At 61.3% G+C, this 114202-nt stretch carries 105 protein-coding genes, 1 tRNA gene and 1 riboswitch (2 of these 107 only partly in view); of the genes, 63 read left to right on the top strand and 43 right to left on the bottom strand.

What is annotated here, in order from left to right; all coding sequences use genetic code 11:
- Positions 1-516: the 5' portion of a beta/alpha barrel domain-containing protein gene (locus IEW18_RS14190; RefSeq protein WP_188558524.1), read on the bottom strand. 105 nt of this gene lie to the left of the window's left edge; only the first 516 of its 621 coding nucleotides appear in the window; the start codon lies at positions 514-516; its stop codon lies off the left edge, out of view.
- A 309-nt stretch (positions 517-825) separates the two neighbouring features.
- Between IEW18_RS14190 and mnmA the strand changes: the two genes are divergently transcribed.
- From mnmA to IEW18_RS14160, 6 genes are all read left to right on the top strand, one after another.
- Positions 826-1977: a tRNA 2-thiouridine(34) synthase MnmA gene (gene mnmA / locus IEW18_RS14185; protein ID WP_188558523.1), complete on the top strand. Its 1152-nt coding sequence runs from the start codon at positions 826-828 to the stop codon at positions 1975-1977.
- A gap of 236 nt (positions 1978-2213) precedes the next feature.
- Complete coding sequence (locus IEW18_RS14180) at positions 2214-2939, top strand: hypothetical protein (protein ID WP_188558522.1); 726 nt, start codon at positions 2214-2216, stop codon at positions 2937-2939.
- A 217-nt stretch (positions 2940-3156) separates the two neighbouring features.
- Positions 3157-4842, top strand: coding sequence for a S8 family serine peptidase (locus tag IEW18_RS14175; protein WP_229728763.1), 1686 nt, complete (start codon positions 3157-3159; stop codon positions 4840-4842).
- A 220-nt stretch (positions 4843-5062) separates the two neighbouring features.
- Positions 5063-5383 (top strand): hypothetical protein, encoded by a 321-nt coding sequence (locus IEW18_RS14170; RefSeq protein WP_188558520.1) that lies wholly within the window; start codon positions 5063-5065, stop codon positions 5381-5383.
- Positions 5384-5572: 189 nt separating this feature from the next.
- Positions 5573-6277 carry a ribulose-phosphate 3-epimerase gene (gene rpe / locus IEW18_RS14165; RefSeq protein WP_373285731.1) on the top strand — a complete coding sequence of 235 codons (705 nt, stop codon included), beginning with the start codon at positions 5573-5575 and terminating at the stop codon, positions 6275-6277.
- A 9-nt stretch (positions 6278-6286) separates the two neighbouring features.
- Positions 6287-8842, top strand: a complete 2556-nt coding sequence (locus tag IEW18_RS14160; protein WP_188558519.1) for a TonB-dependent receptor — start codon at positions 6287-6289, stop codon at positions 8840-8842.
- A 135-nt stretch (positions 8843-8977) separates the two neighbouring features.
- On the opposite strand, the gene IEW18_RS14155 is transcribed toward IEW18_RS14160, so the two are convergent.
- The 3 genes from IEW18_RS14155 to IEW18_RS14145 all read right to left on the bottom strand — a co-directional run bounded on the left by IEW18_RS14155 (position 8978) and on the right by IEW18_RS14145 (position 11499).
- Complete coding sequence (locus tag IEW18_RS14155) at positions 8978-9790, bottom strand: sterol desaturase family protein (RefSeq protein ID WP_188558518.1); 813 nt, start codon at positions 9788-9790, stop codon at positions 8978-8980.
- A 69-nt stretch (positions 9791-9859) separates the two neighbouring features.
- Positions 9860-10426 carry a Crp/Fnr family transcriptional regulator gene (locus tag IEW18_RS14150; protein ID WP_188558517.1) on the bottom strand — a complete coding sequence of 189 codons (567 nt, stop codon included), beginning with the start codon at positions 10424-10426 and terminating at the stop codon, positions 9860-9862.
- Between the two features lie 95 nt (positions 10427-10521).
- The gene (locus IEW18_RS14145; protein ID WP_188558516.1) at positions 10522-11499 is read right to left on the bottom strand and encodes a DUF2911 domain-containing protein; all 978 of its coding nucleotides are present in this window, start codon (positions 11497-11499) and stop codon (positions 10522-10524) included.
- 519 nt (positions 11500-12018) lie between these two features.
- Between IEW18_RS14145 and hisG the strand changes: the two genes are divergently transcribed.
- From hisG to IEW18_RS14095, 10 genes are all read left to right on the top strand, one after another.
- Entirely contained in the window at positions 12019-12870 is an 852-nt protein-coding gene (hisG, locus tag IEW18_RS14140; RefSeq protein ID WP_188558515.1) for an ATP phosphoribosyltransferase, read from the top strand.
- A 96-nt stretch (positions 12871-12966) separates the two neighbouring features.
- Positions 12967-14268, top strand: coding sequence for a histidinol dehydrogenase (hisD, locus tag IEW18_RS14135; protein ID WP_188558514.1), 1302 nt, complete (start codon positions 12967-12969; stop codon positions 14266-14268).
- A 166-nt stretch (positions 14269-14434) separates the two neighbouring features.
- Positions 14435-15484, top strand: a complete 1050-nt coding sequence (hisC, locus tag IEW18_RS14130) for a histidinol-phosphate transaminase (protein WP_188558513.1) — start codon at positions 14435-14437, stop codon at positions 15482-15484.
- A gap of 102 nt (positions 15485-15586) precedes the next feature.
- Positions 15587-16699, top strand: coding sequence for a bifunctional histidinol-phosphatase/imidazoleglycerol-phosphate dehydratase HisB (gene hisB / locus IEW18_RS14125; protein WP_188558512.1), 1113 nt, complete (start codon positions 15587-15589; stop codon positions 16697-16699).
- A gap of 167 nt (positions 16700-16866) precedes the next feature.
- On the top strand, positions 16867-17457 hold the full coding sequence (hisH, locus tag IEW18_RS14120) for an imidazole glycerol phosphate synthase subunit HisH (protein WP_188558511.1): 591 nt from the start codon (positions 16867-16869) through the stop codon (positions 17455-17457).
- Positions 17458-17585: 128 nt separating this feature from the next.
- Positions 17586-18302: a 1-(5-phosphoribosyl)-5-[(5-phosphoribosylamino)methylideneamino]imidazole-4-carboxamide isomerase gene (hisA, locus tag IEW18_RS14115; RefSeq protein WP_188558510.1), complete on the top strand. Its 717-nt coding sequence runs from the start codon at positions 17586-17588 to the stop codon at positions 18300-18302.
- A 13-nt stretch (positions 18303-18315) separates the two neighbouring features.
- Positions 18316-19074, top strand: a complete 759-nt coding sequence (gene hisF / locus IEW18_RS14110) for an imidazole glycerol phosphate synthase subunit HisF (RefSeq protein WP_188558509.1) — start codon at positions 18316-18318, stop codon at positions 19072-19074.
- A gap of 88 nt (positions 19075-19162) precedes the next feature.
- Entirely contained in the window at positions 19163-19840 is a 678-nt protein-coding gene (gene hisIE, locus IEW18_RS14105; RefSeq protein WP_262891895.1) for a bifunctional phosphoribosyl-AMP cyclohydrolase/phosphoribosyl-ATP diphosphatase HisIE, read from the top strand.
- A gap of 417 nt (positions 19841-20257) precedes the next feature.
- Complete coding sequence (locus IEW18_RS14100; RefSeq protein WP_188558507.1) at positions 20258-21046, top strand: glycosyltransferase; 789 nt, start codon at positions 20258-20260, stop codon at positions 21044-21046.
- Positions 21047-21059: 13 nt separating this feature from the next.
- Positions 21060-21710 (top strand): lipid-A-disaccharide synthase N-terminal domain-containing protein, encoded by a 651-nt coding sequence (locus IEW18_RS14095; RefSeq protein WP_188558506.1) that lies wholly within the window; start codon positions 21060-21062, stop codon positions 21708-21710.
- Between the two features lie 116 nt (positions 21711-21826).
- On the opposite strand, the gene IEW18_RS14090 is transcribed toward IEW18_RS14095, so the two are convergent.
- Positions 21827-21970, bottom strand: a complete 144-nt coding sequence (locus tag IEW18_RS14090) for a hypothetical protein (protein WP_188558505.1) — start codon at positions 21968-21970, stop codon at positions 21827-21829.
- A 100-nt stretch (positions 21971-22070) separates the two neighbouring features.
- Between IEW18_RS14090 and IEW18_RS14085 the strand changes: the two genes are divergently transcribed.
- Both IEW18_RS14085 and IEW18_RS14080 read left to right on the top strand, forming a co-directional pair.
- On the top strand, positions 22071-23045 hold the full coding sequence (locus IEW18_RS14085; RefSeq protein ID WP_188558504.1) for a glycerophosphodiester phosphodiesterase: 975 nt from the start codon (positions 22071-22073) through the stop codon (positions 23043-23045).
- Positions 23046-23084: 39 nt separating this feature from the next.
- Positions 23085-24812 carry an ArnT family glycosyltransferase gene (locus IEW18_RS14080; protein ID WP_188558503.1) on the top strand — a complete coding sequence of 576 codons (1728 nt, stop codon included), beginning with the start codon at positions 23085-23087 and terminating at the stop codon, positions 24810-24812.
- A 105-nt stretch (positions 24813-24917) separates the two neighbouring features.
- Here IEW18_RS14080 and IEW18_RS14075 read toward each other — a convergent pair whose 3' ends face one another.
- From IEW18_RS14075 to IEW18_RS14055, 5 genes are all read right to left on the bottom strand, one after another.
- Positions 24918-25952 carry a hypothetical protein gene (locus IEW18_RS14075; RefSeq protein ID WP_188558502.1) on the bottom strand — a complete coding sequence of 345 codons (1035 nt, stop codon included), beginning with the start codon at positions 25950-25952 and terminating at the stop codon, positions 24918-24920.
- A gap of 1055 nt (positions 25953-27007) precedes the next feature.
- Positions 27008-28150, bottom strand: coding sequence for a tetratricopeptide repeat protein (locus IEW18_RS14070; RefSeq protein WP_188558501.1), 1143 nt, complete (start codon positions 28148-28150; stop codon positions 27008-27010).
- Between the two features lie 86 nt (positions 28151-28236).
- A complete protein-coding gene (gene gyrA, locus IEW18_RS14065; RefSeq protein ID WP_188558500.1) occupies positions 28237-30822 on the bottom strand; it encodes a DNA gyrase subunit A in 2586 nt (861 codons plus the stop codon).
- Between the two features lie 130 nt (positions 30823-30952).
- A complete protein-coding gene (locus tag IEW18_RS14060) occupies positions 30953-31198 on the bottom strand; it encodes a hypothetical protein (protein WP_188558499.1) in 246 nt (81 codons plus the stop codon).
- A 16-nt stretch (positions 31199-31214) separates the two neighbouring features.
- Positions 31215-31898: an HD domain-containing protein gene (locus IEW18_RS14055; RefSeq protein WP_188558498.1), complete on the bottom strand. Its 684-nt coding sequence runs from the start codon at positions 31896-31898 to the stop codon at positions 31215-31217.
- A gap of 414 nt (positions 31899-32312) precedes the next feature.
- On the opposite strand from IEW18_RS14055, the gene IEW18_RS14050 reads away from it, so the two are divergent.
- Together IEW18_RS14050 and IEW18_RS14045 are read left to right on the top strand one after the other, a co-directional pair.
- Positions 32313-32885 (top strand): fasciclin domain-containing protein, encoded by a 573-nt coding sequence (locus tag IEW18_RS14050; protein WP_188558497.1) that lies wholly within the window; start codon positions 32313-32315, stop codon positions 32883-32885.
- A 174-nt stretch (positions 32886-33059) separates the two neighbouring features.
- Positions 33060-33701, top strand: coding sequence for a flavin reductase family protein (locus IEW18_RS14045; protein ID WP_188558496.1), 642 nt, complete (start codon positions 33060-33062; stop codon positions 33699-33701).
- A 63-nt stretch (positions 33702-33764) separates the two neighbouring features.
- Here IEW18_RS14045 and IEW18_RS14040 read toward each other — a convergent pair whose 3' ends face one another.
- From IEW18_RS14040 to pdxH, 3 genes are all read right to left on the bottom strand, one after another.
- A complete protein-coding gene (locus tag IEW18_RS14040) occupies positions 33765-34388 on the bottom strand; it encodes a Maf family nucleotide pyrophosphatase (protein WP_188558495.1) in 624 nt (207 codons plus the stop codon).
- Positions 34369-35691 carry a DUF1015 domain-containing protein gene (locus tag IEW18_RS14035; protein ID WP_188558494.1) on the bottom strand — a complete coding sequence of 441 codons (1323 nt, stop codon included), beginning with the start codon at positions 35689-35691 and terminating at the stop codon, positions 34369-34371. The genes IEW18_RS14040 and IEW18_RS14035 overlap by 20 nt, the downstream gene beginning before the upstream one ends.
- Before the next feature lie 128 nt (positions 35692-35819).
- A complete protein-coding gene (gene pdxH, locus IEW18_RS14030; RefSeq protein WP_188558493.1) occupies positions 35820-36470 on the bottom strand; it encodes a pyridoxamine 5'-phosphate oxidase in 651 nt (216 codons plus the stop codon).
- A 249-nt stretch (positions 36471-36719) separates the two neighbouring features.
- Here pdxH and IEW18_RS14025 point away from each other — a divergent pair, with 249 nt between their 5' ends.
- From IEW18_RS14025 to IEW18_RS13995, 7 genes are all read left to right on the top strand, one after another.
- Positions 36720-37286, top strand: a complete 567-nt coding sequence (locus tag IEW18_RS14025; RefSeq protein WP_188558492.1) for a YqgE/AlgH family protein — start codon at positions 36720-36722, stop codon at positions 37284-37286.
- 45 nt (positions 37287-37331) lie between these two features.
- Positions 37332-39629 (top strand): DUF349 domain-containing protein, encoded by a 2298-nt coding sequence (locus tag IEW18_RS14020; RefSeq protein WP_188558491.1) that lies wholly within the window; start codon positions 37332-37334, stop codon positions 39627-39629.
- 155 nt (positions 39630-39784) lie between these two features.
- Positions 39785-39857, top strand: a tRNA-Thr gene (locus IEW18_RS14015).
- Between the two features lie 342 nt (positions 39858-40199).
- Entirely contained in the window at positions 40200-40766 is a 567-nt protein-coding gene (locus IEW18_RS14010; RefSeq protein ID WP_188558490.1) for a hypothetical protein, read from the top strand.
- 572 nt (positions 40767-41338) lie between these two features.
- Positions 41339-41524, top strand: coding sequence for a hypothetical protein (locus tag IEW18_RS14005; protein ID WP_188558489.1), 186 nt, complete (start codon positions 41339-41341; stop codon positions 41522-41524).
- Positions 41525-41908: 384 nt separating this feature from the next.
- Positions 41909-42283, top strand: coding sequence for a hypothetical protein (locus IEW18_RS14000; protein WP_188558488.1), 375 nt, complete (start codon positions 41909-41911; stop codon positions 42281-42283).
- A 306-nt stretch (positions 42284-42589) separates the two neighbouring features.
- Complete coding sequence (locus IEW18_RS13995; RefSeq protein ID WP_188558487.1) at positions 42590-42820, top strand: hypothetical protein; 231 nt, start codon at positions 42590-42592, stop codon at positions 42818-42820.
- 83 nt (positions 42821-42903) lie between these two features.
- Here the strand turns inward: IEW18_RS13995 and IEW18_RS13990 are convergent, their stop codons facing one another.
- The 3 genes from IEW18_RS13990 to IEW18_RS13980 form a co-directional block, all read right to left on the bottom strand.
- On the bottom strand, positions 42904-43248 hold the full coding sequence (locus IEW18_RS13990) for a hypothetical protein (RefSeq protein ID WP_188558486.1): 345 nt from the start codon (positions 43246-43248) through the stop codon (positions 42904-42906).
- A 97-nt stretch (positions 43249-43345) separates the two neighbouring features.
- Entirely contained in the window at positions 43346-43720 is a 375-nt protein-coding gene (locus IEW18_RS13985; protein WP_188558485.1) for a 4-fold beta flower protein, read from the bottom strand.
- Positions 43721-43840: 120 nt separating this feature from the next.
- Positions 43841-44698, bottom strand: coding sequence for a DNA/RNA non-specific endonuclease (locus tag IEW18_RS13980; RefSeq protein ID WP_188558484.1), 858 nt, complete (start codon positions 44696-44698; stop codon positions 43841-43843).
- Positions 44699-44995: 297 nt separating this feature from the next.
- Here IEW18_RS13980 and IEW18_RS13975 point away from each other — a divergent pair, with 297 nt between their 5' ends.
- Together IEW18_RS13975 and IEW18_RS13970 are read left to right on the top strand one after the other, a co-directional pair.
- The gene (locus IEW18_RS13975) at positions 44996-47065 is read left to right on the top strand and encodes a tetratricopeptide repeat-containing sensor histidine kinase (protein ID WP_188558483.1); all 2070 of its coding nucleotides are present in this window, start codon (positions 44996-44998) and stop codon (positions 47063-47065) included.
- Positions 47066-47791: 726 nt separating this feature from the next.
- Positions 47792-48223 (top strand): Fur family transcriptional regulator, encoded by a 432-nt coding sequence (locus tag IEW18_RS13970; RefSeq protein WP_188558482.1) that lies wholly within the window; start codon positions 47792-47794, stop codon positions 48221-48223.
- A 79-nt stretch (positions 48224-48302) separates the two neighbouring features.
- On the opposite strand, the gene IEW18_RS13965 is transcribed toward IEW18_RS13970, so the two are convergent.
- From IEW18_RS13965 to sdaAB, 6 genes are all read right to left on the bottom strand, one after another.
- Entirely contained in the window at positions 48303-48731 is a 429-nt protein-coding gene (locus IEW18_RS13965) for an EamA family transporter (RefSeq protein WP_188558481.1), read from the bottom strand.
- 2 nt (positions 48732-48733) lie between these two features.
- Positions 48734-49129, bottom strand: a complete 396-nt coding sequence (locus IEW18_RS13960) for a DUF4259 domain-containing protein (protein WP_188558480.1) — start codon at positions 49127-49129, stop codon at positions 48734-48736.
- Between the two features lie 233 nt (positions 49130-49362).
- Positions 49363-50352: an NAD(P)H-dependent glycerol-3-phosphate dehydrogenase gene (locus IEW18_RS13955; protein WP_229728750.1), complete on the bottom strand. Its 990-nt coding sequence runs from the start codon at positions 50350-50352 to the stop codon at positions 49363-49365.
- 251 nt (positions 50353-50603) lie between these two features.
- Positions 50604-52022 (bottom strand): efflux RND transporter periplasmic adaptor subunit, encoded by a 1419-nt coding sequence (locus tag IEW18_RS13950; protein ID WP_188558479.1) that lies wholly within the window; start codon positions 52020-52022, stop codon positions 50604-50606.
- Between the two features lie 67 nt (positions 52023-52089).
- On the bottom strand, positions 52090-53598 hold the full coding sequence (locus tag IEW18_RS13945; protein WP_188558478.1) for a TolC family protein: 1509 nt from the start codon (positions 53596-53598) through the stop codon (positions 52090-52092).
- A gap of 156 nt (positions 53599-53754) precedes the next feature.
- Positions 53755-54435 carry an L-serine ammonia-lyase, iron-sulfur-dependent subunit beta gene (sdaAB, locus tag IEW18_RS13940; RefSeq protein ID WP_188558477.1) on the bottom strand — a complete coding sequence of 227 codons (681 nt, stop codon included), beginning with the start codon at positions 54433-54435 and terminating at the stop codon, positions 53755-53757.
- Positions 54436-54838: 403 nt separating this feature from the next.
- On the opposite strand from sdaAB, the gene IEW18_RS13935 reads away from it, so the two are divergent.
- A complete protein-coding gene (locus IEW18_RS13935; RefSeq protein WP_188558476.1) occupies positions 54839-55816 on the top strand; it encodes a tryptophan 2,3-dioxygenase family protein in 978 nt (325 codons plus the stop codon).
- Positions 55817-55968: 152 nt separating this feature from the next.
- Here IEW18_RS13935 and IEW18_RS13930 read toward each other — a convergent pair whose 3' ends face one another.
- From IEW18_RS13930 to IEW18_RS13920, 3 genes are all read right to left on the bottom strand, one after another.
- Positions 55969-56499: a DUF2911 domain-containing protein gene (locus tag IEW18_RS13930; RefSeq protein WP_188558475.1), complete on the bottom strand. Its 531-nt coding sequence runs from the start codon at positions 56497-56499 to the stop codon at positions 55969-55971.
- A 122-nt stretch (positions 56500-56621) separates the two neighbouring features.
- Positions 56622-57176, bottom strand: coding sequence for a DUF2911 domain-containing protein (locus IEW18_RS13925; RefSeq protein WP_188558474.1), 555 nt, complete (start codon positions 57174-57176; stop codon positions 56622-56624).
- Between the two features lie 335 nt (positions 57177-57511).
- Positions 57512-58825 carry an MFS transporter gene (locus IEW18_RS13920; RefSeq protein WP_188558473.1) on the bottom strand — a complete coding sequence of 438 codons (1314 nt, stop codon included), beginning with the start codon at positions 58823-58825 and terminating at the stop codon, positions 57512-57514.
- A gap of 98 nt (positions 58826-58923) precedes the next feature.
- Positions 58924-59136: riboswitch (cobalamin riboswitch) on the top strand.
- A 186-nt stretch (positions 59137-59322) separates the two neighbouring features.
- Here IEW18_RS13920 and IEW18_RS13915 point away from each other — a divergent pair.
- The 7 genes from IEW18_RS13915 (at position 59323) to IEW18_RS13885 (ending at position 65258) form a co-directional block, all read left to right on the top strand.
- Entirely contained in the window at positions 59323-59730 is a 408-nt protein-coding gene (locus IEW18_RS13915; protein WP_188558472.1) for an acyl-CoA thioesterase, read from the top strand.
- 137 nt (positions 59731-59867) lie between these two features.
- Positions 59868-60185: a hypothetical protein gene (locus tag IEW18_RS13910; protein WP_188558471.1), complete on the top strand. Its 318-nt coding sequence runs from the start codon at positions 59868-59870 to the stop codon at positions 60183-60185.
- 148 nt (positions 60186-60333) lie between these two features.
- Positions 60334-61911, top strand: coding sequence for an NAD(P)/FAD-dependent oxidoreductase (locus tag IEW18_RS13905; RefSeq protein WP_188558470.1), 1578 nt, complete (start codon positions 60334-60336; stop codon positions 61909-61911).
- A 151-nt stretch (positions 61912-62062) separates the two neighbouring features.
- Complete coding sequence (locus IEW18_RS13900) at positions 62063-62422, top strand: CoA-binding protein (RefSeq protein ID WP_188558469.1); 360 nt, start codon at positions 62063-62065, stop codon at positions 62420-62422.
- 277 nt (positions 62423-62699) lie between these two features.
- Positions 62700-63287, top strand: coding sequence for an RNA polymerase sigma factor (locus tag IEW18_RS13895; protein WP_188558468.1), 588 nt, complete (start codon positions 62700-62702; stop codon positions 63285-63287).
- Positions 63268-64077 carry a hypothetical protein gene (locus tag IEW18_RS13890; RefSeq protein WP_188558467.1) on the top strand — a complete coding sequence of 270 codons (810 nt, stop codon included), beginning with the start codon at positions 63268-63270 and terminating at the stop codon, positions 64075-64077. The genes IEW18_RS13895 and IEW18_RS13890 overlap by 20 nt, the downstream gene beginning before the upstream one ends.
- A 26-nt stretch (positions 64078-64103) precedes the next feature.
- Complete coding sequence (locus IEW18_RS13885) at positions 64104-65258, top strand: outer membrane beta-barrel protein (protein ID WP_188558466.1); 1155 nt, start codon at positions 64104-64106, stop codon at positions 65256-65258.
- A 249-nt stretch (positions 65259-65507) separates the two neighbouring features.
- Here the strand turns inward: IEW18_RS13885 and IEW18_RS13880 are convergent, their stop codons facing one another.
- The gene (locus IEW18_RS13880; RefSeq protein WP_188558465.1) at positions 65508-66260 is read right to left on the bottom strand and encodes a TrmH family RNA methyltransferase; all 753 of its coding nucleotides are present in this window, start codon (positions 66258-66260) and stop codon (positions 65508-65510) included.
- Between IEW18_RS13880 and tamL the strand changes: the two genes are divergently transcribed.
- Positions 66251-68890 carry a translocation and assembly module lipoprotein TamL gene (gene tamL, locus IEW18_RS13875; RefSeq protein WP_188558464.1) on the top strand — a complete coding sequence of 880 codons (2640 nt, stop codon included), beginning with the start codon at positions 66251-66253 and terminating at the stop codon, positions 68888-68890. The genes IEW18_RS13880 and tamL overlap by 10 nt on opposite strands.
- Before the next feature lie 205 nt (positions 68891-69095).
- On the opposite strand, the gene IEW18_RS13870 is transcribed toward tamL, so the two are convergent.
- Complete coding sequence (locus IEW18_RS13870) at positions 69096-71222, bottom strand: alpha-ketoacid dehydrogenase subunit alpha/beta (RefSeq protein ID WP_188558463.1); 2127 nt, start codon at positions 71220-71222, stop codon at positions 69096-69098.
- Positions 71223-71340: 118 nt separating this feature from the next.
- Between IEW18_RS13870 and IEW18_RS13865 the strand changes: the two genes are divergently transcribed.
- From IEW18_RS13865 to IEW18_RS13850, 4 genes are all read left to right on the top strand, one after another.
- Positions 71341-71871: a GNAT family N-acetyltransferase gene (locus IEW18_RS13865; protein WP_188558462.1), complete on the top strand. Its 531-nt coding sequence runs from the start codon at positions 71341-71343 to the stop codon at positions 71869-71871.
- A gap of 58 nt (positions 71872-71929) precedes the next feature.
- Positions 71930-72373, top strand: a complete 444-nt coding sequence (locus IEW18_RS13860) for a DUF4279 domain-containing protein (protein WP_188558461.1) — start codon at positions 71930-71932, stop codon at positions 72371-72373.
- A 149-nt stretch (positions 72374-72522) separates the two neighbouring features.
- Positions 72523-73479, top strand: coding sequence for an oxygen-dependent coproporphyrinogen oxidase (gene hemF, locus IEW18_RS13855; RefSeq protein ID WP_188558460.1), 957 nt, complete (start codon positions 72523-72525; stop codon positions 73477-73479).
- The gene (locus IEW18_RS13850; protein WP_188558459.1) at positions 73476-74075 is read left to right on the top strand and encodes a phosphatase PAP2 family protein; all 600 of its coding nucleotides are present in this window, start codon (positions 73476-73478) and stop codon (positions 74073-74075) included. Before hemF ends, IEW18_RS13850 begins: the two co-directional genes overlap by 4 nt.
- Before the next feature lie 72 nt (positions 74076-74147).
- Here IEW18_RS13850 and IEW18_RS13845 read toward each other — a convergent pair whose 3' ends face one another.
- The 3 genes from IEW18_RS13845 to IEW18_RS13835 all read right to left on the bottom strand — a co-directional run bounded on the left by IEW18_RS13845 (position 74148) and on the right by IEW18_RS13835 (position 76537).
- Complete coding sequence (locus IEW18_RS13845; protein ID WP_188558458.1) at positions 74148-74339, bottom strand: hypothetical protein; 192 nt, start codon at positions 74337-74339, stop codon at positions 74148-74150.
- A 57-nt stretch (positions 74340-74396) separates the two neighbouring features.
- Complete coding sequence (locus IEW18_RS13840; RefSeq protein WP_188558457.1) at positions 74397-74987, bottom strand: riboflavin synthase; 591 nt, start codon at positions 74985-74987, stop codon at positions 74397-74399.
- 134 nt (positions 74988-75121) lie between these two features.
- The gene (locus IEW18_RS13835) at positions 75122-76537 is read right to left on the bottom strand and encodes a sugar transferase (protein ID WP_229728748.1); all 1416 of its coding nucleotides are present in this window, start codon (positions 76535-76537) and stop codon (positions 75122-75124) included.
- Positions 76538-76757: 220 nt separating this feature from the next.
- Here IEW18_RS13835 and IEW18_RS13830 point away from each other — a divergent pair, with 220 nt between their 5' ends.
- From IEW18_RS13830 to IEW18_RS13820, 3 genes are all read left to right on the top strand, one after another.
- Positions 76758-77411: a protein-L-isoaspartate(D-aspartate) O-methyltransferase gene (locus IEW18_RS13830; RefSeq protein ID WP_188558456.1), complete on the top strand. Its 654-nt coding sequence runs from the start codon at positions 76758-76760 to the stop codon at positions 77409-77411.
- 143 nt (positions 77412-77554) lie between these two features.
- On the top strand, positions 77555-78076 hold the full coding sequence (locus tag IEW18_RS13825) for an acyl-CoA thioesterase (protein ID WP_188558455.1): 522 nt from the start codon (positions 77555-77557) through the stop codon (positions 78074-78076).
- Between the two features lie 71 nt (positions 78077-78147).
- Entirely contained in the window at positions 78148-79062 is a 915-nt protein-coding gene (locus IEW18_RS13820; RefSeq protein ID WP_188558454.1) for a hypothetical protein, read from the top strand.
- A 115-nt stretch (positions 79063-79177) separates the two neighbouring features.
- On the opposite strand, the gene IEW18_RS13815 is transcribed toward IEW18_RS13820, so the two are convergent.
- The 3 genes from IEW18_RS13815 to gatB form a co-directional block, all read right to left on the bottom strand.
- Entirely contained in the window at positions 79178-80317 is a 1140-nt protein-coding gene (locus IEW18_RS13815; RefSeq protein ID WP_188558453.1) for a TlpA disulfide reductase family protein, read from the bottom strand.
- A 170-nt stretch (positions 80318-80487) separates the two neighbouring features.
- Entirely contained in the window at positions 80488-80964 is a 477-nt protein-coding gene (locus IEW18_RS13810; protein WP_229728747.1) for a peroxiredoxin family protein, read from the bottom strand.
- A gap of 144 nt (positions 80965-81108) precedes the next feature.
- Positions 81109-82566, bottom strand: coding sequence for an Asp-tRNA(Asn)/Glu-tRNA(Gln) amidotransferase subunit GatB (gene gatB / locus IEW18_RS13805; protein ID WP_188558451.1), 1458 nt, complete (start codon positions 82564-82566; stop codon positions 81109-81111).
- 211 nt (positions 82567-82777) lie between these two features.
- On the opposite strand from gatB, the gene IEW18_RS21875 reads away from it, so the two are divergent.
- Together IEW18_RS21875 and IEW18_RS13800 are read left to right on the top strand one after the other, a co-directional pair.
- Positions 82778-82912 (top strand): hypothetical protein, encoded by a 135-nt coding sequence (locus IEW18_RS21875; protein ID WP_262891894.1) that lies wholly within the window; start codon positions 82778-82780, stop codon positions 82910-82912.
- A gap of 21 nt (positions 82913-82933) precedes the next feature.
- Positions 82934-83455: a hypothetical protein gene (locus IEW18_RS13800; protein WP_188558450.1), complete on the top strand. Its 522-nt coding sequence runs from the start codon at positions 82934-82936 to the stop codon at positions 83453-83455.
- A 251-nt stretch (positions 83456-83706) separates the two neighbouring features.
- Here IEW18_RS13800 and IEW18_RS13795 read toward each other — a convergent pair whose 3' ends face one another.
- The 4 genes from IEW18_RS13795 to alaS all read right to left on the bottom strand — a co-directional run bounded on the left by IEW18_RS13795 (position 83707) and on the right by alaS (position 89085).
- Positions 83707-84675, bottom strand: a complete 969-nt coding sequence (locus tag IEW18_RS13795; protein ID WP_188558449.1) for an LIC11966 family surface protein — start codon at positions 84673-84675, stop codon at positions 83707-83709.
- A 24-nt stretch (positions 84676-84699) separates the two neighbouring features.
- Positions 84700-85437, bottom strand: coding sequence for an energy transducer TonB (locus IEW18_RS13790; protein WP_188558448.1), 738 nt, complete (start codon positions 85435-85437; stop codon positions 84700-84702).
- An 87-nt stretch (positions 85438-85524) separates the two neighbouring features.
- Positions 85525-86274: an energy transducer TonB gene (locus IEW18_RS13785; protein ID WP_188558447.1), complete on the bottom strand. Its 750-nt coding sequence runs from the start codon at positions 86272-86274 to the stop codon at positions 85525-85527.
- 126 nt (positions 86275-86400) lie between these two features.
- On the bottom strand, positions 86401-89085 hold the full coding sequence (gene alaS, locus IEW18_RS13780) for an alanine--tRNA ligase (RefSeq protein ID WP_188558446.1): 2685 nt from the start codon (positions 89083-89085) through the stop codon (positions 86401-86403).
- 222 nt (positions 89086-89307) lie between these two features.
- Between alaS and IEW18_RS13775 the strand changes: the two genes are divergently transcribed.
- From IEW18_RS13775 to IEW18_RS13760, 4 genes are all read left to right on the top strand, one after another.
- Entirely contained in the window at positions 89308-89667 is a 360-nt protein-coding gene (locus IEW18_RS13775; RefSeq protein WP_188558445.1) for a MerR family transcriptional regulator, read from the top strand.
- A 60-nt stretch (positions 89668-89727) separates the two neighbouring features.
- On the top strand, positions 89728-90477 hold the full coding sequence (locus IEW18_RS13770; RefSeq protein WP_188558444.1) for a DUF4241 domain-containing protein: 750 nt from the start codon (positions 89728-89730) through the stop codon (positions 90475-90477).
- Between the two features lie 77 nt (positions 90478-90554).
- Positions 90555-91694 (top strand): DNA-processing protein DprA, encoded by a 1140-nt coding sequence (gene dprA, locus IEW18_RS13765; protein WP_188558443.1) that lies wholly within the window; start codon positions 90555-90557, stop codon positions 91692-91694.
- Positions 91695-91737: 43 nt separating this feature from the next.
- The gene (locus IEW18_RS13760) at positions 91738-92550 is read left to right on the top strand and encodes an aminotransferase class IV (RefSeq protein ID WP_188558442.1); all 813 of its coding nucleotides are present in this window, start codon (positions 91738-91740) and stop codon (positions 92548-92550) included.
- Between the two features lie 319 nt (positions 92551-92869).
- Here the strand turns inward: IEW18_RS13760 and IEW18_RS13755 are convergent, their stop codons facing one another.
- From IEW18_RS13755 to IEW18_RS13735, 5 genes are all read right to left on the bottom strand, one after another.
- Positions 92870-93082 (bottom strand): hypothetical protein, encoded by a 213-nt coding sequence (locus IEW18_RS13755; protein WP_188558441.1) that lies wholly within the window; start codon positions 93080-93082, stop codon positions 92870-92872.
- 536 nt (positions 93083-93618) lie between these two features.
- Positions 93619-94413 carry a thymidylate synthase gene (locus IEW18_RS13750; RefSeq protein ID WP_188558440.1) on the bottom strand — a complete coding sequence of 265 codons (795 nt, stop codon included), beginning with the start codon at positions 94411-94413 and terminating at the stop codon, positions 93619-93621.
- 91 nt (positions 94414-94504) lie between these two features.
- On the bottom strand, positions 94505-94873 hold the full coding sequence (locus IEW18_RS13745) for a hypothetical protein (RefSeq protein ID WP_188558439.1): 369 nt from the start codon (positions 94871-94873) through the stop codon (positions 94505-94507).
- A 302-nt stretch (positions 94874-95175) separates the two neighbouring features.
- Positions 95176-96345, bottom strand: a complete 1170-nt coding sequence (locus IEW18_RS13740; protein WP_188558438.1) for a carboxylesterase family protein — start codon at positions 96343-96345, stop codon at positions 95176-95178.
- An 80-nt stretch (positions 96346-96425) separates the two neighbouring features.
- On the bottom strand, positions 96426-96629 hold the full coding sequence (locus IEW18_RS13735; RefSeq protein WP_188558437.1) for a hypothetical protein: 204 nt from the start codon (positions 96627-96629) through the stop codon (positions 96426-96428).
- A 283-nt stretch (positions 96630-96912) separates the two neighbouring features.
- On the opposite strand from IEW18_RS13735, the gene IEW18_RS13730 reads away from it, so the two are divergent.
- From IEW18_RS13730 to IEW18_RS13695, 8 genes are all read left to right on the top strand, one after another.
- A complete protein-coding gene (locus IEW18_RS13730; RefSeq protein ID WP_188558436.1) occupies positions 96913-99213 on the top strand; it encodes an efflux RND transporter permease subunit in 2301 nt (766 codons plus the stop codon).
- A 128-nt stretch (positions 99214-99341) separates the two neighbouring features.
- Positions 99342-99926, top strand: a complete 585-nt coding sequence (locus IEW18_RS13725) for a hypothetical protein (protein ID WP_188558435.1) — start codon at positions 99342-99344, stop codon at positions 99924-99926.
- 328 nt (positions 99927-100254) lie between these two features.
- Entirely contained in the window at positions 100255-100605 is a 351-nt protein-coding gene (locus tag IEW18_RS13720) for a hypothetical protein (RefSeq protein WP_188558434.1), read from the top strand.
- Between the two features lie 58 nt (positions 100606-100663).
- Positions 100664-102133 carry an SWIM zinc finger family protein gene (locus tag IEW18_RS13715; protein WP_188558433.1) on the top strand — a complete coding sequence of 490 codons (1470 nt, stop codon included), beginning with the start codon at positions 100664-100666 and terminating at the stop codon, positions 102131-102133.
- Positions 102130-103734 (top strand): DUF5691 domain-containing protein, encoded by a 1605-nt coding sequence (locus tag IEW18_RS13710; RefSeq protein ID WP_188558432.1) that lies wholly within the window; start codon positions 102130-102132, stop codon positions 103732-103734. The genes IEW18_RS13715 and IEW18_RS13710 overlap by 4 nt, the downstream gene beginning before the upstream one ends.
- A 59-nt stretch (positions 103735-103793) precedes the next feature.
- The gene (locus tag IEW18_RS13705; RefSeq protein ID WP_188558431.1) at positions 103794-104894 is read left to right on the top strand and encodes an ATP-binding protein; all 1101 of its coding nucleotides are present in this window, start codon (positions 103794-103796) and stop codon (positions 104892-104894) included.
- A 25-nt stretch (positions 104895-104919) separates the two neighbouring features.
- Positions 104920-105498 carry a hypothetical protein gene (locus IEW18_RS13700; protein WP_188558430.1) on the top strand — a complete coding sequence of 193 codons (579 nt, stop codon included), beginning with the start codon at positions 104920-104922 and terminating at the stop codon, positions 105496-105498.
- Positions 105488-107788: a DUF5682 family protein gene (locus IEW18_RS13695; protein ID WP_188558429.1), complete on the top strand. Its 2301-nt coding sequence runs from the start codon at positions 105488-105490 to the stop codon at positions 107786-107788. The genes IEW18_RS13700 and IEW18_RS13695 overlap by 11 nt, the downstream gene beginning before the upstream one ends.
- Before the next feature lie 87 nt (positions 107789-107875).
- Here the strand turns inward: IEW18_RS13695 and IEW18_RS13690 are convergent, their stop codons facing one another.
- Positions 107876-110503, bottom strand: coding sequence for a M1 family metallopeptidase (locus IEW18_RS13690; RefSeq protein WP_188558428.1), 2628 nt, complete (start codon positions 110501-110503; stop codon positions 107876-107878).
- Between the two features lie 305 nt (positions 110504-110808).
- Here IEW18_RS13690 and pxpB point away from each other — a divergent pair, with 305 nt between their 5' ends.
- The 4 genes in view from pxpB to IEW18_RS13670 are tightly spaced (each overlapping or abutting the next) and all read left to right on the top strand, a layout consistent with a single transcriptional unit that may run on beyond the window.
- On the top strand, positions 110809-111540 hold the full coding sequence (gene pxpB, locus IEW18_RS13685; RefSeq protein ID WP_188558427.1) for a 5-oxoprolinase subunit PxpB: 732 nt from the start codon (positions 110809-110811) through the stop codon (positions 111538-111540).
- On the top strand, positions 111530-112537 hold the full coding sequence (locus IEW18_RS13680; RefSeq protein WP_188558426.1) for a 5-oxoprolinase subunit C family protein: 1008 nt from the start codon (positions 111530-111532) through the stop codon (positions 112535-112537). Before pxpB ends, IEW18_RS13680 begins: the two co-directional genes overlap by 11 nt.
- Positions 112534-113313, top strand: a complete 780-nt coding sequence (locus tag IEW18_RS13675; protein ID WP_188558425.1) for a LamB/YcsF family protein — start codon at positions 112534-112536, stop codon at positions 113311-113313. Before IEW18_RS13680 ends, IEW18_RS13675 begins: the two co-directional genes overlap by 4 nt.
- Positions 113310-114202: the 5' portion of an NRAMP family divalent metal transporter gene (locus tag IEW18_RS13670; RefSeq protein ID WP_188558424.1), read on the top strand. Its footprint extends 298 nt past the window's final position; the window shows 893 of its 1191 coding nt (coding positions 1-893); the start codon lies at positions 113310-113312; its stop codon lies off the right edge, out of view. The genes IEW18_RS13675 and IEW18_RS13670 overlap by 4 nt, the downstream gene beginning before the upstream one ends.

The following is a 114202-nucleotide window of genomic DNA, read 5'->3' as shown; positions in this document are numbered from 1 at the left end:
TTCCACGTAGGCGCGTAAGCCGTTGGGGGCAAAGCCCGCGCCCAGCCACAACGGGTACTGGCGGGCGTGCTCTGTCAGGCGGATTACTTCCGCCGGGTTAGGCAGGGGAGTGGGCGCCGTAGCCAGCACGAAGCCCTGGTACAAAGGGGCCTGCTCGCGCAGCAGCATATCTACGTCTTCGGGCAGCATGTCGGGAATCCAGGAAATGAGGCGCAGGGCGGGCACGGTCAGGGTGGCCAGCTCAGCGGCGGAGTGGCGGCGGTGCAGCAGCACGGCGTGCAGGCCGCACTCCTGGGCCAAGTGGTTGATCTGCTCGATGGGTAGCGCGTCAAACTCCCCAATGAGCTGCACCCCGGCCACCCAGCCGCTCAACTCCCGGACGGTGGCCGGGGTCAGGTGGTCGGCGAAGGCCGGGTCGAGGCGAAACGTGAGGGAGTCGGACCCCATGCCGGCGCAGTAGCGGGCGTCGGAGAGGTTGTTGATGCCGCGCACCATCACGGGAACTATCAAAGCCATAGGAAGGAAGTCAGAAACAAAACAGAATAAGCCAGCACCGGGAACCGAAGCGGGCCGCTGCCTGCAATATTCAAAGAATTTTAGGGGCAGCGCACGGCTTTAGAAGCCCGCAGCGCAGCAACGAGCTTATAATGAAGCTGCTAAATCGAGAGAAAATTTTTGACCTCGTAACATCGCGCCACTTTTTTACCCGGCGCAGAACCGCTGGGCAGAAAACTCGCCCTGTCGGTTTTCGGCGCAACTGACAATCCGCGTACCTTTGCGTATTCGGCCGGAACCTTTCACGCTTCGGGCGCAATTTCATTTAGTATGAACACAACGAAAGGACGGGTGCTGGTAGCCATGAGCGGCGGCATCGACAGCTCCGTGGCGGCTGTGCTGCTCCACGAGCAAGGCTATGAGGTGGTCGGCATGACCATGAAAACCTGGGATTACGCCTCGGCGGGCGGCAGCAAAAAGGAAACCGGCTGCTGCTCCCTGGACAGCATCAACGACGCTCGGCAGATTGCCGTGGAGCTGGGCTTCCCGCACTACATCATCGACATTCGCGACGAGTTCGGCGACTTTGTCATCAGTAACTTCACCGAGGAATACCTGGCCGGCCGTACGCCCAACCCCTGCGTGCTCTGCAACACCCACATCAAGTGGGACGCACTGCTGCGCCGGGCCGACCAGCTGGGCTGCGAGTTTATTGCCACGGGCCACTACGCCCAGGTGCGGGAGGAAAACGGCCGCTACGTCATCAGCAAAGGCCTCGACGACAACAAGGACCAGAGCTATGCCCTGTGGGGCGTGACGCAGGAAAGCCTGGCCCGCACGCTGTTTCCGCTGGGCCAGCTGCGCAAAACGGCCATTTACGACTTTGCCCGGGAGCGGGGCTTCACGGAGCTGGTCAACAAGCCCGAGAGCTACGAAATCTGCTTTATCCCCGACAACGACTACCGGGGCTTCCTGCGGCGGCGGGTACCGGGCCTGGAGGAGCGCGTGGCCGGGGGCGAGTTTGTGCTGCGCGACGGCACGGTGGTGGGCAAGCACGAAGGCTACCCCTTCTACACCATCGGGCAGCGCAAGGGGCTGGGCGTGGCCCTGGGCTTCCCGGCCTACGTCACGGCCATTGACCCCGACACGAACCGGGTAGTGCTGGGCAATTTCGAGGATTTGGCCAGCACCCGCACGGTAGTAGGCAAGCTGAACATGGGCAAATACGCCTCCCTGGAAGGACGCGGGCTGGTGCCGAGCATCACCAAAATCCGCTACAACCACGACGGCTCTCCGGCCTTCCTGGAGCAGAAAGGTGACAAAATCTACATCTACTTCGAGGAGGCGGTACACGCCGTGACGCCGGGCCAGGCCGCCGTGTTCTACGAGGGCGAGGACGTGCTGGGTGGGGGCTGGATTGAGCGCCACACCATTGGCGAAATTCCTGAGCCGTCAACTCCCGTTGCCGTAGCGGCCCAGTAAGGGGGCGGCAGCGTATAAGCCGGGGCGCGGACGAAAGTTCGCGCCCCGTGCGTTATGCCCCGGCTGGGCCAGCCCGCCGCACTTAAGCCACCGCGGTGCCGTCGCCTGAAAAAAACCGGAACCAGTGGGGCCGAATGGTAGTTTCAGCGGCCAGGGGCGGGGAGTGTGCGAATCCTGTGCTATTTTTCGAGCCTTATTGACACTGTATGAACAAGACGTATCCTCTACTTGCTTTCTTGCTTCGGCGTACCGCCCGCGCTGGCGGCCTGTTCCTACTTGGCGCCGCTGTGGGCTTAACCAGCTGTGAAAACGAAACCGTACCCGTGCCAGACCAAGGCCGGAACTACTACCCCCTGGAGCAGGGCGCCTACCGCATCTACGACGTAATTGATACTTCCTACCAGGCCAACGTGCCGACCGTGAGCCGCTTTCAGTTTCGCGAGCAGGTCGATACGGCCCTGGAGCCCGACGCTACCGGCCAGCCCGTGTACCGCGTTATCCGCTCCCGCCGCACCCTGGCCACGGATGCCTGGAAGATAGACTCGGTGATTACCGTGGCCGTGAAAGGTCAGGCCTTGACGGAGCAGCGCCATAACCGCCGCACCGTGGAGCTGGTGTTTCCGGTGCAGGAAGGCAAACGCTGGAACATCAACGCCTTTAATACCCTGGATTCGCTGACGGTAGTAAACCGCTTTTACGTGGGCGCGGACCGGCCGTTCAGCATCACCCGCGGCGGGCAAACCTACCAGTACGAGCACACGGTTACTACCGTCAACGACCTGGCGCAGGACGTGAATGCGGCCTATACCACGGTGCTACGCACCACGTTTGCCCGGGGCATCGGGCCGGTGTACCGGGTGCGCCGGCGCTTTATCAGCCGCTGCGACGCGGTGGGCTGCAATCCGGCCTTTAAGCAGCAGGGCCAGTCCCGCAGCGAAGTGCTGATTGCTTCCGGAAAGTAGGAGCGCTACTCCAGTACCCGTCCGTTTTCTCAACCACCACGCCGGAGCGACTTCTCGCTTCGGCGTGGTGGTTAGTGGGGGGTAGGGTTGCCGCGAAGTAAGGGCCGTGCGGTAGTGCAAAGCGGCCCGGAAAAGGACAACATCCCGGATTCCTTCGTATCTTCCGGCAAGTCAATTCGGCATACGAATGGTTCTATCCCGCCCTTTTCTTCGCTTGGTGCTGCTTGCTGGAATAAGCACCCAGGCGCTCCTGGCCGTGGCCGCCGGCAACTACCCGCCGCGCCCGGCTACGGCTCCCGTCCGCGCGGCGGGCACGGTGCGCAAGCACCTGGTCTACTTCAAGGACAAAGCTGGCACGCCCCACAGCCTTGCCCAGCCCCAGACGTTTCTTTCGGCCCGGTCCGTGCAGCGGCGCCAGCGGCAGAACATTGCCATTCTGCCCCGCGACTTGCCCGTCAGCCCGGCGTACGTGCAGCAGGTAAAAGCCGTGCCCGGAGCCCAGCTCTGGTATACCTCGCGGTGGTTTAACGCGGCCGTGGTAGCCTGCGACTCGGCCACCCTGCTTCAGCTGCAGGCGTTGCCCTGCGTCCGCTCGGCCCGCACCCTGAACCGCGGGCTGCCCGGCACCCGCAAGCGCGGCGCCGGGGACCAAGTGCCAGCTACCCCGCAGCGCAGCACTCGCAACCAGTACGGCCAAGCTTTCACCCAGGCCCAGATGATTGGGGCGGTGAAGATGCACGAGGCCGGCTTCCGGGGCGAGGGCATGCAGATTGCCGTGTTCGACGCCGGCTTTCCGGGGGTGAACACGGCGCCGGCTTTTGCGGCCTTGTTTCAAGAGCAGCGGCTGGCCAGCACATTTAACTTCGTCGATAAAAACCCGGCCGTCTACCAGCGCAATAACCACGGTACGCAGTGCCTCTCCACCATGGCCGGCAACCAGCCGGGCGTGTACATCGGCACGGCGCCCAAGGCTACCTACCACCTCTGCATCACGGAAGATGCCTTTTCCGAGCATCCGGTGGAGGAAGCTAACTGGCTGCTGGCCGCCGAATACGCCGACTCCGCCGGGGTGGACATCATCAGCTCCTCGCTGGGCTACTCTACCTTCGACTACCCCTCCATCGACTACACCTACGCCGATTTAAACGGGCGCACGGCCCTGTCGAGCCGCGCCGCCACGGTGGCCGCCCGGGTAGGAATGCTGGTGGTCAACAGCGCGGGCAATGAGGGCGCCAGCCCCTGGCGCTACGTCACGGCCCCGGCCGATGCCGATTCCATTCTGTCGGTAGGAGCCGTCGATTCCTTGCTGGTGCGGGCCGCCTTCAGCTCCCGTGGGCCTACCGCCGACGGCCGCATCAAGCCCAACCTAGCCGCCATGGGCTTCCAGACGGCCATTGTATCGCCCGATGGCAGCGTGAACCGCGGCAACGGTACTTCCTATTCGTGCCCGGTGCTGGCGGGCATGGTGGCGGGTTTCTGGCAGGCCAATCCGCGCCTAACGGCCCAGCAGGTCATCAGCTTTCTGCAGCGCTCCGGCAGCCGGGCCGCGGCGCCCAATGATGAGGTCGGCTATGGAATTCCTCATTTCGTGCAGGCCTACAACCTGGCCAATCCCGGTACGCCCCTGGCCGCTACCCTCGCGGCGGCCCAGCAGGAGCTATTCATTTACCCTAACCCAATCAAGGAAACGGAGCTGTACCTGCAGCTAGCCGTGGGTTTTCAGGCCGTACCGCTCCTAGTGCGCATCTTTGATGCCCGGGGGGCACTGGTGGCCGAGCAGCAGGTAGCGCCCACTTCGGCCAGCGCCGTGCGCCTGCAGCCGGGCCTGCTGGTGAAGGGCGTGTACACCTGCACCATCAGCGCCGGCCGCGAGCAGCGCACGGTCCGGTTCGTTAAACTCTAGCGGCTGCTTGACTGCGCTTCTTGCTAACTGGGGTAGACTGCTCTTAACGTGGTTATGAGCAGTCTACCCCAGTTTTTAGTATTCGAGCCCGGGAAAAATGCTTGCTATTTTTATTAGCTATATGCACATTTAATTAGCTAACTTGGGACTTATTCGGGGCCGGGTTCTGTTGATTGAACACGACTGCGCGTCGATTTTACACTTCCAACTCTCTTCCAGTATGTTACAAATGATGGTCTCCAAGCGCATTGGGCGCCGGCAGTTTCACTTCACGGTGCAGGGCCCTAACTTTCACGAAGTAGTGGCCGAGTACGACCGGCTGAGCTTCCCTGATGTGCCCAAGTGTGGCCTCTGCGGCTCCGATAACCTGGACCTGACGGCCCGGGTTGCCCAGGATAAATTCAAATACACGTCCGTCAAATGCCTGGACTGTCGCGGCGACGTGACCTTCGGCAAGCGGCAGGACGACGACCAGACCGTATTTCTGCGCAAGACGGAGGACGGCAAACTGGACTGGCGCGCCTGGGAAAAGCCCAGCTAGGCTACCCCAGCTCGCACGCCCACGCTTACTTTCATATAGAGGCCCCGGAATACTAGCTGTTTCGGGGCCTCGTTATGCTGACTACGCTTATGGTACCCCGTTAGGTGCGAAGTTGCTACCCCCTGGATTCGCCGCAGGATTAGCTGCGCCCCTTACCGCCGGCTCACGGCAATCCGCTACTTTCGCAGGATGAACTCTACCCGTCGTATGGCCCCGCTGCTGGCACCCTCCCTCTTGGCCGCTGATTTTGGCAATCTGCAATCCGAAACGGAGCGGCTGGCCGGCTCCGCCGCCGACTGGCTGCACTTCGACGTGATGGACGGGCGCTTCGTGCCCAATATTTCCTTTGGCATTCCGGTGTTGCAGGCCGTACACCGCCACGCCCAGCAGCCCATCGACGTGCATTTGATGATTGAGGAGCCCCAGCACTTTCTCAGCGCCTTCCGCGAGGCAGGCGCGGCCAACATTACCGTGCACTACGAGGCCTGTACCCACCTGCACCGGGTTATTCAGCAAATTAAGCAGCTGGGGTGCCGGGCCGGGGTAGCCCTGAACCCCCACACGCCCGTTTGGGTGCTCGAGGACATTGCCGCCGACCTTGACCTGGTCTGCGTGATGTCGGTGAACCCGGGCTTTGGGGGGCAGGCCTTCATTCCTAACACCCTGCGCAAAGTAGCCGCCCTCAAGGAGCTGCTGGTCGATAGTGGCTCGGCGGCCCTGATTGAAATTGACGGCGGGGTAACCCTGGACAACGCCGCGGCCCTGGTGGAAGCCGGCGCCGATGTGCTGGTGGCGGGTTCCTTTGTGTTTAATTCTCCCGACCCGGTGGCTACGCTGGCCCAGATGCGCCAGCAACTCTCGGCCCTGGCCGCGGACACCGAAGACTACAACTAAGCCGCCCGGATGCCGAAACTTTTCCGTTCTCGCTCGGGGCTGTGGCTGCCCCTGCTGTTGCAGGCCGTGCCCGTGGGGGCGGTGCTGACCCTGACCGTGAGCCCGGTGAGCACCGTGCAGGCCCAACAAACGGCCCGCGTACTCGTGACGGGCACCGTGCGCGACGCGGCCGGGCAGCCCCTGGAGCAGGTAGCGGTAGGAGTGGAGGGCCTGGTGGGCGGCACCAGCACCGACGACCGGGGCCGGTTTGCCCTGCCGGTGGTGCGTCCACTCAGCGGCAAAGCGCCCGTACTGGTGGTGCGCCGGCTGGGCTACCAAACCCAGCGCCTGACGCTGAACCTGCAGGAGCAGCGTGAGCTGACCCTTACGCTGAGCGAGGATACCCGGGCCCTGGGCAACGTAACCGTGCGGGGCCGCACCGACGCAACGGACACCCGGGAGCAAGTCAGTATTATTCCCCTGGACCCGCGCGCCGCCAAGGAAATTCCTTCCCCCTTCGGCGACTTCAGCGCCGTACTGAAAACCCTACCGGGGGTAACCAGCACCAATGAGTTAACCAGTACCTACTCGGTGCGGGGCGGTAACTACGAGGAAAACCTGGTCTACGTCAACGGGTTTGAGGTGTACCGGCCGTTTCTGGTGACGGCCGCCACGCAGGAAGGGCTCAGCTTTATTAATCCGGATCTGGTAAACCGGGTGGAGTTTTCCACCGGGGGCTGGCAGCCGAAGTTTGGCGACAAGCTGTCCTCGGTGCTTAATGTGGAGTACAAGCAGCCCGCCACGTTTGGCGCCTCCGCCACGGCCAGCTTGGTGGGCGGCACGGCCCACGTGGAGGCAGCCTCGCCTAGTAAGCGGGTCAGCTACCTGGCTGGGGTGCGCTACAAGAATGCCACCTACGTATTCAACTCCCTGCAGCAGCAGCAGGGCCGCTACAACCCCACGTTCTACGACGCACAAAGCCTGATTACCCTGGCCCTGGGGCCGCGGGAAAACCTGGAGCGCACCACGCTTAGCGTGTTTAACACGTTTGCCCACAACGACTTTCGCTTTAACCCCGAAAGCGGGGAAAGTACGTTTAGCACCGCCGCCAACCAGCTTTCCCGCCTCTACATCCTCTACGGGGGGCAGGAGCGCATGCAGTACGATACGTACCAGGGCGGACTGAATCTGCGGCACGCGCTACGGTCCAACGTGCAGCTGGAGTTGCTGGGAGGATTGCTGTATTCGCGGGAGTTTGAGTACCGCGACGTAGAAGCAGCCTACAGCATTGCCGAAATCAACCGCGACCCGGACTCGGAAGACTACAACGGCGACCTGGACCGCCGGGGGCTGGGCTCGCGCTTCGACCACTCCCGCAACAACCTCACCGCCCGTATTGCCACCCTGGAAACCCGCGGCACCTGGACGCCCGGGGAGCGAAGCGCCGTGCGCTGGGGGCTGAAAGTGGGGCGGGAGCGAATTCAGGATGAGCTCAACGAGTACAGCTTCACCGACTCGGCTAACTACGTGCCCGATGCCCGCCGCCGCCGCCTGCGCTCCGACTTGGGGCTGGAAAGCACCCGCACTCAGGGCTACGTGCAGCACACCTACCAGCTGGATTCGCTGAAAACCCTGACCTACGGCCTCCGGCTTAGCTACTGGACCGTCAATCAGCAGCTCAACCTCAGCCCCCGGGTACAATACGCCTTTACCAGCGCCCGCAACCCGCGCGTGTCCTGGAAGGCCGCGGCCGGGGTGTACTACCAGCCACCCTTCTACCGGGAGCTGCGCTACCAGTCTGGGGCTCTGCAAGCTCAGCAGGGTCAGCTGAATCCGGAGTTGCGGGCCCAACGCTCCCTGCATTTCATCGTCGGCAACGAGCTGCGCTTTACCAAGTGGGGCCGCCCGTTTCGCTTTACCGGCGAGGCTTACTATAAGTACCTGACCGACGTAGTCCCCTACGACATCGACAACGTGCGCCTGCGCTACTACGCCCAGAACAACGCCACAGCCTACGCCGCCGGCCTCGACGCCCGCGTAAGCGGGGAGTTTATTCCCGGCACCGAGTCGTGGTTTAGCCTGGGCGTGCTCACTACCCGCGAAAACCTGGCCGGGGATTCTATTAACATCTTCAGCGAAGATCAGAAGACAATCATCGGCCGTGAGCCCAAGGGCTACATTCGCCGGCCCTCCGACCAGCGCCTGAACCTGGGCGTGTTTCTGCAGGATAACCTGCCGGGCAACCCCTCGGTGAAAGGCTACGTGAACCTGGTATTTGGCACGGGCCTGCCCTTCAGTCCGCCCGATAACCCGGATTTGCGCGGCACCAACAAACTCACCCGGGCCTACAAGCGCGTGGATCTGGGCTTTACCAAAGTGCTGACGTTGCGCACTGCCGTGGAGGAAGCCAGTGGCCGCGCCGTGCAGCTTAAAACCCTGTGGGCCAGCCTGGAAGTGCTTAATGCCCTGGGCGCCGACAACCTGGCCGGCTACAACTACATTCAGGACCTGAATGGCCGCCTCTACGCCATCCCCAACTTCCTCTCGCGCCGGCTCGTGAACCTGCGGGTAACGGCTCGTTTCTGATTGGCCCATCCGCCGAGAATGGAACCTGCTACCTTCTAAGAGCAGAAGCCTTGCCTCCTGCGTTTGGCGGGGCTTGTGCTCTTAGAAGGTAGCAGGTTCTATTACCTGACAGGACCAGTGCCGTCCTGTACTGCATTAGTCCTGCTGGGCTGTCTGGTGCACATCCCGGAAGCAGAGCATGGCCCCGAGCTGCTCTTCTTTGTCGGCGTCGAAGCCGCAGGTAGCCCGGAATTCAGCGGGGTTGCGGTAGGTGCCGAACAGCCAGTCCCAGATGACCAGGTCGCCGTAGTTATGGCTGTGCTGCTGGTATTGGTGATGGACGCGGTGCATTTCGGGGCGCTGAAAAACGTAGCCCACCCAACGGGGAGTGCGCACATTGGTGTGGTAGAAAAACTCGCCCAGGGCGGTGCAGAGCGTGTATACAGCCCCGGCGGCGGGGCTCAAGCCCAGCATCGTGTACACCAGCAGCCCACCGATAAGAGAATTCACGGTCATCTCCAGCGGGTGCTTGTAAAAGGAAGTGATGACCTCAATCCGCCGCGGGCTGTGATGAATCTGGTGGAAGTGCAGCCACAGAAAATCCTGGGTATGACGCCAGCGATGCCACCAGTAGAATACGAACGTCGCCACCACGTAGGCCAGCAGCCCGCCGGGTACCGGCCCCACGTAGCGCGACACGTGCAGTAGGGAGTAGGCCGAAAACCACTTTTCCCAGGTTATTCCGGCTACCACTACCACCAGCAGCTGGGCCAGGTTTATGGTCAGCACCCGCAGGGGCCAAGTGGCAATCCGGGGCAGCTTCCAGCCGGGAATTAGGCGCTCCAGCACGAAGCAAAAGACAAAGGCCCCGAAAATAAGGACCAGCAGGGGCGGCGCGCCCCACGGCGGCAGCGTCAGGCTCAGGGCGGGGCTGCTGCAGAACAAAGCCGCCGGAATATTGAGGTGCATAAGAAGCGGGGGGTGGTGAAATCCTGCTTCAAAGGTGCGGCGGCGGCACCAGGCAACCCTTGATATTTATCAAGAACGGCGGGCACGCAGGCGGCTTAGGGTTTCCGGGGTCAGGCCCAGGTGGGAAGCCAGCATTTTGAGCGGTACGCGCTGGAAAATACCGGGGTAGTGAGCCAGTAGCTGCTCGTAGCGCTCCGCCGCCGAGAGCATGCGCAGCTGCAGGGCCCGCCGCTCACTGAGCACGTAGTACTGCTCCGTGAGACAACGGCCGATAAAGTTAAACTCCGGAAACTGCCGGTACAGCTCCTGCAGCTGCTCGTAGCTCAAGGACCACAGCACGCAATGCGAGAGGGCCTGCAGGTACTCGTGGGAGGGCTGCCGGGAGAAAAAGCTCAGGATGGAAACGATGAAGTTGCCCTCGGGCATAAACCAGGCGGTTACTTCCTTGCCCTCTTTCAGGTAGTAGCCGCGCACCAGCCCGGTTTCCAGAAAGTACAGCCGCTGGGCCGTGTGGCCGGGTTGCAGCAGGTGCTGCCGCGGCTGGGCCGTGTCGCGCCGGACCTGCTGGCGCAGGGCCTGCGTCAGCCCCGCTGAAAGCGGGTGCAAGGAGTGGCAACGCCTGAGAAATTCTTCCATGGACCTAAGATAACCGCCTGGCCGTAACCCAGAAAAAAAGCCGCCCTGCGGGCAGGGCGGCTTTGAAAAAGGGGAACGGGAGGTAGGGCCGGGCGCTAGTAGGCTTTGGCCTGCCACTCCGTAAGGGCGATGCGCATGCTGGGCAGCTGGCTCTTAAACGTGCTGTCTTCCTTGTCGCCGAGCTTGATGGCCTTGCGCGCGTACACGATGGCCGTGCCGAAATCCTGCTGCTGGGCCAGCAGACGAGCTTTCACCCAGTTGTTGGTGGCCGCATCCTGCAGGCGCAACGACTCATTAATGTAGGTAAGGGCGCGCTCGGCCTCGATGTTGTTTTGCACCAGGTAGTCGGCCGCCTGGGCCAGCAGCTGCCAGTCGCCGGGCTTTTGCTGCAGCACCCGCTCAATGCCGCTGAGCACCTGTTTGTGCACTTCGGTCTCGATGGGGAGCGTGAGGGTGCGCTTTTCCCAGGTCAGGTTCAGGTGGGCGCCCGTGGGTTTAATGTCGGAAAACCAGTAGAGCAGGTTTTCGTGGAAGGGCGCCGTTTCCGGCATGGCCGGCACCCGCACCACGTCGTCGCGCTGGTCGTAACCCTCGGCGCCCCAGTGCGTGGTCACCCGGTTCAGGACCAGCTCCCAGTCCCGGTCTTGGTGGGGAACCACGTAATACGAGTACTGGCCCGCCGGCACCAGTTGCCCGCGCAGCAGCACGGGCGTGGAGAAGGTAACGAGCGTATTCTCGTTGGCACCCGCCCGCCACACCTGGTCGTAGGGAACCAGGCTGCCCCACACGGCGCGCGCCCGTACGGCTGGCGCGTGGTACTCCACGGTTACCTCCGTCAGCCCGAAGGTTTGGCTGACCAGGGCCCGGGGGCTGGCCTGTGGTAGGGGCAGCTGCACGGGCTGGCTGCCCGCGGGAGTAGGCGCGGGCGCGGAGGTAGGGGCGGCAGGGGGCGCTACCGGGGTTTCGGCAGCGGCCGGGGCGGGAGCAGCAGACTGGGCCTGGGCCCGGCCCGCCGCACCGAGCAGGCTAATCCCGAGTCCCAAACGAATAGCCGCGAGCCGGACACGATTCATAGGCAAAACAACACTAGGTAAGCAGCAGAAGGAAGGGGACAGTGACAGGTGGCAGTAGGCTTGAAACAATGATGCCAGAAATCAGGTTGCAGGGTGGCGGAAAACGTAAAGGTCCGGCTTTCGCGTAAAATTTTTGGTGAAAAGTTTTCATCCTACCCGTTGGCCCGTACATTTGCCCAGCTACTACCAGCCTCGTATGCCTTTCTCCGCGCTATTTGCAAGCCCTTGCCACCAGTTGGCCGCCCACGCTCTGGGCCGCCTGGCCGGGCCGTGCGCGTCGCAGCACCAGCATCATCACGGGCACCATTCCTCTTTCTAGAGGAATATACGCATCATATTGACCCCGTTGGGCGAACCGCACCGGTTCCCCGGCCCCCGCAACCAGGTGGCCCCGGCAGAGTATTGCCTGTTCCAACGTCTTGGGTCCCGCTTTCCCCGTAACCCTTCCCGAATTAGCCTGACGAATGGTAGTTGCTGCCACTTCTTACTTTCTAATTCTTACTTCTTACGTAAACCACTATGCTCCGTCTGGCCATCCAGAAATCGGGCCGCCTAAGCGAAGACTCCCTGACCCTGATTCGGGAGTGCGGTATCAGCTTCCTGACGTCCTCGTACAAGCTGAAAACCGAAGCCACTAATTTTCCGCTTGAAATCCTGTACCTGCGCGACGACGATATTCCCGGCTACGTGCAGGACGGCGTGGCCGACCTGGGCATTGTGGGCCAGAACGTGCTGGTGGAAGCTGGCCTGCCCCAACTGGAAATCGAGGGGCTGGGCTTTAGCAAGTGTCGGCTGAGTTTGGCCGTGCCCCGGGCCGCCGGCTACGATTCCGTGGCTGACCTGCAGGGCAAGAGCATTGCCACGTCCTACCCCCAGATTCTGGGCTCCTACTTGCAGGAGCGCGGCGTAACGGCCAACCTGCACACCATCAGCGGGTCAGTGGAAATTGCCCCGAGCATTGGCTTGGCCGAGGCCATCTGTGACATTGTGAGCAGCGGCTCGACGCTGCTGGGCAACGGCCTGCGGGAGGTGGAAACGGTGTTTCGCTCCGAGGCCGTGCTGATTGCCAACCAGAGCCTGAGCCCGGACAAGCGGGAATTGCTGGAGCAGCTGCAGTTCCGGATGCAGGCCGTGCGCCGGGCCCGCCGCAACAAGTACATCGTGCTCAACGCGCCCGTGGCGGCCCTGGACGCGGTAAAGGCTCTGTTGCCCGGCATCAAGTCGCCCACGGTGACGGCCCTGGCCGAGGAAGGCTGGGTGTCGGTGCAGTCGGTGGTAAACGAGGATGATTTCTGGCATATCACCGGGCAGCTCAAAGCCGTGGGAGCCGAAGGCATTCTGGTGCTACCCATTGAGAAAATGATTGCCTAATCCGGGCCTTATGGACTTGGGTGAGGCCCCCCGGCCCCCCGAAAACGCGGTCCGCACGGCAACCCAGACTCCCGAATCCCCAGACTCCCCAACCAGATGCAGCTCTTTTCGTACCCCGCCCCGCCGCAGTGGCCGGCGCTTCAGCAGCGCGCCGCCGCCCAGCAGGCCCAGGATATAGACCAGCGGGTAGAACAGATTTTTGACGATGTGCGCCGCCGCGGCGACGCCGCCCTGCTGGAATATGCCCAGCGCTTCGACGGGGCCGATCTGTCGGCGGGCCTGCGCGTGAGCCTGGAGGAGCTGCGCGCGGCCGCGGCCCAGGTGCCGGCCGCGCTGCAGGCCGCCATCCGCCAGGCCCACGCCAACATTCTGCGCTTTCACCAGGCCCAGGTGCCCCAGCCGGAGCACGTGGAAACCATGCCGGGCGTGCAGTGCTGGCGCCGGGCCGTGCCCGTGCAGCGCGTGGGCTTGTACATTCCCGGTGGCACGGCCCCCTTGTTCAGCACCCTGCTGATGCTGGGCGTGCCGGCCCGGCTGGCGGCCTGCCCCGAGGTAGTGCTGTGCACGCCCCCGCAGCGCGACGGCTCCGTAAACCCCGTTATTCTGTTTACGGCGCAGCTGCTGGGCATTACTACCATTATCAAGGCCGGGGGAGCCCAGGCAGTAGCCGCCCTGACCGGCGGTACGGCTTCGGTACCCGCCGTCGATAAGATTTTCGGCCCCGGTAACCGCTACGTTACGGCCGCCAAGCAGCTGGCTACCCGCTACGGGGTGGCCATTGATATGCCGGCCGGGCCCTCGGAAGTGCTGGTTATTGCCGATGCCTCGGCCAATCCTGCCTTCGTGGCGGCCGATTTGCTGAGCCAGGCCGAGCACGGCCCGGATTCGCAGGTGATTTTGCTTTCGGATTCCTTGCCCATGCTGGAGGCAACCCAGGCCGAGGTAGCGCGTCAGCTGCGGGAGTTGCCCCGGGCGGAGGTGGCGGCCCAGGCCCTGCAGGAAAGCCGCGCTATTCTGCTGCGTACGCCCGAGGAAATGCTGTACTTCTCCAACCAATACGCGCCGGAGCATTTGATTTTGGCCGTGCAGAACCCGGAGCAGCTGGCTGAGGGCGTGACCAGCGCCGGCTCGGTATTCCTGGGCCACCTGACCCCGGAAGCGGCCGGCGACTACGCCTCGGGCACAAACCACACCTTGCCCACCAACGGCTACGCCCGCAACTACAGCGGGGTGTCGCTGGATTCCTTCCTGAAGAAAATTACCTTTCAGCGGCTTACGGCCGAAGGCCTGCGCCACGTGGGGCCGGTGGTGGAGCTAATGGCGGAAGCGGAAGGCCTGCAGGCCCACGCCCGCGCCATAACCCTGCGGCTGGAATCCTTGGCCTTGCCGCAGCGGTAGGAAAAAGCAGCTTGCCACCGTGGTTTCTCCAGCCGTCGACTCCTTAGTATATAGTGTGCCCTACGCGGGCCTCCCGGCTACCCGCGTAGGGCACCAAAAAGAAGTTTTCCCGGCGGCCCTTTTTAGCAGCGCGCCTGCTGCATCTACTCAACAACGTCCGTGATTCATGTTTGATTTAGACAGTCTCGTGCGGCCCAACATCCGGGCCATGAAACCCTACTCCTCGGCCCGTGACGAGTTTCAGGGAGAGGCCCAGGTCATGCTCGACGCCAACGAGAACAGCCTGGGTAGCGCCGGCCCCGAGCAGTTCAACCGCTACCCCGACCCCTTGCAGCGGGCCGTGAAAGCCGAGCTGGCCCAACTAAAGCGCGTGCGGCCGGAGCAGATTTTCCTGGGCAACGGCTCGGACGAAGCCATCGACCTGCTGGTGCGCCTGACCTGCGTGCCCGGCCAGGACCGCATCCTGATTCTGCCACCCACCTACGGCATGTACGAGGTAGCAGCCAACCTCAATGACATAAGCCTGGAGCGCCTACCCCTGACCCCGGACTTCCAGCTGGCCCCCGAAACCGTGGCCGCCGTTGTGGCCTCCGAAGCCAAGCTGGTGTTCCTGTGCTCGCCCAACAACCCCACCGGCAACCTGCTGCACGCCGAGGCCATCGAGCAGATTCTGCGCGGCTTCCGCGGGCTGGTGGTGGTGGACGAGGCGTACGCCGATTTTGCCGCCGCTCCCAGCTGGACCACCCGCCTGGCGGAGTTCCCCAACCTGGTCGTGCTGCAAACCTTCTCCAAGGCGTGGGGGCTGGCCGGGCTGCGCCTGGGCATGGCCTTTGCCGCGCCGCAGGTTATCGGTTACCTCAACAAAATCAAGCCCCCGTATAACGTGTCGGCCGCAACCCAGCAGCACGCCCTGCAGGCCCTGCGCGATGCGCCCCGCTTCGAGCAGATGCGGCGGGCGCTGCTAGCGGGCCGCGACTGGCTGGCCCAGCAGTTGCCCGCCTTGCCCATCGTCGATACCGTGTTTGCTTCGGATGCCAACTTCCTGTTGGTGCGCTTCCGCCCCGACGCGACGGTGCTGTACGACTACCTGCTGAGCCGGGGCATTGTCGTGCGCAACCGGACCACCCAGCCCGGCTGCGCCGGGACGCTCCGCCTCACCGTGGGTACTCCCGCCGAGAACGAGCAATTGCTCGAGGCCCTGCGCGCCTTTAACTAAATCAACCTCACTGGCCCGCCGCCACCGACAGCCCACGTCATCATCCACCACGCTAGATGCCTGAGGCGCGCTGGCCCGAACGGGAAATCTTGTAACCACTCCATGAAGAAAGTTCTTTTCATTGACCGCGACGGCACCATTCTGATTGAGCCGCCGACGGATTTTCAAGTTGATGCCCTCACCCGGGAGAAATTCCAGTTTGTGCCCGGCGCCATCAGCGGGCTGGCGCGCATCGCCCGCGAGCTAGACTACGAGCTGGTGCTCGTCAGCAACCAGGATGGGCTGGGCACGGAAAGCTTTCCGGAAGACACCTTCTGGCCGGCCCACACGATGATGCTCGACATTATGCGCTCGGAAGGAGTGGAGTTTGCGCGTGAGCACATCGACCGGAGCTTTCCCCACCAGAACCTGCCTACCCGCAAGCCCGGCACCGGCATGCTGCAGCAGTACCTGGACCAGGGCAGCGGCTACGACCTGGCCGGCTCCTTTGTCATTGGCGACCGGCTGACCGACGTGGAGCTGGCTCAGAACCTGGGCTGCCAGTCCATCCTGATGCAGCCGGAAGGGGAGGGCTACGAGCGCGCCGCCCTGACCACTACTAGCTGGGAAAAGATATACCAGTTTCTGCGCCTGCCCGCCCGCACGGCCGTGGTACAACGCGACACGAATGAAACTAAGATCAGCATTGAGCTGAACCTCGACGGGAACGGCCGGCCCCAGATGCACACCGGGCTGGGCTTCTTTGACCACATGCTGGATCAGCTCAGCAAGCACTCGGGCGTGGATATGAAAATTTCGGTACAGGGCGACCTGCACATCGACGAGCACCACACCATTGAAGACACGGCCATTGCCCTGGGTGAAGCCTTTACCCAGGCCCTCGGCGACAAGCGCGGCCTGGCCCGCTACGGCTTCCTGCTCCCCATGGATGACGTGCTGGCCCAGGCGGCCATTGACTTCTCGGGCCGCCCCTGGATGGTGTGGGAAGCGGAGTTCAAGCGCGAGAAAATCGGGGATATGCCCACGGAAATGTTCTACCATTTCTTCAAGAGCTTTTCCGACGCGGCCCGCTGCAACCTCAACATCAAGGCCGAAGGACAGAACGAGCACCATAAGATTGAAGCTATTTTCAAGGCCGTAGCCAAGTCCATAAAGATGGCCTTGGTACGGGATGCCGGGCGAATGGAAATCCCCAGTACCAAGGGTATTTTATAGTTTACCCATTTGTTTAAACAAATGGTAATACCCTGGCTCGCTGCTTGATTCAGCCGCGTAGCAGGTTGAGTTAGCGTAGCGGCCGGCCTGGTTTGCTAGCTGCAATGCTGGCTGCAACAAATGGTTAAACAAATGAATTAATCTTCGGACGAGTTGACGTTCTTCAAATGGAAATAGCCGTAATTGATTACAAAGGAGGCAATGTGCAGTCGGTGCTGTTTGCCCTGGAGCGGCTGGGCGTGCAGGCCACCCTGACCTCCGACCCGGAGGTCATTCAGCGGGCCGACAAGGTGTTGTTTCCCGGCGAAGGCGAAGCGGCCTCCGCCATGCGGGAGTTGCGGGTGCAGGGCCTGGACCAGGTGTTGCCCACGCTCACCCAGCCGTTCCTGGGAATTTGCCTGGGCATGCAGCTGCTGGGCCAGCACAGCGAGGAAGGCGGGGGTACTGACCTGCTCGGGATTTTGCCTTTTAACGTGATCCGCTTTCCGGCGGCACCCGAGTATAAAGTGCCGCACATGGGCTGGAACAACCTGCAAGCCTTGCGGACGCCGCTCTTCGCGGGCCTGCGCGAGGAAGACTACGTGTACTTTGTGCATAGCTACTTTGCGCCCGTCGGCGACTATACCATTGCCCAGGCCGAGTACCCGGCTCCGTTCAGCGCCGCCGTGCAGTACCAGAACTTCTACGCCGTACAGTTCCACACGGAAAAGAGCGGTCCGGTTGGTACCCGCATCCTGGAGAACTTTCTCCAGCTGTAGAAAAATCTGCAGCCACTTAGGGCTTATCCAGGGGCCTTGCGCTACCCCAGCACCCAGGGCTACCCATGGCCCTGGCTGACCACCCTCTCTGCTGAAGTTATTACCCCTCATCACCCCAGACTGACTACATGGAAATCATTCCCGCTATTGACTTAATCAATGGCCAGTGCGTGCGCCTGACGGAAGGCGACTTTGCCCAGCAGACCACCTACGATGCTGACCCGCTGGCCGTGGCCCAGCGCTTCGAGCAGCACGGCGTGCGGCGCCTGCACCTGGTAGACCTGGACGGGGCCCGGGCCAAGCAGCCGGTAAACCTGCCGGTACTCGAGCGCATCGCCCGGCACACGAGCCTGGTCATTGATTTTGGCGGCGGGTTGCAAAGCGAGCAGGCCGTGCGTCAGGCCTTCGACGCCGGGGCCCGCCAGATTACGGCCGGCAGCATTGCCGTGCGCGAGCCCGGGACGGTAGGCGGGTGGCTCCGCGAATTCGGGACCGAGCGCGTCATTATCGGGGCCGACTTCCGCGACAACTTCATTGCCATTAATGCCTGGGCCGAGCAAAGTGAGCGGACCCTGCGCGAGTTCGTGGAAGGCTACCTGGCGGCCGGGGCCACTACCTTTATCTGCACTGATGTCAGCAAGGATGGTAAGTTGCAGGGCCCCGCCCGGGCAACCTACCAGCAGCTGCGCCACGAGCTACCCGCGGCCCGGCTGGTAGCCAGCGGCGGGGTTACCACCCTGGCCGACGTGGAGGCCCTGGCGGAAATCGGCATGCACGGGGCCATTATCGGCAAGGCCATTTACGAAGGCACCATCACCCTGGCTGAGCTGCAGCCCTGGCTATAAGAATTCCTACCTGATGCTCACCAAACGAATAATTCCCTGCCTCGATATTAAGGATGGACGCACCGTGAAGGGCGTGCAGTTTGAAGGCCTGCGCGACGCCGGCGACCCGGTGGCCCTGGCCGCCCGCTACGCCCGCGAAGGGGCCGATGAGCTGGTGTTCCTTGATATTACGGCCACCAACCAGAAGCGCGCCACGCTGGTAGCGCTGGTGCGCGATGTGGCCCGGGAGCTGGACATTCCCTTTACGGTGGGGGGCGGCATTGGCACCGTGGCCGATGTGGAAGTGCTCCTGCTCAACGGGGCCGATAAAGTCAGCATCAACTCGGCCGCTCTGGCCCGGCCGGCGCTGATTGACGAGTTGGCGGCCCGGTTCGGCTCCCAATGCATCGTAGTGGCGGCCGATGCGCGCTACCATGCCCCCGACGGCTGGCAGATCTACACCCGGGCCGGCACCCACAACACCGGCCTGGACGCGGTGCAGTGGTGCCGGGAGGCGGCCGAGCGCGGGGCCGGCGAAATTCTGCTAACTTCCATGAGCAACGACGGCACCAAGGACGGCTTCGCCCTGGACATTACCGGCGCCGTGAGCCGGGCCGTGTCGGTGCCGGTGGTGGCCTCCGGCGGGGCCGGCTCCCTGCAGGATTTCACCAATGTGTTCCAGCAAGCCCACGCCGACGCCGGGCTGGCAGCCAGTATATTTCACTTCGGCGAAATCGGCATCCGGGAACTCAAGGAGCACCTGCGCCAGGACGGTATTCCGGTACGCCTGTAATCTAGCGTTGTCAGGTATTAGGTAGGAGTTGTCGGTAGTCGTTACCCGCGCGGTACGGGCGGCGGCGGCTGACAGCAGCGCCTGACCACTGACAACTTCCCCCACCCGACAACTACATAAGCATATGGACTTCGCTAAAATGCCCGATGGGCTGATTCCGGTTATCGTGCAGGACGCCCACACGGGCCAGGTCCTGATGCTGGGCTACCAGAACGAGGAGGCCCAGCGCGTGACCCGGCAGAGTGGCCGGGTTACGTTCTTTTCCCGCTCCAAGCAGCGCCTCTGGACCAAGGGCGAAACCTCCGGCCACTACCTGACGGTGGTCAGCCAGCACCCCGACTGCGACCAGGACGCCCTGCTAATCCGGGCCATTCCCGACGGGCCGACCTGCCACCGGGGTACCACCAGCTGCTTTGAGCAGCCCAACCAGACGGCGTATCCGGCGGCGGCCGTCAGCTTTATTGCGGAGCTGGAGCGGCTGGTGCAGCGTCGGCAGCGCTACCCCGAGGAAGACCCCAAGTCCTACACGGCGTCGCTGTTTCGCAAGGGAATGCCCAAAATCGCCCAGAAAGTAGGGGAGGAGGCCGTGGAAACCGTCATTGATGCGGTGGGTGGTAACACGGAAGGCTTAAAGGGCGAGGCTGCTGATCTGCTCTATCACCTGCTGGTGCTGCTGACTGCGGCCGGCTTATCGCTTGAAGATGTGGTGCAGGTGCTGCGCCAGCGCCACTCCACTATTACGGGCGGGGTGCGCCGCCCAGAATGACCTAGCCGACCGGTTACCCTACCGTTTTCCAACGCCCCGGCGCACCACAGGTTGCGCTGGGGCGTTGGCGCTATAAGCAAGGCTCCTGGGTTCAGCAATGCTTAAAAAAGCACTGATAAGCACCTGGTTAAGGTGGATAGCTGGACTATGCAGCTAGCTTGAATTATTTATTGTTTACACTATAGAAAAATATTAAAAGTATAAAGCAATAGCTAGGTGATACAGTGCTTTACTATTTATAAAATTATCATAAATATAAACAGAAATTTGCAAGGCATCCACCGCTTCCAGCCAACCCGCAGAAGAAGGCAAAACCTCCGCCGTACCAATCCAGTAAGAATAGGAGTACGACCCGCCCACGGTCTTTTCTAAACGGTTGCCTACCTTGCGCAGCCCTAGTATCAGTTGCCGTTTTTTATGCCCGACACAACTTCCTACCTGCCTACGCAAAGCCTGACGGTGCTGGTACCCGTCTATAATGAAGAAGAAAGCCTGGGGCAGTTTGTGGTGGAGATGAACAAGTTTCTGGCGGAAACGCCCGTCCCGACGACGGTCTTGTTTGTCAATGACGGGTCGACGGATAACTCCCTGGCCCTTGTGCGGGAAGTCTGCCAGCAGGAGCCGGCTTATGAGTTTATCAGCCTCAGCCAGAACCGGGGGCTGAGCACGGCCATTAAGGCCGGCATTGACCATGCCCGCACAACCCTGATCGGGTACATTGACTCCGACATTCAAACCACCCCGCTGGACTTCCTGCAGTTCTTTCCCTTCTTTCCGGAGTACGACATGGTCAACGGCATCCGGGCCAAGCGCCAAGATACCTTCGTGAAGAAGCTGTCCTCCAAAATTGCCAACGGGGTGCGACGGACCCTGATTAACGACGGTATTCAGGATACGGGCTGTCCGCTGAAGATCATCAAAATTGAGTATGCCCGGCGGATTCCCCTGTTTCACGGCATGCACCGCTTCCTCGGGGCGCTGGTGCAGCTGCAGGGCGGCAAAGTGAAACAGCTGCCAGTGCGTCATTTCCCGCGCTTTGCGGGCACGGCCAAGTACAACCTCTGGAACCGGGCCTGGAAGCCGCTGGTGGACACGTTCGGTTTCCGCTGGATTCGCTCGCGCTGGAAGAACTACGAAATCGGGGAGCAGCACCTGGGGCAGCCGTCGGAAGCTGCTGCCGCTACGGCTGCCCCGGGCCGCCACTAACCCGCACCTTGCCATGACCACGCAAACTGTCGCGCTGGGCATCGGACTGGTGTCGCAGCTCTTGTTTTCGAGCCGGATTGTGCTGCAGTGGATTCAGAGCGAGCGGGCCCGGCGGGTGCTGGTGCCTACCCTGTTCTGGCAAATCAGCCTGGTGTCCTCGTTTTTGATGATCGTCTACGGCATCCTGCGCCACGACCCGGTCATTCTAGCTGCCCAGCTCATCAGCTACGCCATTTACATCCGCAACCTGCAGCTGCTGGGCGAGTGGGCCAAACTCAACCCCTGGTTTCGGGCCGGTGCTTACGTGTTTCCGGTTGTAATGCTGGGTTGGTTTGGGGCCGGCAATCAGCACTTCAGCTTGCAGGCCATGCTGGGGAGTCGGATTCCGGGTGGGGTGCTGGCGCTGGGCGCCGTGGGGCAAACCATCTTTCTACTCCGGTTTGTATATCAGTGGCTGTATTCGGAACGCAAGGGAGAGTCGTCGCTGCCCCTGAGCTTCTGGGTTATCAGCTTCGTGGGGTCCCTGCTGATCCTGATTTACGCAGGCCTGCGCCAGGACCTGGTGCTACTGATTGGCAATAGCTTCGGCACGCTGGTGTACGCCCGTAACATTGTGCTGCTACGGCGCGAGCAGGCCCGCGTCACCCACACGACCTCCGCCTAATTGGCTTGCCCGGGGGGCTACCTGCTAGCCAGTTGCCAACCCACTTAAAAGCCCAACGGCCCGTAAACAACGGTTGGCCGTTGGGCTTTTTTACTACCGCCCGGCTCTTTGCCAGCTTACGTAGGCTGGTACTCGGCCAGGTCCATCCAGCGCACAAATTCCCGCAGCCCTTGGGCGAGCGTGGTTTGCGGGGCATAGCCGAGCAGTTGCTGGGCTTTGCGGATGTCGGCGTAGGTAACGTCCACGTCGCCGGCCTGCATGGGTTGAAATATGTAACTGGAAATGCCTATCTACGGTTACGCTACCCACGGGGCGGCGCAGCTAATTGCCGGCCGGCTACCGCCTTTTTCTGCTTGTGCTATGAACTTAGTTACGCGTGTGTGGGCAGTGGCTACGGGGCTGCTGGGTGCCGGGCCGGAAACTGCTCGGGAACCGGGCCCATTCACCCTTGATTCCACCCGCGTCAGCCCCCGGCCGCCCCGGGTTCCGTTGGTTATCGGACACGCCGGGTCGGGCTTTTTTCACCCGGCCAATGCCCTGCCCCCTAATAGCCTGCGCAGCATTACCCGCGCCCTGCAGCGCGGAGCCGACGGGGTGGAGGTTGACGTGCGGCTCAGCCAGGACAGCATTCCCGTCCTCTACCACGACCACACGCTGACTACCATGACCAATGGCACGGGCTGTGTCAGCCGGACCCCCGCTGCCCAACTCACCCTTCTGCGCTACCAGGGCGGCTGGCTCTATGACTGGCGGCAGCACGAGCGGCTCATTACTTTGGAAACCTTACTGGCTGCACTCCAGAAGGATCAGCATAAGCTTGGGGGTAGTCAGGAGAGTACGGGTACCACTGCGTTTCCCTACCTGCACCTGGATCTGCACGAGCAGGATGCTTGCAGCACGGGCGACACGGCCCGCAGCCGCGCCCTGGCCCGGCGGCTGGCTTTTTTACTCACGCGCTACCACGTGCCCCTCCCGCGGGTGCTGGTGCTGACCAACCGGCCCGCTACCCTGGCCTACCTGCGCCAGCTGCTGCCCTCCCTGCCGCTGGGTTTTGAGTTCACCGAAGCGTTTGAGGCTGGCTTTACTACCCTTGGGCAGCTCTCCTTCGTGCAGGCGGCCGTCGTGCACAAAGATGACATCAGTCTGGCTCGGGCTGCGCGACTTCATAGCTTGGGGCGGGAGGTGGTAGTCTTCGGGGGGCGTTCGGCCCGGGCCGTAAGCCGGGTGGTAGGGGCAGGCCCCGATTCGTACGAAGTCGACAATGTGCGGCAACTCCGGGCTACTCTTCGGCGTCAGTCACGGGTCGGGGCCCTAAACAAAGTTACAGAGCAGTAGCTTCGGGGCCGGGTAATAAATCAGGATTGACGGTATTCTATGCGAATCTTAGACAGTGGGCGGGCCTCCCGGTGGGGGCGGGTTGCGGCGGTAGGCGTGGTATGCGGGGTTAACTTTTTCGTCCACCTCGGGGCCCCGGAGGTGAGCCTAATGGAGTCCCGTAACTTTGTGGCCGCCCGCGAAATGGTGGCCGGGGGCTCTTGGCTGATTCCGACCCTGAACGGGGAGCTGCGCCTGGCCAAGCCCCCGCTGCCCACCTGGGCCGTTGCCGGCCTGCAGCAGCTAACCGGCCCCACCCAGCAGCTGGCCGTGCTGCGGCTGCCGGCCGCTTTGGCCGCCACGCTGCTCGTATTCTTTTTCTGGGGACTGGCCCGCGAGCTAACCCGCTCCCTGGAAGTGCCGGCCGCATCAACCGAACCTGGCCGCACGGCCTGGTTTAGTGCCTTGGTGCTGGCCAGCAGCCTGCTGGTGGTTACCATCGGCCGGGAGGGGCAATGGGACATCTTCACGCATAGCCTGATGATTGGCAGCCTGTGGCTACTGGCGCGTGGCTGGCAGCAGGCTGGGAAGTCTGTGCTTCCTTTTATAGGTGCGGGCCTGTTGGTGGGGCTTTCCCTGTTGAGTAAGGGGCCCGTAGCCGTCTATACCGTGCTGTTCCCCTTTTTAGGAGCCTATCTAATTGGGCAGCCCCAGCACCGCCACCAGGTTGTGCGCCAGGCCAAAGGTACGGGGGTAGGCGCGCTGGTAGGGGTAATAGTAGCGGGAAGCTGGCCCCTTTACATCTGGCTGGCGGTAGCACCGGCCGCCCTGGGCGTGGCCCGCACGGAAATTGCTTCCTGGGGCGAGAGGCACGTGCAGCCCCTCTGGTACTACTGGTCGTTTTTTGCCTTTACCGGTCTGTGGGCCCTGGTCTCACTGGCCAGCCTGGTCGTGCCTTATGCTCGCCCGCGGGCCAGTCGGTTTATTCCGTATCTGCTGGCGTTGGGTTGGCTGGGGGCTGGGCTTGTACTGCTCAGCGTGGTCCCGGAAAAGAAAGAGCGGTACATGTTACCCCTCATGCCGCCCCTGGCCCTGCTAATTGCGGGCCTACTGCGCCACTGGGATACGGCAAATCCCACAACCACTGGCCTGACTGCTAGGCTAAGTGCCGTAGATAAGCGGGTTGTAAGGGGGTGGGGCATCTTGTTAGCTGCTGTGTTTTTGGCCTTGCCTGTGCTGATGGTGTTTACGCACTTGCCCGGCTTTAGCTGGCCCTCCGGGCGCTTGCTAGTGGGTGCTTTTCTATTCTTGAGCTTAGTGGGTTGGGTAAGCTGGCAGGGGGTAGGCCTGGCCCGCTCATCCTCTCTGGTGGGGGCTAGCGTAGTGGGAGGGGCCGTCATTATCTGCCTGTTAATGCCGGCTTTTCCGGTCTGGGAGGCCCGTAAGGGCACGCTGGGGTTGCGCCGATTGGCCGACGTACGGCAGGGGACGGTGCTGCTAGGTCTACGAAGCTGGCGCAGCTTGGATACCATGCACGTAAAGCAGGTGTGGGCTGCCGGCCGGGCCATTCCTATCTGGCATCCTACCATTGATTCGCTGGTTGCCTTGCGTCACCCCGTGGCAGTATTCGCGGCCAGCCCGCCCCCCGAGCGGTTACCAACTGGTTGGGACAATTACGTTCGAGTTATCCGCTTGGATAGTTTTTATCTGGGCCGTGAAGCCAGCGGAGGGTACTGGTTTGTCTCTCGAATTGACCCGATCAATACACCAGTAAGCCTTAAGAATTAGGACTGTCGCTAGCCTGATATTACTTAACATAATAAAAACATAAACCAGCACATGCCAGCGGCTCTAATAGAGTTCTACCCTATTGGAGCCGCTGGCATGTGCTGGTCAGCGACTTAACCGGCGTCGAATCTTATCAAGTAACGCCCCGACTATATCCAGGTCGTCCAGATCCTGAATGGACAGTTGGGTATCAACTCCCGGTCCACTTATTCGGATGGCATACGTTGTCACTGGGTCCTTCATAGGTTCAGCAGAAACTAAAGGAGCCGCTGGAACCGTTTGTGCGGCCTGGGGTGACTCGCTGCTAGTCATCATCAGCGCTGATTGCCGTTGCACCGGTTCAGGAGTTTCTCGAGTTGGTATAAACACGGCCTCGGGCCCGGCAGCAGCTTTTGTACCCCTTGAAGTAAAGCTGTTGGCTGCCTCGGTAGCATCTTCGGCATCGTCTGTATCCAAGCCAAACAGACTGGACACCGCGTCGGCAACCCGAGGAGTGGGGGCGGGCGCCACAACTTCCGCAGTAGCACGACCAGGTACGGGCGTAACGGGAGATTCTGTTGCTACTATGGGGGCGCTGGCTTCCGTCGACGATACTGTCGGGCGGAACATGTTCAGGGGCATGTCCGAACTGGCTAGTTCGCGTCGGGGTGTTTGCTGAGCGGCTAGCTGGTCAATATCAATGATGGTATTACGCTCGTCTAGTATACCCGCCATGCGTGCCCCATCTACAAAAGCCTTGGCTACACTCTGTGCGTTTATCTCCTCCACCCCAAACTCTCGGATGAGCATGACGTCAAACATGTGAACCGGTAGTTCTCGGTTCCGGAATTTGCGGCAGATCTGAGTAAATAGTGGTGGGTGCAGAAAGGCTTCCCGGTGGTATATTTTTTCTTCCTGCTTATCGTAGGCATGTTTAATGCGCCGGAAGAGGTTAGTTGTCGTTAATAGCTCTCGCTTGCTAGTTAAGAGTCCAAACTTAACAGCAGAGCCAATGATGGCCTTGAAAGAGCCACTTACCTTTCTATTCAACTTCCGTGCTGCTGTTTCAATCGCACACTTCCCTCCAGTATCATCAACTACTTCGGCAACTTCCCAGGCACTGTCATAACTAGTGCGGGGATAGTCTATGGTTTTTGGCATATAATTTCAGAAGATTAAGGTGCAGTAAATATACTAAGTAGATAAGAAAATTGTTTGCCAATGAAGTATAAATAAGCAGTACAAAGTATAAAAAAGTTAAACTTTCTATTACGTTTTATACTTTTTTTTACCTTTCTAATTGAATATATGCTTTAACTTCTCTTTTTATACACTTCTTACTCTTATTTATTACCCTCTATAGAAGGTGCCGGGAGGGCCATAGGGCTATAGGTATTCACTTAAAGCATGAATAATGATCCAATACGGCTTTAACACTACTGAGCCTTCTGTTTTAGTTCTTTGATTTAAGGTGTATCCTTATAAGCCTAAAACTAACTAATTACTCATGCTCATTCAGCCAAACTCGTAAAGCGCACGAGTAGGAGGGATGCACTTTTAAATGGACTAAAGCTCTAAGAGCGCACTAATTCTTAACTACTGATCAAATATTCTTCATCCAGAAGCTGACAAGTCTTGATATCTCCAATGGTTGCACAGTATTAAACCTTTTGTAAACACCAGCCATGCTATGTTATAATGCAATCATGAAGGAGTTGAAATTGGATGCTGTGCAGATAGTGTACAGGTCGGCCAATTGATGACGAAATACTTCATTATCGTGGCACCTAAGTAACTCAACATGCTAAAGCTCCTTCACTCTAGTAGTAAGCCTTGATGCTACTGTTATCAATTTCTCTATCAGTCTAGACTTTTGCCGGAGCGCATTGGAAAAGAAAATTACCTACCGAACTATGCGTTTTTTAAGAAGTCTATTTTTGAGTACATCGTCATTATGTATGTCAAAGAACAGATAACGGCAAACCATTATTAGTGGTGTAACTTAGCTAAGTCTAGGCTGGAAGCTTCCATAATATTAAACTTCCTCAAAAGCAATATCAATACTAGTAGCAACACCGAGTGTGCGACTTTTAAATGCCATGGTAATTTGTCCTATAATTTATATTATGTTAAGTAGAGTTTTACAGAATAGCCCGAAGCAGTTAAACCTGTTTCGGGCTATTCTGTACTCCCCCGCTAGCTTAGCGGCAGCGGGATTACTTCTTCAAGGAATCAAGCTTGGCCGACATCTTCTCCGAGTCAGCCGTGCGGCCGACGCGCAGATAGGCTTTCTGCAGTGAGGAAATTGTAGCCCGATCATCGGGTTGAGCCTGCAGGGCCTTCTCGAAGTATGGCAGCGACTCCTGGAAGTACTTCTTACCATCCGCCTCAAACTTCTTACCTGACTTCTGATATTCGGCCAGGCTCATCTTGCTCGCCTTGGTGTACAGATCCGCTGCTTTGTTGTAGTTGTACACACCTAGGTTGAAATTAGCGTCGAAGTTGCTGGGGTCTACTTCTACGGCTTTCTTATAGGCCTCCAACGCTTTGGCCGGCTGCTTGTCCTGGTCCAAGATGGATCCTTTTACCGCGTACAAGTTGGAATTTGTCGGATCCGCCGCAATGGCCCGGTCGATTTTGTCCAGCGCCTCTTTGCCCCGGCCCGAGCTGATGTACATATTCAGCTCTTCGAGCATGAAGCCTTTGTTGGTTGGATAAGCAACCAAGGCATCCTGCAGCACCTTCATGGCTGCCGCGTCATTTTTTTCCTGACGGGCAATCTGCAGCAAGCGCCCGTACATCTGGGGCGACTTGTAGCCAATGCCTTGCAGCTTGCCGTACATTTCCTTGGCGCCAGCGAAATCCTGGTTGGCTTCCGAAGCATACGCCGCGTAGAGATACGCCGTGGAATCCTGAGGGCGAATCTGCTGGGCCATCTTGTAGGATTCGATAGCCTTGGCGAAGTCCTTGCCGTTGTAGCTTTCCACCCCGGAATTCAACGCCAAGCCGTACAAACCGTCGAGCTTTTGGGTAGCCATTTTACCGTACTCGCTGTCTTTGCCTTCCAGGTTTACCGCTTTAGAATACGACTCGAAAGCCGTTTTCGTAGCTTCCGCGGCGGGCACGGTTTTACCGTAGATCGGGCTGGCTACGATGCCTTCGTAGATTTCGCCGCGGGTATACCAGGTTTTGGCTTTGCCCTGGGTTTTTTCATTGGTGATGGCCTTGTCGATTTCCGTGCGGGCCTTGTCCAGGGTGCCCTGCTTCTGGAATAGGATGGCATTGGTTACGGCCGAGTTCTGGGCCGAAGCGGTGTGCAGCGCGGCCGCAGCCACCAGCGTCAAAAGAGTCTTCTTCATGGGAAGTTTGCTGAAGAATATGCGGTTTAGGGAAAGGAATTGCAACGCAAACGGCAGAACTCAAAGATGAGTTCTGCCGTCGCAAGTTAATTAGCGCTGATAGAATCCGGCGCGGTAAGGTCAGTCAGGTCCGCGTCCGGCGCGGCAGCAGAAGCTCCGCTCCCATCCGGGCTGCTAGTTGCTAGCAGCCCATCCAGTTGCTCGGCGTCCGGATCTACTTCTTTCTCTTCCGAAGCAACTTTAGCCACGGAGGAGATTTCGTCGCCCTGACTGATTTTCAGCAGCCGCACGCCCTGCGTGGCCCGCCCAATGCTGCGCAACTCACTCATGCGCAAGCGAATGGTAATGCCGGACTTGTTGATAATCATCAGGTCGTCGGCGTCGCTGACAGCTTTAATGGTCACCAGCTGCCCGGTTTTATCGGTCAGCTTCATGGCCCGCACGCCCTTACCACCGCGGTTTGTGATGCGGTATTCCTCCAGGGGGCTGCGCTTGCCATAACCATTGTCAGATACGACCAGCAGCTCATCTTGGCTGTCTTTGTCTATGCACACCATGCCTACCACCCGGTCATTGCCGTCCTCGGCCAGCGTGATGCCGCGTACCCCGGCGGCTGTGCGGCCCATGGAGCGCACTTTCGCCTCGGGGAAGCGCACGGCCCGGCCGGAGCGCGAGGCCAGTACTACCTCTGAGCTACCATTCAGCAGTTGCACGTCCAGCAGCCGGTCGCCCTCATTAATGGTAATGGCGTTGATACCGGCGGTCCGGGGCCGCGAATATGCTTCCAACGGCGTTTTCTTAACCGTGCCCTGCTCGGTGCAGAACATCAGGAAGGTGTTGTCGAGGTAGTCCGGGTCGCGCAGGCCGCGCACGTTCAGCACGGAGCGCACGTTGTCTTCCCGGGGAATCTCAATCAGGTTCTGAATGGGCCGGCCCTTGGTGGCCTTTCCTCCTTCCGGCACTTCGTACACTTTCAGCCAGAACACGCGGCCAGCTTCCGTGAAGAACAGCAGGTACTCGTGAGTAGTGGCCACGAACAGGTGCTCCGTAAAGTCATCCTGCTTGGAGGCCGCCCCGCGGGCCCCGACGCCACCGCGGGCCTGGGCCCGGTACTCGTCTAGGGCCGTGCGCTTGATGTAGCCTTCGCGGGAGATGGTAATAACCATGCTCTCGTCGGCAATCATATCCTCCATCGAGAAGTCGCCGCCGGCGTACTCAATGGCCGTGCGGCGAGCGTCGCCGTAGCGCTCCTTGATATCGGCCAGCTCCTGCCGAATGATGTCGCGCTGCATCTCATCCGAGGCCAGCACGGCTTTTAGATGATCGATGAGGGTCATCAGCTCGTTGTACTCGGCCACAATCTTGTCGCGCTCCAGGCCCGTGAGGCGCTGCAGACGCATGTCCAGAATGGCGCGGGCCTGCACCTCACTCAGCGAGAACCGCTCAATAAGCTGCTGACGGGCTACCTCCCCGTCGCGGGAGGAACGGATCAGGGCAATCACCTCGTCCAGGTGGTCAAGGGCAATGAGCAGGCCTTCCAGGATGTGGGCCCGCTTCTGGGCCTCGGCCAACTCGTAGCGCGTACGGCGCACGATAACGTCGGCGCGGTGCTCCACGAAGTGGTGGATCAACTCCTTCAAGTTCAGGGTCATCGGGCGGCCTTTCACCAGGGCCACGTTGTTAACCCCGAAGGAAGACTGCAGCTGGGTGTACTTGAACAGGTTGTTCAGCACCACCGTGGGCATGGCGTCGCGCTTCAGGTCGTAGACTACCCGCAGGCCGTCCCGGTCCGACTCGTCGCGCAGGTCGGCAATGCCCTCAATCTTCTTCTCGTTGATCAGGGCCGCCGTTTTCTCAATCATCGAGGCCTTGTTCACCATGTAGGGAATTTCGGTCACGACAATCTGCTCCTTGCCCGAAGGGGTAGACTCGAAGTGAGCTTTGGCCCGCATGACCACCCGGCCGCGGCCGGTTTCAAAGGCCTGCTTCACGCCCTCGTAGCCGTAGATAATGCCGCCGGTCGGGAAGTCAGGCGCCGTCACGTGCTCCATGAGCTCGGCGATGGTAATGTCGGGGTTGTTCAAGTAGGCCGAAATGCCGTCGACTACCTCCGTCAGGTTGTGCGGGGCCATGTTGGTGGCCATGCCCACGGCAATGCCGGTGGTGCCATTTACCAGCAGGTTCGGAAACTTGGCCGGCATCACCGACGGCTCCTCCAAGGAGTCATCGAAGTTGGGCTGAAAGTCTACGGTTTCCTTGTCCAGGTCGCCGAGCATTTCGTCGGCCAGGCGCTTGAGGCGGGCTTCGGTGTAGCGCATAGCGGCCGGCGAGTCGCCGTCGATGCTACCAAAGTTACCTTGTCCGTCTACCAGGGGGTAGCGCAGGCTCCAGTCCTGGGCCATGCGCACCATTGTGTCGTACACGGAGGAGTCGCCGTGGGGGTGGTACTTGCCGAGCACCTCCCCTACGATACGGGCACTCTTCTTATAGGATTTGTTGTAGGATACGCCCAGCTCCGACATGCCGTAGAGCACGCGCCGGTGCACGGGCTTGAGGCCGTCGCGCACGTCGGGCAGGGCCCGGGAGATGATAACCGACATCGAGTAGTCGATGTAGGCCCCACGCATCTCATCTTCAATGTTTATCGGAATGATCTTTTCGCCTTCCGCCATAGGGAGAGTGTAGTCGGCCGGCGCAGGCCCCGAAATGCGGAGCTTGCCGGCCCGTGAGAGTGAACTTCTTTGAAGCCTGCAAGATAGGCAAAAAACCCCGATTAACCTAGCCAGAAGCCCGATTTGCGGGCTATTTCAGGCTCTTGCTCCGGTCGTTCTTATGCTTGCCCGTTTCCTGCTTGTGCACCTTGATTTTTTCGCCAATGGCCGGGTTTTGTTTCTTGAACAAGGGCTGGCCACGGTACTTGGTGCCGCCGTGCAAATGCACCTTGCGGGTGTGGCAGGCCACGATGGGACAGGTGCGGCAGGAAACGACGGTAAGCAGCAGGACCACGGCCGGGAGCAGGCAGCGGCAAAGGAAGGAAGCAACAGACATGGGGTAAATATAGGAATTACAACTGCGCTACATCCTGCCCTTCCCACTCGCGCAGGAACTGGGCTAGAAACTGCTCCAGAAACGCGTGCCGCTCCTGGGCTACCCGGCGCGCGGCGGGTGTGTTCAGCCGCTCCCGCAGGTGCAGCAGCTTCTCGTAGAAGTGGTTGATAGTGGGGGCCGTGTTCTGCTTGTAGCTCTCAAAGGTTTGGTGCTGCAGGGGCGCGACCGTGGGGTCATGCAGGGGACGCCCCTTGTGGCCCCCGTAGGCAAAGGCCCGGGCAACGCCAATGGCGCCAATGGCATCGAGGCGGTCGGCATCCTGCACCAGCTCACCTTCCACCGTGCTCATGGGGGTAGCCACGCCGAGGCCTTTGAAGCTGATTTCGCGGATGATTTTTTCCACGGCCTGAATCACGCTTTCCCCTGCCTGCTGACTTTCCAGCCACTGGCGGGCGGCGCGGGGACCGGCTTCCTCGTCGCCGCCGTGAAACTTCCAGTCGGCCACGTCGTGGAGCAGGGCCCCGAGCTCGGTAATCTGGACGTTGGCGGTGGGCGTTTGCTGGGCCAGGGCCCGGGCTACCTGCCACACCCGGCGGATGTGCTCCCAGTCATGGCCGGAGCCTTCGTGCAGGAATGTAGCGCGGATAAAGTCGGCGGTACGGGCCACCAGCGGGTCGGCCTGAGCGGAGGAAAGGGGCATAAACTAAACGGTAGGTACGGGGGCCAAAAGTACGGGCTCCGGGCCAAAGGGTAGCGCCCCTCTCCTACCGGCCCCGGCTCCACCGGCAGCTTGCAGCAGTGCATTGCTACCTAAGGCACAGGATAGCCAAGCAGGCAGCCAAGCAAAACGCAGGTAATTACCCCAGCCTTGAGCGCCGCCTCGCTCCGAAGCCTGATAGAATGTAGGGAAGAATATAATTCTGCGCCCTTATGCAATAAATTCAGCGCGTATTTTTACGGTTAAATAATGTAAGTAAAAACATAACTGCCCTACGTATCAGCTTATTTACGGTGCTTATAACAATTATTTCTCAGCAGGTAAATCCAAGGGAGAAAGTAGCGGCGTAAATGCCGGCAAATAGTTTCATACTCTTCCACCTCCCCTGCACATTTCATGAAAAAGCATCTGCTTTCTTTCGCTTTCGTTGCCCTGTTGGGCGCGGCTTCCGCCACTTCCGTTTCGGCGCAGGCCAAGCTCACTCCCGGCACCGTTTCGGTTGGTGGCGAGGCCATGTACCCCAACAAAAACATTGTTGAAAACGCCGTAAACTCCAAGGACCACACCACCCTGGTAGCCGCCGTAAAAGCCGCCGGCCTGGTAGAAACCCTGCAAGGCAAAGGCCCTTTCACGGTGTTTGCGCCCACCAACGCCGCCTTTAACGCCCTGCCCGCCGGCACCGTGGAAACCCTGGTGAAGCCCGAAAATAAAGCCACCCTCACCAAAATCCTGACCTATCACGTGGTAGCCGGCAACATGACCGCCGACAAGATTATGGCGGCCATTAAGTCGGGTAAGGGAACGGCTACGCTGAAAACCGTTAGCGGGGGCACGCTGAAGGCCATGATGAACGGCCCGAAAAATGTAGTAGTGCAGGATGAAAAAGGAAATATTTCAACTATTTCCACTTACGATGTTACGCAGAGCAACGGCGTAATTCACGTAATCGATAAAGTATTGATGCCCTAATTTTTGAAGCGTCAGTAATTTATTTTAAATAATAAATGCGTGCCTGGCTAAAATAATAGCCAGGCACGCATTTATTATTTATAGACACGCAACCAGAAAAAACAACTAACTTCTGGTAAGACATTTCCCCGCTGTATCGGTTGTGTTCATCTACCTGCCACTTTCCCGCTACCCATGTCCCACTTCACCGCTGCCGATCTTACGGCCCTGGAAAAGGTATTTCGTCTCAACTTAATTAACGCCATTACGGGCTTTAAACCGGCTAACCTCCTTGGCACCACCGACGAGCAGGGCCATACGAACCTGGCCATCATCAGCTCCGTGGTGCACCTGGGCTCCAACCCGGCCTTGCTGGGCCTGGTGATGCGGCCGCCTTCCGTACCCCGGCACTCCTACGACAACATCCGGGCCACCGGCTTTTACACGCTCAATCACGTGCACTCGGGTATCATTCGCCAGGCCCACGCCACCTCCGCCACCATTGCCCGCGAGGTGTCGGAGTTTGACGCCTGCGGGCTCACGGCGGAGTATCGCGACGGTTTTACGGCCCCCTACGTGCAGGAAAGTCAGCTGCAGATTGGCCTGCAGCTACAGCAGGAAATTCCCATCGAGCTCAACGGTACCGTGCTGCTCATTGGCAGCGTGGAGCACTTGTACCTGCCGGAGGCCGTCCTCCGGCCCGACGGCTCCCTGGATTTGCCCGCTGCTGGTACCGTCGCCCTGAGCGGCCTGGATACGTACTACACCGCTACCCCCGTGGCCCGCTATGGCTACGCCCGACCCGGGCAGCCTGTCCCGGAGCTGCCACTTGACTAGTGAACCTGGAGGGACTTTTCTAGGTGAGGCCTGAAACCTGGGACTGAGACTAGTATTTTCACGTCAGATTCCGACGGCTCCCAACTTCACCAACTCTTCCCATACCCGGTGCACTGGCAGGCCCATCACGGTAAAGTAGGAACCTTCCAGCCGCGTTACCGCCACCATGCCAATCCAGTCCTGAGCGCCGTAGGCCCCGGCTTTATCCAAGGGGGAATAGTGAGCCACGTAATGCTCGATTTCGGCCAAGGTCAATGGGCGAAAGTGCACGCGCGTTTGGTCGGAGAATACCACCTGCCGGCCGTCGCCGTGCAGGAGGCACACGCCTGTGTACACCTCGTGGGCCCGGCCTTGCAGGCGCTGGAGCATCCGCACGGCTTCGGCCGCATCGGCGGGCTTGTTGAGCACGTCGTCCTCCAGGCACACAATGGTATCGGCCGTGAGGAGCAGCTCGTCCGGGGCCAGGTCCGGGGCGTAGGCGGCGGCCTTATGGGCGGCCAGGTACTCGGCTACCTCGGCCCGTACCAAGTGGGCCGGAAAGCTTTCCTCGACTTCGCGCAGGCGCACGCTGTACGCAAGGCCCAGATCCGTGAGCAGCTGCCGGCGACGCGGCGAGTTGGAGGCTAGCACCAGCCGCGGGCGGGCGGCTGGAGTAGAAACAGCTGAATTAAGAGCGGAAAGCGGCATAGAAGGGCACGGTGGTTTCCTCGTCGCGGATGCTGCTAAACAGAAACCCACCGATGGTTTTGGGGTAGAAGAACGTGGATTTGGGCGGCATCACGGCCCCGGAGTGGCAGACCCGCTCCACCTCGGCCATAGTTACCTCATTGGTAATCAGGGCCGCCCGGGCCTCGCCCCTATCCACGCGGGTCAGGCACTCGGAGAAGTTGCGCACGTAGGCCACGCCGGGCCAGTTTCGCTGCGCCTCCGGGCCCACAATGCCCAGGGCTTTTTCCAGCACGAAGTAGTGCAGCACCGTTAAATCCAGGGCCTTCACCTCCGGGGTGGTGTCCCAGTCGAGCAGGCCGTGCACCTCGGGCCGCAACCGGATTTTATAGCCCAGCCCCTCGCCCAGATACAAGCCAAAGGCCCAGGGCTTGCCCGCAATCCGTTCGGGCAAATCGTAGGCATCATCCAGGGGTAGCACCGTAAAATACGGGGCCAGGCCGGCCAGCAGCTCCTCGGCGCTTAGCTCGCCCGGCAATTCCAGCAGCAGCCGGTGGGTAGGCAGAATGCGCAGGTCGTCGGCGGCGGCGTTGGTCAGGTACATCAGGTGGAAGTTCCAGGCCTCCTGCCCGGTGTAGGCCGCGCCGGCCGCCGCCTGCCGTTCCCGCCGGTAAGCCAATGAGCCCTCGTAGCGGTGGTGGCCATCGGCCAGAATAACCTGCCGCTCCGCGAGCACCTGCTGAAACCGGCGAATAACGCGCGCATCCTGAATAACGGCCAGCACGTCGCGGGCGCCCTGGTAATCTTCCTCTGTCTGGTAGAGCGGGTTGCGCATGGCCTCGTCCAGGTAGCGCTCCAGCTCGAACTCCTCGTCGCGGTACAGGCCGTGGGTGGCGCTGGTTTGAAACTGGGTGCAGGCCAGCAGCTCGGCCCGGTCGTTGACGGAGGCGGGCAAGGTATTTTCGTGGCGCAGCACCACGTTCTCGGCCCAGTCGGTGGCCCGGATGTGGCACATGAAGCCCTTGCGGCAGTATTCGCGGGCACTACCCGCCAGCCGGAAGTACTGGTAGTACACGTAAATGCCCGGCAGCTCATCCTGCACCAGTACCCGCTGCTCCTGCCACCGGCGCAGACACTCGCGCGCCGCCGCGGCCGGTTCCTCGCCCCGCGGCACCGACAAGTGAATGCTGTTAAGCGGGTTGCGGTACAGGGCCTCGCGCTGCTTGGGCGACACCACGTCAAACAACGGCGAAACGTACGCGTCAATCTGGTGGCTTAGCGTGGGGTTGTAGCGCCAGCCGCGCACGGGTTGAATTTCAGCCAATTTTCGGGGCAGTGAAATGGGATAATACGAAAGTGGTGAGCCGCGGCGGGCAGTTACCAGGGGTCGTCGGCAAGCAAAGCAGGTTCAGGCCGCCGCCCGCGACCTACCTGTCCGGCCCGCGACCTACCTCAGGGGGCCAGCCGGCTCAGGCGCCACTCCAGGCCCACCCGCTCGAACACAATCCGGTCGTGCAGGCGGGAGGGCCGGCCCTGCCAGAACTCCACGCGCTGGGGCCGCAGCACGTAGCCGCCCCAGTGGGGCGGGCGGGGCAAGGGCTGCTCCTGGGCGAAACGGCGGGCAACCTCCTGCTCGCGCTGCTCCAGCTCCTGCCGGCTATGAATGGGCTGGCTCTGGGGCGAGGCCCAGGCGCCCACCTGGCTGGCCCGGGGCCGGCTCTGGAAGTACTCCGTCGACACGGATTCCGGCGCTTTCTCTACCCGGCCCTCTACCCGGACCTGGCGCTCCAGACCCGGCCAGAAAAACGTGAGGGCGGCCAACGGCGAGGTGGCCAGCTCCTGGCCTTTGCGCGAATCGTAGTTCGTAAAAAACAAGAAGCCTTCGTCGTCGGGCAGGCCCTTGAGCAGCACCACCCGGGCGGCGGGCTGGCCGGCCTCACTGACGGTAGCCAGGGTCATGGCCGTGGGCTCCTCCAGCTGGGCGCTGATGGCCTCGTCGAGCCAGGCCCGGAACTGCCGCACGGCATGGGGCTGCACGTCGTCTTCGGTGAGGGTCCGCTGGGAGTAAGTCTGGCGCAGGGCGGCCAGTTGCTGGTCGGTCATGGGAAGGGGAAGGTCGAATGAAAACGGAGCGCAGCGAGTGAGTATTTCAGCTCCGGCGGGCGGAGGGTAGCCGAAGCCACGGGTTGAAAACACCCATTTCGGCCGCAAGGTAGCACAATAGCGCCGGGCCCCGGAACCTCTGCCCCCCTGCTTAGCGTACTTTCTGCGGGCACCCCGCCGCTTCAGAACCCGCAGCGGAAGCGGCCCCCGGCTTTTCGGCCCCACTTCCCCACCAACTTTTCGTCTTCGATGCCACGTCTTCTTCCTGGTAGTCTGCTTATTTCCCAGCCGTTTCTTGGCGACCCTAACTTTGAGCGCACCGTGGTGCTGCTCTGTAGCCACTCCGAGGAGGAAGGCTCCTTTGGGCTGGTGCTGAACCGCCCCGCCCAGTTGCAGCTCGGCGACGTGCTGGAACTGCCCGGGGGCAGCGTGCTGCCGCCCGCCCAGATGCCCCTCGGCATTGGCGGCCCCGTGCAGCCCGATACCCTGCACTACCTGCACCAGGTGCCGGATTTGCCCCAGGCCGTGGAACTGGGCCAGCAGGTGTACTGGGGCGGCAACTTTGCCGCCTTGCTCGAGCAGCTGCTGGCCGGCAGCATTTCCCCCGACAGCGTGCGCCTCTACGCGGGCTACTCCGGCTGGACGGCTGGGCAGCTGGCCGAGGAAGTGCGGGAAAATGTCTGGATTGTGCACCCCAATGCTGCCGGGAAAGTATTTACTTTGGAAACTGATGCCTTCTGGCAATCCATTTTGCGCGAAAAAGGCGGCCGCTTCCGCGTGCTGTCTAACTACCCCACTGACCCCCGCCTTAACTAAGCGCCTCCACGTACCCCACTTTCTGGGGTCTTTCAGCTGACTTATATGCTACCCGAACAAGACGCCCCCACTCCCACCGACTCGGACAACAACGCGGAGTCGCCCCAGAGCATTCTGCAGCGTCGTCTGGCCGAAATTCAAGCCCGGCAAACGCCAGCTGCCCCCGATGCTAGTACGGAGCAGCCCACCCTGGGAGCCCCCACGCTACCGGAGTCGGCCGGAGCGGGTACGGCCCATACCCCGCCTACCCCTGCCCCTACCGAAGCACCTGCTACCCCCAACCCCAGTGCCTCCCACTCCGCGGCCACGGAGGAGCCGGCTTCGGCCGGGGAAGTGCGCGCCGTAGCGCATTACGGCACGACCACGCCCGGCGCGGCGGAAGCCCCCGCTCCGCTCGCCAGCGCCCCAATGGATGCGCGTTCGGAAGAAACTCCTACCGATGCCGCCGCCCCTGAACCGGCGGAACCGCGAGCAGAAGACCCGCACGTGACGCCAGTAGTAGCCGTAGCCGCCACTGAAACGCTAGAAAATGCGCTGGAAAATGCCCCAACGGTCGGTTCCCTGCCTACCTCCTCCGATGCCGCCGCTACGGCCGAAGAAGAGGAAGAATACGTGCCGGAGCAGCCCGCCCCCGATTTTACCAGCCTTTCCCTGACTGAGCAAGCGTCCCACCTGCTAACCCTGGTGCAACGGCCCGATGCCCGCCAGAACCGCAAGCAGCTATTCGACTGGTTTCGCCACTACGAAACCAGTCTGCTCGCCGACCGCACCGCGGCCCGGCAGCAGTTCGTGGATGCGGGTGGCCAGGCCGAGGAGTTTGCCTACACCAACCCGGCCCCTCACCAGGAGCTGACCAACGCCCTGCAAGAATTCCGCGACAGCCGCGCCCGCGACGCCAAAGCTGAGGATGAGCAGCGCGCCAAAAATCTGGCGCACAAGCAGTACCTGCTGTCCCAGCTGCGCCAGCTGGTGGAGTCGGCCGAAACCAAGGACAGCTCCGGCCGCATCAAGGCCCTGCAGACCGACTGGAAAGCCACCGGCCCCGTGCCGCAAAAGGAAGCCCAGGAACTCTGGAACAGCTACCACGCTCTGCTGGACATCTACTACAACAACCGCGGGCTGTTCTTCGAAATGAAGGAGCTGGACCGCCGGCGGAATCTGGAGGCCAAGGAAGTCCTGATTACCCGGGCCGAGGCCTTGCAGCAGCAATCCAGCATCAATAAAGCCCTGCAGGAGCTGCGCCAGCTGCACGAGGAGTGGAAGCACATCGGCCCGGTACCGAATGAGCAGCGCGAACCCCTGTGGCAGCGCTTCCTGCACGCATCCGAGCAGATTCACGACCGCAAAAAAGAGTTTCTCTCGGTGCGCCAGACCCAGGAGAATGCCAATCTGGAGCGCAAAACGGCCCTGCTGGAGCAGTTGCAGCCTTTCGGGGAATTTCAGACGGAACGGGTAAATGAGTGGCGGGCCAAAACCGACGAGCTGCAGAAGCTGAAAGAGGCCTGGGACGCCGCCGGCCTAGTTCCGCGCGAGAAGGCGGAAACTATGAACAAGCAGTTCTGGGGTGCCTACAAAGGCTTTTTTCAGCGGAAGAACCAGTTCTTTAAGGCCCTGGACGAGGAGAAAAACGCCAACCTCAAGCGCAAACTTGACTTGTGCGAGCAGGCCGAAGCAGCCCTGCAGAACCCCAACTGGGAGGAAGCCCGGGAAACGGTAATCCGGCTTCAAAAAGAGTGGAAGCTGATTGGTCGGGTGCCGGAAAAGCAGTCCGATAAAGTCTGGAACCGCTTCCGCACCGCCTGCGACTCTTTCTTCGACCGGAAAAAGGAAGAGACGCGCCAGCGCGAGCAGCACCAGCACCAAGTTAGCCAGGAACAGAGCCAGCATCTGACGCGGGTAAGCGAAGCCATAGCGGCCCTCTCGCCCGATCAGCCGGGTACGTTGCAAGGGTTTCAGCAGCACATCAGCGACTGGCGTGCGTTTGCTGGCGGCTCTCGCAACGCTGAACGGGCCGAGGAGAAGTTCCAGGGGCTAATGAGCAAATATCTGGATACTGTCCCGGGCCTTTCTTACGCGGAGCGCGCTGACCTCTTGTTCAGCCTGCAGGTAGAACGCCTCAAAACTTCTCCCGACGCCCAGCAGCAACTCTACAAAAAGGAGCAGGCGTTGCGCCGGGAAATCAACGAGTTGGAAAACGATATTTCCACCCTAAAAACAAACCTGGAATTTTTCGCCCGCTCCAAAAACGCCAATCAGCTTCGGGAGGAATACCAGGGCCGTATTGATGATGCGCAGACGCGCATCGATGGTTTGAAAAAGCAGCTGCGACTGATCCGAAGCTAAGGTTACGCTGCTCATGTATAGAAAACGCCTCTTTCACTGTGTTAGAGGCGTTTTTTATTTATCGGTAATTCAAGCACTTAGTAGCCGTAGGGCATTAATTATTGCGAATACTTTTGCCAGTTTGAATCCACCTACTACTTTTGTCCAACCTCAACGCCTCCTTAGCTCAGCTGGTAGAGCAACTGACTTGTAATCAGTAGGTCGTTGGTTCGATCCCGACAGGAGGCTCATAGGATCTTAAACCCCTTGCAAATCTGTGATTTGCAAGGGGTTTTTCTATGCCGATTAACGCTTAGTTGGGGCTAATACGGGTGCTTTATTCCTGCTGCCTTACCCGATGCCAGCTCAACAACTGGGGTTTGACTTCCATGGCAATTCGGTGGGGTTAGTATACACCTTTCGTGGCACATTACGGTGATGTTGGCTTTTAGCCAGGGCTATCCTCTGCCTGCCGGGCCAGACATTGTGCTCGGTTTGTCGCTCGTATAACAACGGAGAAAAATTCAGGCCGTAGGAAGTACGCCCGGAGTTACAGACTCCATCCATTGTTCCTCTATTTAGAATACCGCCATGGCTAAACAAGCCCCCGCCACGAAAGCCGACAAGCTCAACAGCCTGTATAAGGAGTGCGGCCTTATCAAGGAAGATGTCTTTCAGCACCAGCATTACACCATTCTTACCCGATCTGGCATTGAGAAAGTACAAGCTCACTACGGAATCCAGGTGAGCTATAAAGCGCTGAAACTTGAACCTAAGTACGCAGTCATCAAGGCGGTAGCGAAAATGGACGAGGCCACGGTGGAAACCTATGGCAGTGCTGTACCGGAGAATTGTAAAAACAGCTACTTCGCCGAGACAGCAGAAAAACGGGCACTGAGCCGAGCGGTGCTGAAGCTAACAGGCCTCTATCAGCACGGGTTCTTCGGGGAAGAAGAATCCGAGCAGCTAACGGCAGAGGCCAAAGCGGCCCCGCAAAAGCCTGCGGAAGCTGACCTGCTCAGCACCGCCATGAACCGTCTACAGATTGGGGACGCCCCGGGTACCGTCTGGAAAGCATACCCCGAGTTGCACGGCAATGAAGGCTTCAAGGCGGCGGTAAAGGCCGAGTCAGAACGCCGCAAAGCGGCCGCTAGTTAGGCCTCAGCTCATTGTAAAGCTTCTTTTTTTAGGTGTGCATACATGTCTGGTTCTACTTGTTCTACTTGCCTGTTTACTGCACCGCCAGTACTTAGACAGATAGGTAAAAAGTTTCGGACCACCTGTTACCTATCTGAACAATGGCGCCCGGTAGCTGGCTTTTGTAGTCCGTGGTGCAGTTCCCGCGCCCACGGTTAATGCATGTTAGCACACGGGCGGTTTGGGACGTACGGTTCATTTTACACAAACCAGTTGGAGGCAAAAACTTGTGGACTTGGAGCGTTTCTTACATCAATTGGTCTGGCCCACTCCAAAAAGGCTAAAGCAGGCGCCAAAAGCCTACGTTTAAAGCGCACAGACCCACAGATTTTGGCTGAGTGAGAGGTGCCTCTGGGCGAACCTCTGTTTAACTCTGTGCAGATGATTGCCTGTATAACTTCTTGTCAATCAGGACATGAATAAGGAATGATATAGGTGTCGGCGGTCTGCTTGGTATGCTTGTTGCCTAGACGGCAGACGAAACAGTCTGCTATATGCTCAAGACCACAGTTGATTTCCGTGCTGCCGCGCCCATGCCTCGTTCTAATGCTCCAGCGCTAGACCTGGCCCAGCGGGTAGCAACCTACTACCTGGAATGCCGAAACGTTAGCTTGGCCCAGGATGCACAGCTGCACCGCGTCTGCCAGGAAGCCATTCAGGCTTATCCTTTCCTGGACATGCAAGCATTACTTGAAATAGCAATAGACCGGGTTGAATAGAACGCAGCAGGCCGTAAAATAGGCCCGGTTTTACGCTTGAAGCTAATAGTATGCTGGTAGCCCTTCGGTAACAAAATGTTAATACGCGGGTGTACCTGTTCCTAGAAACGCTACTGCGACAGAACAAAATCAAGAACCGACAAAGTATAAAGTAGGCTCACTTGCAGCTTGCTACACTGCTGGCCCGGCAGCTAGACGGGTTGCAAGGGATGCCTTAAACCAGGTCCCTGGTTTCCGCCTGACGCTTACCCAGAGGCATGAAATGCTGGTTGAAGCAAGTAGCCAGCCTCGCCGCTAAGGCAGACTGCCGCAGGTACGATTTGCTTTTTCATACCTTGCAGCTGCCCCAGCCTTTTGGGGCCGGTCTGCACCTAGCCTATTCCAGTGAAAACGCCGAAGAAAGCCCTGGCCGCTGATATCACGGCCCTGCTCGCGCCCTTGCTTCCTACCCCGGTTCCTGCAGCCGGTTTGCCCAAGGGTGTGCAAAAAGCTATTGAGGAAATGGCTGATACCATTCTGCGGTGGCGCGCGAAACAGGAGCGCCCTGTTCGCAGTCTCACCTCGGCCCGGGGAACGTCTTCCGACTCCGACGAGCTGGCGCAGCTAATGAATAGTCGGCTATATCAGGAAGAGCCGGAAGCAGCTGAAACCGCTCCCCTAGATTTAGCTTCAAGTCAAGCCGAAGCGCCCCCGCTCAATTCTTTATCCGAGACACCACCACCTTTGCGCAAGCGCCGGCCGCGCTTGGGAGCAAGCTAAGTAGAAAGCTCCCCAGCCCGGCTCTTTTACTGAGTGCGCACTTAGTAGGTAGCGCCGCTTGGCGCTGTTAGCGCTACCTACGGGGGCGTATGCGCAGGTGCGGCTTTCTGCTTACATCCACTACTTCTGGCTTTCTGGTTAAGCAAATTAAGCAGGCATTGCTGCAGCAGAGAAGCGTAGGTGCTGATTAATTTGGTAGCGGTTCGGAGCTGCTTGGTAGCCTGACCTAGCCAGAAGCCTAACGTTGAATTTGTAATATTTTGGTATGCTTGTTGCGTAGGCGAAAGAGTACAATTTCACCGCGTGATGTCTGATACTGAAGTATCTTTCCGGGCCGCTTTGCATGACGAGCAGTTTACCACTGCGGCCGTATTATTAGCTCAGCTTATGGCTGCCCGACACGCCCAACACGGGGCCCTTAGTTTGGTGCAGGATATGCGTTTGCAGCGCCATTGCCTGGATTTACTTACTCAACGTTCCGTTTCAGGAGCTGATGCCTTGCTTCAAGCTGCTGCTAAGTGGTCTGTTATTTCGTAACCCTTTTACATACTACTTTGGTCTAGGCCCGTCAGGGCCCTGTCGGCGCTTAGGCGTAGGCAGGGCCCTGACTTCTGTTTATTCTATATAAAGTGCAAAGTATTTTCCAGCAGCAGCTTGTGCATGGCCCGCCACTGTAATTCTTGCTGCGCTATGGGAGAGGTTAAGGAGGCTTTAGTAGCAGTGATACTGGTAAGAAGGGCTACTTTAGTTGGCATAGTAGCTTCCTGCCGGCTGGCTTGAGGCCAGCCCTCCAGCGGCCACCGCGACAAGACGTATTCTAATTGATCGGCAATACGCACGAGCCGAGCCACCCGGTAAGGGCTGGTAGGGTGCAGGGCCAGCAGGTGCAGCCGAATCGTGCGCAATAAAGCAGTCAGTTCTTCGGGCAGGGGTGGATAGACGGAGTGGGTAGCCGGTAAGGACATGGAGCAGGTATACAAACGTGCTGATCATACGTACTTGCCGCTCACTGGTTGAGCTTATCTACGGACGAGCTTCCCACCTTCTACACTTGCCAACCACCTACTGCCCAAAATACGTGAGGGCGGATACGGGTGACCATTCTGCGGTCCGGCGCCGACGAGCCGGGCGGGGCTGCCGACGCGGTAACGGGCGGGGCAGCGCGGCCCAGCTGATTCGGGCGGGCAAGGTGGTTGCGCGCGGAGAAATTGGCGGCCGGGCCGGGCCCCCAATGGCATTTTCGGCAAACAAAGCGGGGCGCCCGTGCCGGTCGTACACCCACCCTTGCTCGGCCCAGCCCAGGTAGCGTCCCGCGGCCGTGTACAGAAACTCCCCCTCAAACCAAGCCACCAGGCTTCCCTGGCCATCATAAATGCCCCGGCACGCCTCGTCAGCGTAAGCTACTGGTGCGCCGGTTGTGTTGTAAAGCGGAATCATGGGATACTGCATAGAATTCCGCTTATAAACGAAGGCTGCTACCTAACTGGATTTAGGCCAGCTCCTACCCCCACTGATTAGGCAAACCCTGGCGGGGCCGCCGCATCGCCGGGCCGCACGTTACACTGGGCCATCGTCGGGCAGGCTTTCCAGCTGCTGCTGCACGGCCGGAGCCACCGCCGACAGCAAGTCGTAGCCCGTGGCGGCTTCAATGGCATCTACGCTAGAGCGGTAGGTTTCCCAGCCGGCCGACAGGGAATTGTTATTGGGCAGGTCCACGGCAATTACGCGGGTATCGGGCCGCACACGCGTAGCGTCCGCCTCCCCTGTCGGCAGAATGACGATAACCTTCCACACGCGGGCGGGCACCGTGACGCGCCCTTGGTCGAGGGTGGTTTTGTAGCCATCCGTGCCGGTGCCGCCCCGGCCGTAGCTTCCGCAGATAATGTAGAGTTCATTGGCGCCGCCCCGCAGTTGGCGCCGGCAGAAGTCTTCCAGCGTCGCCCAGGTCTGCTGATTATTGCGCGGTGCCTGGGGCATCATGTTACTCATCAGAAAGGTGGCCGAGTTGTCGGCAGCTGTGCGGGTGCGGTCGGCGGAAGGGCAGTTGTGGCCCCGGTCGAAGCCCGAACCCGAGTAGCTGGCGCTACTGACCCGGTACCAGCCGGCGGGCAGGGCGTCATCGGGGCGAAAATCGTCCTGGCGGGCGGCACTGCCCAGCCAACCGGCCGTTAGGTGCCAGCTTACCCAATTGGGCTTGCCCTGGTCGCGGTGGTAGGAAAGGGCGTATTGGGACTTGAGCAGCAGGTAATTGGCTGGCATCCGCACGTCGGTAGCAGCCCCGCTGGGGTTGCCCAAGGTCAGGTGCTCGGGCAGGACGGGAGTAGGCTCATCGGAGGAGCAGGACCACAACCCGGCCAGCAGGGCTAGGCCTAGCAGGCCATGCCCGCGCCGAAGCAAAGAAAAGAAGGAAAACATAACCGTAAAGGTAGGCCTTGGGAAATGATGAATACTTTAACCCGCCCCCACTCCACCTCCAGGGAAGGTACGTTCAGCTGGCTCAGACCAGTTGCCTTGGGCCCGGGCGAAGCCCGTCCACATTCGGGGGCAGGCGGGTTCGGTTGCCTTTTTCAACTGCGGTGCCTGAAAAACAACCTCGCCCTGCTGGCCCACCAGACTGCGGAGCAGCATACTGCTTTACGCTGCAGCCCCGCGACTTGAAGCTCAAGTGGGCAAGAAATTTTTCGCGGCCGCTTCGCTTGCGTACCTTTCCCCATGATTCAACGCGTATTGGGGGTTCTGCTGGGGCTGCTGCTCCTTCTAACTGGTCCCGCCGCATGGGCCCAGAGCCCACAAACCCGCGCCCTGCACCAGGCGCTACGGCGCGCCCCCACCGATACGGCCCGGGTGCTGCTACTGGCCGACCTGGCGGCTACCTACCGCTACTCCCGCTTTGACTCCGTGCAATGGTACGCCCGTCAGGGCCTGGATCTGGCCCGCCGCATTGGCTACCATAAGGGTGAAGGCCGTTGCCTCTCGCGCATTGCTCTGCTCCTGGGCGAGCGGGGTAATCTGCCCCAGGCCCTGCGGGTTGACTTGCAGGCCCTGCGCCTCAACGAAGCCAGCCACGACCTGGAGGGCACGGCCCGGACGCTTAATCAAACCGGCCTGCTTTACTTCGCCCTCGATGACTACCACCCCTCACTGACGTACTTTTTTCGGGCCCGCCAGCTTTATCAGCAGGCCCGCACCCAGGATACTTCCCAACTTATTAGCGTGCTCACCAACTTGGGTGCCAGCTACGAGGGCCTGCGCCGCTACGATTCGGCCGCTTTTTTCCTGAACCAGGCCTGGCAGCTTACCCAGCACGCTCCCAGCGTGCACCAAAGCTGCTGGGGCAATCCGGCTCCCTACGTGCTGCGCGAGCTGGGCCTGTTGCAAGTGGCCCAAGGGCACCCCGACGAGGCTCTGGCCTTCTACCGGCGCAGCATCCGGGCGTCTATTCCCGAAAACGACCACCGCAGCGCCTGCCGCTCTTACCAGTACATGGCCGAGTTGTACCGGGCCCGCCACCAACCCGACTCCAGCATTTACTACGCCCGCAAAGCCTTGCGGCTGGGGCAGCAATTGCCGTTTGTGGTGGGCATTGTGCGCAACAGCAAGCTGCTGACGGCCATTTTTGAGGGCCGGCAGCAACCCGACAGCACCCTGAAATACATGCGCCTGCTACTTACGGCCCAGGACAGCCTGTATAATCCGCGGCGCATCAAGCAGCTGGACGCCATTGGGTTTGCCGAGCAGCAGCGCCTGCGGGAGCTGGAGGAGGAGCGCAACCAGTTGGAGGGCCACGTGCGCACGGCGGCCCTGCTGGCGGGGGTAGGCGTGCTCCTACTGATTTCTCTGCTGCTGGGGCGCAGTAACCGCCAGCAGCAGCAAGCCAACCGCCGCCTGCAAGACCTCAACGAGCAAGTTACCCACCAAACCAAGGAACTTACGGCCCAGCGTGACAACCTGGCGCGTACCCTGCAGGAGCTCAAAATTGCCCAAAGCCAACTGGTGCTCCGCGAAAAAATGGCTTCCCTGGGTGAGCTAATGGCGGGAGTAGCGCACGAAATCCAGACGCCGGTTAGCTCCGTCCGCAAGTTTGCCGCCAGCAGCGCCGAGCTGTGCACGGAGCTGCGGCAGGAAATCAGCAACTCCGTTCCTCCCTCCCACGACCAGGAAGTGCTGGACGAGATGCTGCAAAACCTGTTGCAAAATCAAACCCGCATCCTCCAATACGCCCAGCGGGCCGACTCCATTGTGCGCGGCATGCTGGAGTATTCCCAGGACGGCACCAGCCCGCGCCAGCTCACCGAACTCAATGCCCTGGCCGAAGAGTATTTGCGCCTGGCTTACCACGATCTGCGCGCCAAAAACCGCTACTTCAATGCGGCCCTGACCCTGCGCCTCGATCCGGCCGTGGGCTCCGTGCAAATCGTCCGGCAGGATGTGGGCCGGGCCCTGGTGGGCATTTTCAGCGCGGCCCTGCTGGCCGTGCTGCAGCGCCAGGCCGGGGCTGAACCGGAGGAAGGCTACGTGCCCCAGGTGGAGCTCCGAACCCGGCGCGTGGCCAGCAGCGTGGAGATTCTGGTGCGCGATAATGGCCCAGGCCTCTCGGAGGAAGCCTTGGCCACTCTGTTCCAGCGCTTCCCCGGCCCCGATACTGCCGCCGACCTGGGCCTTCCCCTTAGCTACGACCTGATTACCAAGGGCCAGGGCGGGCAGCTAACGGTCAGCAGCGTACTGAGCCAGGGCACCGAGTATCGTATCACGCTGCCCCTGCCCGCCTATACCGCTGCTTAGCCGCCGTCCGCAGGGCCAGGAGCGCATAAGCATTGATGACCAGGCTCCAGTTCACGGCTCACCGGCGTCAGTAGCTAGCCACCCTCGTCAACGGGCAGCACCAGCCCGGCGGCTACCTCCTCTGGCTCGATGAAACCTTCTCAGGCCTTGGCGTGACCAAGATGCACGAGGTTAAGAAAATTACCCTCCACTACAACCCAGGCTGGAGGCCGCTGGGTGAAAAGCCAACCAGAACCAGGCAGCCACTTTCGGTTTGCCCTACCCCCGGCAACCTCGGACCAGATATAGGTAAAATTCGGCAGCCTGATTATGTCACAAATAGTCTGTTTTTCCCCGAAGCAGATCAGTTAGTTTATACACAAAATCAATTATTTACGAGCGAAATGGTGGGCACCTTGGCATTAGAAAGCGCAGATACGTTGTCACAAGTAGCCTCATTCAGGCCTTGGCAAGCAGACGGGAGAATACCACCTTTGTGCATCCCTCCGATGGCTGGCTGTCCTTGCACCAGTTGTCACTAGTATCCCCGTCCCCTTTCCACAACCAGCTACTCGAAGGCCAGAGCCACCTGCTCTGGCCTTTGTGTTGTTGCTTTAGGTGGGTGCTCCCTTGGTCAGCGGCAATATTCCAGCGGCTCACCTGCTTGTTTAAGTCAGCGGAGGCTTTTCGCAGGGGTTGGCCTGAGGAAACTGAACGCGGCGGATTGTACTGTATGTTTGCACTACCATGAAAGCTCCCGCTGACTCATTTGCCTACTTGCTGACGCAACACGGCCTGCGCCAAACGCCGGTTCGGCGGGGCGTACTGCGCTTGTTGGTCTCGTCGCCTTTTGCCCTCACCAGCCACGAGTTGGAGAGTGCCCTCGGCGACGACACGGACCGCATTACGCTGTATCGCACCCTTAAGACCTTCGAGGAAAAGGGGTTGATTCACCGCGTCATCGATAATACTGACGTTATCCGGTACGCGGCCTGCTCTGACCACTGCAGTGAGCACGCCCACTCCGACGACCATGTGCATTTCAAATGCACCCAGTGCCAGCACACGTACTGCCTCGACCACGTGACCATTCCGCCCGTGCTGCTACCGGCCGGCTTTCGGGTAGAGTCGCGCGACTACCTCCTGGGGGGCGTGTGCCAGCAGTGCCAACCCCGGTAATCAAGCCGACAAGCCTAAAAACGCCGCCGGCCCGCTGAATACTCGGCGGGCCGGCGGCGTTTTTAGGCTTGTGGCAACCTTAGTGCCCGCGGGCCAGCAGGGCAATGCCTACCACAATGCTAACCAGCCCGAGGGCCTGCGACCAGGATAGGGTTTCGCGCAGCACCACCAGGCCCAGCACCGCCGTCAGCAGCACGGAGCCGCCCACGATTACGGGCGTGCCCACTGAGGAGGGTACGCCGCGGCTAAATACTACGAAGGTCAGGATTTCGGCCAGCCCTACCCCCAGCCCGGCCAGCAGGGCCAGTCCGGCGCCTTTGGCCGTTACCTCCAGGGGCTGCCCTTTTAGATGCAGCCACACCAGCCACAGACCGCCCAGACTAGCCGCTACCAATTGCAGAATAACGGCGCCCGCGGCGGCGGAAACGTGGTCGGCGGCCAGTTTGATAAAGAAGTTGTAGCCGGCCAGGCACAAGGCCGTGAGCAGGGCCAGCACAAGCCAGGGCATGCTTACTCGGCAGTTAGCCGGGCCAGCAGATCCTGCTGTAGTTGCTGCCAGTTGGCCGCATCCGCCGAACTGGCCCAGCGCGCCTGCAGCGCAGAGCTTTTCAGCACGGTTTCCACGGCCTGCTGGGCCAGTTCGGCCAGTTCCTCGTCCGCATCCATACCATTGACGGCCAAGGTCAGGCCCGGCAGGAAATCGGCGCCCGGGTGCCCGTGTATGGCGGCCACAATTTCGGCCGCGGCCAGGGCCTGGCTGCCTTCCTCCTCGTCCAGCACTTCCTCGGCTTCGGCGGCCGTGGCCAGCACCTCGTAGAGCAGGGCTTCGTTGGGGTTGCGGCGGAACTCCTCGGCCAGGTCGGCCGCGGCATCATTATCAAAATTGTGGTAGTCCCAGGTGGCCATATGGTCAGGTAATTAGTAGGTGGTTTTTATGAGTGGGCCGCGAACAAAGCAGGAACTGGCTCCAGGCCTTTCTCTACGGTTCTCCACCGGGCGCGTTTGGCGCCTACCCAGCGGTAGTCGTTTTTATGGGCGGCAGCCAGGCTCCACGCCAGGTTTTGGGTCCACTACAGCATTTTCTCCTTCACAGGCACTCGGCAAGGAAGAAAAAGCCACTGGCGGGTGCAGCGCCCAGGTTACTTGAACTTCTCCTTGAGCAGCTCTACCTCAATAGCGGGCGAAATCTTCTCGTAGAGCACGTGGTAGGCGGCTGAGGTGATGGGCATGTTTACCTGCAGCTTGCGGTTCATTTCGTAGATGCTTTTGACGGCGTAGTAGCCCTCGGCCACCATGTTCATTTCCATCTGGGCTGATTTGACGGAGTAGCCCCGGCCGACCATGTTGCCAAAGGTGCGGTTGCGCGAAAACTGCGAATAGGCCGTCACGAGCAGGTCGCCGAGGTAGGCGGAGGCCGACAGGTCGCGGGGTTGGGGGTTGAGCGCGTGCACAAACCGGCGGATTTCCTGCACGGCGTTGCTCACCAGCACGGCCTGAAAATTGTCGCCGTAGCCCAGGCCGTGGGCAATACCGCAGGTCAGGGCAATGATGTTTTTCATGACGGCGCAGTACTCAATGCCGTCCAGGTCCTGGGCGGGGTTGGCCTTCACGTAGCGGTTGCGCAGCATGCGGCTGAAGTCCTCGCCCAGCTCCGCATCGGGCGAGCCAATGGTCAGGTAGCTTTGCTTTTCCAGGGCCACTTCCTCGGCGTGGCAGGGGCCGGCCACTACCCCCAGCCGGGTGTGCGGCAGCCGGAAACGCTCAGCCACGTAATCCGTCACCAGCACGTTTTTGCCCGGAATCATGCCCTTAATGGCCGAAATGATGCGCTTGTGTTGCAGGGCGTCGCGGTCCAGCTTGTCCAGGGTGCTTTGCACGAAGGCGGCGGGCACGGCCAGCACCAGCCAATCGGCTTCGCGCACGGCCGCTTCCAGGTCGTTGGTGGGAAATACCCGGTCCAGATCATGGGCCACCGAGGAAAGGTAGCGGGGGTTGTGGCGGGTGCGCAGCAGGTGCTGCACGTCGTCCTTGCTGCGCATCCACCAGTGGACGCGGCTGCCATTTTCAGCGAGAATTTTGGTCAGCGCGGTGGCCCAGGAGCCGCCGCCAAGCATGGCTATTTTTTCCAAGGGTGGGAAAGTGGTGAGGTGGTGGTAGCAGTGGTAAACTGGTGAGATGGTGAACTGGTGAAGTGGTGAGTTTAAGGTTCTGTTGGCGCCGTTTGCGCGGGCTGAACAGCAACTCACTATTTCACCATCTCACCATCTCACCGATACGTCAATCTTAGCCAAAAAAAACGAGAGGCTCCCGCCGCGGGTGGCGGCGGGAGCCTCTCACAGGGCCTTACGGGCTCAACCTGAGCGGGTAACCAAGGGCGCACTTATTCCTCGTCCTCGGGAGCATCTTCCTTCAGGGCGGCTTTGTCCAAGGATTTGGCATCCTTGATAACTACTGCCGCGCCATCCTTGAGGGTTTTGGAAACGGCCCGGAAGGGTCCGCTCACTACCTGGTCGCCGGCCTGGATGCCGCTTACTATTTCCATGTTCTGAAAGTCGCTGATGCCGGTTTTTACGGGCGTCATCACCGCCTTACCATTCCGAATCAGGAACACTACCTCCTGCACTTCCGCTTTGGCGCCCGCGGCCGGAGCCGGGGTAGCGCCCCCGCCCGAGGCCCCGCGGCCCACGCGCACTACCGGGGCGCCCTCCTTGGTGGGGCTGTTGGCCTGGGTGCTGTCCGAGCGGGTAGTTACGGCGGCCAGCGGCACGCTCAGCACGTTGGCTTTGCGGTTGGTAATGATGTCGACGGAGGCCGTCATGCCGGGCCGGAACGGGACGATGGTGTGGCCCTTTACCGTGCGCTGCAGCTGGCGGTACGACTCGGGCAGCAGCCGGATGCGCACCTCAAACTCCGTCACGGCCTCGGCCGTGAGGGCATCCTTGGCCGTGTTGGCAATGGCCGTCACCAGCCCGCGGAATTTCTGGTCCTGGTTGGCGTAGCTGTCTACCTCCACGTCCACGGAGTCGCCCAGGTCCACGTTGATGATGTCGTTTTCGTTCACGCTCACCCGCACCTCCATGTTGTTAAGGTTGGCAATGCGCATGATTTCGGTGCCCGCCATTTGGGTAGTACCCACTACCCGCTCGCCCTTTTTCACGTTGAGCTTGCTGACAGTACCGCTCACGGGAGCGTAAATAGTGGTTTTGTTGAGGTTTTTGCGGGCTTCCTCCAGGCTGGCCTGGGCGCTACGCACGTTGCTCTGGGCCGCCCGGATGCTCTGGCGGGCCGAGTTGATTTCCTCCTGGGAAGCCTCATAGGCGGCTTTGCTGGCCTCGTAGTCGGCCTGCGAAATCACCTTTTGCTTGTAGAGGGAGGCGTTGCGGCGGAACGTCAGCTCCGTTTGGCGGGCACTGGCCATGAGTTGCTGCAGCCGGGCCTGGGTCTGGCCCACGTTGGCGCGCTGACTCCCAACCACGGCGCTCTGCTGGTTGACCATGGCCTCGTAGTTGTCGGGGCGAATGCGCAGCAAGAGCTGGCCTTTCTTCACGGAGTCGCCTTCGGCCACGTACAACTCGGTTATTTCCCCGGATACGTCGGGCGAAATCTTCACCTCGGTTTCGGGCTGAACCTTGCCCGAGGCACTTACCTTCTCCACAATGGTAGCCGGCGCGGCCTTGGCCGCCAGCACCTCCGTACCAGCAGGCTTGCCAATCAGGCCCTGCTTTTTGGCTACCAACAAGCCCACGACCAGCACGGCCAGCACGGCGAGTAGGATGAACAGGGTGCGGTTTTTTTTCATGTTAACGGCGTAGGATCTTAGGAACGAGGAGTCAGTGATTGGGGGAAGCGGAACGGACGCGGCGCGGCTACAAGCTGATGGGGCGGCCCTGGTAGAAGTCAAGCACCTTGCGGCGGAAGATAAACTCGTACTTGGCCTGAATCATCGTCGACTCGGCGGCCGTCAGGTTGTTTTTGGCGATGTTGAATTCGGTACCGTTGAGCAGGCCGTTGTTAAAGCGAATTTCGGCGTTGCGGTAGGCCGTGGTCAGGGCCTCCACCTGGCGGCGGGCGGAGAGGTAGCGGCGCTGGGCGGCAATGGCATCGGCGTAGGACTGCTGAATGCTCTGGCGCAGCTGCAGGCGCGTTTGCTCGGCACGCAGCTCCTGCTGCTGAATGTTGATTTGAGCCCGCTGCACGCCCGTGCGGGTTTGCAGCCCGTTGAGAATGGGGATTTGCAGCTGAAACTGCAGGCTCTTACCCAAGTTGTCCTTCACTTGGCTGCTGAAGCTGGAGGGCAGCAGCTCCGGAATGGCCTGCTTGGGCTGGAGCAGAAAGTACTGGGAAGGTACGGGCTGCCCGCCCACGCCGGGCTGAAACACGGGCACCGCTACGGCCTCCGTTGAGTCGCCGTTAAACACCCGCGCCAGCCGCGAGGAGGAGAAACCGGTGAATATGCCGGCCCCGAAGCCCAAGCGAGGGTAGTAGGCGCCGCGGGCAATATCGAGGCTGCGCTGGGCGGAGCGCACGCGCAGGTCGGCGGCTTTCACTTCGGGCAGCAGGCTCTGGGCCGTCTGGTAGGTGCCGTCCGGGTCGGCGCTGAGCAGGGGCTCCTCGTCGGGGTCGGCCAGGGGCGGCACGTCAATCTGGAAGCCCGTGGGCGAGGGCAGGTTTAGCAGCTGCGTGAGCGAGAGGCGGGCCAGGTCGCGCTGGTTTTGGGCCGTAATGACGTTCAGCTCGTCGCTGGCTAGCTGGGCCTGAATATCCAGCAAGTTACTTTCCGGAATGGCGCCGGCTTTAAGCAGTTTTTGGGTGCGCTCTACCTGGGCCTGGGTGCTGCTGACGCGCACCTCGTTGGTGCGCACCAGCTCCTCGGCCAGCACCAGCTGCAGAAACGCCGAAGCCACGTTCAAGGACAAGTCATTGCGCGACTTCTCAATGTCGAGCAGGCTGGCTTCGGAGTCCAGGGCATTGCGCTTCACGGTGTTGCGCAGCTGAAAGCCCGCAAACAAGGTTACCTGCGTGTTGGCCGAGAAGTTGTTGGAGCGAATCGTCTGGCTGACGAAGTCGTTGGTGAGCGGGTCGAGGCCGGTGCCGTAGTTCCAGGCCTGAGTACCGGACAGGTTAGCCGTGGGCAGCAGGGCCGCCTGGCTTTGGCGCAGGGTAGCGTTCTGCAGCGTGGAGGTAAGCTGCTGCTGGCGCACCGTGAGGTTGTTTTGCAGGGCGTAGTCGATGGCCCGTTGCAGGCTCCAGGGGCCGGTGGGCGCGGCCGGCGAAAGCGCACCGGCCGGGGGTTGGGTGGGCGTCGTTTGGGCCAGCACCGGGCTCGTCAGCATACCCGCCGACATACTCATCAACAGCCAGTAAAAACGCTTCATAAAATCAGGAGTGTAGAGCTGATGACTGGCGGCCAAGGCGGCGGGGCCAGCCGCCCCGGTGGCCGGGGCCACCAAAGGTATTGATCTGACCGGAGCAGTGCAGCGGTAAATCAACCAACCGGGCAACGTGGGCGGTTAACCGGGCAGTTTTGGCCGTTAGTCGATGGTGGGAATATACGTGACGCGGTGCACCCAGCGCAACTGCCGCAGGTAGTCCAGGGTAATGGGGCGCAGGCCGGAGTCTACTTCAATGAACTGCCGGGCCGCGTCGTTTTTGCCCTTGCGCGAGACGAACATGGTGGCAATGTTGCACTCGTCGTGGGCAATAACGGAAGCAATGAAGGCAATGGAGCCGGGCACGTCGTCGGCATCAATAATGAGCGTGTGCAGGGAAGCCGAGAAGTCGGCCGGAAAGCCATCTACCTCCACAATCCGAATCACGCCCCCACCCCGACTCTGGCCAATAACCTCCACGGCCTGCCCCGTGCGCTCATCGCGCAGCTGCAGCCGGATGGTGTTCGGGTGCATGGTGGAGGCGTTGCCCACGCCCTGGAAGGTGTACTGCAGCCCGGCTTCCTTGGCGTGGTCGAAGGCCTCGCGGATGCGCACGTCGTCGGTGGGCATGCCCAGCAGCCCGGCCACAATGGCGCGGTCGGAACCGTGGCCCTCGTAGGTGCGGGCAAAGGAGTTATAGAACGTGATGGTGGCGTGAGTGGGCGTGCTGCCCAGAATGCGGATGGCCGCCCGCGCGATGCGCACTACCCCGGCCGTGTGAGAGGAGCTGGGCCCAATCATCACGGGCCCAATCATGTCGAAAATACTGGATTTCTCTGCCATTGCGTAAAGGTAGAAGATGGGGGGAAATTGGTGATGAGGTGATGGGGTGATGAGGTAAGAAGTGAGAGGTGAATCGTGACAGGCACTAAGAGGGTAGGAATGGGTACCAAGTAAAAAGCACGTCATCCTGAGTGTAGCGAAGGATTTTGCTACGCCGGAACATCTGGCGCCGTAACATATGGCTGAGCCAACGACGCGTGCTGCCGGGAGAAGTTCCTCCACTGCGCTCAGGATGACGTGCTTTTTACCTAGTACCCATTCCTACTCTCCTAATACCTGTCACGATTCACCTCATCACCTCATCACCTCATTACCCCATCACCTTTCACTCATCACCTCATCACCATTTCCCCCATCTTTGCAGCGTAGCACCCACTACCACCCTTTCCCTCCGCCCCTTCCCATGACCTCTCCGGAATCAGAATTCTCACCGGCCGTGCTGGCCCAGCTGCGCCGCTTGCAGGAGCGCTACGCCGCCGACGACCAGGACCTGGCCGCCTACCTCGAAGGCCTCTACCATACCCGCTACCTCGGCTACTGGGACTATATTCAGCTGGATGCCCTGCTGAGCTTGCAGCGCCCCCTGACCAACATCCCCGACGAGCGGATTTTTATCATCTACCACCAGATTACGGAGCTCTACTTCCAGCTCTGCCTCTGCGAGTACGAGCAGCTGGGCAACTTGCAGCAACCTACCGTGGAGGAAATCGTGCTGCGGGTAGGGCGCATCAACCGCTACTTTGAAAACCTGATCGACTCGTTTGATGTGATGGTCGACGGCATGGACAAGCAGCAGTTCCTGGAGTTTCGGATGGCCCTGATGCCGGCCTCGGGCTTCCAGAGCGTGCAATACCGCATGATTGAGCTGGCCAGCACTTCCCTGAGCAACCTGGTGCCCGAGGAGCGCCGCCGCCTGCTGGGCTCGGCCGCGGCCCACGACGAGCTGATGGGCTGCATTTACTGGAAATCGGGCGCTACGGTGGTGGAAACCGGAGCCAAAGCCCTTACCCTCATCGAGTTCGAGAAAAAGTACGCCGACAAGCTGCTGGAACACTCCCGTCATTTCGAAGGCCGCAACGTGTGGGCCGTAGTCCAGCGTCTGCCCCCGGGTCCTACCGGCCAGCAGCACCCGCGCCTGCTGCGCCAGCTCAAGCAGCTGGATGTGTGCGTGAACGTGAACTGGCCCCTGATGCACTACAAATCAGCGGTGCGCTACCTGGAGCGCCGTCCCGACGCCATTGCCGCTACCGGCGGCACCAACTGGAAGCAGTACCTGCCGCCCAAGTTTCAGCGCCGCATCTTCTACCCCCAGCTCTGGACCGAGCAAGAATTAGCCGACTGGGGCAAAGGCTGGGTAGAAAGCGTGCTGGGCAGCGAGTAACGGAACCCGCTTCCCCTTACCTATTCGCGCGCTTCGCGCGTAACTGCCCGGCCACGTTCCCGCAGATTTCGGCTATTTCCATTCATGCTCAAAAACAAGAGGCGCCGCGTAATGCGGCGCCTCTTGTTGGTGGCGTTGCTGCAGCCAGCCTGTTACTTCACCGTAAAGCTGGCCTGCGCGTTTTCCCAGGCCAGGCTTACCACCCCGGCGTTGTCGGCGGAAATGGTGAACTGCTCCACCGGGGCAGGCGTTTTGGTGGGCTTTACTTTCACCCGCAGCGCATCCTGGGCGGCGTTATACTTGAAGGAGCCCCACTGATTGGCGGTTTTGTTGAAGATGATGGTCCACTCCTGCTCCCCGGGGATGGTAAACAGGGCGTATTTGCCGGCCGGCAGGGGCTGGCCGTTAATGGTTACGGCTTGCTTGGCCTCGAAGGTGGTAGCCTCGTTGGCGCCCGTGCGCCATACCTGCCCGTAAGGCGCCAACTGCCCCCCGAATGCCTTCCGCCCCTTCAATGACGGGCGGCTGTAGTCGATGGTGAAAGTGGGGCCAGTAACGGTAGCGGGTGGGCTCGGGCGCTTGGATTTGTCCTCGGCGGGTTTCTGGGCGAAGGCCGGGGAAGCCAGCAGCAGCAGACACAGCCAGCTCAGGGCCAGCAGCAAACGGGCATTCAGGTCTTTCATATGGACAGGAAATAAAGGTGGGTACAGACACCAGAACAACTGGCCAGCGAAAATAGCAGTATTGGGCAATTTCTTATCCCTACACCTGCTGAAAATCAATTTCTTACCAAGCCACGCATTCGTTACTGGCTAGCTCCGCGGACCGCGAAGCGGACCTGCGTATCCTCCCAGGCCAGCGTTACCTGCCCGGCTTGGTTGGCCGTAATCAGGAATTGCTCCACCGACCGGGCCGCGGGCTCGGGCCGGGCCTTGACCCGGAGTACGTCCTGGGCGGCATCGTACTCGTAGGCGCCCCACTGGGTAGCGTTCTGATTGAAAATAACGGTCCACTCCTTTTCGCCCGGAATGGTGAACAGGGCATACTTGCCCGCCGGTAAGGGCTGGCCTTGCACCAGCACCGGCTGGTTCACGCTGAACGTGGTGGCCTCGTTGGCCCCGGTGCGCCACACCTGGCCGTAGGGCACCAGGCCCCCAAACACTTTGCGCTCTTTGGCGGAGGGGCGGCTGTAGCTGATGACAAACGTGGCGTTACCCGTAGTAGCCGTCACGGTGGCCGGCGGGCTGGGCCGGCGGGGTTTTTCTTCGGGATTTTTCTTGGGAGAACAAGCCGCAGCTCCTACCAGTAGTAGCAGCGTCAGCCGGAAATACAACCGCACGGGCGGATAAGCGTGGGACATGAACAAGCGGAACAGAGTAGGGAAAACCAGCGCGGCCCCTGCGGTGGGACAGCAAAAGGCCGGGCCAGGCGGCACAGAGCAATAATTATACCTCAACTTGAACTGACGGGTTTCTTGCCCACCCCACAGGGTAGCCCCGGCCGGCTTCGGCTGCGGGGACAGGAGAAACTCGTTAGTTGGAAAAACAACGCCTTGGCGCGCGCCGCCAAGTATCTCGCTCGTGTCGGTGAGTTTACCCTGGCAACTTCAGCTCGCACACGGCGGGTACCTACGTGCTGCACCTGCTCTGGGCCGGCAACAGGGAGCTGACCCATACACTCCCCGGATTCGGTAGGCTATTCTTCCCGCATGCGGGAGGTAGTGCGGGTGTCGGGCATGCGCAGGTACACCAGCAGCGAGAAGGCCGCGCACCCGGTTACGTACCAGTAAAACCACTGCTCCACGCCGTGGTCTTTGGCCAGCAGGGCAATGTATTCGGCGGAGCCCCCGAAGATGGCCACCGTCAGGGCGTAGGGCAGCCCCACGCCCAGGGCCCGAATTTCGGTGGGAAACAGCTCGGCTTTCACCACCGCATTAATGGAGGTATAGCCGCTTACAATTACCAGGGCCACGAGCAGCAGCCCGAAGGCCATACCGGGCCCGTTGGCGCGGCCCAGGGCCGTGAGCAAGGGCACGGTCAGCAGGGTAGCTCCCACCCCAAAAAAGAGCAGCACCGGCCGCCGCCCCACCCGGTCGGAGATGGCGCCCAGCAGGGGCTGCAGCAGCATGGCTACCCCCAGGGCCCCGAAGGAAACCAGCGTGGCCTGGTCCTTGGTAAAGCCGGTGGTATTCACCAGAAACTTCTGCACGTAGGTAGTGAAGGTGTAAAAGACCACCGTGCCGCCCAGGGTCAGGCCCACTACCGTCAAGATTTCGCGGGGGTGCTGGAGCAGCACCCGGAGTTGGCTGGGCCGCTGGGGCGGGCCGGTGGCCGGGGTGGTTTGCCGGGTGAAGGCATCGGTTTCTTCCATGCTGCGGCGCAGGTACAGGGCCACCAGGGCCGCCACGGCTCCCAGGGCAAACGGCACCCGCCAGCCCCAGGCGTACATTTCCGCCGGGGTAAGCCACTGCTGCAATCCTAACTGCACCAGCAAGGCCAGCAACTGGCCGGCAATCAGAGTTACGTATTGAAAGCTGGAAAAAAAGCCCCGGTTGCGCTGGTCGGCCATTTCGCTTAGGTACGTAGCCGAAGTGCCATACTCCCCGCCCACGCTCAGGCCCTGCAGCAGCCGGGCCACCACCAGCAGCACCGGCGCCGCTACCCCAATCTGGCCGTAGGCAGGCGTAAGGGCAATCAGCAGGGAGCCCCCGCACATGAGCAGCACCGAGGCCAGCAGGGCGGCTTTGCGGCCGGCGCGGTCGGCGTATACCCCCATCAGCCAGCCCCCGAGCGGGCGCATCAGAAACCCCACCGCAAAAATGGCCGCCGAGTTGAGCAGCTGGGACGTCAGGTTGCCTTGGGGAAAGAAAGCCGGGGCAAAATACAGGGCGAAGGCGGAGTACACGTACCAATCGTACCACTCCACCAGGTTGCCCACCGAGCCGCTGAAGATGGAGCGGACGCGGGAAGCCATGGTGCGCGGGGCAGCGGGCGGCGGAAGCTGGGACATAGAAACGGGCAGAAAACCAGGAAGGCGCGCAAAATAGCGGAAGTGCCGGGAAGCCGGCGGTTCTGCTACCTTTGCCGCTTCGTTCTTTGGCGGTATTTCCAGTCAGACGAGCGGCAGGTTGTTGGCCCCGGCCAAGGGGTAGGCATGAAAAGGGAACTGGGTGCAACTCCCGGACAGACGCGCTACTGTAAGTGCCGGCCGCCCCGCGGCAACTGTTTCTCACGTAATCCATTGCCCGGGCCTAGGCCGCGGGTGAGAAGGGCGGGAAGCAGGGTACAAGTCAGGAGACCTGCCCGCCGCTTATGTTGATAAGGCTCCTTCGCGACTTGAGGACCCTTGTCGGGTGCTGCTGCGTGTGGGCCGGTGGGCAGGAGGCGTGGGCTTCCTGCCCGGGGGCCGGGCGTGGTAATCCGGCGAAGGTAGCCAAGTGAAACAAGGGCCCGGAAAAGCGGCCAGAGCGCTTCTTCTCCCCTTTTTCACTTACTCCCCCGCGTGCCATGTTACCACTCGAAGAAAAAATCAGCCGCGCCGAAACGCGCATTTTCAAGGCCGTATTTCCCAACACCACCAACCACTACGACACCCTGTTCGGGGGCACTACCCTGCACCTCATGGACGAGGTAGCCTTTATCACGGCCACCCGGTTCAGCCGCCTCAAAATGGTAACCGTGTCCTCCGATAAAGTCGATTTCACTCATCCCATTCCCGGCGGCACCCTGGTCGAGCTCATTGGGCGCGTCGAGCACGTGGGCAACACCAGCCTGAAGGTGCGCGTGGAGCTGTTCGTGGAGCAGATGTACTCCGAGGAGCGCCACCGGGCCGTGTCCGGGCTGTTCACGTTTGTGGCCATTGATGAGCACAAACGGCCCGTACGCATTCTGGGGGCCACTGAAGCGGCAGTATAGGTAAATAGATATTTTTCGGGGTGCCAATAAACTAGTTGTATGACGGTTACGTTTCAAGGCAGGACTTTTCCCAGAGCCACCTGAACCTTTCTGCGCGCGGCCAAGGTTAAACAGGCCTCTCTCCCTATCACGTTGATATGGCACCCGACCTACACTACACTCCTGAAATGAATTCTCGCCTGGAACAGTCGTTTCGGGAAGCGGACCTGGCCCGCGAAGAACTAACTGACTCTATGGCAAACTCTGTGGCCGCTAACTGCGACCTTCTCCACCACGGCCTAGTAAGCGCCAAAGGACTGGAGGTCACGACGGAAATGTACCGTCACCTACTTGGCCAACTGCTGCGCCACCCCTCCGGGGAAGTGCGTACGCAAGCCCTCACCCTGTTCAACGAGGCTATGGAAAAATTTTGGCCCCGCCTGCAAAGCACTCCGCCGTCCGGCGCCGGGCACTAGGCGCTACCACGAGCCGCCCCAACAAGCAGCCTCAGGCCCTGCGGAACCAAAATGGACTCCGCAGGGCCTGAGGCTGTTTTTAGCTGCGTATCTTTGCCGCTCTTACCCCTTTCACTGGTTCAAAGGCTAACTCCCTTTCACCTTGCACATGACTGATAAACAAGAAATTGAGCTGCTACTTCCACCGGAGGTAGCCTACGACGAGCTGGCCCGCTACCGCGCCCTGCTCGATGCCGCGGGCCTGGTACCCGGTCAGGCCGATTTTGTGCACCTGCGCAAGCGTTCCATTGATGCGCGCGGCCGCCAGCCCCTGGTGCGCCTGCGCGCCGACATCTACCAGACGCCCCCGCCTGCGGACCTGTTCGGGCCCTGGTTTCAGTATCCGGATGTAAGCCGAGCCCGCCGCTCCGTACTGATTGTGGGGGCGGGTCCGGCCGGGCTGTTTGCCGCCCTGCGCGCCATTGAGCTGGGTATCCGGCCCATTGTGGTGGAGCGGGGCAAGGACGTGCGTACCCGCCGCCGCGACCTGGCGGCCCTAAACAAGGAGCACGTCGTTAACCCCGATTCCAACTACTGCTTTGGCGAAGGTGGGGCCGGCACCTACTCCGACGGCAAGCTGTACACCCGCTCCACCAAGCGCGGCGACATTCAGCGCATTTTGCGCCTGCTGGTGCAGCACGGCGCTACCCCCGACATTCTGGTGGATGCTCACCCCCACATCGGCACCAACAAGCTGCCCTCCGTAGTGGCGGCCCTGCGCGAGAGTGTGCGCCAGGCCGGTGGCGAGGTGCACTTCGATACCCGGGTCGATGACTTACTCCTGGAAAACAACCACTTGCGCGGGGTAGTCACGGCTACGGGCCAAGCCCTGGAAGCTGACGCCGTCATCCTGGCCACCGGCCACTCGGCCCGCGACATCTATGAGCTGCTACACCGCCGCGGCGTACTGATTGAGGCTAAGCCCTTTGCCCTGGGCGTACGGGTAGAGCACCCCCAGGCCCTCATCGACCAGGCCCAGTACCGCCGCCAGGACCGGGGCGTGCTGCCGGCCGCTTCCTACGCGCTGGTGCACCAAACCCAGTGGAAAAACCAGCAGCGGGGCGTGTTTTCCTTTTGCATGTGTCCCGGCGGCTTTATTGTGCCGGCCGCTACCTCGCCCGGCGAGGTAGTGGTGAATGGCATGAGCCCCAGCCGCCGCGACTCGCGCTTTGCCAACTCGGGCATTGTGGCGGCCGTGGAGCTGGAAGACATGGACGTGCGCCGGCACGGGGCCCTGGCGGGCCTGCGGTTTCAGCAGGAAATTGAGCAGCGGGCCTGCCGCCTGGCCGGCAATACTCAGCTGGCCCCGGCCCAACGCCTCGGCGACTTTCTGAAAAGCAAAGTGTCGCCGGAGCTGCTGGAAACCAGCTACCAGCCCGGCCTCGTGTCGGTGCCCATGGATCAGGTGCTCGGGCCGGCGCTGGCCGAGCGCCTGCGCCAGGGCTTCCAGAACTTCGGGCGCAAAATTCCGGGCTACGCCACCAACCTGGCCCAGATTGTAGGCGTGGAAAGCCGCACCTCCTCCCCGGTGCGCATCCCCCGCGACCGGGATACGCTGGAGCACCCCCAGGTGCGCGGCCTTTTCCCGTGCGGGGAAGGCGCGGGCTATGCCGGCGGCATCGTCTCGGCCGCCATGGACGGGGAGCGGTGCGCTGAGGCGGCGTTTGCAGCCATCGGCGCGAAATAATCGTTATAAGGGGAAAACTACTTTTCCGTCGTTTGGCGCAGGACGCTGCCAGCCACGAAGAAGCTCAGCCCTTAGCCAGCAACGCTTCCCGGCAAAGGTTCTTTGTTGCTGCCTGCGTGCCCCGTACGCTGAATGACAAACATTTCTGCTTATGAAAAAGACCCTTGTTCTCGGGGCCACCGATAACCCCGCCCGCTACGCTTACCGCGCCGTTCACCAACTCAAAAGCCACGGCCACGAGGTAGTGCCCGTCGGCATCCGCAAGGGCCAGGTGGCCGGCCTGGATATTCAAACCGACCGGCCCGCAGCCGAAGCCGTTGATACGGTCACGCTCTACGTGGGGCCCCAAAATCAGCCCGGCTGGTACGACTACATCCTGGACCTGAATCCGAAGCGCATCATCTTCAACCCCGGTACCGAAAATCCGGAGCTGGAAGAACTGGCCCAGCAGCGCGGCATCCGCACGGAAGAAGCCTGCACCTTGGTAATGCTGAGCGTAGGCAATTACTAAGTCGCCCCACCCTAATGGTGTTTCTCAAGCCCTGGTACCCTCGGTACCGGGGCTTTCTTATGCGGCAGCCGGCTTTTTGCCGATCTTAGCTAACCTGACTGATTCCAAGGGTTGACAGCGGGCTGAATTCGACACGTTTTCCAGCTGATTATCAGCACTTTTAGCCTTTAACGCCGTCAGTACGCATATTTTTCTCCTTCTCAGGCAACCCCTACCTTCCGGTCCTCATCTAGCCCCTTAAACGCCCCGCTCTGATCCGAACTTTACGCCTTCTTCCGTGACTGATGCCGACCTCATAGCCGCCTGCCGCCAAGGCAGCAGTCGGGCCCAGAAGCTGCTCTACGAGCGGTTTTCGGGGCTGATGCTGTCTGTGTGCCTGCGCTACCTGCGGCGGCGCGAAGATGCCGAGGAAGCCCTGATTGTGGGGTTCACCAAGGTGTTCCGGGCCCTGGATCAGTACCGGCACGAGGGCTCGTTTGAGGGCTGGATCCGGCGCATCGTCGTGAACGAGGCCCTCGGGATGCTACGGCGCAAGGAACCCCTGCACCTGGCCATCGACGACCTGACCTACGACACGCCCACTACCCCCGCCGAAGCCGAAAGCCGCCTCAACGCCGACGATATGCTGGCCTTGCTAGCCGAGCTGCCCGCCGGCTACCGTACCGTCTTTAACCTGTACGCCCTGGAGGGCTACACCCACCCCGAAATCGGCGAGCTGCTCGGTATTTCGGAGGGCACCAGTAAATCGCAGCTCAGCAAGGCCCGGGCCATGCTCCAGCGCCGCCTCGCGGTAGCCAACGCGCAAGCCCAACCGGCCGCCTCCACCTCCTCACCGAAAGAATTGTATGCAGTCGGAAGATATTGATAAGCTGTTTCGCGAGCGGCTGGCGGGCCATGCCCCCACCCCGCCCGCTTTCGTCTGGGCCGAAATTGAGGCCGAGATTCAGCCCCGCCGCAAGCGCCCCGTGCTGTGGCTGGCTGCCGCCGCGGTAGCCCTGCTCACCCTGCTGGGCGGGGCCTCCTGGTGGGTGCTGACGGGGAGTAACCCCGGCCGACCCGGTGGCCCGCAGCTGGCTGCCACCGCGCCCCGGCCAGCTCGTGCTGCTACCCCTGAACATCCGGAAAATAATTCCTTTTCTCAGGCAACCGCTCCCCTCGCTTCCTCATCTAGCCCCTCAGAAGCCTCGGCCAATACGCCCGCCGTTGTAGTGGCCACTGCAACTCCCTCCCAGCAAGCCCGGTCTCGGGGTGTACAACCAGACCCCGCTGCTGCGAGTCGCCGGCCCGCCCGGCCCCGCGCTTCTACTCCGGCCGCCGTCCGGCAGCTGGCCCTGGCGGATGCGCCGGCCCCTACCCCGAGCCGCCCGAAGCTCCCCGAGCCTACGGCTGACCCGGAACTGGACCGGCCCACCACCTTACCCGCGGCCACCGTGGCCCTCACGGGCCCCATTGAAGTGGAAGTGCGGCCGGCGGCGCCCGCCCCGGCTGTAGCCGCCGCGCCTACCCATCGGCCCCGCCTGACTTCCCTGCTCCGGCAGGCCCGCAACGCCGTGAAGGGCGAGCGGGTCAGCCTGACTGATGCCGGGCTCCCTGAAACGGTGACGGTGCAGGCCCGGGTGGCGGGCCACACGCTTACCAAGACTATCCAACTGTAACTCTCCCGCTTTTCGCGCCTTGTCTCATGAAACGCTTTTTTGCTCTCCTCGCCTTTTTGCTGCTGACGCTGACCACGGCCAGCACCTCCCGGGCCGCCAGCCGCCCCGGCAACGACGACACCATTCTGGTAAAGCTGCCTAACCAGTCCACGATGACGCTTTACGTCAAGGACAAGGCCCAGCTCCGGCAGATGCGTCAGTACAAGCTGGACTCCCTGATTGTGCTGCTCGACGCCTACATCACCCAGGCCGAAGCCGCCGGCAAGAACTCCAAAGCGGAGCAGGTGACCCTGGAGTTTTACCCTGCCAAGGAGCAACCCGGCAAGCAAGTACCCGAGCAAATCCGGATTACGGTGCGCAACCAAGGGGCGGGTAGCAAAACCAAATCGGCCGACCACGTGGACGTTACCCTGGGCCGCGTGTTTGGTGTGACGGTGGACGAAAGCACCGATGGCGGTAATGACCACGTTTCGGTGCGGGTGGGTTCTTCTCCTACCTCCGACTCCATCCACAATGCGCAGCGCAAAGCCCGGCAGGAAGAGCGCGCCAACCGCGCCGTGCACAGCAACTTCAACATCGACCTGGGCCTGAACACGCTGGTAAACCGCGAAACGCCAGCAGGGGGCCAAGATTTCGACCTGCGCCCCATCGGTTCCCGCTACCTGAGCTTGAACTGGCACTACGACATTCGGGTGGGTAAGAAAGGCTCTCCGCTGCACCTGCTGACGGGTCCCGAATTGGCCTTCAATAATTACATGCTCGATAAGAACCTGCAGTTTGTAGAAGCGGGGAGCCGTACCGTTGTGGCCACGGACGCTAACAACCCCGACCGGGAGCTGCAGAAAAGCAAGCTGGCCGTTTCCAGCATCAACCTGCCGCTGATGGCCGTGCTGGACTTTAAAAACAAAAAAGGCCGCGACGCCTTCCGCATTGGGGCCGGCGGGTTTATGGGCTACCGCCTGGGCTCCCACACCAAAATCAAGTACGAAGACAACGGCAACACCAAGAAAGACAAGGACCGCGGCTCCTACAACCTGGCCGACTTCCAGTACGGCTTGCAGGGCACCATCGGCATCCGCCGCATCGACCTCTTCGCCAAGTACCACCTCAACGAGACGTTCAAAAACAACCGCGGCCCCCAGGCCCAAACCCTGAGCTTCGGCGTCTCTCTGCTGCAGTAAATGGTGAAATAGTGGGATGGTGAGATGGTGAATGTCATTGCCAGGACGCAAGACCACTCATTCCTCTCTCATTTACCAAACTTAAAACAAGTAATGAGCCCTTACTTCCGAGCTGGAAGTAAGGGCTCATTATTTTGGAGGGGGTTAACTGTTGCACGTGACGGATTGACGCCGCTTGGTACGCGGAATGTCCTGCGACCCGGCAATAACACGTACGCCTGAACAGCAGCTCACCAATTCACCATCTCACTATTTCACCACGTGCCGGTAGAAGTTATCCAGCAGGATGGCGGCTGATACGGCTACGTTGAGGCTTTCGGCCTGGCCGCGGCCGGGAATGTGCAGGCGCTGGGTCAGGCAGGCTTCGACGGGGGGCGTGAGGCCGTGGCTTTCACTGCCCATCACCAGCACGCCGGTGGGCTGCAAGGTGAGGCGGTGCACATTGTCGCCGTGCAAATCAGCCCCGTAGACGGGTAGTTCGGATGGGAGGCTGCCAAGCCAGGCGGGCAGCTCGCGCTGCCAGACGGGCACGCGGGTAAAGGAGCCCATGGTAGCCGACACGGTTTTGGGCGCCCAGGGGTCGGCGCAGGTTTCGGAGCAGACGACGCCGGCCAGCCCGTACCAGTCGGCCAGCCGGATGAGAGTGCCCACGTTGCCGGGGTCGCGCACTTCGTCCAGGGCCAGGAAGAGCTGCCCGGCAGTGGGTTGCAGGGGCTTTTCCGAGGGTAAGCGGGCCACGGCCAGGGCCGTCGTGTTGGTACTGAGCGTACCCAGGCGGGTCAGCTCCTCTTCCGAAACAACGTCGACGGGTAGGCCGGCCGGAATTTCCGGCCGGATTTTCTCAGCGAATTCCGACGTAACCATGAGCCGTTCCGTTAGAATCCCGGAACTTAGCAGCTCCCGTACGCTTTTGCCGCCTTCTACCAGGAAGGCGCCGTGCCGGAGTCGGTACTTCTTCAGGTGCAGCGCGTGCACGTATTTCGCTACTGCTTTTGAAATCATATTCGCAGATTAACGGTCGGCCCTCCGGGTGGGGGCTCTTGTCAGGAAAAAACTTCACGCGCCTGGCGCTGGGCAGCCTGCTGGTGGCCGGCGGGGTAAGCGGCTGCTCGCCCCTGCGCCTGCTTACGCCCGGCCAGCGCCTGCTGAGCCGCGTGAAGGTAGAAGGCACGGAAAAGGCCGATGCTGAGCGGCTGCAAACCCTGGTGCAGCAAAAGCCCAACAGTACGTTTCCGCTGCCAAAGGTAGCCATCTACCAGCTAGGCCGCTCATTTTATAACGCCGAGCGCATCCAGCGCAAGCTCCAGGAAGACCGCACCCACTACGACCAGCTGATTAAGGCCGCCGGCACCGACTCGGCTGAGGTGGGCAAGCTGCTCACCAAGCGCGAGCGGCACACCCGCCGCCACCAGCTGGCCCTGGACAAGGGCAACGCCGTTATGCGCCTGGGCGAGCCCCCGGTTATCTACGACTCGTCGCTGACGGCTACCTCCGTCGACCAGCTTGGCATTTATCTTAAGTCGAAGGGTTTTTTCCGCAGCTCGGTTTCGGCCACCGATACGGTGCCCACCCGGATGTTCTCGCCCCTGCGCATTTTCACCCTCCGCTCCCCGTTTCACGCCGATTCCCAGCGCGTGACGGTTACCTACCGCATCCACGAGGGACCCGCCTTCCACTACTCCCAGCTCGACTACGATATTGCCGACACGGCCATTTCCCGGCGCGTGCTGCTGAGCCAGCCCCAGAGCCTGCTGCGGGTAGGCGACCAGTACGACGAGGAGCAGATCGGGGCCGAGCGCAGCCGCTTGGAAAATCTGCTGAAAAACCAGGGCTTCTATGATTTTCGCCAGCAGTACATTACCCTGGAGGCTGACACCAGCTTTGCCCCTACCACCGTGCGCCTGCGCACCATGGTCGCCAAGCCTACCCGCGGGGAGCAGCACCGCCTCTACACGGTGCGGCAGGTAAACGTGGTTACCGATGCGGGCCTGGTGCGCTTCGGCCAGCAGCGCGACACCATCATTCGCGACTCGGTGTACTACCTGGCCTACAAGCACAAGTTCAACACCAAGGCCCTGGACCTGAAGCTGGCCGTGCGCCCCGGCGACGCCTACAGCCTGAGCAACACCCAGCTTACCCAGCGCCAGCTCTCGGGCCTGGATATGTTCCGTTTCAGCACCGTGACCTACCGGCGGGTACGGGGCCCGGAGGCCCCGGCCGACTCGGCGCGGGGCCTGCTCGATGCCACCGTTAATGCCTCGCCGGCCAAGAAATTTCAGGAAACGTCGGAGTTCGGGGCTACCTCCGTGGCCGAGCGGATCGGGCCGTTTGGCAACGTGCGCCTCAAGGTGCGCAACGTGTTTGGCGGGGCCGAGATTTTGGAATTTGGCCTGCGGGCGGGCTTCGAAGGCCAGTACAGCCTAACCGGCCCGATTGAGGATGTAACCGACCGGCAAAGCGTGCTGACTACCCAGCTGGGGGCCAACGTGAACCTGGTGCTGCCGCAGTTTCTGGTGCCGTGGCGAGCCAACCGCTTCCTGAGCCAGTACAACCCGCGCACTCGCTTCAACGCTACCTACACCTACGTGTACCGCCCGGAGTACACGCGCACCAACGCCGAGGGCACGTTTGACTACATCTGGCAGCGCTCGGCGTTTCACCAGTTCGTGCTTACCCCGGTTGACGTGAGCATCATCCGCACCGCCGACGTGAACGAGCAGTTTGCTACCATTCTGCAAAACTTGCTGATTCAGCAGGGTTCCCCGCTGTACCGCAGCTTCGATAACCTGTTCATTCCCAGCTTCAACGCTACCTCCCTCTACAACTCCAACGATTTCAACCAAACCCGCGACGGATACTACCTGCGCCTGTTTGGAGAGTTGGGCGGCCTCACGCGCAGCCTCTACCAGAAGCAGCCGCTGATCAATAACCAGGACAACCCCAAGGCCAACCGGCTGAAAACCTACGACTTCGCCAAGTTCACGGCTGATTATCGCCGCTACTATAAGCTAGGCCCGAACTCCTACTTCGTGTATCGCCTGGCGGCCGGCGCCGCGACGGCGCTAACCTCCACCCGCATTGTAACCCGGGATGAAGGCGGGGCGACGGTAGGCGACGAAACCGCATACCTGATTCCCTACGACAAGTACCTGTTTGCGGGTGGTAGCTCCAGCGTGCGGGCCTGGAAACCACGCCGCCTAGGCCCGGGCTCCTCCACCCAGTATAAGCTCGACCCGAAAGATCCAACCAAATTTCTGGAAGTGAATGGACAGCGGGTGCGCGACTACAACTTGGAACAGCCTGGTGAGTTGCTGTTGGAAGGCAACGTAGAGTATCGCTTTCCTCTCTACAGTTTTATCCGGGGGGCACTGTTCACTGATTTCGGCAATGTCTGGGCTATTCGCCAGGACCCGCGGCCGGGGGCGCAGTTTAGGTTCAACGAGTTCTACCAGCAGTTTGCCGTGGGCTCCGGCATTGGCTTCCGCTTCGATTTCACCTTCCTGATCCTGCGCCTGGACGTGGCCACGAAAGTTTACGACCCGACCGCGCCCGGCAGCAAGTGGGCCATCCGCAAGTTCAGCCTGGCCGAGGACCAAACTGCCTTTAACCTGGGCATCGGCTACCCCTTCTAGCAGTACGTTGGTGGTTAAGTGAGCAAACGAAAGCCACCATACCCACATCAAAAGCCCGTTATCCTGAGTTAAGCGAAAAGGAGCTTATCACGCAAGAATGAGTCGTTGTTACGGCTCTCCTAGCGTGGTAAGCTCCTTCGCTTAACTCAGGATGACAAGCTTTTTCACCTCACTTAATCATCCACTCACTTCTTCACCTCTTCACCTAATACTCTAGCAGCTCGCTCAGGGCGGCAGCTACTTTGTCGGGGTTGGGTAGCATTTGCTTTTCGAGCTCCACATTCAGGGCAATAGCCGGCAGGTTGGCCGCGCCGAGGGTGAAGACAGGGGCGTCGAGTTGCTGGAAGCAGTGGCGCTGGATTCGGCCGGCCAAGCTTTCAGCAAACGAGTTCAGCAAAGGCTCCTCGGTAAGCACCAGCGCCTTACCGTGGCGGCGCACGGCAGCTTGCACCGCCTCCCAATCAAGGGGGTTCAGGGTGCGTAGGTCCAGCACTTCCACCTGGCCGGGATGCTGCTTGCTGGCCGTTTTGGCCCAGTGCACGCCCATGCCATAGGTGATAACCACGCAGGTTTCGCCGTTGCGCAGCTTGGTAGCATCTGCTTCCTGAGCGACGGCGGCTTTCCCCAGGGGAATAGCATAGCCCGCGGCGGGCTCCCCGGTTTTGGCGTCCTCGGTGCCGGGTACCTTGCTCCAGTACAGACCTTTATGCTCCAGCAGCACGACAGGGTTGGGGTCGAGGAAGGCGGCGCGCAGCAGCCCCTTCATATCGGCGGCGTTGCTGGGGTAGACCACCTTAATGCCCCGGATAGTGAGCAGGGTACTTTCCACGGAGCCCGAGTGGTAGGGCCCGCCCCCACCGTAGGCCCCTACCGGCACCCGAATCAGGCTTTGCACCGGAAACTTGCCGTTGGAGAGGTAACAGGACTTGCTTAGCTCTTCCACCAGCTGGTTCAGGCCGGGCCAGATGTAGTCAGCAAACTGAATTTCAACAATGGCCTTGGCTCCCACGGCGCTCATGCCGGCGGTGCTGCCCACAATGTAGGCTTCCTGAATGGGCGTATTGAACACGCGGGCGTCGCCGTACTTTTTGGCCAGCAGGGCCGCTTCGCGGAATACGCCGCCCAACTCGCCGCCCACGTCCTGGCCGTAGAACAAGGCCTCGGGAAACTCGCGCAGAATGTCATCTACTGCGTGCAGGGCCGCATCCACCATCAGGGCTTTGTCGGCGCCGGCGGGGCTCCGCTCGCCGGTTTCCTCCGTTACGGCCGGCGGGGCAAACTCGTGGTCGGCGAAGGTAGTGGGGTCGGGGTTGGGCGCGGCCAGGGCCCGCTCATAATCGGCCAGCACGGTCGCGCGGGCTTCGGCTCCCAGCTCCTGCAAGTCAGCCTCTTCGAAGCCCAGCTCCAGCAGCTGTTGGTGAAAGCGCGGGAGCGGGTCCTGGAGGGTGTGGTGGGCGAGGTTGTCGCCGCGGTACCACTCCCGGCGCACGCCGCTGGTGTGGTGGCCCAGCAGGGGGCATTTGGCGTGCACCAGCACCGGCCCGCGCCGCTGCCGCACGTAGTCGGTGGCCTGCTGCATGCCGGCGTAGCTGGCCAGGAAATCGGCCCCGTCGAACTGCAAGCGGTGCAGGCCCTTGAAGCCGGCCGCAAACTCGTAGGCATCCATGGCGCGCATCTCCCGGCTGGTGGCCGAAATACCCCAGTCGTTGTCCTGCACCAGATAGATGATGGGCAACTGGTGCAATACGGCCATCTGCAGGGCCTCGGCCACCTCGCCCTCCGTCATGGCCCCGTCGCCGATGGAGCACAGCACCACGGGCGGCATGGCGGGGGTAGGCACTGCCGAGCCGGACCCCACCGGGGGCAGCCCCTGCCCTTCCAAGTACTTGATGCCGTGGGCCATACCAGTGGCCGGAATGGCCTGCATGCCGGTGGCCGAGCTTTGGTGCGGGATGGTGGCCACGCCGGCCCGGCGCAGGGAGGGGTGACTGTAGTAAGTGCGCCCCCCCGAGAAAGGGTCGTCGCGCTTGGCCATGAGCTGGAGCATTAGCTCGTAGGGTTCCAGGCCCAGGCCCAGCAGCAGAGCGTCGTCGCGGTAGTAGGGCGCGGCGTAGTCGTGGGGCGTGAGGTGGAAGGCAGCGGCCAGCTGAATGGCCTCGTGGCCGCGGGCCGTGGCGTGCACGTAGCGGGCCGTTACGGCCTTATTTTCTTCGTAGAGGCGGGCCAGCTCATCAGCCGTGCGCATCAGGCGGTAAGCCCGGCGCAGGGTGTCGCGGCCGGGACGGGCAGTTGTGAAGTCGGGTTCCAGGGTCGGGGCGGATGGCGAGAACATGGATGGGGGGTGGGTTGGCCGGCGAAATTACGCAATGAATAAGTGGCAGGAAGAATTCTATCAGGGTTTCAGTTCGTGAGCCTGAGCATTTTCACCTCGCACACTTTACCTTCGTCGCATGCCCGCTTCTACTACCCTCACTGCTGCCACGGAAACCGACTTACCCGACCTGCTCCGGCTGGTAAACCGCGCCTACCGCGGCGAGGCCTCCCGCCAGGGCTGGACCACCGAGGCCCACCTGCTGGACGGGCAACGCACCGACCTTGAGGATTTGCGGGAGCTGCTGCGGGCGCCGGGCGCTACCTTCCTGCTGGCCCGCAACCCCGAAGGAGAATTGCTCGGCAGCGTCTACCTTCAACACCAGTCGCCCGACCTGTACCTGGGCATGCTTTTCGTGGAGCCGGCGCAGCAAGCCCAGGGCCTGGGTAAGTTGCTGCTGGCCGCCGCTGAAAATCACGCCCGGCAGCTGAGCTGCACCGGCATCCTGATTTCGGTGATTTCCGTGCGGGCGGAGCTGCTGGCCTGGTATGAGCGCCACGGCTTCCGGCGCACCGGCGAAACGGCGGCCTTCCCCACCGATACCCGCTTTGGCATTCCCCGCCAGAAGTTGGGACTGCTGCTGCTGCGCAAGGTGCTGGGTGAGGAGTAAAGGCAGTTTTGCTGCACTATCACACGTTATCCTACCAACTGTGTTCCCTTTGATGCATATGAGAAATAATCATGTAGAAGTAAGCTTGGAGATTCGTGACTTCGATGATATTTCACTTGAAGAACTCAGCGCTATTTTGGGTATGCAACCGAGCAAAGTTTATCGAAAAGGAGAAAAAGTTAGTTCTAATTTCGCTATCAAGTCCCCTATAAATCGATGGCTAATCCACGCCTACGCTGACCAAAAACTATTACCTGACTTTGAGGAACAGATGGATACGTTACTAGCAATAGTGAAGGCCCGGCAGGAAGCTTTTATTTCTCTTTGTCACCGATATACCTGCGAAATTAAATGCGCAGTGCATGTCTATTTCCGCAATGGAGAAAGTATTCCCAGCGTCCATTTAGAAAGTCGCCACCGCGACCTGCTGCATTTGTTGCGGGCTGAATTTGATGTAGACATATATTGTTTTTCGAAGCAACCATCCAAGCTTAGAGGGTAACTTGTCTTCTCTCTTTCCCAGTATCCTTCTAGAATGCCAGCTTTCCGAACGCGGCATAACCCCTACCTTTGCGGCTCAAAAATTGCAGCGGCCCGGCCTGGTATTTCCGACTGGTTTCGGGCTGGCCGCTTTGCGTTAGTTTTCTTGGCATGCACACCTTCCCTTCCGCTTTCCCTACCCCCACGCCCCAGCCCCGCTTCCGCGACACGGTGGAGCAGTGGATGCGCCAGTTTCAGGACTGGCTGTGCCAGCAGCTGGAAGCGGCCGATGGCCGGGGCCGGTTCCGGGAAGATGCCTGGCAGCACCACAGCGGCGGCGGGGGCCGCTCCCGCATCCTGACGGAGGGCAATATTATCGAGAAGGGCGGGGTGAATTTTTCGGCCGTGGAAGGCACCATGAGCGAGCAGGCCGCCCGCGTGCTGCTCATGCCCGACCCCAGCTACTTTGCCACCGGCGTGTCGGTGGTGCAGCACCCGCGCAGCCCGCGCGTGCCCATCTCGCACATGAACGTGCGCTATTTTGAAGCCGCCAGCGGAGAAGCCTGGTTTGGGGGCGGGCTGGATTTGACCCCGATTTACGTGGACGAGGAGCAGGCCCGCTGGTTTCACCAGCAGATTGCCCAGGTCTGCCAGCAGCACCACCCCAGCTACTACCCCCGCTTCAAGCAGTGGGCCGACGAATACTTCTTTATCCCGCACCGCCAGGAAACCCGCGGCATCGGGGGCATCTTCTTCGACCGGCTCACGGTGGGCAAGGAAGGCGAAGCCGAGGCCCTGTTTGCCTTCGTGCGCAGCGTGGGCGAGGTGTACGGCCGCACCTACGTGGAGTTGCTGCGCCGCAACGCCGAGTTGGCCTACACCGAAGCCCAGAAGCAGTGGCAGCTGGTACGCCGGGGCCGCTACGCCGAGTTTAACCTGGCCATCGACCGGGGCACGCGCTTCGGGCTGGAAACCGGGGGCCGCACCGAGAGCATCCTGATGAGTCTGCCACCCCAGTGCGAGTGGCACTACAACCTCCAACCCGAGCCCGGCTCGCCCGAAGCCCATACCCAACAGTGGCTGCGCCAGGGCGTCAACTGGCTGTCTGATTCATCCGCTACCGCTTGATTGAACACCTGCAAGCCCTGGACCGTTGGCTGCTGCTGGGCGCCAACTCCCACCACACACCCACGCTGGACGCGTGGATGATTTTCTTTTCGGAACGCCTGGTGTGGTTTCCGGCCTACTTCGTATTGATAGTAGTGCTGAGCTACTTGTATCAGCGCCGCGCCCTGCTGCTGCTGCCCCTGCTGGGGTTGAGCGTGGCCCTGGCCGACATCATCTCCAGCCGCCTGTTCAAGCCCTACTTCGCCCGCCTGCGCCCCTGCCATGACTCCGCCCTCTCGGCCACACTGAACCTGGTGAACGGGTGCGGTGGCCAGTTTGGTTTTCTGTCTTCGCACGCGGCCAATGCCTTTGCCCTGGCCGTTTTTCTGGGCCTGCTGCTCCCTACCCGCTACCGGGCCGTCAAGGTACTGCTCGTGCTCTGGGCCGCAGTAGTAAGCTACAGCCGCATGTACCTGGGCGCCCACTACCCCTCCGATGTAGCAGCGGGGGCCCTGCTCGGCTCGCTTACCGCTTGGGGCTGCGCCCGCGCCTACCAGCACCTGGCGCCCCGGTGGTGGCCCGCGGCCCTACCCCCCGACCGGGTGCGGGTACATTAAAACAGCACCAGGCCGCTGGACTAGTTAGTCCAGCGGCCTGGTGCTGTTGACGCAGCTACTTTTATTACCAGCTTACTTGTCCTTGCCGGTGTGGCCGTCACCCTGGTCGCCCTGGCCGGGCTTGCTGGTTTTTTTGGCGTCTTGCTTAGCGTCCTGGGAAAGGGAACGGTTTAAATCGTCCGACTCAGTGAACTTGCCGTCGTCGTCGCGGCGGACGTAGCGCTTGTCGCCCTCGTGGGGCTCGATTAATTCGCGTTTTGACATGATTGCGGGAAGTAGGTACCTGCCTTCATACGCGCTGCGCAGTCAGGGGTTTGGGTGCTATTTGCCCAGCAATTTGGCCACGTACTTGCCCACAATATCAAACTCCAGGTTTACCCGGTGGCCGGGGCGCAGGTCCTGAAAGGTGGTGTGCTCGTAGGTGTAGGGAATGATGGCCACGCTGAAGCCGTCGTCGGTGCTGTTAAAGCAGGTGAGGCTGGTGCCGTTGATGCAGATGGAGCCCTTTTCCACCGTTACCCGGCCCGGGCCAGGCTCGTGGCGGAAACGGTACAGCCAGGAGCCATTCTGGTCCTCCACGGCCTCGCACTCGGCCGTGAGGTCTACGTGGCCCTGCACAATGTGGCCGTCGAAGCGGCCGTTGGCCGAGAGGCAGCGCTCCAGGTTGACGCGCTTGCCGGGCGCCCACTGGCTGAGGTTGGTTTTCTGCAGGGTTTCGTCAATGGCCGTTACGACGTGGGTGCCCGCGGCCGCGTCCACGGCCACTACCGTCAGGCAGACGCCGTCGTGGGCCACGCTCTGGTCGATTTTCAGCTCCGCAGCAAAGCCCGAAGCCACAGTAAAATGAATATTAGAGCCTTCGCGCCGCACGGCCCGAATGGTGCCCAGGGTTTCGATGATGCCGGTGAACACAGGTTGTAAGGTGATGAATGTGGTAGATGTGAGCAATGCGTTGGACTGTGTAACCTAAAACGGGCGGTTAAGATTGGGCAAGGCTACAATACAGCAACACATTCTCCGCAATTCCCCATCCCGCACAGTACCTATTACTTCCCCCGCCCCTCGATGATGATTTTGAGGGTGTAGAGCAGGACCCGGAAGTCCATGGCCAGGCTCATGTTCTCGATGTAGAGAATGTCAAACTTGAGCCGCTCCACCATTTGCGCTACCGTTTCGGCGTAGCCGTACTTGACCTGGCCCAGGCTGGTAAGGCCGGGCCGCACCCGGTGCAAATGGCGGTAGTGGGGCGCTACTTGCATGATTTGGTCGATGAAGAACTGCCGCTCCGGGCGGGGCCCCACAATGCTCATGTCGCCCCGGATGACGTTCCAGAACTGGGGCAGCTCGTCCACCCGCATCTTGCGCATAAAGCGCCCCCAGGGCGTAATACGCGGGTCGTGGTCGGAGCTCAGGGCCGGGCCGGCTTTCTCGGCATCCACGTACATGGAGCGGAATTTATAGATGCGAAACGGCTGCCCGTGCCGGCCAATGCGCTCCTGGGAGTAAAACACCGGCCCCGGGGAGGACAGCTTCACCATCACGGCCGTGAAAGCGTAGCCGGGCCAGGCCAGCAGCAGAAACAGCACGGACATCACCACGTCAAGTAGGCGCTTGACCACGCGCTGCCAGGGCGGCAGCAAGTCCTGCTTGATTTCGATGAGCGGAGTCCCGAACACGTGGCTGACTTTCACCGAGCCCAGCAGCATCTGGTACAAGTCGGGCAGAATGCTGATGCGGGTGGGCAGGCCTTCGAGCAGGGTCAGAATCTCCTCAATTACGCGGTGCTCCGAGGGCTCGATGGCAATGATAACCTGCTCTATCTGCAGGGTCCGGACCAGGGCAGGCAGGCGGCGGTACGAATTGTAGGCCGTGAGCTCCGCGGCCAGCGTGGTATCCACCACGTCGCCCAGGGGCGTGAACCCCACCAGCCGCAGGCCCAGGTGCCGGCCCGTCCGCTGCAGCTCGTGAAAGGTGTCGCGGGCCAGGGCGCCGGAGCCTACCAGCAGCGTATTAAACGTAATGACGCCCCCGCGCACCAGCCGCTGCACGCTGCTAATGGCCCACAGGCGCAGCACCGCCGTCAGGGTAAAGTGCAGCAGGAAGTAGGCCGAAATTGTTTTGTAGTAGCTGCGGTAGTTCTGCACGCCCTGGTCGTCGAGCAGCAGCACGAAGAAAATCAGGATGGCTCCCAGCACGGATACCTGCACCAGCCGGATCAGCTCGGCCAGGCGGGACTTGCGGAAAATATCGTTGTACTCCCCCATCAGCGCGTACAGCCCGGTCCAGAAGGCGGCTATCATCAGGGCTGAGCCCGCCAGGAAGGGCGCATCGGCGGCGAAGCGGTAGCCGACGCTGATTTCCTGAAGCAGATACTTGCGCAGCAGGAAAAAGCACATCCACGCCAGCAGAGCGGCCCCAAAGTCGGCGGCTATCAGCTTCAGTTTTTGGAGAGTACGAATCAAGAGTGCGGAAACTAACCGGGCGGGCCGGCAAACGGGGTAATTTTATGGGTCTAATGCCGTAATTTCGCGTTCCACTTCCACGCAGCCAGCCCAGGCTGCCCAGCTTTCCGGAGGCGCGCAAAGGTAGGAATTACCCGCAATCTGCGAGGGTAGTCCGGCGGCTCCGCCCCTGCTGGTTTCTCTCGCGCCCTGCCTTCCGGTCGTTTTCGCCCTCCTTCCTATGCCCGCTGATACCTACCGCCACCGTGGAATGCGCCGCGCCCTGGTGGAGGAACTGCGCCGCAAAGGCATCCGCGACGAACGGGTGCTGCAGGCCGTGGGCACGGTGCCGCGCCACTTGTTTTTTGAAACGGCCTTCGAGCCCCACGCCTACCAGGACAAGGCCTTTCCCATTGGCGAAGGCCAGACGATTTCCCAGCCCTACACGGTAGCTTACCAGACGGAGCTGCTGCAGGTGCGCCCGGGCGAGCGAGTGCTGGAAATCGGGACGGGCTCGGGCTACCAGTGCTGCGTGCTGCTGGAGCTAACCCCGCACGTGTTCAGCATTGAGTACAACCAGGTACTGTTTGAGCGCACGGCCCGCCGCCTGGCCACCCTGCACCGGCCGGCCCACCTGTTCTGCGGCGACGGCTCCCTGGGCCTGCCCCAGCACGCGCCCTTCGACAAAATTCTGGTGACGGCCGGCTCGCCTACCCTGCCGCGCCCCCTGCTGCGGCAGCTGCGCGTGGGCGGGGCCCTGGTCATTCCCGTGGGCGACGAGCAAACCCAGCGCATGATGCGCGTGGTGCGGGAAAGTGAAGAGGAGTTTTCCCGGCAGGTGCTGGAGGAGTTTCGCTTCGTGCCCCTGCTGGGCCAGGCCGGCTGGGGTAAGTAAGCGCCGGCGAGCCGATAAGTCATTCCGCGCCAGCTCTTGCAGAGGGCTACCTTACACCCTGGCGAGGAAAGCTGCCGCCGGGAGTGAAGGCATTGAGGAGGGCGTGTATCTTTGCGGCAGTTTATTTCTGAAGTCTCTTCTGCATGCTGCGCAAACAAAAGCCCGTCAAAGACTCGTTCGTTCGGATGACCGAACTCGTGCTGCCCAATGATACCAACACGCTTCACAACCTGATGGGAGGCCGCATGATGCACTTGATGGACGTGGCCGCTGCCATTTCGGCCCAACGCCACTCCAACCGCATTGTCGTTACGGCTTCCGTCGATAATGTTTCCTTCCGGGAAAGCATCAGGCTGGGCAACGTGGTAACGTTGGAGGCGCAGGTGACTCGTTCCTTCAGCTCCAGCATGGAAGTGCATATCAACGTGTGGGCCGAGGACATTCCCAGCGGCACGAAAATTAAGTCCAACGAGGCCTTCTTCACCTTCGTGGCGGTAGACCAGTCGGGCCGGCCGATTGACGTACCGGAAGCCGTAGCCGAAACGGATGAGGAAATTGCGCTCTACGACGGGGCATTACGCCGCCGCCAGCTTCGGCTGGTGCTCGGGGGGCGCATGAGCCCGCACGAGGCCGCGGAGCTGAAAGCTCTGTTTGACTTGCAGTAAACGTGCTGTACGGGCAGCACACCGGCACCTCACAAGCCTTCCGTTGCCCACCCTCTTTTTTTCGTCTGCCGATGGACACCGCCGCTACCCTCGCTTTCTTCCAGAACTTCTATACCGACGCCCCGCTCTACGTGGTAGCGGAACCCGGCCTCAGCGCGGCGCTACCGCCGGTGGCTCGCGCTGCTGGGGCCACAGCGGGCACTAACGCCGCTGCTTCAGGGGCCATTGCTGCTGATGTGCCCGTGCCAGCTCCCGCAGTACCAGCAGTGCCAGCAGCGGCCAAGGCTGCTCCGGTAGCGGCGCCCGTAACCGGACCCGGGCCAGTCAGCCCCGCCAAGCTACCGTCTTTGGCAACGCTTAATGTACCGGTGCCTACCAGCAGGGCTGCTACCCCTACTACCCCGCTAGTACCACCTACGCCACCTACGCCCCCGTTACCGCCGGCGCCGGCGCCGGTAGCGGTTCCTGGGGCTGCCGCGGCGGAGGCCTCCCACCAGCCAACCACCTTGACGCTGGCGCAATTACCGGCCGCCACGGCCGCCCCCGCCGGCCGCGTGCAGCCCACGCCTACCCAGTCGCCGGTGGCGCATATTCCCTTTTCTACGCTGGGCAGCAACGCCAACGGGCTGGTTGTACTGGTGCGCCTCTCCCCGGAGGAGTTCCGCAAGGTGCCGCGTAACGTGTTTCTGAACAACCTGCTCAAGGCCCTGCGGCTGATTGTGGAGGATGTGGTACTGGTGAACGTGGAGCATCCCAGCTACCCGGTGGCGTTGTGCAGCCTGCGCCAGCATCTGGCGGCCAAGCAGTTTCTGGCTTTTGGCAAAAACCTGCTCGATGTAGCCGTATACACCACCCAACCCTACGAGCCCGTGCTGCTGTTCGGCGACACGGCCTTCCTAGGCGCCAGTGAAATCAGCATGCTGGAGTACGACGCCGGCCGTAAAAAACAGCTTTGGCAGGCCGTGCAGCGCATGTTCCTGAGCTAAACGGGCAAGGAAACCACGCCGTCGGCAGCCTTACGGACTATCCGCCACCAAAAGGCCCCGTCATTTAACATGACGGGGCCTTTTGGTGGCTAAGACCCATGCAACGTCCGGCTCACTACTTCAGCACCGAGGCCAGGGTAGCGTCCAAGGCTTCGCCGCGGAGGTTTTTGGCGATAATGCGGCCCTGGGGGTCGAGCAGGTAGGACTGGGGGATGGATTTGATGCCGTAGGTCTGGCCGGCGGCGCTGTCCCAACCCTTTAAATCCGATACGTGCGTCCAGGTCAGCTTGTCGTTTTGAATGGCTTTCAGCCACTTACCCCGGTCCTGGTCAAAGGAAACGCTGTAGATTTCGAAGCCCTTGCCTTTGAACTTATTGTAGGCCTTTACCACGTTGGGATTTTCCTGGCGGCAGGGGCCGCACCAAGAGGCCCAGAAGTCGATGAGTACGTACTTGCCGCGCAAGCTGCTCAGGGTCACGTCTTTGCCTTCGGGGCTGGGCAGGCTGATTTCGGGGGCTTGCACGCCCACAGCGGTTGTGCGCAGGGGCTCCAGCCGGGCCACCAGGGCCTTGGTGTAGCGCGAGTCGGGCCGGTTTTTCTTCAGCACGTTGGCCACTGAGTCGGCCAGGGCGAAGTTCTCATCGGGGTTGATAACGCTGGTAACCACGAAGGCCGACACCACGGAATTCGGGTTGCGACGCACCAAGCGGCCTAACTCAGCGGAGCCCTGCGTTTGCAGAGCCATGGCGCGCTGCTGCAGCAGCGCCAATGAGTCGGTGCGGCCTTGTTGGGCGGCTTGGGTGTAGCGCTGTTCCAGGCGTTGCATCTGCTGGCGCGAGGCCTGCATGCTGCGGCTGATCTGCTGGAGCATTTCTGAGTCGGGGGAGCCTTTTACCGTGTAGCTCTGGCCCAGCTGCTGGGCGTCGCCGGTTAGCTCCACCGGTCGGCCGTTTTCCAGGGCCAGCAGGGCCTGGTTCTGCTCGTTGAGCTTGACCTGGTAAATGCCCGGCTCGGTTAAAGAACCGGTAAAGCGAAACTGGCCTTTCTCGTCCACCGTAGCCGTATCCCGCGACACAAATTGCGTTTCGCCTAGCTCCGCCAGGTACACTTTCGTGCCCGCCGGGGCGTTTTGCAGCATCCCGCTGAGTTGGTAGCTGCTGGCATCGGGACCGGTAGCGCTGGCCGTGGGCGGGGTGTTTTTATTGCAGGCGTTGGTCATGCCCAGCAGGGCACCCAGGTAAAGCAGGCTTTTCATCTTGGACATCATTCAGGAAACAGACCGGCGGTGGCACCGTGTGGCAATGGACGTAGAAACGGACCGCAAGTTGCCAATTTTGCCCGGAATTGCGGCCGTGCTTGCCTGCCTTCCTACACGCACACCTGTGGCTTTGGTTCCGGGCGCGGCCCCTACTTCGGGGCCGGGCGCTAATCCAGGGGAAGGTACTGCGCTATTTTCCGCCCTAGGGCCCGGCCCCGCAGGTTGCGCGCCAGCACCCGGCCCTCTGGGTCCAGCAGCACCGAGTACGGAATAGAGTGCACTCCGTAGGCCCGGGCCGCCGCACTCTGCCAGCCCCACAGGTCGGAGACGTGGTGCCAGGCTAGCCCGTCGGCAGCAATGGCCTGGTGCCAGCGCGCCTGGCTGACGTCCAGCGACACGCTGTAGATTTCCAGTCCCCGGCTATGGAACTGGCCGTAAACTTTACGCAGGTTGGGGCTTTCCAGTCGGCACGGACCGCACCAGGAGGCCCAGAAATCAACCAGCACGTACTTGCCACGCAGACTACTCAGGGCCAGCGGGGTGCCGTCGGGCCGGGGAAGGTTAATATCCGGGCTAAGGGCCGTAGCTGGGGCCGCCGCCCCGGGGGCCAAAGTCGTGGCCGGCCGCTGACAACTATCTAGCACAAGCAAGGCAGCAATTGCCACTGCAGCGTAACGTAGCATACTGATGATTCTAATCAGAGGTAGTAAATCGATAGATATGGGCTGCGTTGAAACAAAAAACCACCGGCTGCCGGGCCAGTGGTTTTTTGGGGTTGGTGACGTTGCTTACGCCTCTAGCTTCTGGCGCAGCAGTTGGTTGGCCAGCTTGGGGTCCGCCTTGCCCCCGGTAAGCTTCATCAGCTCGCCCATGAACATGCCGGTCAGGCTCTTTTTGCCGGCCCGGTACTCGGCCACCTTGGCCGGGTTGGCATCCAGCACCTGCTGAATCATGGTTTCCAAGGCGCCGGCATCGGACTGCTGCAACAGGCCTTGGGCCTGCGCGGCAGCCGCGGCGGTTTGCGTGGGGTTATCCAGCAGGTAGGGAAACAGCTGCTTGCTGGCCACCGAGTGCCCTACCTTGTTTTCGTCGATGAGCTGAATAATGTCGGCCAAATGCTGGGGCGTGAGCGGGAACTGCTCCAGGCTTAATGCCCGCTCGTTGAGGTAGGCTTTCACCGGCCCGGTCACCCAGTTGGCGGCGGCTTTGGCGTTGCTGGTCAGGCGGGTCAGCTCGTCGAAGAACAGGGCTACCTCCTTCTCGGCCGTTAGTACGTTGGCGTCGTAGTCGGAGAGGCCCAACTCGCCGGTAAAGCGGGCGTAGAGCTGCTGGGGCAGGGCCGGCAGGGCGGCCTGCACGCGGTGCAACCACTCGTCGTCAATAATTACCGGGGGCAAATCGGGCTCCGGGAAGTACCGGTAGTCGTTCATGGTTTCCTTGCTGCGCTGCCCGTTGGTGGTGCCGGTAGCCGCATCAAAGCCGCGGGTTTCACTGTCGATAACCTCGCCGGCTTCCACCAGAGCAATCTGCCGCTCGATTTCGTACTCAATAGCTCGCTGCACGTTGCGGAAGGAGTTCATGTTCTTGACCTCCACCTTGGTGCCGAACTGGTCAGCGCCGCGCAGCATCACCGAAATGTTGGCGTCGCAGCGCAGGGAGCCTTCCTCCATGTTGCCGTCGCAGATGTCCAGGTACTGCACCAGCTTCTTGATTTCAGCCAGGTAGGCGTAGGCTTCCTCCGCGGTGCGGATGTCCGGCTCCGACACGATTTCAATCAGGGGCACGCCGGCGCGGTTCAGGTCCACCAGGGTTTCTACCTCGCCAGCCAGGTGCATGCTCTTGCCCGCGTCTTCCTCCATGTGAATGCGGGTGATGCCTATTTTCTTGGTTAAGCCATCTGAGAGGCGAATTTCTACGTGGCCGCCGGTGCAAATCGGGGTTTTGTCCTGGGTAATCTGGTAGCCCTTGGGCAGGTCGGGGTAGAAGTAGTTTTTGCGGGCAAACAGGTTGTCGCGCCGGATGTGGCAGTTGGTAGCCAACCCCATCTTCATGGCGTATTCCACGGCCGTGTAGTTTACGCGGGGCAGCGTGCCGGGGTGGCCCAGGGTAATGACGCTGAGGTTGTTATTGGGCAGGGCGCCGTACTCGTTTTCGTCGGAAGAGTACATTTTGCTGCGCGTGAGCAGCTGGGCGTGTACTTCCAGGCCAATGACGGGCTGGTATTTGGCTTTTATTGCTTCGTCCATAGATAGTCGGGCGGGTTGGCCGCCGGGGCTGCAAGATAAAACTATCTGCCCGAGAAAAAGTACGCGCTGCCCGGGGCCGGTAGCGCTGGGGCCGGCTGCCGTTGGGGTTTCCACCGCTACCGGCCCCATTCCAACCGCTCATTATGCTGCCTCGCTACTACCGAATAGCTTTAGCATCCCTCTCTTCTTTCTCACCCTTATTCCCTACTGCATGCTCAACTTTACTCGTTCACTTTCCTGGCTTGCTCGCCTAAGCGCCTGCCTGCTGTGGGCGGCACTGCTTTTCCGGCCCCAAGCCAGCCGGGGCGCTACCCCTTCCACCCAAGCACTACCTTCCCTGGCCTAGGCCCTGAACGCCGACGGCTCGGTGCGGGAGGGAGTTTCGGGCTCCTTTAACCCGGCTGGCTTTACCCTGCACTCCGCTCGCTACGGCCGGCCGGTATTCCGGCCCGCTGGTGTTACCGGCGCCGGCGACGAGAAGTGGCTGAATGGCTTTGAGTTCCCGAATGCCGAAGAGCTTATTCACGCGGTGGCCGTGAGCGGAAGCAGCGTATACGTGGCCGGCAACTTTAGGAGCGTAGGCGGCGTAGCAGCCAGCAACGTGGCCCGCTGGGATGGCGCTACTTGGAACCCCGTAGGCCAGGGCACGAACGGCCCGGTGAACACGCTGGTCTTCAGCTGCCCTACGCTCTACGCGGGCGGGGCTTTCACGGAGGCCGGCGGCGGCAGCGCCAGCCGCGGCAGCTTCACGCAACTCGGCAACGGCAGCAAGCCCGACTCCTACGTAGCCGTGTACCTCCTGAACCCGGTGGTTACGAATACGCGGGTGGCGCGGGCGCCGCTGGGCCTCTACCCCACCTGGCCCACCAAGGAACTACCCTTCTGCTGACCGCCACTGGCAAACCCCGCTCCGGGCAGATCGTCGATTACCTGTGCCGTACGCCGCTTTCAAGTGCCCCTCCAGGCCACTGAGCTGCACCTGGACCTGCGCGGACTGCCGTCGGGCCGGTATCAGGTGCAGTACGGGGAGCTTACTGCCCCCGTGCTGGTTGAATAGCTGAAATCTGTACTCACTAAAAAAGCCTGACCAGCATTGGTCAGGCTTTTTTGTTGCTGGCTCCTAGAAAAGGTTACCGGTCGTTAGTCATTGAACACTGGAATATAGGTAGCCTGGAAGGCATTGCCAGCCTGGTTGTAAGCGGCAGCTAGCTTCTGGTTTTGGGTGTTGTAGAGGGTGATGTGGGCGTTCATCTGCTCGGCCTCGGCCTTGGTCAGCTGGTTTTTGCGCTCCATCAGGGGCTTCATTTGCGCGGCCTGGGTGGCGGCAAACGAGGCGTAGAACTTCACCAGGTTGCGGGCCGCGTCGCGGTAGCGGGCGTCTTTGCCGCGGAAGGGCGTAATGGCCGCCAGCTCCGTAGTGGCCGTTTTTGCGTCATCCACCAGCTGCAGGCGAGCTACCTCGAAAGCGGCCGGGTCCTGGGCGCTCAGGGCATCGGTGAGGCGGGCCGTGGCCTTTTCAATCCGAAACTGGGCCAGGTAGACCTTGTGCTGGTAGCTGTTCACCTCCGACACCTGCCGCATGTACTCGGCCAGGCGCTTGCCCTCCGGGTCTTCCGACAGGGTCATGCCGTGGCGGCGGGCAAAGCGGTGCTGGGCCGCATCCACCGAGTCGTTTACTACCTGCAGCTTGGCCTCGGCAATTTCCTGGAGGCGGAAATACTGCTCCATGTTTTCCACGGTGGCCGTGCGGGTAGCCGCCAGCATATCCACCGCCTTGTAGTCTTCGGAATAGATTTTGAGCAGGGCCAGAATAGCGTCCGTGGTTTGGTCCTTGAAGCCTTTGTCGTCCTGAAAGGCGGGTAGGCGGCCAATCTTGTTCAAGGACGTTTCCGTTTGCTTAATCAGCTCCTGACGCTTGGCATCTACCTTTTTCTCGTTGTCGGAGTGGGCCGATTTGCTGATGTAGCGCAGGTTTTTCTTGAGCATGGCCCGCTGCTCGCTCACAATAAAGTTGTTGTAAGCACCAGGGTCGGTGAAGGTTTGGGCCTGGGTGATGGTACTAAGGCCAGTGATAAAGCCGGCGGTGAGCAGAAGGGTAGAAACGCGCATAGCATATGGATTAGGGTGGGAGTATCAATGAAGATAGAAAGTGACGGGAACGGCGTAGCGAACTGGAATGGGCAGGCCGGCTTTGCGGGCGGCCTCAAACCCGGACAAGCCCTTTACTACCCGGATGCCTTCCGCCCCTAGGCTGGGAAATATCGGCTCCTTGATGTGTACATTCCGCACTTGCCCGGTTTCGTCGACCACGAAGTACACCAGCACCTTCCCTTGTTTCCGCCCGGCCAGGGCATCAGCAGGATAGTAGAGGTGCTCGGCCAGGTAACGCAAGATACCTTCCGTCTCACCCGGATACTGGGGCGGAATGGTCTCAACCTCCCGACATACCCGCGACGTACCCCCGGCAGTCTTGCACTCAGCACTTTTGAAGGTACCGGCAACGTACACATGGTGGTGTCGGAGCTGGCCGGCTTCGTTGTAATAGCGTTGGGAACCGTGCAGGTGCTTGCCTGCTTGTTCCTCCCGCCACTGCAACAGGCCGTTGGGCTGCCAGCGCGTCGTAACGGTGCTGGTATCCCCTTGGGGCCCGATACTGGTTTGCACCACCTCCCGCAAGTAGCTATTAGCTACTGTAAACACGCTGTCGGTCCAGCGGCCGGGCCCAGTGCTGTAGCGGTCCACTACATAAGCCACGTCGTTGTTGACGAAGACTTCCTGGAATCCGTAGCCGAGGTAGAAGGTTTTGGTGGGCTGCTGAGCGGCTGTCGGCAAGCACAGCGCCAGCAATACTAGCGCGAGTAGGTACTTCATAAATAGAGCGCGTGGCCAGCCGCCTACCAGGTAAACTCCCCGGGAAGCTGTGAACGTGTAAAAAAGTGTTTTCCCCCCCGACTGCTCCTAGCGGATGGCAAACGTGACGGGTACCGTATAGAACACCGGCACGGTTTCGCCGTTTTGCTGGCCCGGCTCGAAGCGCGCCAGACCACGCAGCACCCGTAACGCTTCGGCATCTAGCTCAGCAGAAATGCTGTGCTTAATTCGCGCATTCCGCACTTGGCCGGTTTCATCTACTACAAAAGTCACCACAACTGCCCCTTGCTTTTTCTTCTTCAGGGCCTCCTTAGGATAGCGAATTGAACTGCCGATATAGGCAAATAAAGCTGGTGAACCGCCTGGATAAACAGGCATTTTCTCGGTGTATCGGTACTCCGGACAGGCTGCTGACGTGCCTGTTTCCGTGAAACAAACGGCGCTTATTTCCTTACCAAATGCATATACTTTTTTGCTGCGCACTACTCCCGTAGCGTGGTAGCTAACGGATTCGTGTTGGCGATGCCGGCCCAGGCTAGTGCTTTGTTGAATAAGCGTTTTATCGGGTCGCCAGCGGGAAGTAGTCACTAGCGTGTCGCCGTTTGGCTTCCAAATGGTAGTACTTACACTCAGCAGATTATTAGACGCAGCGTAAAAAACGCTGTCCAGCCGCATATGACCAGGCTCCTCGGTTCGCTCTATCCGAAATACGGCCTCGTCAGGCGAAGCAGCAACCTCCAGATGGCCTTGGAATAAAGTAGATTTAACAGGAGGTTGTTGTGCCAAGCTGAGGGTAGCAATAAGGCTACTTCCGCAACCGATAAGTAAACGTTTCACGAAAATCTAATTAAAAACTACAAGTAAAACGGGCGTTGTGCAGTAGTGAAGTCACTACCGCACAACGCCCGCTGTCGTTGGTCGGATGAACAGTCAAAAATACCGTCTTTCGCTCAAAATACAAATCTAGGCCAGCAACTTACCAACTAGCTCCTCGGCCTTGCCGATTGCGGCTGAAATACCAGCCACGTTCTTGCCACCGGCCGTGGCGAAGAACGGCTGGCCGCCGCCCCCACCCTGAATTTCCTTGGCCAGCTCGCGCACCAGGTTGCTGGCATTCAGCTTGCCGCCCTTGGCTAGCTCGTCGTCGAGCATAACGGCCAGCTGGGGCTTGCCCTCAATTTCGGCGCCGAGCACGGCTACCAGGTTAGGCACGGCCTGGCGCAGGTTGAAGGCCAGGGTTTTGAGGCCGTCGGCGGAGGTAGCCTGCACCTGCGCGGCCAGGAAGTTCACGCCGCCCAGCACCTTCACCTGGCCCACCAGTTGGTCTTTCTGCTGGTTGAGGCTCTGTTGGGCAAACTGCTCGATTTGCTTGCGCAGACCGGCAATTTCCTCGGTCTGCTTTTCGATGCTGGGGATGAGGTGCTGGGGGTTGCCCAGGGCCTCGCGCACCTGCTGGAGCAAGTCGAGCTGCTGATTGACGAAGGCTTCGGCGGCCTCGGCGGTTACGGCCTCAATGCGGCGCACGCCGGCCCCGACGGCGCTTTCCGAGGTGATTTTAAAGAAGCCAATGTCGCCGGTGGTGCGCACGTGGGTGCCGCCGCAGAGCTCCACCGAGAAGTCCCGGTCAAAGGTGATGACGCGCACGAACTCCCCGTACTTTTCCCCGAACAGAGCGGTAGCACCCAGGTTTTTGGCCTCCTCAATGGGCACGTTGCGGCGCTCATCCAGCGGAATCTGCTGACGGATGCGGGCGTTTACCAGGGTTTCTACCTGGCGCAACTGGTCGTCGGTTACCTTGGTAAAGTGGCTGAAGTCAAAGCGCAGCAGCTTCTCGTTTACCAGGGAGCCTTTCTGCGCCACGTGCGTGCCCACTACCTCGCGCAACGCGGCTTGCAGCAAGTGCGTAGCCGTGTGGTTGCGCTGAATCTGGGCGCGGCGGGCGTGGTCGTAACGGGCCGTAAACTCGGCGTCCAGGTCCTGGGGCAGGTCTAGCACGGTGTGCACAATCAGGTCGTTTTCCTTCTTGGTGTCCAGCACGCGCACCTTGCTCAGGGCCGACTCCAGGTAGCCGGTGTCGCCAATCTGCCCGCCCGACTCGGCGTAGAACGGGGTCTGGTCCAGTACCACCTGGTACTCGATTTTGCCTTTGCGGTCGGTGCGGCGGTAACGCAGGATGCGGGCCGGGGCCTGCTCCTGGTCGTAGCCCACGAAGGCGGGCTGCTCTTCGGATTCCGTCACAATGGTCCAGTCGCTCTGCTCGGCCTCCTGGGCGTTGCGGGAGCGGTTTTTCTGGGCCTCCAGCTCTTTCTTGAAGCCTTCCTCATCCACCGTCAGCCCTTTTTCGCGGGCAATGAGGGCAGTCAGGTCCAGGGGGAAGCCGAAGGTATCGGACAGTTCGAAAGCCGTTTTGCCATCAATGCGGCTGCCGTTCTGGCGGAAGCCTTCCTCCAGGGTTTCGAGGCGGCGCAGGCCGTTTTCCAGAGTCTTAAGGAAGGCAATTTCCTCCTCCTCAATGACGCGCTGCACAAACGGCTGCTGGGCCTTCAGCTCGGGGAAGATGCTGGCCATCTGGTCGGCCAGCACGGGCACCAGCTTGTAGAGGAAGGGCTGCTTCTGGTTCAGGCTGGAAAAGGCGTAGCGCACGGCCCGGCGCAGGATGCGGCGAATCACGTAGCCGGCCTTCACGTTCGAGGGCAGCTGGCCGTCGGCAATGGTAAAGCTGATGGTCCGAATATGGTCGGCAATAACCCGGATGGCAATGTCCGTTTTCTCGTTTTCGGTGGCCGGCTGGTCGTTCACGGTGGCCGGGGCCGTGCCGTGGTACTGCAGGCCTACCTCCTGGGCAATGAACTGGATAAGCGGCTGGAATACGTCGGTGTCGTAGTTCGACTTCACGCCCGAGACGGCCATCATCAGGCGCTCGAAGCCCATGCCGGTATCTACGTGCTGGGCGGGCAGCTTCACCAGGCTCTTATCGGCCAGGCGCTGAAACTCCATGAACACGTTGTTCCACACTTCTACCACCTGCGGGTGGTCGGCGTTGACCAGCTCCCGGCCCGATTTCTGGGCTACCTCCGCCTCGTCGCGCAGGTCGATGTGGATTTCGGTGCAGGGGCCGCAGGGGCCCGTATCGCCCATTTCCCAGAAGTTATCCTTCTTGTTGCCGGGCAGAATCCGGTCGTCGGTGGTGTACTGGCGCCACAGCGCCTGGGTCTCGGTGTCCGCGCCCAGCCCGTCGCCCTGGTCCCCCTCGAAATACGTGACGTAGAGGCGGTCCTGGGGCAGCTTGTACACCTGCGTGAGCAGCTCCCAGGCCCAGGCAATGGCGTCCTTCTTGAAATAGTCGCCGAATGACCAGTTACCCAGCATCTCAAACATGGTGTGGTGGTAGGTGTCGTAGCCTACCTCTTCCAGGTCGTTGTGCTTGCCCGATACGCGCAGGCACTTCTGGGTGTCGGCAATGCGCTTGAAGGGGGCGGGCTTGTTGCCCAGAAAATAGTCCTTGAACGGGGCCATGCCCGAGTTGATGAACAGCAGCGTGGGGTCGTCCTTCACCACAATGGGGGCCGAGGGCACGATGTGGTGGCCTTTGGAAGCAAAGAAATCCAGGAACTGCTGGCGGACGTGGCTGGCGGTGGGGAGTGACATAAGGCAGATAGTACGCCAACGGCGCGTTGGCACTCGTGAGGTTCGTTGAAATTGGCAGCGGCCGGTATTTTGGCTACTTTTCGGCTTCGGATGACAAGCCGTAGCGGGCAAAGTTAGCCCTCTTTACAGAAGTGAGAAACCCGAAATGAAAGCCAGGCTTTCCAGCGCCGTTTTTCCGTCCCCTTTCTCCCCTTCTTATCTCACCGCTGAGTTCCCCTTCCCATGCCATACAAAGAGCGCGACATCGAAAAGCAGTACTTCACCATTGGGGAGGTAGCGGCCCAGTTCAACGTGGCCCCCTCGCTGATTCGTTTCTGGGAAACCGAGTTTGAGGAGTTGCGCCCCCGCAAAAGCAAGAAGGGCAACCGCCTCTACACGCCCCAGGATATTGATATTTTCCGCACCATCTACCACCTGGTCAAGGAGCGCGGCTACACCATTCCCGGCGCCCGCGACATGCTCAAGCAGAAGGGCCCCCAGCTCAAGGAGAAAATCGACGTGATTCAGAGCCTGGAGAAAATCCGCAAGTTCATGGTCACCATGAAAAAGGAGCTAGACGCCATTGGCAAGGCGCAGGGCTAGTCATTATGCAGCCGCCGAAAACATTATTCTTCCTCAGTATCCATTTAGGCTATAGTTATAATGCGCACTTTTTATGTACTGATGGCTGTAGCAAGCTTGGCTACCAGCTTTTGTGCTTCTAAACCAAGTGGTATAATCGAACCTGGTAAAAGAGCTATACAACTCTTGCCTTATCAAGTTACGGTCGAGCCATCCGTGTTTGAAACGAGCTTTTTTCCTGATGCTATAGTCCAAAGAGACGGTGTTACAATTGCCCTAACACCTGAGTTCTTGGGCAACCTGCCAGTTTCTTCCGGCCGCATCCTTGCTACTGATCCGGTGTCAATGCGCACTACGGCTTTTACAACCGAGTTTCCCCGTGGACGCTTTCCGGTGGAGTTGGCTATTGCTCGATTTAATGGGGATGAGCGAGTAGCCTTTGCGCGCATTCTATTCTCGGCTAAGCCCGTAGCAAAATGGGAAATGGCCCTTATTGCGGGTCAAAAGCCTTTGTCTATACACGACTCTACTTATTATGGCTATTCTGTAGATGCTGGCACAGCACTATTTATTGATGCTGAACACGTTGCGGGGCTCAACAACCATTTAGATAGCCAGGCAGCTTATGAGCAGTTGTTCATCAAGAGTTTTGAGGTGAACGCCGATAGTAAATCATATAGAACGGGGTTCTTATACGCGGCGCAAAGTGATACTCTGGCCACCTTTGCAACGGGCTGGGGCGATGGTTCCTACGCTACATACGTGGGCTTTGACTCCCAAAACCGCCCGTGCCGGTTGCTTACAGATTTTCAAGTCATTCCTTGGCGATAAAAGCCAACACAGGCACTCATCAACTGCTCAACCCGACCTTCCTGCCTATCTAATTTCCTATTTCTAGCTCCCGTATAATGCCTATTTCTACCACCGACGATACGCTCCTTCACGAAGTCGCACTCACCCTTTTTCCTAACATTGGGCCGCAGCTGACGCGGCAGCTGATGAGCTACGGGGGCTCGGCCCGGAACGTGCTGCACCTGCCACCAGGCAAGCTGCGCAAGATTCCGGGGGTAGGCCCCGCCACCGTCGCCATCCTGACCGGGGCCGGGCGCACAGCCGCTTTAAATCAGGCCGAAGCCACTCTACGCAAGGCGGAGCAGGACGGCGTACAGCTGCTGTTCTATACCAGCAAGCAGTTCCCGAGCCGCCTGAAGCAGCTGCCCGACGCGCCTACCCTGCTCTACTACCAAGGCACCGCCGACCTAAACCAGCCCAAAACCGTGGCCGTAGTAGGCACCCGCAAAGCTACCGACTACGGCCGGGAGCAGACGGAGCGGCTAGTTAAGGGCCTGGTTTCACACCGGCCGCTGGTAGTGAGCGGGCTGGCCTATGGCATCGACATTGCGGCCCACCGCGCGGCCCTGCAGGAAGGGCTGGAGACGGTGGGCGTCATGGCGACGGGCTTGGACAAGCTCTACCCACCGGCCCACCGCAAAACGGCCGAGAAAATGCTTACCCAGGGCGGACTGCTCACGGAGTTTCCCTTCGGTACCCAGCCCGACAAGTATAATTTTCCCGCGAGAAACCGCATCATTGCCGGCCTCGCCGATGGCACCGTGGTAGTGGAAGCGGCCCGTAAAGGTGGGGCCCTGATAACCGCCGACCTGGCCCAGAGCTACGACCGGGACGTGCTGGCCGTACCAGGGCCACTGGGCTCAGCCGCTTCGGAAGGCTGCCACGAGCTGATTAAAGCCAACAAGGCTGCCCTATACTCCGAGCCGGAGGACCTGGAGCAACTGCTCAACTGGGACGCGGCCCTGCACCTGCAGGGCAAGTTCAAAGGCCCCGCCACCTACGACGCTGACGATTTCACCCCCGCCGAGTTTGGGGTGCTGACCGTGCTGCAAGCGGCGCCCAACGGCGAAGAGCACCTCGATACGCTGGCCTGGAAGGCGCAGTTTCCGGTGCATCAGGTAGCTTCGTTGCTGCTGGGGCTGGAGTTCAGGAGCGTTGTAAAAGCTTTGCCGGGCAAGCGCTTTGCCCTACTCTAACGGCCAGCTGTCCGCCCCCTACCCTTCATTTCTGCCTTTAACCATGCTGCTTTATAACGGTCAACTTGTTGCGGAAACGGCGGCGCTACCCCTGCCCAATCGGGGGCTGTACTATAATGACGGGTTTTTCGAGACGATGATATGGGACCAGACAGGCATCCGCTACCTGCCCCAGCACCTGGCACGCATGCAGCGGGCCGCGCAGGCGCTGGGCCTGGTGCTACCCCCTGAACTGGATCCCGATCATCTTGCCGCAACCCTCGGGCGGTTGGTAGCGGCCCAACATGCGGAAGCCGGGCCGCAGCGCCTCCGGTTGCAGGTGTGGCGGGCCGGGGCCGGGCTCTACACCCCTACTACTACCGCCTGTGAGTGGCTGGCTACCATCCAGGCTTTCACCCCGCAGGATGGGTTTATTGACCAGGCGGCCTTTGCCACCCGCCTTTTTACCTCCTACTCGCCCTTCTCCTTCTGCAAGGGCCCCAACGCCCTTACCTACGTGCAGGCCGCCCGCGAGCGGGACCAGCGGGGCCTGGGGGAGCTGATCTTGCTTTCCGCCGATGGCTACGTGGCCGAAACCATAGCGGCGGGCATAGGCTGGATTAAGGAAGGCACCGTGTACACGCCCACTGAGGCCACGGGAGCAGTGGCCGGCACCCGCCTGGCTTACCTGCGCACCGTGGCGCAGCGCCTGGGTATTGCGTGGCAGGCCGGACGCTTTCTGCCTACTGAAGTGTTAGCGGCGGAGGCCGTTTTTACGGCTAACATTGCTGGAATTCGGTTAATTCGGCGGATAGAGGAGGTATCGTTTGGGGCGGCGGAGCACCCGCTGCTCCTGCGCTTACGCGCGGCAGAATAGCTGGGAACGGCTAGCCCCGGCTGCCGGGCAATTGGCAGCGCATCTGCAGCCAGCTTTCTTCGAATTCAAGTAAATCGGCCTCTGTAATATCATTCTGGGCCAATACCTCAGCCCGGTCACGGTGACCGGCATCCAGCGAGTACAAGGCAACCCAGGCCCGCTGACGGCGGGTTAACGTAGTGGTAGACGTAGGTATAGCAGCAGGATAGAGTAAGCTAGCAGTAGTCATACTTCTGCCTACGTTACTGCATCATGATTTGGATTTTATTGAGGTGTTATAAATTTACTACTGCTTGTCTGTCAGCAGACTATCTTCCGCCTAGAGCAGTTGCCGCAGCGTTGCCCGTCGCCGGAGGCGCAACCAGCTGTCAACAAACTCTGCCAAGTCGGCTTCCGTGACGCTGTTCTGCTGGAGCACTGCAGCCCGGTCGGGACGGCCAGCATCCAAGGAATATAAGGCGACCCAGGCCCGCTGCTGGCGAGTAAGGGTAGTTGTGGCCGGTAGGATAAAAGGCGTAGCGGTTAATGTCATGCAGCAACATACGACAAGGCATATACAGCTGGATTTTTTTAGTTCCTTATTGGCTTATTTTTATTGAAATATTTTTCAATCCTTGTTATAGCGTACTCATAATCAATTATATCCAATTACTAATATCTGCCAGCAAATGCGCGTTACTTAAAAGTAAAGTTTACCTCTGGTGGTGCTGAGTGGGTAGTACCTCCTACACTGGGCGCAACTCCTACCTAACGCAATAATTTTAATACTTCCTGTCCAGCGTGCCAAAGCCCCATGCCAAACAGCACAGCTAGCGGCAGCGCCACGACCACGGATAGCACGTACTGCATAACATGCACGGCCACCTGCTTGCCTTGCTAGTACAGCTCTCGTGCTCCGGCGGAGCGGGGGCGTACGTGCAACTAGCCCCGCAGTAGCAGGTAGGACGACAGAACAAACAGAAACGGGTATTTTATCAGCTGACCTTGCCGCTAAAAAGAGCATCGAAAACCGATCCGACGACAACTTCAGCAATAAACTCCAGCATTTTTTGAATTGATTAGCTGCTGCTACACCGCCACCGGGGCCTTGATGGCGGGCCAGGGGTCGTAGTTTTCCAGCTTGAAGTCCTCGAACTGGAAGCCGAAGATGTCCTGCACGGCGGGGTTCAGATGCATTTGGGGCAGTGGGCGCGGTTCGCGGGTTAGTTGCAGGCGGGCCTGCTCCAGGTGGTTACTGTAGAGGTGGGTGTCGCCGCCGGTCCAAACAAATTCGCCGGGCTCCAGGCCCACTACCTGGGCCATCATGAGAGTAAGCAGGGCGTAGGAAGCAATGTTGAAGGGCACGCCCAGAAACACATCGGCCGAGCGCTGGTAGAGCTGGCAGCTGAGCCGGTTATCGGCAACGTAGAACTGCACCAGGGCGTGGCAGGGCTGCAGCTTCATCTGGGGCAAATCGGCCACGTTCCAGGCGGATAGTACGATGCGGCGCGAATCGGGCGACTGGCGCAGCTGGCGCACGATGTCACTGATCTGGTCGATGGTCTGGCCGTCGGGGCCGGTCCAGGCCCGCCACTGCTTGCCATACACGGGGCCCAGTTCACCGTTTTCATCGGCCCACTCATCCCAGATGCTCACGCCGTGCTCCTTGAGGTAGGCAATGTTCGTGTCGCCGCGCAGAAACCAGAGCAGCTCGTATATGATGCTTTTCAGGTGCACCTTTTTGGTGGTCACCAGCGGAAAGCCTTCCTGCAGGTTGAAGCGCATCTGGTAGCCAAACACCGAGAGCGTACCGGTGCCGGTGCGGTCGGTTTTGCGGGTGCCGTGGTCAAGGATGTGTTGGAGCAGGGTGTGGTACTGGTGCATAGAAAGGAAAGGTGGCGAGGAAGCCACCAAAAGTACAGAAACCCGCCTAGCAGCTTGCACCCGGCCCGCGAATTTCTGCGCGGGGCGGGGCCTAGCGGGCCGTTACGTTGGTTAGCTCAAGGTAGTAATACTGCTGCCCGCCAAACTGCGGTTTAACCGGGCCGGTATAGGCGCGGTACTGGCCGCTGAACGTTACCAGCTGCCCCTCCTGCCGCAGCTCAGCCGGCAAGGAACACACTACCCCATCGTAGACGGAATCAATGGAGCCCGGCACAAAGTAGCTGACTACGTAGGTATTCAGGGCCGAATCGAACACCACGCGCCCCTTCCAGTTATTGGCCCGCATCAGCACGTCGGACGTTGCTGTGCAGGCCGCCTGGGTCGTTTCATCGTCTTTCTTGCAGCTGCTACCACCAAGGCACAGCACTCCGATGAGCAGGTAAGGAAATACTAGTTTCATAGGGCTAGTTTGGCTAGGGTGATGCGTACAGCAGCAGGAGTTGCCGCCAGCAGCCAAAGTTGCATCAGAATGGGCACCGTGGCTAACCGCATTTTTGGCCGGGCGTTTGCGTTCAAAAATTACAAAACTGCCGAGTTGCTATTCACTAGTGCCCATCCTACCTACTGATTATTTGCTCCTGATAAGTTAGTGGCGCAAGCTGAAAGCAAGTTTCTATGGGCACATTGTGCGAGTAATGATTTCAATGAAAACCTCTGTTTCCCAAAGCAAGCTGAGCTACTCGTGTGAGAATAATCGTCGCTTTACCTTTTGGGTTTACCCATCAGCTGAGCCAGCAACTCCTGCAAAGCAGTCAGGCCGTCGGGCCCATACAGGAAGCCGTGGCCGCCGGTGGGCCGGGACGCGAAATGCCACTGCGGCGCTTTGGCGCCGTGCTGCTGATGAATGGCGGCTACCTCTTTGTAGGGAAATACTTCATCATCTTCAGCATTAAGAGAATACAGAGGCGCACCGCCAGCTAGGGTTTGGAAGCGCAGAGGCCCCAGGCTGCTCACGGGCATGGCCGATATGGCGTAGAAACCGGCAAAGCCCTGGGGCTGCTGGCACGCATACCAAAAGGCCGCCGTTCCGCCGTTCGACATTCCGCCCAGATAAATGCGCCGGGCATCTACATGGTAGCGCGTCTGAACCTCAGCCACCATCCGGCGCACCGCCGCCAGCGCTGCCTGGTGCTCCAACCATCCGAACGACTTACGACCATACGGGTAAAGCACAATGGCCCGCTGTTGCTCGGCCGCGCGGAAGATTGGCTCCTGGGCTACCCCTGGGTCATTAATGCGGAACTGCGTGGCACTGGCAACGCCGCCGTGCAAGTACACCAGCAGGGGCGCGGCCGTGGAGGGGTCGTAGCTCGGCGGCACGTATATCAGGTACGGAGCCTGCACAGTGTCGGCCGGCGTAACGTAGCGGGCAAAACCGGGCGGGGCCGCCGCGTACCGCTTCCGGCGAACAGGCGTTGGCAGGGCATTTTGCTGCGTGTTCGTCAGCCACTGCTGGGCCGCCTGCCGGGCCGCCGTTTCGCGCCGCTGGGCATGCGCCTGCATCTGGGCCAGAAAATAAGTCCACTGTGGGGTATCATATAAACTGCGTAAGCCGGCTTCCTGGGCAATGTTGCGCACATCTTGCGCGGTGACGGGCAGCTCGGCAAAACGGGGAATGCGGAGCAGCCACCGCAGGGCCTGGGTGCGTTGGGCCGGGCAGTTGGCCGCCGCTATGGTGCCCGCGAATACATCGAACGGACCGGCTTTGGTGCTATCGGCGAAGGCGGCTTGAAACTCCCGCACGGCCCCGCAGTAGTCCCGCTGGCCCATTTTGGCAGATGCCCGCTGCAACTGCTGGTCGTAGCTCTGAGCCTGGCCGCTACCGGTCCACAGCCCGCTGCATATTCCAACCAGTATACTTATTCGACGCATAGAGAGGTAGTAAGATAGGATAGACTGGCACAAAAAAAGCCACTTTAAGTAAAGTGGCTTTTTGCGCAATAACGTGCTGTTTACAGGGACTTCACGGCGGGCGCGGCGGCCGGAGCGGAAGTAACGGCGGCGGTTTTGGCACCTTTCTTCATGCAGCAGGACGGGGTGCCGGCGGTGGCTTTCGAGCAGGTTTCTTTCTTGCCTTTTTTCCCGTCTTTGCCTTCGTGGGCAGCAGCGGTACCAACGAAAGCAAACAAGGCCAGGGCGAGCAGGGTGTTTTTCATACTAGGGGAAGTTGAGAGGGAAACAAAAGCGGGAAAATAGCGGTTGGCCTCCCTAGTCCGCTGGACAGTCTGCCAGATGGGTAGGGCCGCTTCTAAAGTACACAAATAAAGTACACAAATAAAGTACACGGCGCCGCCCAACTCATCACCTTTCCGGCAACCGGCGCTAGTTTCGCGCCGCCTTCTGGGGGCTACCCCTCCGTAGCTCCCCAACCCTCCGCCGCCCATACGGCGCCGCAGCGGGGCCCGGCTCCGGCCGGTTTTCACTGTTGCGCTACCTCTTATGCCGCTTCGCAAACTCGCTCATCTTACCCTGCTGGCCCTGGGGCTGCTCACGGCCCTGGCCGTGCTTTTCGTGGCCCAGCTGCGCTTTAACTATAATTTCAACGACTTCTACCCCGCCGGCGACCCGGACCTGGACTACTATATGCAGTACTCCGGCCGCTTCGGCAACGACAACGACTACGTGCTGCTGGGCCTGGAAGCTCCGGCCGGCCAAACCGTGTTTGAGCCGCGCTTCCTGACCAAGGTTGACTCCCTCACGCGCTTTATTCAGCAGCGGCGGCACGTCACGCAGGTATCCTCGCCGACCAACGCCGTGAACCCAGTCGTGGAGGGCCTGGGCGTGTTCAACGTGCCCTACCTCCACCCCCAGGACCCCAGCCGCCGCGCCCAGGATTCGGCCTTGGTGTACCGCACGCCGGGGCTGGTGGGCAACCTGATTTCGCAGGATGCTCGGGCGGCCACTATCCTCTTCCAGACCTCGCCCAACCTGAGCAAGCCGCCCGGCGACTCCCTGCTAACGGCCGTGCGCGCGGAGTTGCAGCGCCAGGGCTTTGCCGAAAACCAGTACCACCTGGCCGGTAAAATGGTGGCCCAGTCGGTGTTCGTGGACCGGCTGCAGGTGGAGCTGATGGTGTTTATGAGCCTGTCGGTGGTGCTGGTGACGGGGCTCTTGTGGCTGACGTTCCGGACCTGGTGGGGCGTGGTGCTGCCGCTGGTGGTGGTGCTGGGGGCCATTGTGTGGGGTCTGGGGCTGATGTCGGCCTGCGGAATCAGCATTGACCTGATGACGGCCCTGCTGCCGGTGATGCTATTCGTGGTGGGCATGTCCGATACCATTCACATCATCACGCGCTACGTTACGGAGCTGGGCTACGGGGCCAGCAAGAAGGATTCCTTGCGCATTGCCCTGAAGGAGTCGGGCTTTGGCTCGGGCCTGTCGGCCCTGACCACCAGCATCGGCTTCTTTACCCTGATGACCAGCACCATCCGGCCGATTTACAACTTCGGACTGTTTACGGGCATTGCCGTGCTGCTCACCTTTGCCCTGAGCTTTACCCTGCTGCCGGCCATGCTGGTGCTGCTGGGCAAGCCCCAGCTGCGGGTGCCCCGCGCCGAAGGCCACAGCTGGGACGGTGTGCTGGGCCGCATGTTCCGCGTGGTGCTGGTCCGGCGGCACTGGGTGGTGGCCATCAGCGCCCTGGTGCTGGTCTTGTCGGTGGCCTCGGCCTCGCGCATCCGCATCAACTCCGCCCTGCTCGATGACTTATCGAAAAACGACCCGGTGAAGCTGGATTTTAAGTTTTTCGAGCGGCAGTTTGCTGGCGTGCGCCCGTTCGAGCTGGACTTGAAACCCGCGCCCGGCCGTAGCATTTACGACCTGGCAGTGCTGCGCCAGACCGAGAAAATTGAAGGCTACCTGCACACCACCTACGGGCTGAACTTCGTGGCCTCGCCGGTTACCCTCATCAAATCAGTGCGCAAAGCCCTGAACGGCGGCCTGCTCGCAGAGTACCGCCTCCCCGATTCCGAGGCCGAGCTCCAGCGCCTGACGCGCAAGGTGAAGCTGTTTCGCAAGAAGCCGGAGTTCCGGGCCCTGGCCTTGCCGGATGGCTCCGAGGGGCGCCTCACGGGCCGCATGCCCGACGTGGGCTCCATCCGGGCCGATAAGCTGAACGCCGATTTGCGCCGCTACCTGCGTGCCTCCATCGACAGCACCGTGCTGCGCACCCGCCTCACGGGCTCGGCCAACCTCATCGACAAAAACAACGAAAACCTCACGCTCAACATGATTACGGGCATGAGCATCGACATTGTAATGGTCACGCTCATTGTCCTGCTGCTGTTCCGCTCCCTGCGCATGACCCTGGTGGTGCTGGTGCCCAACCTGGTGCCCATCCTGATTGTGGCGGGCGTAATGGGCGCGGCCGGCGTAAGCATGAAGGTGAGCACCAGCATCATCTTCACCATTGCCTTCGGCATTGCCGTCGATGACACCATCCACTTCATCAGCAAGCTCAAGCTGGTGCTGCTGGAGGAGCCCAGCCTGTTCCGGGCCGTGCGCAAAACCTACCTGATGGCCGGCAAAGCGGTTATCGTCACGTCCCTGATTCTGGTGGGCGGCTTCTCGACCCTGATTTTCTCCTCCTTCGACGGGACGTTTTACGTGGGCCTGCTCATCGGCCTGACCCTGCTGTTTGGGGTAGTGGCCGAGCTGACCTTGCTGCCCATCCTGATTCTGGCCTTCTACCGGCACCGGCCCAAGGAAATCCGTCAGCCGGTACCGGCGCTGGGCGGCTAAGCTGCGCATATCGATACTGCTGGCCGCCCCCGATGCAGTAGGACTTGGACCGGGGGCCCCGTTACCAGTTGAGGTTTAAAAGCACCCTGGGGCAAACTACGGGGCCGGCTTCCCCGTTACTTTGCCCTATGACGAAACGCCTCCTACCCTTTCTCTTTGCCCTTACCTGCGCTGGCGCCCTCGCCCAAACGCCTCCTGCCGCTCCGGCCAACGACCCGCTGCCCCGCCTGATTCAGGAGCGCGAAACCCTGGTGCGCCAGTACGAGGAGGCCAATGCCCAGCGCAACAGCCTGTTCGGCAACAAGCGCAGCAAAAAGGACTTGGAAGAGGTGGCGGAGGCGCTGAAGGGCATTATCCGCAAGGACACCGAAATTGTGCGGGCCGTGCAGGCCGCAACCCTGCGCCGCACCGCCGCCGTGGTAGCCGAAAACCAGCAGGCCCGCCAGCAGATTACGGTGGCCCAAACCGACCAGAGCAGCACCCGCCAACGCTTTTACGACCTGGAAAACCAGATTCAGAACCTGCAGCTGCGCGACAAGCAGCGCGAAAAGAAGCTCCTGGACCTGCAAGCCACCGCCGACGAGGCCACCCAGGCCCGCACCAGCCGGGAGCTGCTGGCCGCCGGTCTGGCCGTGCTCTGCGCTGGCCTGCTCTGGTACGTGCTGCGGCTGCGCAACCGCCTGACCACCGCCCCCACCCGGCGCAAACGGTGAGGTAGTGATTTAGCGACCTAGTGAGTTTGAGGTTCGGCTGGTGCGGTCTTGTGCAATCAAAACAGCAAACTCACTGGAGAGTGTGGACAGTTGTCGAATAAGAACGTCATCCCGAGCGGAGCGAGGAATCTGGCGTGCTGATGTCTGCATAGCATTGTAACGTCAGCACGCCAGATTCCTCGCTTCACTCGGAATGACGTTCTTTTTGTGGCTAAACAGCAGTCAAACAAGCGGACGCCAGATCAAGCAGAACGGAAACGAGATTTTTAGCAAATCTCAAACTCGCTCTACCTCACGGAGTCGTTACATCACTACCTCCCCGCTTCCGTTGCTCACGCCCGCTGCTCAGTACCTGACGTATGCCGAGGCCGTGGCGCTTTACCAGCAGCTGCGCCAGGCCGACATTGACGCCCTGGTAAAAACCTGCGGCCCGCCCACATTTCCTTTCGGTGAGGGCATGTACTACCAGCTGCTGATTGAGCAGGCCGATGCCTCGGCGGCGCAAGCAACGGTGGAAGCTTTTGAGCGGCAGCGCGCTACCCCGCCCGCGCCGCGCTGCCCCCGCTGCGGCGCCCCGGAGCCAATGGCCGTTCCGCGCCCGGCGTGGTGGAAACGCGTGTTCTACGCCGGTACGGCCCTGCACAAATGCCCCCGCTGCGGCGCGGAATTTCCCCTCTGACCTGCTACTTTGCCACGGTATCCTGCCCGCCGCCCCGCGGGCATAACCTTGCTACCACTTGACCTGGACCGAAGCACAGGCCCGCGCCCTTATCACCGACCCCGGCACGCTCAAGCGGGGCCAGGAGCTGGCCGCTCCCGCCAAGTGGAGCAACCTCGGCCAGACCGAAACCGCCGCCTGGGGCGAGTGCAAAGGCAGCGGCAGCACGCCCTACCAAACCGGCATCGACCTGCGGGAGCCGGCTTTCAAATGCTCCTGCCCCAGCCGCGTGTTTCCCTGCAAGCACGGCGCGGGCCTGCTCCTGCTGCTGGCCCGCCAGCCCCAACTGCTGAGTGGCCCTACCCCGCCGCCCTGGCTGGCAGAATGGCTGACCAAGCGCCAGCAAACCACGGGCAAACAGCACGCGAAAAGCGCTTCCCCGGACGCCGACCTATCTGCCTTAACGGAACTGGCCAAACCGGCTACTGCGGGGGCGGCCTCGGAGCCGGAACTGGCCCGCCAGAAGCGGGAAGCGCAGCGCCTGGCCCGCATGCAGCGCGGCGCCGAGGAGCTGGAAACCTGGCTGCTGGACCTGGTACGGGCGGGGTTGGCGGCTACCGAAAGCCAGCCCCTGAGCTTCTGGGAAAACCAGGTCGCCCGCCTCGTCGACAACCAGCTACCGGGGCTGGCCACCACTATCCGGGAGCTGCCGACCCTGCGCCACCAGGGGCCCAACTGGCCCGAGCGCATGCTCGCCCGCCTCGGCGAGCTGTACCTGCTGGTGCGCACCGTGCCGCGCCTGGAGCAGCTCCCCGCCACTACCCGCCAGGAAGTAGTGCAGCAGCTGGGCGTTTCCATCAAGAAAGAAGAAGTTATAGCCACCCAGCCAGGGGTAGTAGATACCTGGTTTGTATTGAGCCAGATAACGACCGAAGAAGAGCGGCTGACGGTGCGCCGCACCTGGTTGCAGGGGCAGGAAACCGGCCGTTTTGCCTTGGCCGTGGAGTTTTCCTTCGGGGGCCAAGCTTTTACCACGCCCCTGATTCCGGCCGGGCGCTATACCGGCAGCCTCTCCTTTTACCCAGGCCTGTTGCCGCTGCGGGCCGTGCCGGGCGAGCTAACCTTCAGCGGCACCTACACGCTGGCCCCGCTCGGCGGCATCGGCCCCGCCCAGCTACTCGACGATTATGCCACGGCCCTGGCCCGCCAGCCCTGGCTGCGGGAACTGCCGGTGCTGCTGGCCGGGGCCGTGCCACACCAAACCACTGGCGGAACCTGGGTGCTGCACTTCCCAGCTCAGGGCTCCACACCCACCAACCTAGGCGCTGCCGAACCGGCTACCGCAGCCGCCGCTCCAGCTACTTCCTTGGACCAGCCGTCAGGCACTGACCTGGTACTCCCGCTGCTCTGCGACGAGCTGACGGGCTGGCAGTTGCGGGCCCTCAGCGGCGGGCACCCACTCACGGTATTTGGCGAGTGGACCGGTGAGGCGTTGCGCCCCCTCGCCTTCTGGCCAGCCCCTCTCCCCGTTCTTACCCCCGCCCGATGATGTCGGAAACTTCGCCCCAAACCCGCACGCCGGCGCTCCAACCGGCCGCCGACTGGCAACGGCTCCTGCGCGTGGCCCTGCTCGGGAGCCGCCAAGCGCCTGAGGCCCTGCCAGATGCGGGCCTCGTCCTGCCCGAGCCGGAAACCCACCCCGATTACCGGGAAAAGCAGCTGTTACTGGCCGCCGGAACCTTATCCTTGATCCGCAAAGCCGGATTCCGGCCCGCTCCCGCGCCAGCCTTGGCCCCCGGTGCTCCTGCGGCCGCCCCCGACGCGGAGCCGGCCCTGGGCCCGGCGGGCGCTCAACTGCTTCAGCAACTGCTGGATGGCACGCACGCCAGCCTGTTGCGCGGTTTCCTAGAAGACCTGCCCCGCCACCAGCGCCGGGTGCCCCACCAGTTGCTGGTCCCATTGCTGGAATACGCCCGCCCCCGCCGCGACGTGCACGCGGCTACGGCCGCCGTGCTGGGCCAGCGCGGCCGCTGGCTGGCCGCCCAAAATCCGGCCTGGCAACCCATTGTAGCCGGTAGTAGCGGGGCTTCTGATGAAACCGTTTGGGAAACTGGCACCCTCTCGGAGCGCGTCGCTTTCCTCGCTCAGCTGCGCGGCCTCAACCCTACCCAGGCGCGCGAATTGCTGGTCGCCACCCTGCCCCAGGAGCCGGCCAAAAACCAGACGGCCTTGCTGGACACCCTTAGCACGGAACTCAGCACTGCGGACGAAGCCCTGTTGGAGCAGTATCTGACCTCGAAAAACAAAGAAGTCCGGCAATCGGCCCGGCTGCTTCTGGTCCGGGTGCCGGGCAGTGGGCTGGTAGAGCGGCTGTGGCGGCGCGCCGAGCCCCTAGTGCAGCTCAAGCGCGGCCTGCTCAGCAAGAAGCTGCTGGTGGAGCTACCTGCCGAAGCCTGGGACAAACCCTGGCTGGCCGACGGCATCGAGCAGCGCGACACCCGATTTGCGGGCGACAAGGCAGCGCTACTGGGCCAGATGTTGGCGCTCCTTCCGCCCGAGAGGTGGTCGGCTCACTGGAACCTTTCACCGGTGAAGTTGCTGGACCTGGCCGCCGGCACCGAGTGGGCTGCCCTGCTGCTCAGCGCCTGGGCCGAAGCCACCCAGCTGCATCAGGACCAGAAATGGGCTATTGCCCTGCTGGAATGGTTTTATGAGCAACCCCGCAAGCAACTAGCTACCTTGCCGGCCGCGGGTATAGCCCAGGTTCTTTCCGCAACTCAGCTGACGGATCTGGTGCTGCCGCTGCTGAACGCTACCCCCCACCTGACTCCGGAAGTTCGCTGGCTGCCCCTGCTGCACCTAGTGCCCGCACCCTGGCCCGAGCGCCTCACCCGCCGCGTGGTGGAGCTGCTGCGCGATGCCCTGAGTCGGCCGGAACAGCTCCACCGCATTCATTACGCCGCCAGCCAGCTGCTGGAGTACATGGCCCGCGTGGTGCCCGCCGCCCAGCACGACCTCTGCGCCCAGCCCCTGCAACCCTTGCTGCAGAACGTGCCCTACCTTCACAACGGCCTGGCCCGCCTGCTCAATGCCCTGCACTTGCGCCAGCAGCTCATCGAAGCCCTGCAGGAACCACCCGGCCCCGGGTAACCAGCACATAGCTCCCTCTTCGGATCAGCCTACCCCAACTTTCTAGCAAACTTTCTCCGATGCCCCTGAATAATCCCGCCGCTGAAATCCTGCGCCCGCACGCCGAGGTGCAATACGCCGAAGAACTCGCTGCCCTGGTCGACCTGGACGGCCGGCCCAAGCCGCCAAACTGGAAACTCTCGCCCTGGGCCGTGGTAACTTATCTGCTGGGCGGCACCCTGGATAACGGGCTGGTCATCGAGCCCAAGTACATCGGGCAGCGGCGGCTGATGGAAATTGCCGTGGCTACCCTGGCCACCGACCGCGCCCTGCTGCTGCTCGGGGTGCCCGGCACGGCCAAAAGCTGGGTTTCCGAGCACCTGACGGCGGCCATCAGCGGGCACTCCAACCTGCTGATTCAGGGCACGGCGGGCACCAGTGAAGACGCCATGCGCTACTCCTGGAACTACGCCCGCCTGATTGCCGAAGGCCCTTCCGCGGCGGCCCTGGTGCCCTCGCCCCTGCTCAAAGGCATGCAGGAGGGCGCCCTGGTGCGGGTGGAAGAACTGACCCGCATTCCTTCCGACGTGCAGGATACGCTCATTACGGTGCTGTCGGAAAAGGTGCTGCCCGTGCCCGAGCTGGCCACCGAGGTGCAGGCCACCCGCGGCTTCAACGTCATTGCCACCGCCAACGACCGGGACAAGGGCGTAAACGAGTTGAGCAGCGCCCTGCGCCGCCGCTTCAACACCGTGGTGCTGCCCCTACCTACCTCCGTCGCCGAGGAAGTGCAGATTGTGCACTCGCGGGTGGAGAAGACCGGCCGGGCCCTGCAGCTGCCGCCCACAACCACCGCCCTGGAGCAAATCAGCCGCCTCGTGACCATCTTCCGGGAGCTGCGCTCGGGCGTGACGGAGAACGGCAAAACCAAGCTTAAAAGCCCCAGCGGCACCCTGAGCACCGGCGAGGCCATTTCCGTGCTCAACAGCGGCCTGACCCTGGCTGCCTACTTCGGCGACGGCACCCTGCAAGCCGCCGACCTGGCCGCCGGCCTCACCGGCGCCGTCATCAAAGACCCCGTCCAGGACCGCGTCGTGTGGCTGGAGTACCTGGAAACCGTCGTAAAGGAGCGCGACGGCTGGAAGGACCTCTACCGCGCCTGCCGGGAAGTAGTGGAGTAGAAAAGTCAATTTTTCCTTGTAATCCATGAAGCTTTATCAAACTCATAAAAATCTTATTCCACTGCTGGCATTATCCGGAGTATGTATTTACACCGTTCTGCTCATTCTCTTCGATAAGGTGTATTACCAAGGCTCGTATTACGACAGAGCATTCAGTGTTCCTCATGACATAGGTTTCGCAGGAGTCGTCGTGAGTTTGCTGGTTTACTTTTTAAAAAGAAGTTTATTCAAGCCTGTCCTCATTTTGACCTTAACCTTGGGGCTGTTCAACTTCGCCAATTTCACTCCCGATAAGACAAGCGTTGGGATAGGCCCGATTGGCATTCAACCTCTTTCACTGTTGTTAATAGCCATTTACTATTTCCTCAATAAACGGAGTGCCCACCGCTTGCTGCGAGCCTACGTGCTTCCGTCGCCCAGCCCACAGAGGCAAGCTGAAAACCGGCTCGAAAGTGTAGCTAAATTCAAATCTGCCTTTGCCAGGAAATCGGACGAAAGCCTGCTGGAAATAGTGCAGAAGCGGGCCGTAGTGCCCGATGCCTTGGAAGCGGCCAAACAGCTTCTGCAGGAGCGAGGTGTAACGGTTTCTTCAAATGCCCACTGACCTGCACCTCTACGGCATCCGCCACCACGGGCCCGGCAGCACCGCCAGCCTGCTCAAGGCCCTGGACGAGTTTCGGCCTGATATGGTGCTGCTGGAATGTCCGGCCGATGGGGAAAAGGCCCTGGCACTGGCGGCCAACCCGGAATTGAAGCCCCCGGTGGCCCTGCTGATCTATAACCCCAAACAGCACGCTCAGGCTACCTTCCTGCCCTTTGCCTACTTCTCGCCCGAGTGGCAAGCCACCCTCTGGTGCCAGCAGCACGGCGCCCACCTGCGCTGCTTTGATCTGCCAATGACCTTGCGCTTTGCCAATGAGGACGTAACACGTAATCGGGAAGAGCTGCTGGAGCCATCGTTTCCAGCGTCAAGCAATCAACCCAACCCGGAAAACGACGCCGCCGAAATAGCGGCCGACAACTCCTCCTTACTAAGTACGAATTCTTCCCTAGAAACCGACCCCATTGCCCACCTGGCCCGCCTCGACGGCTACACCGACGGGGAGCGGTGGTGGGAAGCCCGCATGGAGCACTCGGCTGGCCACGCCGATACGTTTGGGGTAGTGCTGCAGATGATGACGGCCCTGCGGGAGGAGCTGGCCCAGCCCGAATCGGGGGAAACCCTGCTGCGCGAGGCCTACATGCGCGAAACCCTGCGCGCCACCCTCAAGCAGGGCTACCAGCGCGTGGCCGTGGTGTGCGGGGCCTGGCACGCGCCGGTACTGCGTGCGGAGCAGTTGACCGGCTACGCCAAAGACGACAAAGCCCGCCTCAAAGGTCTGAAGAAAGTGCCCACCGAAGCCACCTGGGTGCCCTGGACCTACGAGCGCCTGGCCCGGCAGTCGGGCTACGGGGCGGGCGTACTCTCGCCGGCCTGGTACGAGCTGCTGTTTCAGGAGCCCCACGAGCGGGTCGTCACGCACTGGATGGTGCGGGCGGCTCACCTGCTGCGGGCCCAGCAAATCGATGCCTCGTCGGCTCACGCCATTGAGGGCGTGCGGCTGGCCGAGGCCCTGGCGGCCGTGCGCGGCTTGTCGCTGCCGGGCATTGAGGAGCTGGAAGAAGCCGCCGTCAGCATCTTCGGGGGTGGTTACGCCGAGGCCCTGGAGCTGGTGCACCAGCAGCTGGTCATTGGCGAGAAGCTGGGCGAAGTGCCCGCGGAGCTGCCGGCCTCGCCCCTGCAGCAGGATCTGGCGCTCCAGCAAAAAACCTGGCGCCTTAAGCCCGAGGCCGCCGCGAAAACCTTGGCCCTGGACCTGCGCAAGGACCTCGACCTGGGCCGCAGCCACCTGCTGCACCGCCTGCAGCTGCTGGGCATCCGCTGGGGTAAACCGCAACGCGTGCAAGGCAAAAGTGGCACCTTTCACGAAGTATGGGAGCTGCAATGGCGCCCCGAAATGGTGCTCGGCGTGCTGGAAGCCGGGCGCTGGGGCAACACCGTGCTGGCGGCCGCCAGCGGGGCCGCGGGTCACCGCGCCCAGCAGGCCGCCGATCTGGGCCAGATCAGCGCGCTACTGGAGGAAGCTCTCCGGGCCGACCTCGCCCCGGCCCTGCCCGCGCTGGTATCCCGACTGGAAACCCTGAGCGCCGGCACCCGCGACGTGGCCCACCTGCTCACGGCCCTGCCCCCGCTGATAAACGTGCTGCGCTACGGCAACGTCCGCCGCACCGAAACGGCCCAGGTAGCGCAGGTTGTCCACCACCTGGTGCCGCGCCTGTGCATTTCCCTGCCCCTGGCCTGCACCGGCCTCGACCGGGACGCGGCTAGCCAGCTGCTGGAGCGCCTGGAGGCGGCCCACCAGGCCATCCGGCTGCTACCCCAGGGCCCCACCCAGCAAACCGATTGGGACGCGGCCCTGCACCTCATTGCCCGGCAGCCGGCCAGCAGCGGCCTACTCGCCGGCGCGGCCACCCGCCTACTCTTCGACGCCCAGCAGCTCGCCGCCGATGACACGGCCACCCTGCTTGGGCTGGCCCTGGCCCCCGCCCAACCTACCGACTACGCCACCGCCTGGATTGAAGGCTTCCTGCGGGGGAGCGGCCTGCTGCTCATCCACAACCGAATGCTCTTCGACTTGCTCGATGCCTGGCTTTCCGGCCTGGAAGAAGCCGTTTTCCAGGAAACCGTGCCCCTGCTGCGCCGCTCCTTCGCCGATTTCAGCCAGCCCGAGCGCCAGCAAGTACTAGCCCTGGCCAAAGGCGGCCCCGCCGCCACCGCGGCCCCGGAAGCGGAGGTTGACCTGGAGCGCGGCCTGCGGGTGCTACCAGTATTGCGGGAGTTGCTGGGGGTGTAGGGCACTCGGTAGGAACAACCCTCCCAGACCGTCATGCTTCGGCTGCGCTCAGCATGACGGTCTGGGAGGGTTTGCTTTGATAGCCTTTTACAGCACTAGCTTCTCGGCCCGAAACACATCATCGGCGGCTTGCAACAGCTTGGCGCGAAGCTTGGGGTTATAATTCGGGTGGGCGGCCAGGAAGTCGCGGACGGTGCGGGCGGCGGTGGGGGTTTGGTAGGAGCCCAGGGTAGCCTGCAGCCAGGAATAGGGAAAGAAAATGTCGCCGGTTTGCTGGATTTCTTCGAGCAGGGCCAGGCTTTGGGGCAGGTACTTTTCGGAGGTGGCGGCCCGCAGCGGGTGGTGCAGGTAGGCCAGCGCCGACGTTACCCAGGCTTCCTTTTCGCGGTTCTTTTCGTCGGCCAGGGAGGCAAAGAAGGCGTCGCGCGTCGGCACGTCGGGCGCGAGGGCAGGCAGCAGGAACTCCATGCGTTTTTTGCGGTCGGGGTTCTGGATGCGGGTGAGCTGCCGGGGCAGAATGGGCGCGGCGGCGGGGTAGTCGCGCACGGCCAGCGCCAGGGCCAGGACCGTGTAGTCGTCCTCCGTCAGCTTCACGCCCGCCGGAGCCTGCTGCTGGTCCCAGAGCTGGTAGAGGCGCGTTTGGGCTTCTTTAGTCAGGGCCACCGACTGGTACGCTTTGAACAGCAGCTTCTTGGAATTGGCGGCCGGATTCTGCTGCAGGGCTTGCCAGAGCTCCTTTTCCAGGGCGGGGGCCAGGGCCACGCGCTCCGCCGGCCGCAGCAGCTTCCAGTAGATATCCGTCAGCTGGCCGGTCAATAGCTTCACGTTCAGTTCTTCTTTTTCCTTGGGCAGGGCCTGCCGGTACACCTCCAGCAGCTGCCGCGGCCCGATGCTGCGGCCGTTGAGCATGTTCTCATAGAGGTTCACGTAGGCGGCGGCCCGCGCCACGGGGTTTGGCAGGGTGGCCAGGCCCGCGGCCAGCTGCTTATCCAGCGGAAACACGCCGTAGCCCAGGCCGGTGGAGTTGAACAAAATAAAGGCGGGGGCGGCCTCGCCGGCGGCCTGAGGCACGCTGACTTGGCGCTGGTTCATGTTCACCGTCAGCTCTTTGGTGCGGCCGCCGGGGTACACGAGCAGCACCTCGAACAGCTGGGGCCACAGCCGCTCCGACTTATCCTCGGCCTGCTGGGAAAGCTCCAGGCTGGTAATGCGGCCGTTGCTGATGCTCAGGGCGTAGTCGAAGAGGGGGCGGCCGGGCTGGTTGACCCACACCTGGTTCCAGACCTGTAGGTCGGCGGGGGTACGCTCATCGAGAATCTGGATAAGGTCGGGCCAGGTAGCGTTGCCGAAGCTGTACTTCTGCAGGTACTCCTGCAGGCCCTGCCGGAAGGGTTCCTCCCCCATCAGGCGCTCCAGCTGGCGCATCATAATGGGCGCTTTGTGGTAGATGATGTTGCCGTAGAGCGAGCCGGCATCTTTCAGATTATCCAGCTCCTGCCGGATGGGGTTGGCCCCGCTAGTGCGGTCTATGCCGTAGGCGGCGGGGTAGTGGTCGATGACGAACTTGAGGTCGTAGTTGGAACCCGAAACGGCCACCTGCGTGATTTTATCGGCCATGAAGTTGGCAAACACCTCCTTCATCCACACATCGTTAAACCACTGCATGGTCACTAGGTCGCCAAACCACATGTGGGCCGTTTCGTGGGCAATGAGGTTGGAACGGCTGATTTTCTGGTCCTGGGTGGCGCCTTCGTCCAGGAACAGCGTGCTGGCTTTGTAGTCAATGGCCCCGACGTGCTCCATGCCGCCGTACTGAAAATCGGGCAGGGCCACGAAGTCGAACTTGCGGAACGGGTACGGAATGCCGGTGTAGTCCTGCAGAAACGTCAGCGCGTCGGCGTGAATCCGGAAGATGGGGTCCAGGCTCAGGCGCAGCTTGTCCTTATCGGTTTCCCGGTGCAGAAACTGCATTTCCCTACCCTCTACGCGCCGCGAAACCCGCGTGAACTTGCCGGCCGCAAACGAGAACAGGTAGGTGCTGATGGTATCCGAAGGCGCAAACCGCAAGGTTTTAGTGCCGGCCGCTACCGTGGAATCCTGCAGGGGGCCGTTGGCCAGGGCCTGCCAGGTGGTGGGCAGTGTGAGGGTTAGCGTGAAGGAAGCCTTGAGGTTGGGTTGATCGAAAACCGGAAACACCGTGCGGGCGCGGTCGGGCACCAGCAGCGTGTACAGGAAGTCCTCGTTGCGGTTGAGGCTCTGGTTGCCGGCCACGAACTCCAGGCTTACCTCATTCAGGCCGGTTTGCAGGCGGGCGGCGGGTAGCACGAGGTGCTCGTCGTGGTGGTCGATGGCCACGGGCTGGCCATTCACCACGACACGTTTCAGGTTGGCCGTCTGCTCCTTGAAATCGAGCTGCACGGGCTGGCGGGCATCGGTGAGGTGGAAGCGGACGGTTTCGGTGGCGGCAATGGGCGCGGCTTTGCCGGCCGGAATGGTCAGGTGCAGGTCGTAGCCCAGGCGGGAAATGCGCCGGGCCCGGTCCTGGGCCAGCTCCTGACTGACGCCCGGCACCACGGCCACCGGCGCGGGGGTAGCAGCGGCAGTTGTAGCAGCAGAAGGGGAGTTGGTCACCGCCAGGTTTTTGGCGCAAGACACCAGGCCCAGGCCCAGCAGGAACACGCAGCGGCGCGCCCCGTTACTATATGGAAGCTTCATGCAGAAAGGAATGCCATCAGGTCGAAACCCCCAAGATAAACCAGATTCTGTTGCACGTTCTATTAGATTACGCTGGTCAAAGCAGACCTACCGCTACCCTTGGCCGAGGTAGAGACGCAATATCTTGCGTCTCGTCGTTGAACAACTGGCCTGCAACGGTTCTTGGTAAACAACCTCAGCAACAACAAGACGCAAGATGTTGCGTCTCTACCTCGGCCAAGGGCAGCGCCACCGTGGTGAGCGGCTATGGCTTCGGACCGCATAACGTTCTTTGTATCCACCAGCCTCGCTCCTACCTCCAGCCGATGAACCCTCCCGACCACCCGCCGCCTACCCAGCTCTACCCCCTGGGCGACGCGGCCATTGTGCTGCAGTTCGGCGAGGTCATCAACGAAGCCACCCACGCCCACATCCAGGCCGTGGGCCGCTACCTCGACCAGCACCCCTTTCCGGGTTTCCTTGAATACGTGCCAGCCTTTACTACCCTCACCGTGTATTATGACCCCTGGCTGGTTAGTCAGGCCGGCCACCAAAACCCGTACAAGCGCGTGGCCAAAGTGCTGCGCCAGCTACTGCGGGAAGTGCCCGAAGCCCCGCCGGGTGCCCCCGGGCCGGTGGTCGAAGTTCCGGTGTGCTACGGCGGGGCGCTGGGGCCCGATCTGGACTGGCTGGCCCGCCACACCGGCCTGACGCCCGCGGAGGTTATCCGGCTGCACAGTGAGCCGGAATACCTGGTGTACATGATTGGTTTTGCCCCCGGCTTTCCGTACTTGGGCGGGATGAATGAAAAGCTCACCGCCCCGCGCAAAACCCAGCCGCGTACCCTGGTGCCGGCCGGCTCGGTGGGTATTGCCGGCCGCCAGACGGGTATCTACTCCCTGCCTACCCCCGGCGGCTGGCAGCTGATTGGGCGCACCCCGCGGCGCCTGTTCACGCCCGAGGCCGCCGCGCCCAGCTTGCTGCGGGCAGGCCAGCGGCTGCGGTTCGTGCCCATTTCCGCGGCGGAGTACGAGCAACTGCTGGAACATGAGCTGTAGCATCCTGCGCCCGGGCCTGCTCACCACCATCCAGGATGGCGGCCGTTTCGGCTACCGGCAGGCCGGCGTCATTGTTAGCGGACCGATGGACGCGCTGGCCCTGCGCGTGGCCAACCTGCTGGTGGGCAATCCGGAGCGGGCGGCAGGGCTGGAAATCACGCTGCTCGGGCCTAAAATCCGGTTTGAAGCCGACCACCTGATTGCCCTAACCGGTGCCAACTTATCCGCTACCTTGGATGGGGAACCCCTGCCCCTGAACCGGCTCGTGGCCGTGCCGCGCAGCAGTGAGCTGGCGTTTGGTCCGGCCCGCACCGGGTGCCGGGCCTACCTGGCCGTGTCGGGCGGGCTGGCGGTGCCGGCGGTGCTGGGCAGTCGGGCTACGTATTTGCGGGCGGGCATTGGGGGCTTGCAGGGCCGGGCTTTGCGGGCCGGCGACGTGCTGCCGGCTCCCGGCCCTACCCCGGCCGGCGAGCACCTGCGCCGGCAGCTGCTCGCCCGGCGGCCCGGCCAGGAGTGGGCGGCGGCACCCTGGTTTCCCGATCCGCAGCTCACCCCGACGCTTTCCGCCACCCCTACCGTCCGGGCCGTGCTCGGGCCCGAGTACGGGCTGTTCACCGAGGAAAGTCAGCAGCAGTTCTGGCAGGCAGAGTTTACCGTAACGCCCCACTCCGACCGGATGGGCTACCGGCTGGCCGGGCCGCAGCTGCCGCGCCGCGCCGAGCAGGAAATTCTCTCCTCGGCCGTTACCTTCGGCACGGTGCAGGTACCGGCGGCGGGCGGCCCCATTGTGCTGCTGGCCGACCATCAGACCACCGGGGGCTACCCCCGCCTGGCGCAGGTAATTTCGGCCGACTTCTCCCGGCTGGCCCAGGTACCGCCGGGAGGCCGCCTGCGCTTTCAGGAAATCAGCCTTTCCCAGGCCCACTACTGGTATCTGCACCAGGAAAAAACTCTTCAGCAACTCCACCGGGGCCTGGCCCTGCTTTCCTATCGATGAACCACCCCTACACCGTTGATCTGAATTGTGATATGGGGGAAAGCTTCGGCGCCTACTCCCTGGGCCCCGACGAAGCCATCCTCCCCTTCGTCACGTCCGCCAACATTGCCTGCGGCTACCACGCCGGCGACCCGGCCGTGATGCGGCGCACCGTGCGCCGGGCCCTGCACCAGCAGGTAGCCATCGGGGCCCACCCCGGCCTGCCCGATCTGGTGGGCTTTGGCCGCCGCGAAATGGCCGTTTCCGCCGAGGAAGCCTACGATATGACGGTGTATCAGCTGGGTGCCCTGGCCGCTTTCGTGCGGGCCGAGGGCGGGGTGCTGCACCACGTCAAGCCCCACGGCGCCCTCTACAACATGGCTGCCGTGAACCCCATCCTGGCCGAAGCCCTGGCCGAAGCCGTGTACCGGGTGCAGCCCGAAGCCTGCCTCTACGGTCTGGCCGGCAGCGCCCTGATTGAGGCCGGCCGGAAGCTGGGCCTGGCCACCGCCCACGAAGTGTTTGCCGACCGCACCTACCAGCCCAACGGCACGCTCACGCCCCGCCGCCAGCCCGACGCCCTGCTAACGGACCCGGCCGCCGCCATTGCCCAGGTAGTGCGCATGGTGAAGGAAGGCCGGGTGCGCGCCCAATCCGGCACCGACGTGACCATTCAGGCCGACACCATCTGCCTGCACGGCGACGGCGCCCACGCCCTGGAATTTGCCCGCCTGATTCGGGCCACGCTGGCGCAGGAGGGCATCGAGGTACGGCCTTACCAGCCCGCTACCGCATGAGGCCGCAACGCAACTGGGGCGTGCTGCTGGGCGCCGCCTTCCTGATGGCTACCTCGGCCGTGGGCCCGGGGTTTCTGACCCAAACCACCGTTTTCACCCAATCCCTGGGGGCCAGTTTCGGCTTCGTGATTCTGACCTCCATTCTGATGGATATTGGGGTGCAGCTGAACATCTGGCGGGTTATTGCCGTGTCGGAAATGCGGGCCCCGGACATTGCCAACCGGGTGCTGCCGGGGCTGGGCAGCTTTATTTCCATCCTGATTCTGCTCGGCGGACTGGCCTTCAACATCGGCAACGTGGGCGGGGCCGGCCTGGGCCTGGAGGTACTCACGGGCCTGCCCGTAACGTGGTGCGCGGCGCTGGCGGCGGCCCTGGCCCTGGCCGTTTTCCTGGTGCGCGAGGCCGGCCCGGTCATGGACCGGTTTGCCCAGCTCATGGGCCTGGTTATGATTCTAGCTATTATCTACGTAGCTGTTACTACCCATCCGCCGGTGGCCGAAGCCGCCCTGCGCACAGTACTGCCCGCCAAAATCGACTATACCGCCATTATCACGCTGGTGGGCGGCACGGTGGGCGGCTACATCACCTTTTCCGGCGGCCACCGCCTGCTCGATGCGGGCATCAAAGGCCCGGCGGCCCTGCCGGAAGTGTCGCGCAGTGCCATCATGGGCGTGTCGGTAGCTTCCCTGATCCGGGTGCTGCTGTTTCTGGCCACGCTGGGGGTAGTCAGCCAGGGCCTGGCCATTGAAGCGGGCAACCCCACGGCCTCGGTGTTTCAGCTGGCGGCGGGCACGGTGGGCTACAAGCTGTTTGGGGTGGTGATGTTTGCGGCGGCTATTACGTCCATTATCGGCTCGGCGTACACGTCCATTTCCTTTTTAAAGACGAT

It is taken from the genome of Hymenobacter glacieicola (genome assembly GCF_014640315.1).
In the GTDB taxonomy this organism is placed as follows: domain Bacteria; phylum Bacteroidota; class Bacteroidia; order Cytophagales; family Hymenobacteraceae; genus Hymenobacter; species Hymenobacter glacieicola.
Note: the sequence above shows the minus strand (reverse complement) of the source record. Positions and strands in the feature narration are given on the sequence as shown.

Coding starts and splice junctions, on each gene's coding strand:
- IEW18_RS13820 (WP_188558454.1), top strand. CDS start 78,148: ATGGACACCGCCGCTACCCTCGCTTTCTTCCAGAACTTCTATACCGAC.
- IEW18_RS13830 (WP_188558456.1), top strand. CDS start 76,758: ATGCCCGCTGATACCTACCGCCACCGTGGAATGCGCCGCGCCCTGGTG.
- IEW18_RS14020 (WP_188558491.1), top strand. CDS start 37,332: ATGCTACCCGAACAAGACGCCCCCACTCCCACCGACTCGGACAACAAC.
- IEW18_RS13915 (WP_188558472.1), top strand. CDS start 59,323: ATGTTACCACTCGAAGAAAAAATCAGCCGCGCCGAAACGCGCATTTTC.
- mnmA (WP_188558523.1), top strand. CDS start 826: ATGAACACAACGAAAGGACGGGTGCTGGTAGCCATGAGCGGCGGCATC.
- IEW18_RS13735 (WP_188558437.1), bottom strand. CDS start 96,629: ATGAAAAACACCCTGCTCGCCCTGGCCTTGTTTGCTTTCGTTGGTACC.
- IEW18_RS14075 (WP_188558502.1), bottom strand. CDS start 25,952: ATGCCAAAAACCATAGACTATCCCCGCACTAGTTATGACAGTGCCTGG.
- IEW18_RS21875 (WP_262891894.1), top strand. CDS start 82,778: ATGCTCAACTTTACTCGTTCACTTTCCTGGCTTGCTCGCCTAAGCGCC.
- IEW18_RS13905 (WP_188558470.1), top strand. CDS start 60,334: ATGACTGATAAACAAGAAATTGAGCTGCTACTTCCACCGGAGGTAGCC.
- IEW18_RS13760 (WP_188558442.1), top strand. CDS start 91,738: ATGCTGCTTTATAACGGTCAACTTGTTGCGGAAACGGCGGCGCTACCC.
- IEW18_RS13815 (WP_188558453.1), bottom strand. CDS start 80,317: ATGAAAAGCCTGCTTTACCTGGGTGCCCTGCTGGGCATGACCAACGCC.
- IEW18_RS14150 (WP_188558517.1), bottom strand. CDS start 10,426: ATGGAAGAATTTCTCAGGCGTTGCCACTCCTTGCACCCGCTTTCAGCG.
- gyrA (WP_188558500.1), bottom strand. CDS start 30,822: ATGGCGGAAGGCGAAAAGATCATTCCGATAAACATTGAAGATGAGATG.
- IEW18_RS13930 (WP_188558475.1), bottom strand. CDS start 56,499: ATGAAAGACCTGAATGCCCGTTTGCTGCTGGCCCTGAGCTGGCTGTGT.
- rpe (WP_373285731.1), top strand. CDS start 5,573: ATGAACTCTACCCGTCGTATGGCCCCGCTGCTGGCACCCTCCCTCTTG.
- hisF (WP_188558509.1), top strand. CDS start 18,316: ATGCTCACCAAACGAATAATTCCCTGCCTCGATATTAAGGATGGACGC.
- IEW18_RS13920 (WP_188558473.1), bottom strand. CDS start 58,825: ATGTCCCAGCTTCCGCCGCCCGCTGCCCCGCGCACCATGGCTTCCCGC.
- IEW18_RS13995 (WP_188558487.1), top strand. CDS start 42,590: ATGTCTGATACTGAAGTATCTTTCCGGGCCGCTTTGCATGACGAGCAG.
- hisG (WP_188558515.1), top strand. CDS start 12,019: ATGCTCCGTCTGGCCATCCAGAAATCGGGCCGCCTAAGCGAAGACTCC.
- dprA (WP_188558443.1), top strand. CDS start 90,555: ATGCCTATTTCTACCACCGACGATACGCTCCTTCACGAAGTCGCACTC.
- IEW18_RS13890 (WP_188558467.1), top strand. CDS start 63,268: ATGCAGTCGGAAGATATTGATAAGCTGTTTCGCGAGCGGCTGGCGGGC.
- IEW18_RS13885 (WP_188558466.1), top strand. CDS start 64,104: ATGAAACGCTTTTTTGCTCTCCTCGCCTTTTTGCTGCTGACGCTGACC.
- IEW18_RS13960 (WP_188558480.1), bottom strand. CDS start 49,129: ATGGCCACCTGGGACTACCACAATTTTGATAATGATGCCGCGGCCGAC.
- IEW18_RS13845 (WP_188558458.1), bottom strand. CDS start 74,339: ATGTCAAAACGCGAATTAATCGAGCCCCACGAGGGCGACAAGCGCTAC.
- IEW18_RS13745 (WP_188558439.1), bottom strand. CDS start 94,873: ATGAAACTAGTATTTCCTTACCTGCTCATCGGAGTGCTGTGCCTTGGT.
- IEW18_RS14095 (WP_188558506.1), top strand. CDS start 21,060: ATGACCACGCAAACTGTCGCGCTGGGCATCGGACTGGTGTCGCAGCTC.
- hisH (WP_188558511.1), top strand. CDS start 16,867: ATGGAAATAGCCGTAATTGATTACAAAGGAGGCAATGTGCAGTCGGTG.
- IEW18_RS13740 (WP_188558438.1), bottom strand. CDS start 96,345: ATGCGTCGAATAAGTATACTGGTTGGAATATGCAGCGGGCTGTGGACC.
- gatB (WP_188558451.1), bottom strand. CDS start 82,566: ATGGACGAAGCAATAAAAGCCAAATACCAGCCCGTCATTGGCCTGGAA.
- IEW18_RS13880 (WP_188558465.1), bottom strand. CDS start 66,260: ATGATTTCAAAAGCAGTAGCGAAATACGTGCACGCGCTGCACCTGAAG.
- IEW18_RS13825 (WP_188558455.1), top strand. CDS start 77,555: ATGCTGCGCAAACAAAAGCCCGTCAAAGACTCGTTCGTTCGGATGACC.
- IEW18_RS13900 (WP_188558469.1), top strand. CDS start 62,063: ATGAAAAAGACCCTTGTTCTCGGGGCCACCGATAACCCCGCCCGCTAC.
- IEW18_RS13775 (WP_188558445.1), top strand. CDS start 89,308: ATGCCATACAAAGAGCGCGACATCGAAAAGCAGTACTTCACCATTGGG.
- alaS (WP_188558446.1), bottom strand. CDS start 89,085: ATGTCACTCCCCACCGCCAGCCACGTCCGCCAGCAGTTCCTGGATTTC.
- IEW18_RS14170 (WP_188558520.1), top strand. CDS start 5,063: ATGTTACAAATGATGGTCTCCAAGCGCATTGGGCGCCGGCAGTTTCAC.
- IEW18_RS14045 (WP_188558496.1), top strand. CDS start 33,060: ATGTCCCACTTCACCGCTGCCGATCTTACGGCCCTGGAAAAGGTATTT.
- IEW18_RS13690 (WP_188558428.1), bottom strand. CDS start 110,503: ATGAAGCTTCCATATAGTAACGGGGCGCGCCGCTGCGTGTTCCTGCTG.
- IEW18_RS14145 (WP_188558516.1), bottom strand. CDS start 11,499: ATGAATCGTGTCCGGCTCGCGGCTATTCGTTTGGGACTCGGGATTAGC.
- IEW18_RS13935 (WP_188558476.1), top strand. CDS start 54,839: ATGACCTCTCCGGAATCAGAATTCTCACCGGCCGTGCTGGCCCAGCTG.
- IEW18_RS13925 (WP_188558474.1), bottom strand. CDS start 57,176: ATGTCCCACGCTTATCCGCCCGTGCGGTTGTATTTCCGGCTGACGCTG.
- IEW18_RS14060 (WP_188558499.1), bottom strand. CDS start 31,198: ATGTCTGTTGCTTCCTTCCTTTGCCGCTGCCTGCTCCCGGCCGTGGTC.
- IEW18_RS13725 (WP_188558435.1), top strand. CDS start 99,342: ATGACGAAACGCCTCCTACCCTTTCTCTTTGCCCTTACCTGCGCTGGC.
- IEW18_RS13710 (WP_188558432.1), top strand. CDS start 102,130: ATGATGTCGGAAACTTCGCCCCAAACCCGCACGCCGGCGCTCCAACCG.
- IEW18_RS14010 (WP_188558490.1), top strand. CDS start 40,200: ATGGCTAAACAAGCCCCCGCCACGAAAGCCGACAAGCTCAACAGCCTG.
- IEW18_RS13910 (WP_188558471.1), top strand. CDS start 59,868: ATGGCACCCGACCTACACTACACTCCTGAAATGAATTCTCGCCTGGAA.
- IEW18_RS14050 (WP_188558497.1), top strand. CDS start 32,313: ATGAAAAAGCATCTGCTTTCTTTCGCTTTCGTTGCCCTGTTGGGCGCG.
- pdxH (WP_188558493.1), bottom strand. CDS start 36,470: ATGACCGACCAGCAACTGGCCGCCCTGCGCCAGACTTACTCCCAGCGG.
- IEW18_RS13695 (WP_188558429.1), top strand. CDS start 105,488: ATGCCCACTGACCTGCACCTCTACGGCATCCGCCACCACGGGCCCGGC.
- IEW18_RS14085 (WP_188558504.1), top strand. CDS start 22,071: ATGAACTTAGTTACGCGTGTGTGGGCAGTGGCTACGGGGCTGCTGGGT.
- IEW18_RS13755 (WP_188558441.1), bottom strand. CDS start 93,082: ATGACATTAACCGCTACGCCTTTTATCCTACCGGCCACAACTACCCTT.
- IEW18_RS13860 (WP_188558461.1), top strand. CDS start 71,930: ATGAGAAATAATCATGTAGAAGTAAGCTTGGAGATTCGTGACTTCGAT.
- IEW18_RS13680 (WP_188558426.1), top strand. CDS start 111,530: ATGAGCTGTAGCATCCTGCGCCCGGGCCTGCTCACCACCATCCAGGAT.
- IEW18_RS13945 (WP_188558478.1), bottom strand. CDS start 53,598: ATGAAGCGTTTTTACTGGCTGTTGATGAGTATGTCGGCGGGTATGCTG.
- hisA (WP_188558510.1), top strand. CDS start 17,586: ATGGAAATCATTCCCGCTATTGACTTAATCAATGGCCAGTGCGTGCGC.
- hisB (WP_188558512.1), top strand. CDS start 15,587: ATGAAGAAAGTTCTTTTCATTGACCGCGACGGCACCATTCTGATTGAG.
- IEW18_RS14155 (WP_188558518.1), bottom strand. CDS start 9,790: ATGCACCTCAATATTCCGGCGGCTTTGTTCTGCAGCAGCCCCGCCCTG.
- IEW18_RS13870 (WP_188558463.1), bottom strand. CDS start 71,222: ATGTTCTCGCCATCCGCCCCGACCCTGGAACCCGACTTCACAACTGCC.
- sdaAB (WP_188558477.1), bottom strand. CDS start 54,435: ATGGCAGAGAAATCCAGTATTTTCGACATGATTGGGCCCGTGATGATT.
- hemF (WP_188558460.1), top strand. CDS start 72,523: ATGCACACCTTCCCTTCCGCTTTCCCTACCCCCACGCCCCAGCCCCGC.
- IEW18_RS14055 (WP_188558498.1), bottom strand. CDS start 31,898: ATGCCCCTTTCCTCCGCTCAGGCCGACCCGCTGGTGGCCCGTACCGCC.
- IEW18_RS13770 (WP_188558444.1), top strand. CDS start 89,728: ATGCGCACTTTTTATGTACTGATGGCTGTAGCAAGCTTGGCTACCAGC.
- IEW18_RS14025 (WP_188558492.1), top strand. CDS start 36,720: ATGCCACGTCTTCTTCCTGGTAGTCTGCTTATTTCCCAGCCGTTTCTT.
- IEW18_RS13730 (WP_188558436.1), top strand. CDS start 96,913: ATGCCGCTTCGCAAACTCGCTCATCTTACCCTGCTGGCCCTGGGGCTG.
- IEW18_RS13980 (WP_188558484.1), bottom strand. CDS start 44,698: ATGTTTTCCTTCTTTTCTTTGCTTCGGCGCGGGCATGGCCTGCTAGGC.
- pxpB (WP_188558427.1), top strand. CDS start 110,809: ATGAACCCTCCCGACCACCCGCCGCCTACCCAGCTCTACCCCCTGGGC.
- IEW18_RS13865 (WP_188558462.1), top strand. CDS start 71,341: ATGCCCGCTTCTACTACCCTCACTGCTGCCACGGAAACCGACTTACCC.
- IEW18_RS13675 (WP_188558425.1), top strand. CDS start 112,534: ATGAACCACCCCTACACCGTTGATCTGAATTGTGATATGGGGGAAAGC.
- IEW18_RS13790 (WP_188558448.1), bottom strand. CDS start 85,437: ATGAAGTACCTACTCGCGCTAGTATTGCTGGCGCTGTGCTTGCCGACA.
- IEW18_RS13970 (WP_188558482.1), top strand. CDS start 47,792: ATGAAAGCTCCCGCTGACTCATTTGCCTACTTGCTGACGCAACACGGC.
- IEW18_RS13705 (WP_188558431.1), top strand. CDS start 103,794: ATGCCCCTGAATAATCCCGCCGCTGAAATCCTGCGCCCGCACGCCGAG.
- IEW18_RS14005 (WP_188558489.1), top strand. CDS start 41,339: ATGCCTCGTTCTAATGCTCCAGCGCTAGACCTGGCCCAGCGGGTAGCA.
- IEW18_RS13975 (WP_188558483.1), top strand. CDS start 44,996: ATGATTCAACGCGTATTGGGGGTTCTGCTGGGGCTGCTGCTCCTTCTA.
- IEW18_RS13750 (WP_188558440.1), bottom strand. CDS start 94,413: ATGCACCAGTACCACACCCTGCTCCAACACATCCTTGACCACGGCACC.
- IEW18_RS13965 (WP_188558481.1), bottom strand. CDS start 48,731: ATGCCCTGGCTTGTGCTGGCCCTGCTCACGGCCTTGTGCCTGGCCGGC.
- IEW18_RS14070 (WP_188558501.1), bottom strand. CDS start 28,150: ATGAAGAAGACTCTTTTGACGCTGGTGGCTGCGGCCGCGCTGCACACC.
- hisD (WP_188558514.1), top strand. CDS start 12,967: ATGCAGCTCTTTTCGTACCCCGCCCCGCCGCAGTGGCCGGCGCTTCAG.
- IEW18_RS13990 (WP_188558486.1), bottom strand. CDS start 43,248: ATGTCCTTACCGGCTACCCACTCCGTCTATCCACCCCTGCCCGAAGAA.
- IEW18_RS13950 (WP_188558479.1), bottom strand. CDS start 52,022: ATGAAAAAAAACCGCACCCTGTTCATCCTACTCGCCGTGCTGGCCGTG.
- IEW18_RS14040 (WP_188558495.1), bottom strand. CDS start 34,388: ATGCCGCTTTCCGCTCTTAATTCAGCTGTTTCTACTCCAGCCGCCCGC.
- IEW18_RS13700 (WP_188558430.1), top strand. CDS start 104,920: ATGAAGCTTTATCAAACTCATAAAAATCTTATTCCACTGCTGGCATTA.
- IEW18_RS14080 (WP_188558503.1), top strand. CDS start 23,085: ATGCGAATCTTAGACAGTGGGCGGGCCTCCCGGTGGGGGCGGGTTGCG.
- IEW18_RS13985 (WP_188558485.1), bottom strand. CDS start 43,720: ATGATTCCGCTTTACAACACAACCGGCGCACCAGTAGCTTACGCTGAC.
- IEW18_RS14160 (WP_188558519.1), top strand. CDS start 6,287: ATGCCGAAACTTTTCCGTTCTCGCTCGGGGCTGTGGCTGCCCCTGCTG.
- IEW18_RS14090 (WP_188558505.1), bottom strand. CDS start 21,970: ATGCAGGCCGGCGACGTGGACGTTACCTACGCCGACATCCGCAAAGCC.
- IEW18_RS14100 (WP_188558507.1), top strand. CDS start 20,258: ATGCCCGACACAACTTCCTACCTGCCTACGCAAAGCCTGACGGTGCTG.
- IEW18_RS13795 (WP_188558449.1), bottom strand. CDS start 84,675: ATGCGCGTTTCTACCCTTCTGCTCACCGCCGGCTTTATCACTGGCCTT.
- hisC (WP_188558513.1), top strand. CDS start 14,435: ATGTTTGATTTAGACAGTCTCGTGCGGCCCAACATCCGGGCCATGAAA.